The organism is Rhodohalobacter sp. 8-1 (assembly GCF_038150125.1).
Lineage (GTDB): Bacteria > Bacteroidota > Rhodothermia > Balneolales > Balneolaceae > SW132.
Genome location: NZ_JBBVMF010000008.1, coordinates 115344 through 230686, shown reverse-complemented (window position 1 = coordinate 230686; position 115343 = coordinate 115344). Strand labels below are relative to the sequence as shown.

General features: G+C 44.0%; 104 protein-coding genes (2 of these 104 cut by a window edge). 45 read left to right on the top strand and 59 right to left on the bottom strand.

Features of this window, described 5'->3' with window-relative positions:
- Together AABW11_RS10620 and AABW11_RS10615 are read left to right on the top strand one after the other, a co-directional pair.
- A protein-coding gene (locus AABW11_RS10620) for a DinB family protein (RefSeq protein ID WP_340105065.1) crosses the window boundary here: on the top strand, positions 1-430 show its 3' portion. It extends 158 nt beyond the left edge of the window; 430 of the gene's 588 nt are visible here — the last part of the coding sequence; the start codon falls outside the window, past its left edge; the stop codon is at positions 428-430.
- Positions 431-747: 317 nt separating this feature from the next.
- Complete coding sequence (locus tag AABW11_RS10615) at positions 748-1692, top strand: class I SAM-dependent methyltransferase (protein WP_340105064.1); 945 nt, start codon at positions 748-750, stop codon at positions 1690-1692.
- A 7-nt stretch (positions 1693-1699) separates the two neighbouring features.
- On the opposite strand, the gene AABW11_RS10610 is transcribed toward AABW11_RS10615, so the two are convergent.
- A complete protein-coding gene (locus AABW11_RS10610) occupies positions 1700-2092 on the bottom strand; it encodes a DUF302 domain-containing protein (RefSeq protein WP_340105063.1) in 393 nt (130 codons plus the stop codon).
- An 86-nt stretch (positions 2093-2178) separates the two neighbouring features.
- The gene (locus AABW11_RS10605) at positions 2179-2898 is read right to left on the bottom strand and encodes a 3-keto-disaccharide hydrolase (RefSeq protein WP_445263758.1); all 720 of its coding nucleotides are present in this window, start codon (positions 2896-2898) and stop codon (positions 2179-2181) included.
- Between the two features lie 447 nt (positions 2899-3345).
- Between AABW11_RS10605 and AABW11_RS10600 the strand changes: the two genes are divergently transcribed.
- Together AABW11_RS10600 and AABW11_RS10595 are read left to right on the top strand one after the other, a co-directional pair.
- Positions 3346-3675, top strand: a complete 330-nt coding sequence (locus AABW11_RS10600) for a hypothetical protein (protein WP_340105061.1) — start codon at positions 3346-3348, stop codon at positions 3673-3675.
- Between the two features lie 279 nt (positions 3676-3954).
- Entirely contained in the window at positions 3955-4278 is a 324-nt protein-coding gene (locus AABW11_RS10595) for a hypothetical protein (RefSeq protein WP_340105060.1), read from the top strand.
- 760 nt (positions 4279-5038) lie between these two features.
- Here AABW11_RS10595 and AABW11_RS10590 read toward each other — a convergent pair.
- Positions 5039-5179: a hypothetical protein gene (locus AABW11_RS10590; protein ID WP_340105059.1), complete on the bottom strand. Its 141-nt coding sequence runs from the start codon at positions 5177-5179 to the stop codon at positions 5039-5041.
- Between the two features lie 210 nt (positions 5180-5389).
- Here AABW11_RS10590 and AABW11_RS10585 point away from each other — a divergent pair, with 210 nt between their 5' ends.
- Both AABW11_RS10585 and AABW11_RS10580 read left to right on the top strand, forming a co-directional pair.
- Positions 5390-5851, top strand: a complete 462-nt coding sequence (locus tag AABW11_RS10585) for a cupin domain-containing protein (RefSeq protein WP_340105058.1) — start codon at positions 5390-5392, stop codon at positions 5849-5851.
- Between the two features lie 272 nt (positions 5852-6123).
- Positions 6124-6333 (top strand): cold-shock protein, encoded by a 210-nt coding sequence (locus AABW11_RS10580; RefSeq protein WP_340105057.1) that lies wholly within the window; start codon positions 6124-6126, stop codon positions 6331-6333.
- 123 nt (positions 6334-6456) lie between these two features.
- Here the strand turns inward: AABW11_RS10580 and AABW11_RS10575 are convergent, their stop codons facing one another.
- From AABW11_RS10575 to AABW11_RS10565, 3 genes are read right to left on the bottom strand one after another with little or no spacing between them, the layout of a single operon-like run.
- A complete protein-coding gene (locus tag AABW11_RS10575) occupies positions 6457-6735 on the bottom strand; it encodes a GNAT family N-acetyltransferase (RefSeq protein WP_340105056.1) in 279 nt (92 codons plus the stop codon).
- 39 nt (positions 6736-6774) lie between these two features.
- Positions 6775-7842 carry a mechanosensitive ion channel family protein gene (locus tag AABW11_RS10570; RefSeq protein ID WP_340105055.1) on the bottom strand — a complete coding sequence of 356 codons (1068 nt, stop codon included), beginning with the start codon at positions 7840-7842 and terminating at the stop codon, positions 6775-6777.
- Between the two features lie 46 nt (positions 7843-7888).
- The gene (locus tag AABW11_RS10565; RefSeq protein ID WP_340105054.1) at positions 7889-10894 is read right to left on the bottom strand and encodes an AAA family ATPase; all 3006 of its coding nucleotides are present in this window, start codon (positions 10892-10894) and stop codon (positions 7889-7891) included.
- 859 nt (positions 10895-11753) lie between these two features.
- On the opposite strand from AABW11_RS10565, the gene AABW11_RS10560 reads away from it, so the two are divergent.
- Together AABW11_RS10560 and udk are read left to right on the top strand one after the other, a co-directional pair.
- Positions 11754-13016 (top strand): N-acetylmuramoyl-L-alanine amidase family protein, encoded by a 1263-nt coding sequence (locus AABW11_RS10560; protein ID WP_340105053.1) that lies wholly within the window; start codon positions 11754-11756, stop codon positions 13014-13016.
- A complete protein-coding gene (gene udk / locus AABW11_RS10555; RefSeq protein ID WP_340105052.1) occupies positions 13017-13670 on the top strand; it encodes a uridine kinase in 654 nt (217 codons plus the stop codon).
- Positions 13671-13683: 13 nt separating this feature from the next.
- Here the strand turns inward: udk and AABW11_RS10550 are convergent, their stop codons facing one another.
- Positions 13684-14415, bottom strand: a complete 732-nt coding sequence (locus AABW11_RS10550) for a type III pantothenate kinase (RefSeq protein ID WP_340105051.1) — start codon at positions 14413-14415, stop codon at positions 13684-13686.
- 302 nt (positions 14416-14717) lie between these two features.
- Here AABW11_RS10550 and AABW11_RS10545 point away from each other — a divergent pair, with 302 nt between their 5' ends.
- From AABW11_RS10545 to AABW11_RS10535, 3 genes are all read left to right on the top strand, one after another.
- The gene (locus AABW11_RS10545; protein WP_340105050.1) at positions 14718-15440 is read left to right on the top strand and encodes an SDR family oxidoreductase; all 723 of its coding nucleotides are present in this window, start codon (positions 14718-14720) and stop codon (positions 15438-15440) included.
- A complete protein-coding gene (locus tag AABW11_RS10540) occupies positions 15430-15861 on the top strand; it encodes a DUF4296 domain-containing protein (protein ID WP_340105049.1) in 432 nt (143 codons plus the stop codon). Before AABW11_RS10545 ends, AABW11_RS10540 begins: the two co-directional genes overlap by 11 nt.
- Positions 15862-15933: 72 nt before the next feature.
- Positions 15934-16980, top strand: coding sequence for a serine hydrolase domain-containing protein (locus AABW11_RS10535; protein ID WP_340105048.1), 1047 nt, complete (start codon positions 15934-15936; stop codon positions 16978-16980).
- 480 nt (positions 16981-17460) lie between these two features.
- Here AABW11_RS10535 and AABW11_RS10530 read toward each other — a convergent pair whose 3' ends face one another.
- The gene (locus AABW11_RS10530; protein WP_340105047.1) at positions 17461-20073 is read right to left on the bottom strand and encodes a M14 family metallopeptidase; all 2613 of its coding nucleotides are present in this window, start codon (positions 20071-20073) and stop codon (positions 17461-17463) included.
- 259 nt (positions 20074-20332) lie between these two features.
- On the opposite strand from AABW11_RS10530, the gene AABW11_RS10525 reads away from it, so the two are divergent.
- Together AABW11_RS10525 and AABW11_RS10520 are read left to right on the top strand one after the other, a co-directional pair.
- Entirely contained in the window at positions 20333-21964 is a 1632-nt protein-coding gene (locus AABW11_RS10525) for a M14 family metallopeptidase (RefSeq protein ID WP_340105046.1), read from the top strand.
- An 18-nt stretch (positions 21965-21982) separates the two neighbouring features.
- Positions 21983-23707, top strand: coding sequence for a M14 family metallopeptidase (locus AABW11_RS10520; RefSeq protein ID WP_340105045.1), 1725 nt, complete (start codon positions 21983-21985; stop codon positions 23705-23707).
- Between the two features lie 352 nt (positions 23708-24059).
- Here AABW11_RS10520 and AABW11_RS10515 read toward each other — a convergent pair whose 3' ends face one another.
- The 4 genes from AABW11_RS10515 to AABW11_RS10500 all read right to left on the bottom strand — a co-directional run bounded on the left by AABW11_RS10515 (position 24060) and on the right by AABW11_RS10500 (position 29667).
- Entirely contained in the window at positions 24060-26003 is a 1944-nt protein-coding gene (locus AABW11_RS10515; protein WP_340105044.1) for a RecQ family ATP-dependent DNA helicase, read from the bottom strand.
- Between the two features lie 252 nt (positions 26004-26255).
- On the bottom strand, positions 26256-26993 hold the full coding sequence (locus AABW11_RS10510; protein ID WP_445263757.1) for a succinate dehydrogenase/fumarate reductase iron-sulfur subunit: 738 nt from the start codon (positions 26991-26993) through the stop codon (positions 26256-26258).
- Between the two features lie 18 nt (positions 26994-27011).
- Positions 27012-28931, bottom strand: a complete 1920-nt coding sequence (locus AABW11_RS10505; protein WP_340105042.1) for a fumarate reductase/succinate dehydrogenase flavoprotein subunit — start codon at positions 28929-28931, stop codon at positions 27012-27014.
- 31 nt (positions 28932-28962) lie between these two features.
- Positions 28963-29667, bottom strand: a complete 705-nt coding sequence (locus tag AABW11_RS10500; RefSeq protein WP_340105041.1) for a succinate dehydrogenase cytochrome b subunit — start codon at positions 29665-29667, stop codon at positions 28963-28965.
- Positions 29668-29874: 207 nt separating this feature from the next.
- Between AABW11_RS10500 and AABW11_RS10495 the strand changes: the two genes are divergently transcribed.
- From AABW11_RS10495 to AABW11_RS10485, 3 genes are all read left to right on the top strand, one after another.
- The gene (locus tag AABW11_RS10495) at positions 29875-30492 is read left to right on the top strand and encodes an IMPACT family protein (protein WP_340105040.1); all 618 of its coding nucleotides are present in this window, start codon (positions 29875-29877) and stop codon (positions 30490-30492) included.
- A 270-nt stretch (positions 30493-30762) separates the two neighbouring features.
- The gene (locus tag AABW11_RS10490) at positions 30763-31308 is read left to right on the top strand and encodes a cob(I)yrinic acid a,c-diamide adenosyltransferase (protein WP_340105039.1); all 546 of its coding nucleotides are present in this window, start codon (positions 30763-30765) and stop codon (positions 31306-31308) included.
- A 48-nt stretch (positions 31309-31356) separates the two neighbouring features.
- A complete protein-coding gene (locus AABW11_RS10485; RefSeq protein ID WP_340105038.1) occupies positions 31357-31878 on the top strand; it encodes a PH domain-containing protein in 522 nt (173 codons plus the stop codon).
- Positions 31879-32100: 222 nt separating this feature from the next.
- Here the strand turns inward: AABW11_RS10485 and AABW11_RS10480 are convergent, their stop codons facing one another.
- The 13 genes from AABW11_RS10480 to greA form a co-directional block, all read right to left on the bottom strand.
- Positions 32101-33099 (bottom strand): S66 peptidase family protein, encoded by a 999-nt coding sequence (locus tag AABW11_RS10480; protein ID WP_340105037.1) that lies wholly within the window; start codon positions 33097-33099, stop codon positions 32101-32103.
- A gap of 27 nt (positions 33100-33126) precedes the next feature.
- Complete coding sequence (gene nadD / locus AABW11_RS10475; protein ID WP_340105036.1) at positions 33127-33726, bottom strand: nicotinate (nicotinamide) nucleotide adenylyltransferase; 600 nt, start codon at positions 33724-33726, stop codon at positions 33127-33129.
- Positions 33723-34550 carry an outer membrane protein assembly factor BamD gene (locus AABW11_RS10470; RefSeq protein ID WP_340105035.1) on the bottom strand — a complete coding sequence of 276 codons (828 nt, stop codon included), beginning with the start codon at positions 34548-34550 and terminating at the stop codon, positions 33723-33725. The genes nadD and AABW11_RS10470 overlap by 4 nt, the downstream gene beginning before the upstream one ends.
- A 5-nt stretch (positions 34551-34555) precedes the next feature.
- Positions 34556-35527: a polyprenyl synthetase family protein gene (locus tag AABW11_RS10465; RefSeq protein WP_340105034.1), complete on the bottom strand. Its 972-nt coding sequence runs from the start codon at positions 35525-35527 to the stop codon at positions 34556-34558.
- Positions 35528-35616: 89 nt separating this feature from the next.
- Entirely contained in the window at positions 35617-36636 is a 1020-nt protein-coding gene (gene fni / locus AABW11_RS10460) for a type 2 isopentenyl-diphosphate Delta-isomerase (protein ID WP_340105033.1), read from the bottom strand.
- A 31-nt stretch (positions 36637-36667) separates the two neighbouring features.
- Positions 36668-37660 (bottom strand): phosphate acetyltransferase, encoded by a 993-nt coding sequence (pta, locus tag AABW11_RS10455; RefSeq protein ID WP_340105032.1) that lies wholly within the window; start codon positions 37658-37660, stop codon positions 36668-36670.
- Positions 37660-38403 carry a hypothetical protein gene (locus AABW11_RS10450; RefSeq protein WP_445263754.1) on the bottom strand — a complete coding sequence of 248 codons (744 nt, stop codon included), beginning with the start codon at positions 38401-38403 and terminating at the stop codon, positions 37660-37662. The genes pta and AABW11_RS10450 overlap by 1 nt, the downstream gene beginning before the upstream one ends.
- A 116-nt stretch (positions 38404-38519) precedes the next feature.
- Positions 38520-40274 (bottom strand): hypothetical protein, encoded by a 1755-nt coding sequence (locus tag AABW11_RS10445; protein ID WP_340105031.1) that lies wholly within the window; start codon positions 40272-40274, stop codon positions 38520-38522.
- Positions 40275-40285: 11 nt separating this feature from the next.
- Positions 40286-41536 carry a hypothetical protein gene (locus AABW11_RS10440; RefSeq protein WP_340105030.1) on the bottom strand — a complete coding sequence of 417 codons (1251 nt, stop codon included), beginning with the start codon at positions 41534-41536 and terminating at the stop codon, positions 40286-40288.
- The gene (locus tag AABW11_RS10435) at positions 41509-41973 is read right to left on the bottom strand and encodes an NUDIX domain-containing protein (protein WP_340105029.1); all 465 of its coding nucleotides are present in this window, start codon (positions 41971-41973) and stop codon (positions 41509-41511) included. Before AABW11_RS10435 ends, AABW11_RS10440 begins: the two co-directional genes overlap by 28 nt.
- A complete protein-coding gene (locus tag AABW11_RS10430; RefSeq protein ID WP_340105028.1) occupies positions 41966-42925 on the bottom strand; it encodes a UDP-glucuronic acid decarboxylase family protein in 960 nt (319 codons plus the stop codon). The genes AABW11_RS10435 and AABW11_RS10430 overlap by 8 nt, the downstream gene beginning before the upstream one ends.
- Positions 42926-42966: 41 nt before the next feature.
- The gene (locus tag AABW11_RS10425; protein WP_340105027.1) at positions 42967-44301 is read right to left on the bottom strand and encodes a UDP-glucose dehydrogenase family protein; all 1335 of its coding nucleotides are present in this window, start codon (positions 44299-44301) and stop codon (positions 42967-42969) included.
- A complete protein-coding gene (gene greA, locus AABW11_RS10420; RefSeq protein ID WP_340105026.1) occupies positions 44301-44777 on the bottom strand; it encodes a transcription elongation factor GreA in 477 nt (158 codons plus the stop codon). Before greA ends, AABW11_RS10425 begins: the two co-directional genes overlap by 1 nt.
- A gap of 303 nt (positions 44778-45080) precedes the next feature.
- Between greA and AABW11_RS10415 the strand changes: the two genes are divergently transcribed.
- The 10 genes from AABW11_RS10415 (at position 45081) to AABW11_RS10370 (ending at position 57473) form a co-directional block, all read left to right on the top strand.
- On the top strand, positions 45081-45611 hold the full coding sequence (locus tag AABW11_RS10415) for an RNA methyltransferase (protein ID WP_340105025.1): 531 nt from the start codon (positions 45081-45083) through the stop codon (positions 45609-45611).
- A 79-nt stretch (positions 45612-45690) separates the two neighbouring features.
- Positions 45691-47721 carry a methionine--tRNA ligase gene (gene metG / locus AABW11_RS10410; protein WP_340105024.1) on the top strand — a complete coding sequence of 677 codons (2031 nt, stop codon included), beginning with the start codon at positions 45691-45693 and terminating at the stop codon, positions 47719-47721.
- A 21-nt stretch (positions 47722-47742) separates the two neighbouring features.
- The gene (locus tag AABW11_RS10405; RefSeq protein ID WP_340105023.1) at positions 47743-49725 is read left to right on the top strand and encodes an alpha-amylase family glycosyl hydrolase; all 1983 of its coding nucleotides are present in this window, start codon (positions 47743-47745) and stop codon (positions 49723-49725) included.
- Between the two features lie 48 nt (positions 49726-49773).
- Positions 49774-51141, top strand: a complete 1368-nt coding sequence (locus AABW11_RS10400) for a sodium-dependent transporter (RefSeq protein WP_340105021.1) — start codon at positions 49774-49776, stop codon at positions 51139-51141.
- An 80-nt stretch (positions 51142-51221) separates the two neighbouring features.
- A complete protein-coding gene (efp, locus tag AABW11_RS10395) occupies positions 51222-51791 on the top strand; it encodes an elongation factor P (protein WP_340105020.1) in 570 nt (189 codons plus the stop codon).
- Positions 51792-51809: 18 nt separating this feature from the next.
- The gene (gene accB, locus AABW11_RS10390) at positions 51810-52301 is read left to right on the top strand and encodes an acetyl-CoA carboxylase biotin carboxyl carrier protein (RefSeq protein ID WP_340105019.1); all 492 of its coding nucleotides are present in this window, start codon (positions 51810-51812) and stop codon (positions 52299-52301) included.
- Between the two features lie 9 nt (positions 52302-52310).
- On the top strand, positions 52311-53666 hold the full coding sequence (accC, locus tag AABW11_RS10385) for an acetyl-CoA carboxylase biotin carboxylase subunit (protein ID WP_340105017.1): 1356 nt from the start codon (positions 52311-52313) through the stop codon (positions 53664-53666).
- A 9-nt stretch (positions 53667-53675) separates the two neighbouring features.
- On the top strand, positions 53676-54056 hold the full coding sequence (gene gcvH / locus AABW11_RS10380; RefSeq protein ID WP_340105016.1) for a glycine cleavage system protein GcvH: 381 nt from the start codon (positions 53676-53678) through the stop codon (positions 54054-54056).
- 19 nt (positions 54057-54075) lie between these two features.
- Positions 54076-55626, top strand: a complete 1551-nt coding sequence (guaA, locus tag AABW11_RS10375) for a glutamine-hydrolyzing GMP synthase (RefSeq protein ID WP_340105015.1) — start codon at positions 54076-54078, stop codon at positions 55624-55626.
- A 119-nt stretch (positions 55627-55745) separates the two neighbouring features.
- On the top strand, positions 55746-57473 hold the full coding sequence (locus tag AABW11_RS10370; protein WP_340105014.1) for an ABC transporter substrate-binding protein: 1728 nt from the start codon (positions 55746-55748) through the stop codon (positions 57471-57473).
- Positions 57474-57638: 165 nt separating this feature from the next.
- Here AABW11_RS10370 and mltG read toward each other — a convergent pair whose 3' ends face one another.
- The 4 genes from mltG to AABW11_RS20115 all read right to left on the bottom strand — a co-directional run bounded on the left by mltG (position 57639) and on the right by AABW11_RS20115 (position 59980).
- The gene (gene mltG, locus AABW11_RS10365) at positions 57639-58700 is read right to left on the bottom strand and encodes an endolytic transglycosylase MltG (RefSeq protein WP_340105013.1); all 1062 of its coding nucleotides are present in this window, start codon (positions 58698-58700) and stop codon (positions 57639-57641) included.
- A 148-nt stretch (positions 58701-58848) separates the two neighbouring features.
- A complete protein-coding gene (locus AABW11_RS10360) occupies positions 58849-59397 on the bottom strand; it encodes an HD domain-containing protein (protein WP_340105012.1) in 549 nt (182 codons plus the stop codon).
- Positions 59398-59408: 11 nt separating this feature from the next.
- Positions 59409-59756: a TM2 domain-containing protein gene (locus AABW11_RS10355; RefSeq protein ID WP_340105011.1), complete on the bottom strand. Its 348-nt coding sequence runs from the start codon at positions 59754-59756 to the stop codon at positions 59409-59411.
- On the bottom strand, positions 59753-59980 hold the full coding sequence (locus AABW11_RS20115; protein WP_445263753.1) for a DUF2752 domain-containing protein: 228 nt from the start codon (positions 59978-59980) through the stop codon (positions 59753-59755). The genes AABW11_RS10355 and AABW11_RS20115 overlap by 4 nt, the downstream gene beginning before the upstream one ends.
- A gap of 157 nt (positions 59981-60137) precedes the next feature.
- Between AABW11_RS20115 and AABW11_RS10350 the strand changes: the two genes are divergently transcribed.
- From AABW11_RS10350 to AABW11_RS10330, 5 genes are all read left to right on the top strand, one after another.
- Complete coding sequence (locus AABW11_RS10350; RefSeq protein WP_340105010.1) at positions 60138-62180, top strand: TonB-dependent receptor family protein; 2043 nt, start codon at positions 60138-60140, stop codon at positions 62178-62180.
- A 436-nt stretch (positions 62181-62616) separates the two neighbouring features.
- Complete coding sequence (locus AABW11_RS10345) at positions 62617-63225, top strand: hypothetical protein (RefSeq protein WP_340105009.1); 609 nt, start codon at positions 62617-62619, stop codon at positions 63223-63225.
- Between the two features lie 392 nt (positions 63226-63617).
- Positions 63618-63842 carry a cold-shock protein gene (locus AABW11_RS10340; RefSeq protein ID WP_340105008.1) on the top strand — a complete coding sequence of 75 codons (225 nt, stop codon included), beginning with the start codon at positions 63618-63620 and terminating at the stop codon, positions 63840-63842.
- A gap of 70 nt (positions 63843-63912) precedes the next feature.
- Positions 63913-64233 (top strand): hypothetical protein, encoded by a 321-nt coding sequence (locus tag AABW11_RS10335; RefSeq protein ID WP_340105007.1) that lies wholly within the window; start codon positions 63913-63915, stop codon positions 64231-64233.
- Complete coding sequence (locus tag AABW11_RS10330) at positions 64233-64859, top strand: acyloxyacyl hydrolase (RefSeq protein WP_340105006.1); 627 nt, start codon at positions 64233-64235, stop codon at positions 64857-64859. Before AABW11_RS10335 ends, AABW11_RS10330 begins: the two co-directional genes overlap by 1 nt.
- Before the next feature lie 200 nt (positions 64860-65059).
- Here AABW11_RS10330 and AABW11_RS10325 read toward each other — a convergent pair whose 3' ends face one another.
- Together AABW11_RS10325 and AABW11_RS10320 are read right to left on the bottom strand one after the other, a co-directional pair.
- The gene (locus AABW11_RS10325) at positions 65060-65869 is read right to left on the bottom strand and encodes a sulfite exporter TauE/SafE family protein (RefSeq protein ID WP_340105005.1); all 810 of its coding nucleotides are present in this window, start codon (positions 65867-65869) and stop codon (positions 65060-65062) included.
- A gap of 4 nt (positions 65870-65873) precedes the next feature.
- Positions 65874-66656, bottom strand: a complete 783-nt coding sequence (locus AABW11_RS10320) for a PhzF family phenazine biosynthesis protein (RefSeq protein WP_340105004.1) — start codon at positions 66654-66656, stop codon at positions 65874-65876.
- A 193-nt stretch (positions 66657-66849) separates the two neighbouring features.
- Between AABW11_RS10320 and AABW11_RS10315 the strand changes: the two genes are divergently transcribed.
- On the top strand, positions 66850-69237 hold the full coding sequence (locus tag AABW11_RS10315; protein WP_340105003.1) for an endonuclease MutS2: 2388 nt from the start codon (positions 66850-66852) through the stop codon (positions 69235-69237).
- A gap of 159 nt (positions 69238-69396) precedes the next feature.
- On the opposite strand, the gene AABW11_RS10310 is transcribed toward AABW11_RS10315, so the two are convergent.
- The 3 genes from AABW11_RS10310 to AABW11_RS10300 are packed head-to-tail and all read right to left on the bottom strand — an operon-like array spanning position 69397 to position 71702.
- The gene (locus AABW11_RS10310; RefSeq protein WP_340105002.1) at positions 69397-70152 is read right to left on the bottom strand and encodes a uroporphyrinogen-III synthase; all 756 of its coding nucleotides are present in this window, start codon (positions 70150-70152) and stop codon (positions 69397-69399) included.
- Between the two features lie 44 nt (positions 70153-70196).
- Positions 70197-71339 carry a BamA/TamA family outer membrane protein gene (locus AABW11_RS10305; protein WP_340105001.1) on the bottom strand — a complete coding sequence of 381 codons (1143 nt, stop codon included), beginning with the start codon at positions 71337-71339 and terminating at the stop codon, positions 70197-70199.
- Positions 71340-71702, bottom strand: coding sequence for a carboxymuconolactone decarboxylase family protein (locus AABW11_RS10300; protein WP_340105000.1), 363 nt, complete (start codon positions 71700-71702; stop codon positions 71340-71342). It lies immediately after the preceding gene.
- A gap of 66 nt (positions 71703-71768) precedes the next feature.
- Between AABW11_RS10300 and AABW11_RS10295 the strand changes: the two genes are divergently transcribed.
- Entirely contained in the window at positions 71769-73268 is a 1500-nt protein-coding gene (locus tag AABW11_RS10295; protein ID WP_340104999.1) for a hypothetical protein, read from the top strand.
- Here the strand turns inward: AABW11_RS10295 and hemG are convergent.
- Positions 73265-74614, bottom strand: coding sequence for a protoporphyrinogen oxidase (gene hemG / locus AABW11_RS10290; RefSeq protein WP_340104998.1), 1350 nt, complete (start codon positions 74612-74614; stop codon positions 73265-73267). The two genes, AABW11_RS10295 and hemG, sit on opposite strands and share 4 nt — an antisense overlap.
- Positions 74615-74902: 288 nt before the next feature.
- Here hemG and AABW11_RS10285 point away from each other — a divergent pair, with 288 nt between their 5' ends.
- Entirely contained in the window at positions 74903-75736 is an 834-nt protein-coding gene (locus tag AABW11_RS10285) for an SDR family oxidoreductase (RefSeq protein WP_340104997.1), read from the top strand.
- Between the two features lie 41 nt (positions 75737-75777).
- Here the strand turns inward: AABW11_RS10285 and AABW11_RS10280 are convergent, their stop codons facing one another.
- From AABW11_RS10280 to AABW11_RS10270, 3 genes are read right to left on the bottom strand one after another with little or no spacing between them, the layout of a single operon-like run.
- Positions 75778-76443 carry a metal-dependent transcriptional regulator gene (locus AABW11_RS10280; RefSeq protein ID WP_340104996.1) on the bottom strand — a complete coding sequence of 222 codons (666 nt, stop codon included), beginning with the start codon at positions 76441-76443 and terminating at the stop codon, positions 75778-75780.
- A 30-nt stretch (positions 76444-76473) separates the two neighbouring features.
- Entirely contained in the window at positions 76474-76959 is a 486-nt protein-coding gene (locus AABW11_RS10275) for a thioredoxin family protein (protein ID WP_340104995.1), read from the bottom strand.
- 30 nt (positions 76960-76989) lie between these two features.
- Positions 76990-79578 (bottom strand): SpoIIE family protein phosphatase, encoded by a 2589-nt coding sequence (locus AABW11_RS10270; protein ID WP_340104994.1) that lies wholly within the window; start codon positions 79576-79578, stop codon positions 76990-76992.
- A gap of 188 nt (positions 79579-79766) precedes the next feature.
- Between AABW11_RS10270 and AABW11_RS10265 the strand changes: the two genes are divergently transcribed.
- Positions 79767-80549, top strand: a complete 783-nt coding sequence (locus tag AABW11_RS10265; RefSeq protein WP_340104993.1) for an NRDE family protein — start codon at positions 79767-79769, stop codon at positions 80547-80549.
- A gap of 26 nt (positions 80550-80575) precedes the next feature.
- On the opposite strand, the gene AABW11_RS10260 is transcribed toward AABW11_RS10265, so the two are convergent.
- Positions 80576-81823 (bottom strand): tetratricopeptide repeat protein, encoded by a 1248-nt coding sequence (locus AABW11_RS10260; RefSeq protein WP_340104992.1) that lies wholly within the window; start codon positions 81821-81823, stop codon positions 80576-80578.
- A 223-nt stretch (positions 81824-82046) separates the two neighbouring features.
- Between AABW11_RS10260 and AABW11_RS10255 the strand changes: the two genes are divergently transcribed.
- Positions 82047-82265, top strand: coding sequence for a hypothetical protein (locus tag AABW11_RS10255; protein WP_340104991.1), 219 nt, complete (start codon positions 82047-82049; stop codon positions 82263-82265).
- Between the two features lie 200 nt (positions 82266-82465).
- Here AABW11_RS10255 and AABW11_RS10250 read toward each other — a convergent pair whose 3' ends face one another.
- The 6 genes from AABW11_RS10250 to AABW11_RS10225 form a co-directional block, all read right to left on the bottom strand.
- The gene (locus AABW11_RS10250; RefSeq protein ID WP_340104990.1) at positions 82466-82807 is read right to left on the bottom strand and encodes a hypothetical protein; all 342 of its coding nucleotides are present in this window, start codon (positions 82805-82807) and stop codon (positions 82466-82468) included.
- A gap of 345 nt (positions 82808-83152) precedes the next feature.
- Entirely contained in the window at positions 83153-84028 is an 876-nt protein-coding gene (locus AABW11_RS10245; RefSeq protein WP_340104989.1) for an alpha/beta hydrolase family protein, read from the bottom strand.
- Entirely contained in the window at positions 84025-84951 is a 927-nt protein-coding gene (locus AABW11_RS10240; RefSeq protein WP_340104988.1) for a pseudouridine synthase, read from the bottom strand. Before AABW11_RS10240 ends, AABW11_RS10245 begins: the two co-directional genes overlap by 4 nt.
- Positions 84952-85134: 183 nt before the next feature.
- Positions 85135-85437: a DUF3240 family protein gene (locus tag AABW11_RS10235; RefSeq protein ID WP_340104987.1), complete on the bottom strand. Its 303-nt coding sequence runs from the start codon at positions 85435-85437 to the stop codon at positions 85135-85137.
- 6 nt (positions 85438-85443) lie between these two features.
- Positions 85444-86400: a sodium-dependent bicarbonate transport family permease gene (locus AABW11_RS10230; protein WP_340104986.1), complete on the bottom strand. Its 957-nt coding sequence runs from the start codon at positions 86398-86400 to the stop codon at positions 85444-85446.
- Between the two features lie 376 nt (positions 86401-86776).
- A complete protein-coding gene (locus AABW11_RS10225; protein WP_340104985.1) occupies positions 86777-88249 on the bottom strand; it encodes an NADP-dependent isocitrate dehydrogenase in 1473 nt (490 codons plus the stop codon).
- A gap of 97 nt (positions 88250-88346) precedes the next feature.
- Between AABW11_RS10225 and AABW11_RS10220 the strand changes: the two genes are divergently transcribed.
- Complete coding sequence (locus AABW11_RS10220; RefSeq protein WP_340104984.1) at positions 88347-89258, top strand: LysR family transcriptional regulator; 912 nt, start codon at positions 88347-88349, stop codon at positions 89256-89258.
- 47 nt (positions 89259-89305) lie between these two features.
- On the opposite strand, the gene AABW11_RS10215 is transcribed toward AABW11_RS10220, so the two are convergent.
- The 6 genes from AABW11_RS10215 to AABW11_RS10190 all read right to left on the bottom strand — a co-directional run bounded on the left by AABW11_RS10215 (position 89306) and on the right by AABW11_RS10190 (position 95263).
- The gene (locus tag AABW11_RS10215; protein ID WP_340104983.1) at positions 89306-89641 is read right to left on the bottom strand and encodes a YciI family protein; all 336 of its coding nucleotides are present in this window, start codon (positions 89639-89641) and stop codon (positions 89306-89308) included.
- 274 nt (positions 89642-89915) lie between these two features.
- Positions 89916-90341 carry a phosphoribosyl-AMP cyclohydrolase gene (gene hisI, locus AABW11_RS10210; protein ID WP_340104982.1) on the bottom strand — a complete coding sequence of 142 codons (426 nt, stop codon included), beginning with the start codon at positions 90339-90341 and terminating at the stop codon, positions 89916-89918.
- Positions 90342-90349: 8 nt separating this feature from the next.
- Positions 90350-90616 (bottom strand): membrane protein insertion efficiency factor YidD, encoded by a 267-nt coding sequence (gene yidD / locus AABW11_RS10205; protein WP_445263756.1) that lies wholly within the window; start codon positions 90614-90616, stop codon positions 90350-90352.
- A 234-nt stretch (positions 90617-90850) separates the two neighbouring features.
- Positions 90851-92356, bottom strand: coding sequence for a cysteine--tRNA ligase (gene cysS / locus AABW11_RS10200; RefSeq protein ID WP_340104980.1), 1506 nt, complete (start codon positions 92354-92356; stop codon positions 90851-90853).
- Positions 92357-92375: 19 nt separating this feature from the next.
- Entirely contained in the window at positions 92376-93083 is a 708-nt protein-coding gene (gene folE / locus AABW11_RS10195; RefSeq protein ID WP_340104979.1) for a GTP cyclohydrolase I FolE, read from the bottom strand.
- 224 nt (positions 93084-93307) lie between these two features.
- Positions 93308-95263 carry an aconitate hydratase gene (locus AABW11_RS10190; protein WP_340104978.1) on the bottom strand — a complete coding sequence of 652 codons (1956 nt, stop codon included), beginning with the start codon at positions 95261-95263 and terminating at the stop codon, positions 93308-93310.
- A 248-nt stretch (positions 95264-95511) separates the two neighbouring features.
- On the opposite strand from AABW11_RS10190, the gene AABW11_RS10185 reads away from it, so the two are divergent.
- From AABW11_RS10185 to AABW11_RS10175, 3 genes are read left to right on the top strand one after another with little or no spacing between them, the layout of a single operon-like run.
- Positions 95512-95805 (top strand): HU family DNA-binding protein, encoded by a 294-nt coding sequence (locus tag AABW11_RS10185; RefSeq protein ID WP_340104977.1) that lies wholly within the window; start codon positions 95512-95514, stop codon positions 95803-95805.
- The gene (locus tag AABW11_RS10180; RefSeq protein ID WP_340104976.1) at positions 95798-97048 is read left to right on the top strand and encodes an HU family DNA-binding protein; all 1251 of its coding nucleotides are present in this window, start codon (positions 95798-95800) and stop codon (positions 97046-97048) included. Before AABW11_RS10185 ends, AABW11_RS10180 begins: the two co-directional genes overlap by 8 nt.
- Positions 97049-97079: 31 nt before the next feature.
- Positions 97080-97391, top strand: a complete 312-nt coding sequence (locus AABW11_RS10175; protein ID WP_340104975.1) for a Dabb family protein — start codon at positions 97080-97082, stop codon at positions 97389-97391.
- Positions 97392-97473: 82 nt separating this feature from the next.
- On the opposite strand, the gene AABW11_RS10170 is transcribed toward AABW11_RS10175, so the two are convergent.
- Positions 97474-99096: a hypothetical protein gene (locus AABW11_RS10170; RefSeq protein ID WP_340104974.1), complete on the bottom strand. Its 1623-nt coding sequence runs from the start codon at positions 99094-99096 to the stop codon at positions 97474-97476.
- 16 nt (positions 99097-99112) lie between these two features.
- Positions 99113-101989, bottom strand: a complete 2877-nt coding sequence (locus tag AABW11_RS10165; RefSeq protein WP_340104973.1) for a TonB-dependent receptor — start codon at positions 101987-101989, stop codon at positions 99113-99115.
- A gap of 262 nt (positions 101990-102251) precedes the next feature.
- Between AABW11_RS10165 and AABW11_RS10160 the strand changes: the two genes are divergently transcribed.
- The gene (locus AABW11_RS10160; protein WP_340104972.1) at positions 102252-102974 is read left to right on the top strand and encodes an SIMPL domain-containing protein; all 723 of its coding nucleotides are present in this window, start codon (positions 102252-102254) and stop codon (positions 102972-102974) included.
- 32 nt (positions 102975-103006) lie between these two features.
- Positions 103007-103201: a hypothetical protein gene (locus AABW11_RS10155; RefSeq protein ID WP_340104971.1), complete on the top strand. Its 195-nt coding sequence runs from the start codon at positions 103007-103009 to the stop codon at positions 103199-103201.
- 49 nt (positions 103202-103250) lie between these two features.
- Here the strand turns inward: AABW11_RS10155 and AABW11_RS10150 are convergent, their stop codons facing one another.
- Positions 103251-103877 carry an arylesterase gene (locus AABW11_RS10150; protein WP_340104970.1) on the bottom strand — a complete coding sequence of 209 codons (627 nt, stop codon included), beginning with the start codon at positions 103875-103877 and terminating at the stop codon, positions 103251-103253.
- Positions 103878-103961: 84 nt separating this feature from the next.
- Between AABW11_RS10150 and AABW11_RS10145 the strand changes: the two genes are divergently transcribed.
- From AABW11_RS10145 to AABW11_RS10135, 3 genes are all read left to right on the top strand, one after another.
- Positions 103962-104693 carry an ABC transporter ATP-binding protein gene (locus AABW11_RS10145; RefSeq protein WP_340104969.1) on the top strand — a complete coding sequence of 244 codons (732 nt, stop codon included), beginning with the start codon at positions 103962-103964 and terminating at the stop codon, positions 104691-104693.
- Positions 104690-107242: an ABC transporter permease gene (locus AABW11_RS10140; protein ID WP_340104968.1), complete on the top strand. Its 2553-nt coding sequence runs from the start codon at positions 104690-104692 to the stop codon at positions 107240-107242. Before AABW11_RS10145 ends, AABW11_RS10140 begins: the two co-directional genes overlap by 4 nt.
- Before the next feature lie 634 nt (positions 107243-107876).
- Positions 107877-108746, top strand: a complete 870-nt coding sequence (locus AABW11_RS10135) for a universal stress protein (RefSeq protein WP_340104967.1) — start codon at positions 107877-107879, stop codon at positions 108744-108746.
- 286 nt (positions 108747-109032) lie between these two features.
- Here AABW11_RS10135 and AABW11_RS10130 read toward each other — a convergent pair whose 3' ends face one another.
- From AABW11_RS10130 to AABW11_RS10110, 5 genes are all read right to left on the bottom strand, one after another.
- A complete protein-coding gene (locus AABW11_RS10130; RefSeq protein ID WP_340104966.1) occupies positions 109033-110583 on the bottom strand; it encodes an OmpP1/FadL family transporter in 1551 nt (516 codons plus the stop codon).
- 80 nt (positions 110584-110663) lie between these two features.
- Positions 110664-111668 carry a hypothetical protein gene (locus AABW11_RS10125; RefSeq protein WP_340104965.1) on the bottom strand — a complete coding sequence of 335 codons (1005 nt, stop codon included), beginning with the start codon at positions 111666-111668 and terminating at the stop codon, positions 110664-110666.
- A gap of 127 nt (positions 111669-111795) precedes the next feature.
- Positions 111796-113412 carry a hypothetical protein gene (locus AABW11_RS10120; protein WP_340104964.1) on the bottom strand — a complete coding sequence of 539 codons (1617 nt, stop codon included), beginning with the start codon at positions 113410-113412 and terminating at the stop codon, positions 111796-111798.
- Positions 113413-113499: 87 nt separating this feature from the next.
- Entirely contained in the window at positions 113500-114132 is a 633-nt protein-coding gene (locus tag AABW11_RS10115) for a response regulator transcription factor (protein WP_340104963.1), read from the bottom strand.
- A 21-nt stretch (positions 114133-114153) separates the two neighbouring features.
- A protein-coding gene (locus AABW11_RS10110) for a ligand-binding sensor domain-containing protein (protein WP_340104962.1) crosses the window boundary here: on the bottom strand, positions 114154-115343 show its final stretch. The gene runs 1615 nt beyond the window's last position; 1190 of the gene's 2805 nt are visible here — the last part of the coding sequence; its start codon lies off the right edge, out of view; it ends in the stop codon at positions 114154-114156.

Sequence of the window (115343 nt, the reverse complement as noted above, 5' to 3'; positions counted from 1 at the left end):
CGGTTACTGGAATTTACTCCAGGTTCTCGATCATATCGTTACATCCGAGAAAATGTCAGCGATCTATATCAAGCGTCAGTTGAACGGCAAGAAATATCCGCCACCTCCGGGGCTGAAATCGCGATTTCGTTACAGCTTGCTAAAAGTGGCCCTTAAGCTTCCCTTCCGCTATAAAGCGCCATCTATTGTAGATTCCACCGGCAAAACTCCAGATCTCCACATTTTGCAGGAGAGCTGGAAAACTATTCGGGGTGAGATCCAAACCATCATTGAAACCACCGATGAAGAGCTGCTCAACCTGGGCGTATATGAACATCCGCGCGCCGGTCTGCTCAATATGGAACAGGCGCTCGATTTCTTGGATATGCATATACGTCACCATAAAAAACAGATGGAGCGTATTACCGGGCATGAAAATTTTCCGGGATAAAACCTGGTAAAATATTCAGTTTGAATCTCAGATCCCAGGCTATCCAGAAAGGGCGTTCAAGTTGGTCATTCATCAACAGCTATGTCATGCCGGACTCCGATCCGGCATCTCGAGTCCATATCAACGATTGGAGATCCCGTATCCCCCGTAAGGGATCCCTTTGGGAAAGTACGGGATGACGCCCTTTTTGGACAGCCTCGGATCTTGTAAATGACAACTTCATCAAAAGACCTGTCAGGTTTCCAAAACCTGAGAGGTCTGCTCGAAGGGATCCCCGTGTTGCATATTTTACTATTTCTTTATTTTTATAACAATAAATGCCGCATCAACCCAATTATAAAGACTTCTCCCGCCTGATACGCCAGCTTCGGGAAGCACTGGAGCTCACTCGATCCACTAATTTCCGTTTTCTCTCCTTCGCACCACCGGGCCATTTTTACTCGCCGATTCCTGATTACATCGATATAAAGTCCGGCAGCTACACTCGGTTTGATGCAGGCCTCAAAGAGATTCCGGGCCTGGAGTTAAATGAAGACTGTCAGCTTGATCTCATCGAGCGGTTTTCGAAATTTAAATCAGAGATTCCCTGGCCGGCAGAAAGCAGGAATCCTGATTTACGCTACCATTTCGATAATATCTATTTCATCTACGGGGATGCAGTAGCACTTTTTGGAATGATGAGAGAGTTTCAGCCAAAACGAATGATTGAGGTGGGCTCAGGCTACTCGTCTGCAGCAATGATCGATATCGACACTCTTTTTCTAAATCAAAGCACAGAATTCACATTCATTGAACCGCATGCGGAGCGATTGAATAATCTGATGAGCAAAGATGATGCGGATCGTTTTAACATTATCGAGAAGCCGGTCCAGCAGGTTCCCTTATCACTATTCGAGAGCCTGAGGCAAAACGACATACTATTTATCGATTCTTCCCACGTTTCTAAAACCGGATCTGATGTAAATCACCTGATCCATCGAATACTGCCAGCTTTAAAATCAGGCGTGATTATCCATTTCCACGATATATTCTGGCCGTTTGACTATCCAAAAAAGTGGCTGAAGGCCGGCCGGGCATGGAATGAAGCATATCTGCTTCTCGCATTTTTGCAGTACAATTCCGGTTTCGAGATTTTATTCTTCAACTCGTGGCTGGAACAGCACCACAGAGACTTTCTAAAACAGAAGATTCCGTTGATGCTTCATCAGCCTGAGTCACCGATGACATTCGGCAACTCCAGCCTTTGGCTTAGAAAAAAATAGTACACGTTCAGTTCAGATTATTGATTACCTTTTTCAGGTTGTCTCTCACTTGTGTTGCAATCTCTACAAGATTGTCATTTTCCACCGCACTCATTGACGCCACCGGATCGACCGCCGAAACTTCAATGTCGCCATTCTCATGCTCTTCAACAATGACATTGCAGGGCAGCATCACACCTATTTTATCTTCGTTCTGCAGTGCCTGATGAGCAAATGATGGATTACAGGCTCCCAAGATCTTGTATTTCTTAAAATCGACGTCAAGTTTCTTTTTCAGGGTCTCTTTAACATCAATTTCCGTGAGCACTCCAAACCCCTCTTTCTTCAGTTCAGCCGTCACATCCTCAATTGCCTGGTCAAAAGTTTTTCCTGTCACTGTTTTGTTGAAATAGTAGCTCATGATTTTCTCCTTTTGGTTATGCTTAAAACGATATCCATTCTAATATAAACCTTTAATGTGTTAATTCGTTGAAGAACAGTAACGAATCAATCAAGCTCTTTAATTCGAATATTCCGAAACTCAACGCCCTGCCCTTCGGCCTGCAGCCCGATATAGCCTTCAGAAAGTAGCGTCCCATCTTTTTTAATCTTGGGATCAAAGCCATTCACCACACCACCGCCAATTTGGGGTTTGGTATATTGAAGAACTTCTTCACCATTGACTTTGTGAATAACCAGCGAGTCCCCATAAACGATGAGCTCTGCACTTACCCACTCATTCCAATCATATGTGTCAGATGATGAATTGATACAGTGCCTTGGATCAACGTCACCGTTATAGACCACATCCGTTCCCGGGGAGCACATATTTCCGGTTGGTCGCGAAACACCCTCTTCTTCCTCCGCAAGCATCTGGTACTCTACGGAAATCGGCCAGTCCTGCTCTTTCAATATTGATTCAGGAGACTGCGAATGAAACATCACACCGCTGTTTCTATACGTGTACGACGGGGCATCTTCCATCCATTGGTCAGTAAATCGGTAGTCGAACATGAGATGAAATGAGGAAAATGGTTCCTCAAAAAAGAGATGGCCGTATCGATTGTCAAAAGAATCATACTCGTCATAGTTCACCTGGATGGTGCCGTCAACCACCCGGAATGTGTTTACGTAGTTCTCACCGGATTCATGATGATGGAATTTAGCTGTCCACCCCTCCAGATTTTCTCCGTTAAACAGATCCCGCCATTCTTCCACTTCTGTCATATTACTGTCGGTATCACTGCCGCAAGATAGTATTGAGAGTGATATGACGACTAAACCTAAAAATTCTTTCGCGATGAGCTTCATGAACTTGCCGTTAATTATGTGACTATTGATCGGTCTAATGTATGCATCACTGGCGAGAGTTAAAACCGGTTTGATCTGATCAGATTCGCTGTTTGTACATCTTCTCACAAAGCAATTCGAAATTGTATCCAAAAATTCTTCGAAATACTTTCGACGCTCACCTTTCCTCTCTGCGAGTAAAGTAACAGAGCTTATTAATTTAATCACAAACCACTGATATCATGTTAACTCATCAAACACATAGCGAGAGACGCTTCTCTCATCTAACCTACTTAACTGCAATTTCAACTCCATTCCTCTTATTCATTTCATGTTCAGATAACGGTACATCCGTCGAAAAGCCTCAAAACGTGGAACAGGTCAGTGACTTTCTCGAAAGCCTTCCCTCCCGGAACTACACAACCGCCAACACCAGCTTGTGATGCGGTATTACAGGATGATGTCACGATGGTCGTAGAAATTGAAAATGAGAAAAGTGACACCGATCTGTTTGAAAATGCTACCTACTCCTGCCATCGCAACGGGCTGGGCAGTCTTTTAGGACTTACAATTTCTGAGCGGGCATCATCAACGTGTCTATTCCCGGACTGGCAAATGATGATAATTTCAGATCGGTTGAGCGACCGTCTCAATGATCGGACGAGCTACCGCCAGCGGCTTGTCAACACCCACTTCCATCAGCTTCAAGATTGAAACCTATCATAGCGAGAAGCAGTCGGCACTGCATGGTTGGAGCCAGTATGAGCTCAGGATAGGTGATTTCAACTATGCCGCCGTGATGATCTTATCTGGAACTCCCTAAACTCAACAAACCGGACATACGTCTGCTTATCAAACGGAGATGGTACTTATGGTGAAAATAACACATAAGGAACTGCAGGGTTAAAACAAGATCACCCAAGTGCAGGCTGGAATACCACCTTCAACTACAGGGCAAATGTAACTGATTTCAATGGCGATGGCCGGGATGATATGATATGGCATACGTATCGACAGGCGGGCAGTGGTGGTCATCGGGTGATTGTGGCGGAATCAGAAGGTGATACTCCGGGCAGCATGTTTAATTTCAGCTTGTCAACATTTGCACGCGAGCGTTCGGGTTGGGCGCCATATGAAATATTGATTGGCGATGTTGACGGCAATGCGGGTGTTGATCTTGCTTGGGTTAAAACAATTGACGCTCCTTATGTCTACATGGATCTGTCAACAGACAGCAATCCTCCCATCACTGCTGCTCCCGGAGCAAGCTCAGGCAAAGATATGGGTGACGATATAAACTGGATCTTCTTGATGTAAATGGTGATGGTCGGCAGGCATCTTGCTAAACCGAATGAGCACTGTGAATCGCAGTTTTATTGGCCTTGGAGCTACAGATGGCTCGTTTGATTACTCCCGCGTCAGCCAGGATCACCCACAAATCGAACAGTGGAGTCAATATCAGATCCTGACATGAGACATCAATGGCGACTCGCGTGATGATATCATTTATGTGAATGCTGGTGCGTCAAATGCCGTCTACACCGGCCTGGCGAGAGGAAATAGTCAGTAATCAGGCAGAATTAAAATAAGCAAAATCAGATCAAGACAGAGAAAAAAGGTGCTTTTGATGATGGCAACATCATTGATAGCACCTTTTTTTATAAGTGGGAGTTTCTCTTGACAAGTGTTGCGTCAGAATTTGAAAATCTAACAAATCAATAATTTGACACTTTTCATCAGGCAAAAACTTCATCCATTTGATTTAACGATTATTGAGATTTCAAGATGTAGCGATTTAACGATCTGAATAAATTCTCTCCTATCGGGAGGAGACAGCCATCAAAGCGTCTGCCGCAGGCAGGTGAGCGACGTGGCAGAGGTGGGTCCGCGGAGAAAAGGAGCCATGCCAAGCCACCAAACCCAACCCCTGAAAAGCCTCTGAACGAGGCATCTTCTGTCCCCTCCTGCGGATGGGAACTTCTCCTGACAAGTGTTACGTCGGAAATCGAAAATCTAACAAATCATTAATCGAATCCCGCTTCAATTAACAAAAAGAGAATACATTTTCTTGATGCAACTACACGCTCATTTCTGGTTCAGCCACAGGGTTTTTGTCAACCCGATGATTTTCATACATCTCTATTCCCGATTTCAGAACACCAATATATCCGATGCCCAGCACCATCACCCCTACTGCAACTGAATTGTCTTCATTCATTTTATCTCCTCTTTATTTTTTTATGATATGATCGGTATTAACTTCTCCCGATTCAGGTTATAAAATTTCAGCTAATAAGCAGATATAAATATTTTATTGGCTAACGTATTTTTAAAAACTTGATAAATCCGCACTTCTCGCATTCAATGCAACTTGATTAACTCTATCTTTAAAAGGTCTTCATCAAACCAATTTAACCGTACAAAATTTATGAGCAGAACCAGCCTGACTACAACTGAAAAGGAAGAGCTTCACAAACTTATAGAGACAATCATTCAACCCACCGTTTATCACTTTGGGGCTGATCGGACGGATGTAGCTCGGTATGACAAGCGCGAAAATATGTATGGCGGCGAAGGTGTTGTCTATCTGATGCAGATGTTTGAAGATGGCGATCTGGTTAACAATAGAATCGGAGCCTACATGATTCTGCCTGAAAAAGACGCCAGTGTCGGTTACCACACGCACGGAACCCGTAACGAACAGGAAGTTTATTTGGTAATTAGCGGTGAAGGTGAATACATGGAGAAAGATAGATGGGAAAGTGAACCAAAACGGTACCCCCTGCAAGCCGGCAATCTGACAACCATAAGAGGGGAAGCATTTCATTCAGTAGTCAATAAGTCTGAAGAGCCTCTTGTGATTTTTGTGATAACAACTAACGAACCATAAACATCAAATTATCAACTATTTAAAAGTATATATTGGTAAGCTCTTGCCTAAACATATTTCAGATTCTAATCAAAATTTTGCTGAGCAGGAACAACATTCGATAGATCCAATCAATTGGCATTTATAAGATTGACGGTGTATGCAATCTTTATTCTAAAATTTTTTTTTCTTTTGCACTCAGAAATAGGCTTTTTTCGTAATTAGTTGTATCATTTGAATTCAATTTAATTCATTCACTTATTTATAAGTGAATACAACTATAGTATAATGTTATGCAATACGGAAAAGTAAAGTGGTTTGACTCAGAAAAAGGATTTGGATTCATCGAGCCGGATGAAGGTGGAAAAGACATTTTTGTTCACAGAAACAACATAGAGAATCTTGGCTTCCAAGAGGGCCTCAATGATGGTGAAGAGGTAGAGTTTGATGTAGAAGACACTCCCAAAGGATTGAGCGCTATTGAAGTACGGAGAGTTGACTAACAACTTTTAAGAATTTTAGCTAATAGCACCTGAAAGCCATGCAGATAATGCATGGCTTTTTTTGTCTCTCCTTCAGAAATCATATATTGGCAGCCCTCACTAATATAGCCGAAGTGGATAATGCTAACTAAGCACATCCTGCAGATCAGGGTCACGCTCAATAAGATTTTTGGCAAAGGGACAAAGCGGCAATACCTTAAGGTTGTTGTTCCGGGCCCATTCAACACCATATTCCACTAGTTCCCGTCCCGCCCCCGTATTTCTGAATGGCTCTTTAACTTCCGTGTGGTCGATTATTATTTTTGATTGTCCCGTTTTGGAGTAGGTCATTTTCCCTACCTCTACACCGTCTCTTAACAGCACAAATTCTCCTTTTTTCTTATTTTCGTGATGTTTTATCATAGCTCACATGCTTTAGGTTAGTTGGCAAAAAATCTCGTCTCAAGAAATCCCGGTTTCTCTCTGTTGCAACTGGGCGTTTCCTGACTTTTGCGGTATAATACCGTGCATATTGCACTCTTGCAGTATCATCTCCGTCATATCACTCTTAAACATAAATTCATACCTGATATCCAGAACGTACGCCTTAACACGCAGTTTCATCACAAACTTTTTGTCATGCATCTCATTAAGTACAATCACAACTACGGGTTTATTGAGGTAGCTATATGACGAAGAATGAACAGCTTTCCGTGCAATCTCCTTCACTTTTGCAACATCTGCCGTTGCAGGCAGAAATATCTCAGCTACTACCTGGCAGTCCAGTGCACTAGAATTTGCATTGGAAACGGCGGAGTTCATTAGTTCTCCGTTTGGGATCGATACAACAGAGTCATCCGGGGTCACCATCCTGCTTGATCTAAGGCCGATGCTCAGCACTTCACCATAATGATCGCCAACCTGAATTTTGTCACCCACTTGAAAAGGACGGTCAAGAATAATCATAATGCCGCCAAAGATATTTCTGAGAATGTCCTGGGATGCAAATCCGACCGCTATACCCACCGATGCGGCAATCGTAATTATTGTTTCAAACGGAGGCATAATCACTCCGGCGATGATTATATAAATAGCTAAACTCCAAATAAAAATCCGGCTGATCGGTGATAAGCGCTTAATGAACAGCCTGTAATTAGCTGTCTTCTCCGAGAGATTGTCCAGAATAACGGTTGCGTACTTATTGATATAGTAAGTAACAATCAGAATCAGCAAGGTATACAGAACTTTGCCGAAAGAAATCAGTTCACGTATTTCTGCGATATCTGTCGACCCCACACTACTACCTGATGTAGAATCTGCATTACTATTTTCCCCCTCTCCTGAAGCTGTTTGACCGGATTGCACGGTATCACTTGCGGCAGGTTGCTGAGCCGAGGTGTCTGGCGCCTGACTCTCTTGGGCGCTCGCAGTCTGTTGTTGCACCGAATCCGGAAGCACAGTTGTATCCTGGGCATAGGTTGTGCTGTGGACAAAACCCATTAATCCAATCACCAGAATCAGGGTTTTCATACTATAGCCTTTACTATTAACGAATGCCATAAAGTAGTTCATAAGATCAATGGATAATATTTTTTCGCTTCAACATGCGAATGATTTGCCGGTAAACCAGGTGGTTAAGCTTGTAACCAGTGCTACCCTCATAAATAATGCCTTTTGTTTTTAAACGGGCAAGCATCAGACTGCTATCAGCAACACTTTGATGGAGCGCGTGAGCCACCTGTTCCCTGTCGAGCATATCATGTTGCACAAGAGCGGCAAGTGTAAACAATACCTCTGTAGATGGTACTTCAAGCTTATCAATATCCGTAATCTCCAGTGGTTGAAAGACAAACCGCTGTTTGTCGATTTCCTTGATAGACTGCAGCCAGAAAATCATCGCAATTGAGGTGTTCCCCTCGCATACTTTATAAAGCTTTGAAAAATATTGATTCCTGATCAATTCCTGAGACTCCTTCTCATCGCCAAGTAATTTCTTGTAAGCACGGCTATTTTTTATTGACTCATCAGGCTCAAAGTAAAGCTCATAGCCCGACGATTTATGGCGTGTCATGATAGCTTCACGAATCTCTTCTTCATCAAGCCGATCGGTATATGTGATGTGTGAGAAATATTGGTCGGCATTGGCAATTTTTATAAAGAAATCCCATGAATACCGTGAGCAACTTACTATCCAGAAAAGTTCATCCATTGTGGATGACATGATAACCCAAAACGCTTCAATAGCTTTAAAACCATTGATATTTCGAATAAATGCATTTTGTAGATTTTCAACAACTATAACCGATCTGTTTTTTTTGCGCTGCACTTTTTCAATAAACTCTTCCGTAGTTTCCACAGGCTTAAATCCTAATGCATCGCACATCATTTTCAGCAATAATTTTTCTTCTGTAAATGTTTGGTGAAGGTTCAGCACAACGGGTGTTTCATCATTAATGCACTTCTTTTCTACAAACCGGATTAACGTAGTTTTGCCGCTTCCCTTTTCACCCACAATTGCCACGTTTGTGCTTAAGCCACGGCTCCATTGGTCAAATGAACCCGAAACCAATCCTAAGCCATTAGACGGACTCACATAAAATCGTTCATCTATCGAAAAGTCACGATCGAAAAGACGCTTATATACAAATGGCAGATCACTTGGGGCGCCTGGTTTCGCCAGGTCTTCCGCAAGATTTCGTTTCTCCTTTGTAGAGATTGTTTCTTCACTCTTAAATCCCAGATAAGGAGCGACAAATCGGCTGACGAGTTTAATTTTTTTGAACGCAAATCTCCAACCCAGCTCAACTTTATCAGAAAGAATTGCCCATTTTGAGGATAGTTTTTGCTTCCAGTCTAGCGCGTGCTCCTTTACAAATAATGCTTTATCCTGCAGCTCAAACTGGCTGAAGTCTCGGCGCAGCATGATGGCAGCCAGCGAGTTGAGTGCCGTCGGAAGACGCGTTTCTACAATCTCCTTATATACATCATGCTTCTCGCGAACCTCTTTAATGGCTTTTTCCAGGCTTGAGATGGCGCGTTCAAGTCCCTCGAGCGAAATTGAAAGCGGCGCCTGCTCTTTTTCAGATTTCTCTGCAGTATCACCGTTTTTGGGAGCTTCTGTGGCGGCTTGTATATTTACGTCCACCACCTGTACAGCTTCTTCAGCAGCAGATTTTATTTGGGTAAAGAGCTGATTGAATTGCTGATTTGTAGGATCCAGTTTTTTAACAGCTTCATCATTCAAAAACCGGGCGGCAAGCGATTGCCAGCGGATTGTATCAAGGTCAATTGCCGGAACCGGATATTTACTCTCTCGCCTGGTGGCAAGATTTAACTTATCTGAAAAATGTCTTGATTCAGCCTGAAGATCACTCAACAAATTTTGAATGTGACGAACAGGTGACATCACCCGTTCTGCATCCTGAAAGTGTTCTAAGAGACGTGAATCGAGTTCATCCTTTAAAGATAGCCGAACCTCATCAAGCTTTTTTCCCACTTTACCGGATGCTTTCATCTCCCCGATTTCGTTCATGGCAGACTCTATGGCTTTTATTCCGTTATCAATCGGTATGTAAAAAGAGTCTCGAAAAAATTCATGAGTTTGATTCGCTATTTCATCTTTGGTCTCGGAGGCCAAAAAACCATATTGCGCAATTTCCACCTGCACTTTCAAATCACTAAACTGGGACATTAGAAATCGCACCCACTCTCTCTGCTGCTTTTTGCAGGACTCTGCCGAGGCAACATCAAGCTTGATCTCTTCTTTAGCAGATGGTCTTTTTTGACTAAGCTGGAATGTACCGGCGATCTTGCTTTTTGAGATTATCTTTTTTGCAAAAGGTTCAAGTAAGCGGGTGACCTGCTGCTCATTGTTCTGCTCAACCTGTTTCAGATGCTGCACGGCTATATGCAGGTGTTCTTCTAGTTCAACAAAAATCTGAAACTTAAAATCAGTCTTTTTCTTTGATTGCTTCTTCTCTTCTAATTCTTCCTCATTACTCTTTCCTTCTTTCTCCTGTTCCGTTTTTTCCAGTAGTAAATCAAGCAGCATCGTGCATTCATCATACTCAGTGGCAGCAAACTCCTTAATCCACTCATCTGAAGCAGCTACATTTTCAAGAAAGAGCTGTCGAACAAAAACAGTTCGCTTCGGCGGTTTACTATCAATTTTCTGTTTGATCCTTTTTAAAAACTTTCCTGCTTTCACATAAAAAGAGTCTTCCTCAAGGGCATTCAGATGATCAGGCAGCTGCTCCTCTGTCATCTCTTCCGGCAAAGACTTGGATGCTTTCTTTATGGACGCTTCAAGCTGCGAATGCCAACTGTCTGACTCAAGTGATTCAATGATTTTTTTCAGATTTGGCAGTCGGTCAGCCAGATATTTGACTGATCGCTCGTAGTATTTTTCATCGTCTTTCTTTAACCGCAGAAGTTCATCACGAGTGCCGGCAAACCACTCTCGCAGCGGCTGACGAAAAGAAAGCCTCATGGCTTGAATTTCGCGGGTAAGATCAGTTTCAATAAATGCACGAACCGTTGATTCAACGCTCAATTGTGCATCTGCATCCGTTTCATGTTGCATAAAAAAGTGCCGTCTTCAATTAAGTATTTGAGCTGTCCTGCTATCGTTGGTTGCGCTTATATCTGCATTCAAATTTACGCAGTATTTAATTCTGAATGAATATAGTATAAATCAAACAAAAACCGATGATTGACAGGATCCTGAATCTCAACTCGTTGTTTAGCGGGTTAGGCTTTAAAAATTAGTGATACCAGATATCCTATCTGTACATAGAATAATCAACGCTCTACCGGAAAAATTATGGTGGATGACAAAAACTATGAAGGAAAGCATCGAGCATATTCAGGATATTTAAAAAACACAATGTTTTGCAGATCTTTTGACTACATACCTTTGGGGCTCTGCACCATCAATAGAATTGGCTTACTCCAAAAAACCAGGCGACACTATTTCCGAAATGAAAAGATTCGTTTTCCAATCCGGAATTACCATGCGTTTGCGGGTGAATGGAATTGCGCGGTGTTCCGGGTAAATACAACTCTCAAAAACAGATATAGAGCTCAGGGTCCATCTACGGTATACATCATTCGGACTCCCCTTCGACTGAATTCATTTCTTCTACTAAAGACCAATAGAATACTTTTCCCAATCTGCCATTATTAGACTCGCTAGTGGTTTTCCAGGTAAGTGGAAGGCCATGCAAATTCAATGAGATGGAGTGCAAAGCTTTAAAAAGCCACAGATTGATGATCCAAAGATTTCGAACTTCTACCCACAAGATTTTCAGTTGGGCCATAACTTTAAAAAAGAGCAAAATCTACCGTCAGAAACATCAAAAAATAATGTTTAATCAAGCATGATTTTTTCCCTAAATTGGAGATTGATGTAATTGAGGTTCTCAACCCATATTTCTACGGTTTTGTACAGACAAGTATTTAGATTTTTAAGTTTATTATTGCTCTTCTCAGGATTACTTTTCCTGACAGATTTATCTGCACAGACTGAGCTGAAAAGGGTTTCTGCTGTTGAAAGAAGTGATGGCAAAGGGTTTGTTGTTCGCTATCATCTTTCAAACGCGATTGATTCGTCTACCGTAATACAGCCTTCAGCTAACCTCTTGCAGATGGTAATTTACTCGCCAGAGATTGATACCACAAATTTCCGTTATCCTCCAACTGGGCCTGTTTTCAGCAACTTTGAACTTTTCGAAATTCCTCACGGAATTGCCTTAAACATTCATTTGACGGACGGAAACTACTTTAACTACAGTACTTATACCGACAAAAACGGAACGGATCATCTCTTGGCTCTGACCTCTACAACAGATACTCAGATGACCGGCATCACACCTGATGTTGATCCAATTGACTGGTCCTTGTATGCCGGCAACAGCGATCTTGATACTGCATTTAACAATGGAATGGAAGATACGACCGAGAATGCCAGGTCGAACGGTTCAAGGTTTGAAGTTGTCGTAATTGATGCCGGACACGGCGGAAAGGACCCCGGTACAAGCGGCGGGCGAATCAGGGAAAAGGATGTTGTGCTTGATGTGGCTCTGAAGGTTGGCCAGTATATTGAAGAGAATATCCCCGACCTGAAAGTGGTTTACACCCGAACCGATGACACATTTATTGAACTTGAAGAAAGGGGCCGAATTGCAAATGAGCACGAAGGTGATTTGTTTATATCTATCCACGCAAATGCGTTTGACCATCATAACAGAGCAAGAAAGCAGAGCGTCCAGGGTGCTGAAGTCTATTTTCTGGGAATGGCACGAAGCGAAACTGCACTTGAAGTTATGAAGCGTGAAAATAGCGTGATTGAGCTTGAATCAGGTGAAACAGAAGAATTAACGGAAGATGATCTGCTGATTTACGAGCTGATGAATGCCGGAAACATGTCTACCAGTCAGCGGATAGCAGAAATGATCGAAAGCCAGTTCAGGGAGCGTGCGCAGCGGAAATCGCGCGGCGTGAAACAGGCCGGTTTCCAGGTACTCTATGAAGCCAGCATGCCGGGCGTTCTGATTGAGCTCGGATTTCTTTCGAATCCCAATGAAGCCAATTACCTTACCAGCGAGTACGGGCAAACCATTGTTGCATCTGCAATATTCCGTTCCATTCGCGATTTTAAACTCGACTACGACAGAAGTTTCAACCGTGAAACAACCTCAAGATAAGTGTCCGACAAACCTCTCATCATTGGCGTAGGCGGTGGCAGCGGATCAGGAAAAACCACTGTAGTACGTCGTATTCTAGACGGTATCGGCGAAGAAAATATTCAGCTCTTACAGCATGACTCCTACTACAGAGATTTGGGTCATTTGCCGCTCGAGGAGCGAAAAAAGCAAAACTTCGATCATCCCTCCTCTCTCGAAACGGAACTCATGATTCGCCATGTGGAGGCCTTGAAGGGCGGATACAAGGTAGAAGTTCCCGTGTACGATTTTGCCGCTCATACTCGGTCGGAAGACACTGAGAGCATTACACCAAAAGAGATTATCCTGCTGGACGGCATCCTGATTTTTACTGAACCCGAACTTCGGAAGTATATGGACATCAAGCTGTTCGTAGATACCGACGACGATGTTCGTCTTCTTCGGCGCATCAAGCGCGATATCATGGAACGGGGCAGAGATCTTGAGGGGGTAATGAATCAATACGAACTTTACGTACGCCCTATGCATCTGGAGTTTGTAGAGCCCAGTAAACGATATGCGGACATAATTATACCGCGCGGTGGCGAAAACCAGGTGGCTTTGGAGATGGTGATTGCAACCATTCGTGAAAAACTGACATCCATACAGGCGCAAGAGGAAACTCATAACCAATAGTATCAACTAATGATCAGTTATCAATCTGATTGAGCTCTTTCCAGGCCAGCATCCCATCAAATACAAGGTTGTCAAAGTAACTGCTGCCAAAATTTCCTTCCAGCTTTTCCTGAACAAACGGTCCGTCTCCACCGGTAATTAGTACTTCACTATTGTTAAACCGGCCTTTATACTGTTCAACAAACCTGGAAATTGCGTGGATAAAGCCGCCATTCAGGCCGATTTTAATGGCATCATGGGTTGAACGCCCCGGAAAATGATCTGGCAATCCCGGGCTAACCTCAGGCAGTTCCGGTGTGAGCGTTTTCATAGCGTGCCGTAGCATAGGAAGGCCGGGCAGTATCACACCGCCTTTAAAGCTATAGTCATTTGTCATAAAATCTACCGTGCAAGCTGTGCCTGCATCAACAACAATAACATCCGTTTTTGTTTTATGAACGGCCCCGGCACAGGCCAGAACACGGTCGATACCAAGCGTCTCAGGTGTTTCGTAATCAAGACGAATATTTCCAAGCAGATCATACCGAATGACATGTAATGTCAGCCGCCCGGTGTATTCTCGAATAACAGCAGTCAGATCTTTGCGTACCGAAGAGAGCAGTATTGTTTCGTTGTCCAAAAGCAACGAGAGCTGCCGTCGCAACTCGTCAATGTTTTTCGTACTCACTTTAAATAACGGCTTACGTTTACCTGCTTCGTCACGAACAGCTTTCACGGATGTATTCCCGATTTCAACAAGTATCATAAATGAATGTACATATAGTTTAAGAGCAAGAAACTGTTTATCTGACGCTTAAAAGTAAGGGTTCTGATGGGTTTTAGCATAGAGGAATCTTATCATTGTGTAGCATCTGTCAGCTGATTTAGAACTATTGCTCTATCCCTGATAACTGTCAGAACGCCCGGGCGATTCAGTTTGAACGCTAAGCTTTTGTCATATCAAATATTTACCCGGCAAAATTGTATCTTCTTAAATGATAGTTCTGAATCTTCTGTTTAGGGCATTTACAGAAGCAATCTTTCAACAAACATCGAAACACTCTATACATGGATATTAAAGGTAAAGTTGCTATTGTAACAGGTGCAAGTAGCGGAATAGGAACTGAATTCTGTCGTAAATTAGTTGTCCAGGGCGCTACCGTTTACGGACTTGCGAGGAGCAAAGGTCGCTTGAAAGAGCTTGAAAAAGAACTTGGCGACAGGTTTATTCCCGTAAAGATGGACGTAACAGAATACGGGTCAATCGAGAACTGGGTCAAAAAAACATTCAATCACGATCACACACCAGATATTCTGATTAATAACGCCGGACTCGGTCTCTTCGGGCCCGTAGATGAGCTGCCAATGAAAGACTGGCAAACAATGATCGACGTAAATCTAAATGGCGTGTTTTACCTTACCCGGACTATCGTGCCGCTGATGAAAGAATCCGACACTTATTCGCATATTATTAACATTGCATCCATCGCCGGGCTACTTGGCAATCCTAATTTATCGGGCTATAACGCAACGAAATTTGCCGTTCGGGGTTTTAGTGAATCGCTGTTCAAAGAGTTGAGATACGAAAAGATAAAAGTGTCCTGTATGTTTCCCGGCTCAATTGCCACATCATTTTTCGAAAATGCCGGCGGCATGGATACCCATAAAAATATGATGCAGCCCGGGGACGTTGCAGATACTCTGATGCATCTTCTTAAGACACCCGATAACATGCTCATTAATGAGATTACAATGCGCCCCTTAAATCCTAAAAATCCAGATGAAGCGTAGTTTCCCATTTGTATTTTTGATGGTTTCACTTCTGATTTTCGTCTCTTGCAGCAACACTACTGCACCGGAAGATCTTGTTGAAGAAGACCGCTATATCACCGTTTTCACCGAACTTGTGGTGATCAATCAGCTTAATGAAACACAGCTTGACAGTGTGTCCAGGGATTATTTGAAAGAGCAGATATTTGAGAAGTATAATGTGACGCCCGAGCAATTTGAACGAACACACTTATATTATCAAAAGCAGCCAGAGCAACAGCTCCAGCGCATCGATAAAATTGAAGAATCGTTAACAGAAGAGCGGGACCAGCTGCAAGACCGGCTGAATGAGAACCGTAAGCAGCTGGCCGATTCGTTGGCTGCTGCTTCTGATACACTTCCACGTCCAGGGCCGGCTGAAGAGTTAATCGACATCGATTAAAGCCGGGCTTTTCGCAAATTTGATTCTGCTGATGCACCGATTCCAACCTGCATCTCAATCCCAATAACCCGCATGTATATTAAAACAGTTGTCGCCTTACTTTGTTTGATGATATTATCGCTCGAAGCAAGAGTTCTTCCCGCCCAGGATATGTCACTTCAGGATCTTGACCTCACGAAAGACAATGCCGATGAGATTTTTGACCAACTTGAACAACACGGTTTTTCAGGAGTTGTTTACATAAAACTGAATCAAATCGAAGAGCTGAAACGCCCTTTCGGCATGGCAAATGAGAATTTGAACATCACAAATACGCTAACCACCATTTTTGATATTGGGTCGCGACCCATTGATTTTACTAAAGCTTCAATCTTACTGCTCGATCAGCGTCAGCAGATTTCAATGGAAGATCCTGTTAGCCTGTATTTCGATAACGTACCGGTTGATAAGCGATCGATGACCATTCAGCACCTGATGAGCGGCCAGTCCGGATTGCCGGATTTCTTTCATAACGTGTCAGACTGGGATCCCGATCTGGCTTGGGTAGGCCGAGAAACTGCTCTCCATAGGATTTTAAACCAGGATCTGTTGTTTGAACCCGGAACTGATCGCCGGCACTCTCATGGAGCATTTGGACTGCTTGCTATTCTCATCGAAAAAGTGTCGGGGCTGGATTATTTCGAATTTTTAAATGAAAACTTTTTCGAGCCTGCAGGAATGAGCCGAACAAATGAGTACGGTCACACAGGAGACCTGTCGCTGTCAGATTTTGCGGTAGGTGGAGGGCCACATCAAGTAGGTTTGCCAAATATTCCTCCGAACTGGGGGCCAACATCCTGGCTGATCCGCGGCAGCGGCGGCATGTACTCTACTCTCGACGATCTGCTTAAATTTTATAGCTACGTGAGATCAACTAAAGTTCTCAATACAAATCACAACTACATACTCAAAAACCCATCCGTCAATTTAGATGGCACAATGCGCGGATTCGAACTTTTCAGTGCCTTCCAACCCGAAGGAAGCGAAGCATATCTATTTCTCAATAACATTCCTGACATGGATGTAGCTCAAAACCTGTTCAAAGATCTCGAAGAACTTGTGTTTGCCCCCGGGTTTTAAAGGGATCATTTTTATGGCTATGTTGATTGGTGTGGGTAAAAAAAATATCCTTTCATTCTTGTAAAATGCAATTCCAATCTACACTGGTGTTTTGAAATCAACAATACGACCCTGCCCCGAAGTAATGGCTTAGCCAAAAGGGGCATCGCCACAGGTAAACGGACACGTGATGAAAAACCATCGGCCCTTCATCTAATTACAGTATATATCCCATTCCGATGGTTGTTATTCAGGCTGAATCAACGCCCCACTGCGCATGCCCCTAATTGATTCACTACCACCACCCTCGAGAAGATATGGAGCGTTGATGACATCTGTTGCCACGGGGTATGATTGACCCGAATCTCCAACCCGGGGCGATGCCCCAGGCTGAAATATTTGACCCTTTCAGGGTCTGTTTCAAAAGCCGGTATCAGGAGTAATATAATTCCACCCCATCCCCACACCGATCAACATAGAGCCAGTTTTAGTTGCCTATAACTACATCGACGGTATCAGCATTACCGCATTGATCATCAGACGTTCCGGTCCGCGCCAGAACATCCGGTACTGGGTATTATCGGCAAGAAGTACCACTTTTCCGTCACCAAGAGCTGCAACACCGGCCCACACATTTCCAGCCGCTTTCTGAAGGTTCTCCTGCGACGCATAACCTGAAGCCAGCAGGTCAGATGCATCTTGTTCGTATCGCCCGACAATCTGGAAGCTGGTTGACGGAGCAAATTGATTTGTGTTATAGGTCAGGCTGTAAAGCTCTTCCTTCACGCCAAAAGCAAGCGGATGCGTTGTATCGATATTAGATACGAATGAAGCACCCGGGATATTCCGAAGTCCAAATGTATCTTGTCTTGCTTCATAGGGTGTAAACACTGCCGGATCATTGTCGTCCTCAATTTCTTCTTTCTCTTCCACAAGCTCAACCGCCAGAAACTCCATTCGATCGGCCGTCATGTTAAGGGCCGCATCTTCAGTCGCTACAAGGGTTCCGCCCTGTTCTACCCATAGTTTGAGAGCCGATTGCTCATCCTCACCAAACTGAGGCGAAGATCCGCGCATGCCCGGCAAGATAATCACATCATACTCACTAAGGTCTATCGACGCCAGCCGCCACGATCGGATTCTGCTGATTCCATATCCAACGTTCTGATCAAACTGAAACCAGATCTGCCCTGCGGTATAAGAATTGAATGGTCTGTCAACAATCATGGCTGTTTTTGGCTGGTGTAAAACCTTACTGCTTCTTGAAGCCAGGTCCATACCCGTATCCATACGCCCGGTGTCCATGCCGTAAATAAGGACTCCAGCGTGTTCAGCAACCTCATGCATATCACGACTGATCTCGCTTCGTTTTTCATAATTTCTCCCCGTAAGAACAATAAGTGTTCCGCGATTGAAAGTTCGCCCGTCTTTTGTAAACTCTTTCTCAGCCGAACGCACACGATATCCCCGCCGCCAAAGTTCCGCCAAAGCTTTTGGTGCCGATTGCTGCTCCCAGTCGATCGCAAAAGCGTACTCAGACGAAGCATTAATTACACCGCTCTCCCGCTGCGGTAACTCCATGATTCTGGTTGTTTCAACAGATGGGTTATCCCTGACGAGGTAAGCATCAAGATTGTAGGCCATCGGAACTGACCAAACCGACATATCATACATCACAGAGTCGCCAAATGCCATTTTGGGCTCAAACAAGGTAGTGACCAGTAAATGTTTAGCCTGATCTTTACGAATGATAAAATCACCTTCATTAAATGAGCGGCGCTCCGTAGCGTTTTCTCGATAATCTGTTGCATTTCTCAGCGTAAACTCTTCCGATGCCTGTTCAACCTCAATTCCCTGCTTTAGCATGATGTCGATCACATCATAAGTCAGATCATTTGGATTATTGGGTAATATGTAGGCTTCCGTGTCCACTTTTGAATTTTCGGGGTTAAGTGCATCCCGGTAATAGTCAAGCAGTTCTGTTCGGTTTTCAACGGCCGTACGTACTGTAGCAACACTATTCGTATAGTGATCAAAAATGCGCTGTTCAAGCGTAAGCACATAGCCGTCTTCCGTTTCAACAGCACGCCCGCCCCTGCTGTGGCCGCCTTGTTCAGCGAGCATCCCGATACCGCCCATCAGGCTGGGATAAGAGGATCCGTAACCGGGATAAAAGAAATCAAACGCCTCACGTGTTGCGTAATTGATGTTGTGCTTGTCAAACTCCTCAATCGTTCCTCGTCCGAACACATCGGCCCACTCTTCATACTCATCCGGCAGCTGCTGATTCCGCGGCGTGGTTCCGGGCATCGTGAAATAATTGTTATTAAACCCCTGCTCGTGAAGATCAAGGTGAACCTGTGGCATCCATTTTTGATATTCTGCTATACGTCCTCGCGATTCTGGGTGAACCAGCCAAACCCAGTCCCGGTTTAGATCAAACCAGTAGTGATTTGTTCGTCCGCCAGGCCAGATTTCATCATGCTCAAGATCCACCGGATCCGTATTGAGCATATGAGCCAGCGATGATTTATACCAGGTCACATACCGGTCACGCCCATCCGGGTTCAGGATTGGATCTATAATAATCACAGCTTCATCCCGGAACCGTGATGTTTCATCATCCTCAGCTGCAGCCATTCGATAAGCCGTCTGAAGCGCCGCCTCAGCACTTGATGCCTCGTTACCATGTACACCATAACTCAGCCATACAATAGCGGGACTGCTCTGAATCAGATCCGACGCTTCAGCATCACTTAAGGATTGATCTCCAATCTGAAGATTAGCCTCACGAATTTCCTCTAAATTAGAATGATTTTCTTCGCTCGTGATTATTGCCAGCCACAAATCCCGGCCTTCATGCGTCTGTCCGTAGGTAACCAGCGAAACACGATCACTCGATTCAGCAAGTTGCTCAAGGTACGCACCAAGCTGATAGTGATGTGAGTATGCCTCACCCGGCTGGTAGCCGAGAAAGTCCGCCGGCGATTGTACATCCGGTGCGTATTGCAGATCGTCATCGAACGTAAAACGATCATTTAGCAGCTGCGATGCGGCCGGTGTATTAAAAATTAGAACAAGAAATAGGGATAGCAGTAATTTTAATTTGGACATGATTGAGCTGAGATCGTTGAGATTTATTAAGATTGAGAATACTAAATTAACGAGCAACTTTCACGGAAAGAGTCTCTTATTTACACCTGGTGCATTATTTGTTGCAACGAAGCTGGCGAACTAAATGTGCATGCTTCCACGAACTATTTATTCACCCAAAATCTTTTTCAGTTTTCAACTTTTAACGGTTTCTTTGATTTATTCCACAGACATTGTGTCACCGCTTTCAATTCCATCATCAATCAGTTCTCATATACTTATGAAATACAGTTTTTTATCTTCCCTCCTTTTAATGCCGCTACTCTTTTTCAGTTCTGCAGTAGCACAGGAAAGTTATCGCAGCTATCAGGACATGACGGAGGCACTTCAGGATCTTGAATCAGAGCATTCCGAAATTGTTAGCCTTCAGTCGATCGCCACTTCGCCGGGCGGGCACGACATCTGGCACGTGACGATCGGGTCAGGTGATGTTGCCAATAAACCTGCTCTGGCTATAGTCGGCGGGGTTGATGGTGTCCACATCCTGGGAATTGAGATGGCACTTAAACTGACTGAATCCCTGGCCGGTCATGCTAATATCAATCAGATTCTTGAGAACCAGGTCTTTCACATATTTCCGAATCTAAATCCTGACGCGTCTGAACAGTATTTCTCCGATCTCCGCTACGAACGGTCCGTTAACAGTAAAAATACTGATCTCGACAGGGACGGCTCACTGAGCGAAGATCCTTACAATGATTTGAACGGAGACGGCCTCATTACGATGATGAGAATTGAAGATGCTACAGGCGGCTGGATGTTGCATCCAGACGATAACCGGGTGATGGTTGAAGCCGATCCCCTGAAATCGCAGCGAGGAACATTTCGTCTTTTGACTGAGGGACGCGATAATGATGAAGACGGACACTATAACGAAGATCCGAACGGCGGCGTGAATATCAACAAAAATTTCACCTATCAGCATCCGAGCTTTGAATATGGCGCCGGAGAGTTTCCCGTCTCAGAAGCGGAAAACAGAGCGCTCGCTGATCTGATGTTTGACACCTTTAACATCTATGCTGTCCTCACCTTCAGCCCGAATAACAACCTCAGTGATCCATGGCAATACAGCCGATCTGACGCATCAAAGCGTGTAATCACCGGAATTCTTGAAGGCGATGAAGGTGTTTTTCAGTCTGTCTCCGATCTTTATAAAGATGTTGTTCCGCAGGAAAATGCATCCGGCTATTCTCTTCAGCAAGGCGGGTTTCCCGAATGGGCTTATTTCCACTACGCGCGATACAGTTTCACCACTGATGGCTGGTGGATTCCTGAAGTCGCTGAAGATTCTGTCGGACAATCGAATAGAGGTCTGGAAAGCGATGAGCTGGATTATCTGCGCTGGTCTGACAGTGAAGGAGTTGACTCATTCACCGACTGGCAGCAGGTTGATCATCCTGATTTTCCGGATCACGTGGTTGAAGTTGGCGGCATCAAACCGTTTGCCATGACAACCCCGCCCTATTCCATGGTTGATTCGCTTGCGAATATTCACCTGGAGTTTGTGGAGCGGCTCACAGAAATGAAAGCAGATCTTGTCTTCGAAAATATTCAGCTTGAAGATGCAGGCCGAAACCTGACGCGTATCACGCTGGATTTGCATAACCGCGGCAGCCTGCCAACATCTACCGAACTTGGTACCCGAACAAAATGGGTCCGCCCGGTAAATGTGGAGCTAACCGCTGATGATGAAATGCAGATTCTCAGCGGCAGGCCGAAATTCCAGATTGACAGGCTGATGGGAGGCGAATCACAACAAATTACATGGCTGATAAGCGGCAGCGGATCCGTATCTCTGTCTGCCGGAAATCCATCTGCCGGTTTCGCCACATTTCAACAAACGATTCGATAACCTCAAGATTTTATAGCTATGAAACGCATTTTACTTACTCTATTTGTCTCTCTGTTTATGACGCTGTCGGTTATTGCACAGAATAACCCGGATGTATTCCGTGCTCTTGGGTCACCCGAAGATCCAAAGGTCCAGGTGAGCTGGAACCGGTACCTTACGCACAGTGGTATCACTGATCTGAGCCAAAAACTGGCCGAAGCACACCCTGACTTTATTAAACTTAGTTCCATCGGTGAATCCTACGAGGGACGGGAACTCTGGATGCTCACCGTCACCAATCACAACAACAAGCCACACACCGAAAAGCCCGGTTATTATATTGATGGGAATATCCACGCCAATGAAATCCAGGGAGCGGAAATCTCGCTCTACACGGCGTGGTACCTGGCTGAGAATTACGAGGATATAGAGTTCATCCGCAACCTGATGGACAGCCGTGTTTTTTATATCGTACCGAGCATCAATCCAGACGGCCGTGATCACTACATGAACCAGCCCAACAACGCCAATACACCGCGTTCAGGCGTGAAACCCGTGGACAACGATGGTGATGGAGAACTCAGCGAAGATAGCTTCAATGATCTGAACAACGATAATCACATCACACAAATGCGGCGTGAGAATCCGCGGGGAAACTGGACGACAGACCCGGACTTTCCCCGGCGTATGATCCGAACGGATACGGATGAATTTGGAAGCTATGAAATGCTTGGCTGGGAAGGGGTTGACAATGACGGCGATGGTGAAGTAAACGAAGACCGCACCGGCTACTACGATCCCAACCGCGACTGGGGCTGGAACTGGCAGCCCGATTATGTCCAGCGTGGAGCTTATAAATATCCATTTTCGCTGCCAGAAAACCGAGCAGTGGCTGATTTTGTGATTGCGCATCCAAACATTGCAGGAGCACAATCTTATCACAATACCGGTGGAATGTTGTTACGGGGTCCGGGAGCCGCGGAAGATGCGGACACCTACAACCGAACTGACGAAGCGGTCTACGATTTTCTTGGAGAAATTGGTGATGAGATGATGCCGGGATATCGTTACATGGTCGTTCACCGGGATCTTTATACCGTGTTCGGCGGCGAGCTTGATTGGTTTTACGGCGGACGCGGCATCTTTACCTTTACAAACGAGCTCTACACATCTCACATGATGTTTGGCCGGGATGCAGAACCCGGCGACAGGTACAAGTTCGACGAGCTGCTTCTGTTTAACGACGGTTGGGTTGAGTGGGAAACCTACGACCATCCGCAGTTTGGCGAGGTTGAAATCGGGGGGTTCAAAAAGAATTTCGGACGTGCCAATCCCGGCTTCCTTCTTGAGAGTGACGCTCACAGGAATATGGCATTTACACTGTTTCATGCCTATCATCTCCCTGAACTGGGCATCTCTGATGTCAGCAGTAAAGACCTCGGCAGCGGACTACGCGAAATTACAGCAACCATCACAAATAATCGTGTCATCCCCACACATGCCAGCCACGACCTGATGAATAATATTACACCCCCTAACGTAATTACGATTGATGGTGTGGACGTGCAGGCAGGCATGATCGTGGAAGATGAAGACTTTGGTATCACCACGGAACAAACTCACAACCCCGAATCACTCCGTGTGGAGAATATTCCCGGGATGGATGAGATAACCGTTCGCTGGATTGTCCGGGGGAATGGCGATTTCACAATTCGTGTGGATAGCAATAAAGGCGGCAAACTATCGGAGGAGTTTTCGCTTTAGGTATGATTGGGGTATCTATCTAAATGATCTACACCACCTCTAATCCTGTCAGGTTTGAAGTATAAAAGATTTGCTATGGGTTCAGACCTCAAAGAAACCTAACAGGTTTCCCAAGATTTTAACGCTGATTAAACACTACTTTAATACCTGAGTTCGATTAATATTGACCTTTTTTGAGGTCAAAAAGTCCCCTCCTTTTCAAGGAGAGATTTAGGGGTGGTTGAAAAGGAGTTTTTGAGGCTAAGTTGAACTTAAAAAACTATATGGCGATCGCCTCTGGCCCCTCCTTACACAAGAGGGTAGTGTTTTTTTACCCTGATTTATAATCGAACTCAGGTTTAATCGTTTAAACCTATTCCTCTCCTTTATTCTTAAGCCCAAAACGTACACCATCTTCCTCAACTTTAATCAGCTGGTCTTCCCTGGAGAGCAGCTTAAGTATCCGGCTGACCTGTTTACCTGAAAGCCCTGAGCCCTTTTTCAGTTCGCCTACTGTTTTATCTCCATCTGCCAATAGGGCTTCTATTTTATCGATTTCTTGCTGCCCCAACATCACATTATCACTGCCTGCCGACCTGAGACAGTTATCACAGTGGCCGCACCGGCCTGTTCCCGTCTCACCGAAATAAGTTCTCAAAAACTGTTCCCGGCATCCGTCGGTTTCAATGTACTGCGTCATGTAGCCCAGCTTCGAAAGCAGAACATCCCTGTAGTGGTAGGCAGATTCGTGGTCGATCTCCAATTTTCCCATCCGGGATTCCATCAGCCGAATCAACGGCTGTTCACCTCGCTTTGCGTATTCAAGAATTTGATCCTGGCTTGCAAAGACCTGCAGAGCCTTTTCGAGCTGTCGAGAGGTGACCTTCAGTTTTTCACAAATATATGATTCATCAATGAAATGCATTTTATTGAACGATTCAGCTCCGAACTGCCGAAATAGAAGATCAAGAAACTGCATTTTTTTGGAGCTTGATTCTTGTATTAAACTTCGGATGTAATGTTTTCCGGCGGTAAAGTGAACGCCAATTTTTGATTCATACAGTTCTGTTTTTTCCAAAACCTCAAGCCGCTCAAGTACACGTACCGATACTGAAATCTGTGATTCCTTAAGGCCGGTTCTCTTACCAATTTTTTTGTAATCGATAGGTTCAGCCGTTTCCATCTCACTTCCAACCGCCAGATCCAGCTCATCACAGATTCCGTTGTACACTTTTTTAAGAGTCTCGTAATCAGGATATCCCCGCCTGATTCGCTTCTCCGCGCGCTCCGCGTCGCCTTTTTTGTAAATTAATACAGGAAAACTTTCCTGGCCATCGCGTCCCGCCCGGCCCGCTTCCTGGTAGTAAGATTCAAGCGATATCGGCATTGTTTCATGGACCACAAACCGACAATCGGGTTTATCAATCCCCATCCCGAATGCATTCGTAGACACCACGACGTCTGTCTTTCCTTCGATCCAGTCTGTCTGAATTTTCTCCCTGGTTTTACTTTGCAATCCGGCGTGATACGCTTCCGAATTGATGCCTTCCCTCCTGAAACGGCCGGCCCACTGTTCACAATCCCGCCGGGTACTGCAATAGACAATGCCACTCCCCTTTTTTGATGCTTTTGTTACCGCATTCATCAGCATTTTCTGCTTTTGAGGCGTTTCGTTTACCCACCATTTCAGATTGTCACGCCCAAAACCGCCGGCAACAATCGTTGGATCGCTAAACTCAAGATTGGTCTGAATATCCTCCTTCACTTCCGGAGTTGCCGTAGCCGTGAGTGCAATCCAGCGGGTGGAATCAGGCAGATCACGCAGTTCCTCTCGAATAGTTCTGTAGCTGGGCCTGAAGCTGTGCCCCCACTCGGATATACAGTGCGCTTCATCTACGGCCACCAGGGAGATGTTAAACTGCGGCATCTGGTGTTTCCACATGTCCGTTGCCAGCCGCTCCGGAGCTACATACAGAAGGCGATACATGCCATTTCGGGCATTTACCATACGCTGTTCCGTTTCATAACCAGGCAGCGTACTGTTGATGAATGTGGCTCGAATGCCAAGCTTTTTTAGTTGATCTACCTGGTCTTGCATCAGTGCCACAAGCGGGGAAATCACAAGTGTCATTCCCTCAAAAAGGAGAGATGGCACTTGATAACACAACGATTTCCCGCCACCTGTAGGAAAAAGTACAAGTGTATCCTGTCCTTGTAGAACATTAGAAATCACCTCTTCCTGGCCCGGTCGAAATGATGGGTATCCCCAAACCTCTTGTAGCTTTTTTCTTGCATTTTCAAGCGTAAGCTTATTCATGCTCTTCATCTGTTCTGATTAATAAGACCTCCTGGGTTTTGAAAACCTTGGAGGTCTGCGAAAATGGATCTGAGAAAATCTAAGTATAACCCTCTAAGAGTTCTCGAAAAGCGAACCCATCGGGAAAAACTCTTGGAGGGTTCCTTGATTAGAATATCTCACCAAGGAATTGAATATTAACAATAAAAAAAGGCATGAGATAAGATCCCACACCTTTTTTGATTTTTTTGTATGAAAGAGAGCTTTAATAAATCAAAACATAGCTTTCATATAGTCGCGACGCATCTCTGCAATCGCTGAAATACTGATACCAACCGGGCAAACAGCCTCACACTCGGCATGATTTGAGCAGTCGCCAAACCCTTCTGCTTCCATCTGCTCAACCATTGCGATCGACCGTTTGTCGCGCTCCGGTTTTCCTTGGGGAAGACTGTTAAGATGCGCAAGCTTGGCACCGGTAAACAGCGAGGCTGATGAATTCGGACACGCAGCAACACAGGCGCCACATCCAATACAGGTAGCGTAATCAAACGCCTCGTCTGCTGTATCTTTTTCGACAGGGATCAGGTTAGCTTCGGGTGCAGCACCGGTTTTAACGGAAACGTACCCGCCCGCTTCTATGATGCGGTCAAATGCAGACCGGTCAACAACCAAATCTCTTACAATGGGAAACGCTTTGGCTCTGGGAGGTTCAACAACAATTGTATCACCATCGCTATAATTCCGCATATGGAGCTGGCAGGCCGCCGTCATGTGTTTCGGGCCATGGGCACGGCCATTAATCACAAGGTTACAAGACCCGCATATACCTTCGCGACAGTCATAGTCGAACTCGACCGGATCTTTGCCCTCTTTGATCAGGTTTTCGTTAAGAACGTCGAGCATTTCGAGAAACGACATGTGCTCACTTACGCCATTTAGCTTGTAATCCTGAAACTTACCCTCAGCTTTAGCGTTCTTCTGGCGCCAAATTTTCAAATTGATGGTCATCTCACTCATAGGATATCCTTATTTGTAACTTCTTTGTTTCAATTCCACAAACTCAAATTCGAGGGGCTCTTTATGGAGCGTCGTATTTAGTTTCCCATTTACTCCGCCATATTCCCAGGCAGATACATAGGAGAATTCATCATCGTTTCTCAGAGCTTCGCCCTCCTCGGTCTGGTACTCTTCACGCAAGTGACATCCACACGATTCGTCTCTGTCGAGAGCATCAACCGCCATCAACTCAGCGAGTTCGAAGAAATCTGCCACGCGATGGGCAAATTCGAGATATTTATTGTAATACGTTGCATCACCCGGAACTCGTACGTTCTCATAGAACTCATCACGAAGCGCACGTATTTCTTCAATCGCTTCTTCAAGGCCTTCTTTACTTCGGCTGATGCCAACCTTGTCCCACATGATTTTTCCAAGTTCCCGGTGGAACTCCACAACGGTTTTATCACCGTTGACGGACAGCAGCTTATCGAGAGTTTCCGATGATGAACTGGCTGCCTCAGAGAATGCATCATGCTCAGTTGTGACTTTCGTTAGGTCCACATCAGCGAGATAATTTCCAATGGTGTATGGCACAATGAAATATCCGTCAGATAAACCCTGCATGAGGGCACTGGCTCCAAGACGGTTAGCGCCGTGATCGGAAAAATTGGCTTCACCAGCGACAAACAGCCCCGGAATGTTGCTCATTAAGTTGTAATCAACCCAAAGGCCACCCATTGTATAGTGAACAGCCGGGAAAATTCTCATCGGGGTTTCATAAGGATTGTCATCCGTGATATTTTGATACATATCAAACAGATTACCGTATTTAGCGGCTATAGCCTCTTTTCCTTCCCGTTTGATCGCATCCCTGAAATCAAGGTAGACAGCCAGGCCGGTTTCACCGACTCCCATGCCGTCATCAGTCACCATTTTTGCATTTCTCGATGCCACATCACGAGGCACAAGATTACCAAAACTGGGATACTTCTCCTCGAGATAATAGTACCGGTCCTCTTCTGGAATATCATTTGGCTTGCGGCTATCCTCAGGATCACGCGGAACCCATACACGTCCGTCATTCCGTAAACTTTCACTCATCAGCGTCAGCTTCGACTGGTAGTCGCCACTGACCGGAATACAAGTCGGGTGAATTTGAACCATACATGGATTTGCAAAAGCAGCTCCACGCTTATGGCATCTCCAGGCGGCAGTTACGTTTGAATTTTTTGCGTTTGTAGAAAGGTAAAAGACATTGCCATAGCCACCGGTACAGAGCACGACTGCATCCGCCTGCCATCGGTTAATGGATCCATCAACAAGATTTCGTGTAATGATACCACGCGCTTTCCCGTCAATCACAACCAGGTCAAGCATTTCGTGGCGTGGGTAATTTTTGATGTTTCCGGCATGCACCTGGCGCATCATTGATTGGTAAGCACCAAGCAAAAGCTGCTGACCTGTCTGCCCACGTGCATAAAAGGTTCTCGAGACCTGGGCACCTCCAAACGAGCGGTTATCGAGCAGTCCGCCATACTCACGTGCAAACGGAACGCCCTGTGCTACGGCCTGATCAATAATGCTATTTGAATTTTGAGCAAGGCGATATACATTGGCCTCACGGCTCCTGTAATCACCACCTTTGATTGTATCATAAAATAGCCGCCATACGCTATCACCATCGTTAGGGTAATTTTTGGCTGCGTTAATCCCACCCTGGGCGGCAATACTGTGTGCCCGACGGGCAGAATCCTGGATGCAAAACGTAGACACTTCATAACCAAGTTCGGCAAGGCTTGAAGCTGCCGAAGCGCCGGCAAGGCCGGTTCCCACAACTATAACTTTATACTTTCTTTTGTTATTGGGTGCGACGAGTTTCAAATCTTTCAAATGCCGGCTCCATTTCTCTTCAAGAGGACCGGAGGGAACGTTTGATTCTAATTTCATAATGGGTCAGACTTTTTCGATTAAAAATAGATTACCGGCATTGAATAAGAGACGCTTCACAACCGCCGCCGAAGTAGATATACATTGGAATGAATAGAAATCCAACGGCCATCAGAATTGCAAATATTATTCCAATTGAGTAGATGATAGCTGATGCTTTTTTACTTTTAACTGTAAGCGATGTGAAGGAACTCCAGATACCGTGCCCCAGGTGAACACCCAATAAAAGCATCACAAAAGTGTACCCAAAGGCGTAATAAGGGCCTTGAAATGTTTCAATGACGAGAGATTTGATGTCGTGAGTCTGTTGACCGTCGATCATCACTGTACCAGTATCTCCCAAAGCGAATGTATCAATATGTATGACCACAAATATGAGAAGCACAACCCCGGTAAAAGCCATACTTCGCGAACTTAAACTTTGCCTTGATGGTCCACCTTTGCTACTGTAGACTTCATATTTCTGTGGGCGTGCTCTTCGTTTTAGTATCCAGATTGAAATTCCGATATATGTGTGGATTAAAAACACGGCCAGTAAACCAATACGAGCAATCCAAAGCAGAGGCCCCAAATCATGAAGAAACATGGAATAGCGATTCATAGCATCCACATCACCAAAAATTGCGAGGTTTCCGCTAAGATGAAAAACGACAAAAATGAATAGGAAAATACCGGTCAGACCGGTTAAAAATTTTCGACCAACTTGGGATGATGCTGCTTTTAAAAGTGATGGCATATATATATTAAAATTTTGCTACACGCAGTACTTATATTCGATTGGAGACTTAACGATCTACTACGTAGTTTGGTTCCATGTTTAAGTCAGTAAAAGTCAACTTATTTAAGCTAAAAGGCAAGGATGAAGCGCTTTCTTTCAGAGGCAACACCTTATTAAGAATCTATCTACATTAAGTTATTAATTAACATGTAAAACTGATTTATATTGCTAACTGTAACACAACATTATCAGGCCGAATACAGGGTCAAAGGATCAAAATTTTTATCCTTTATAAATCCATGTGATACAACAGAAGAGGCAGAAATACGGCTTTCAAAAATAAGAGACCTACACCCCACGGCTACCCATCACTGCTACGCTTTTCGGGTTGACCCATCGTCTATTTCTGAGCATAGCCAGGATGATGGTGAACCTTCAGGAACGGCAGGAATGCCCATATTGAATGCCATGCGTTCTGCTAATATTGTAGATGCAATTGTTGTAGTTGTGCGATACTACGGTGGGACGAAGCTCGGAAAGAGCGGTTTAATTGATGCCTACGGAAAAGCGGCTGAATTTGTCATCAATCAATCAATTTTGAAACCAATCGTTGCCACCCGCAGGTTCGTCATTACATATCCTTACGATCAACAATCACTCATCGACAAACTCTATCATTCATTCACGCTATTTGAAATTGAATCAGAATACACTGAAAATGTAAAACTGGTTATTGAATGTCCCGAAAAAGAGTTGCCGGTGTTCGAAGAACATTTAAAGGGCCTTCAACATCTACTGATGAATATTGAAAAAGGAAATGCATCCAGCCATATTTTAACATAGAAAACTGAATGATGTGATATGCTTTAAATGTTGGAAACCCTGCCGATAGAAGAAAACATTAGAAGACTGATATTCTGAAATATTACCTTTTTCATCGCTCTTGCAATATAACCAGTGCGCGGCGTAGGGTAAGTTGATCCTACAAGTCTTGTAAGGACAAATGTGATCCAATTTTTCGAAAAAAAGATCTGGTGATATTAAATTTAATTACACCCAATCTGAGTGTTTCCTGAACTGAATCATTTCTAAAATTTCTGAAATAACAAATCCATGAAAATTTATACTAAAAAAGGCGATGCCGGTGAAACCTCACTTTTTGGAGGCACCAAAACCAAAAAAAGCAACATTCGAATAAGGGCCTATGGAACCGTTGATGAGCTGAATTCTACGATAGGAATGGTGCTATCGTACTCGTTGTCCGACCATGGCAAAGATATACTTACACAGGTTCAAAACGATTTATTTGTAGTAGGCGCGACACTTGCCACCCCGGATCCTGAAAAAGCAAGGATTGACCAGGTGGGCGATACCGAAATTGAGGGTCTCGAAAAGTGGATTGATACACTTGAAGAAGATCTTCCCCCTCTAAAGTCCTTTATTCTACCCGGAGGAGGCGGTGCAGGATCGACTCTTCATTTTGCCCGGACTGTTTGCCGGAGAGCCGAACGTGAAACTGTTCAGCTGTCGGAGTCTGAAGAGATTCCCGCAGATGCTATTATTTACCTGAACCGGTTATCGGACCTTTTATTTGTTCTTGCGCGTTATGAAAACCTGCAGGGGGGAGAAAAGGAAACCCCGTGGATTCCCGAGCGCTAAAGCAAGAGAAGTGACAAGTACTTGTAAATTTCTAAATTGAACTTTGATATGCCAAAATCTATCGAGCTTAAACCGCATTGGAAACGCTGGTTCTGGGGATATTTTTTCGGAATCTTACTTATACCTGTCCTCGGCATCGGTATTGCGATTTTGTGGGTTGTTCATACCCGCCGGACGAATATATCCTACACCGTAACTGATCGACAGATTGAATATCAAGATCAGAATATTTCCCAAAAAATTGACCTGGCAAATGTTAAAACTCTTGATGTAGAGCAAAACTGGCTGGATAAAAAGTTCGGCATCGGTGATATAAAATTGTCAACCGAAACAAGAAAAATGACGCTGAAGGGACAGCCTGATCCCGAAAATCTGTCCGATATGATATCGGCAGCGGTTAGAACCGAACGCAAACGGGTGAAGGAGCTCCACAATGTTGAAAAGACACCAGATAGGGAACCGCCATCACCTGGCACACTTGATAAACTTGACTACCTGACGGGATTATGGCAACAGGGATTACTCAGCGATGAGGACTTCAAAAAAGAGAAAAAACACTTCGAAAGCTGATCTTTTGACCTGAATTCGATTATAAAGCAGCGCATAATTCACTCCCATCCTGTGTAAGGAGGGGCTGGTGATGGTAGACCGGGTTTTTTGCCTCAAATTTAACTCAAAAACTTTTTTCCCTTCGGTATGCCACGGCATAATCATCCCTAAATCTCCTCCTTGAGAAGAAGGGGACTTTTTAACATCCAAGAAGAATATTATTTCTCGATCTCCGGTTTATAGCTATTGAACAGCCGGTTCGAGCAAAGTAATCACGCCGTTGTCAGCATCAAGCTCGGCAAGCCCACCCATCGGAATTGTGAAATTATCCTGTTCGTGGCCGATATCTGTATTATAAATTGAGGGAATCTGATACCGGTCCAGGTAGTGTTTTAGAACTTCCAGCAGAGAAAATGTAGGCGGCGACCCAGCCGAACAATCCGTACATTTTCCAAATACAAATCCGGAGATCACGTCTAAAATCCCGGCCTGCTCGAGGTGAGACATCATTCGGTCAATCTTGTAGGTGTCCTCCCCGATGTCTTCAACAAACAGAATGGCATCGTCAAAATTAGCTTGATAGGGCGTACCGAGTGTTGTTGTGAGAATGCTCAGGTTTCCGCCAATAAGCCGCCCCGTGGCTTTACCCGGCATCAGGATGCTAACCATGCTATCTGACTGATACGTTGATAATTCGCCCTTCATCACAACCGATTCAAAACTCTGCTTTGTTAGGTCGGTCCAATCGGAATTTCCATTGGGTCCATGAAATGTTTGCAGATTGCTGTATGCCATCAAGGCGTGATGCAAGGTCGTGTTATCACTAAATCCACAGTAGACTTTGGGGTTATCGGCTATTGTCTCGAAATTAAGGTGAGGAAGAATTCGAGCGCACCCCCAGCCGCCTCGAACGGCCATAATTCCATCAATATCAGGGTCCTCAAACATCGCATTCAGGTCAGCGGCTCTTTGCTGATCCGTACCAGCAAGGTATCCGTGCCTGTTCCTAACGTGATCGCCAAAAACTGATCGTAATCCAAGCTCTGCCAGCTCTCTCTGCATTCTCTCAAACTCAGCTTCATCATAAATTATTCCGGCCGGAGCAACCAGCCCCATGACATCCCCCGGCATCATTTTTTTCGGACGGTTCAGATTCTGTTTCCCGGCATGTTTTATTGCCAAAGGCAGTGCCAGCGGAAGTGATGCCGACCCAAGTGTTTTTAGAAAATCTGATCGTTTCATGATGTCATCAGGCAGTTGGATGGGAAGTCAGGCGGAGTACAGGTTTTTTTTATGAATGTAATCAGCTACAGGTTCTGGAACAGAATCAGTCAATTGATTGTCGCCAGACCACGCTCTGTTTCGTATTTCTGTAGAGGAGATCTCAACCTCAGAGTGATCAACAAAAATAGCCCGGTCGAGGATTGATTGAGACTGCTGCGAACTATCTGCGCCAGGGCGGGCGGCCACAATCAGAGGAACCCTGTCGAGAATCTCTTCATACTCCCACCATTTATGAAATGATGCAAGGCTGTCTTCGCCTATGCAAAGAAAGTATTTGTTACCTGGATTTTCGTCCTGCAGATACCTGATGGTTTTCAGCGTATAAGATGGTTTGGAAAGATGGGTTTCGATGTCGGATACAGCAACCTGATCAATATCCCGGAAAGCAAGCTGTAGCATCCTGAAGCGATGTGCAAAAGGAGTTTGCCCCGACGTATCTTTATGAGGCGATTCTGGCGTTGGAACCACGAGCAACCGATCAATGAGGTTACTATCTAAAAAGGATTTGGCAATTTTAACGTGTCCGTGATGAACAGGATCAAATGCCCCTCCAAATAAGCCCGTTCTTGGTCCTGCCGGACTCACTCGTTTTCAGCTACAGGTTCCTGGTCACGGCCGTTCGTAATGTCTTCTATCTCATTGCGGGCACGGTCATAAAGATCTTCTGCCCTGCTTCGGTTATCTCCACTGGGAAATAGCTGAAGGTATGTTTCGTAGCTTGAGACTGCTGACTCGTATCGCCCCAGCTGACTTGCAGGAATACTGTTATCGGCATACAAGATATACGCCTCAATTTTATCAACAAGTGCCTCTTCTGCCCATCTCGATTCAGGATAGTTATCAAGTACGAGATCATAATAAACTATAGCAGCATTAAAACGGCTTGTACGTTTATAAAACTCAGCGGCTTCATACTGTTTGCGTGCAAGTTTGTTTCTGAGTTCGGTTATGTATTCGGATGCCTCAGCAACGCGTTCTGAATTGGGATACCTTGAGTTAAAAAGTCGAAAACGTTCAAGTGCCTGCCGGGTGTAGCTTTGATCCAGCCGGTAGCGCGGACTTAGCTTGTAATAGCACACTGCCGCTTTAAAGTCGACCAATTCCCGGCGTTCTGACCTGGGATAAAACGTAGCGTATCTGTCGTATTCGGATGCAGCAAGTAAATATCGCTTGTTATTATAGTAGCTTTCGGCCAACAAAAACTGGGCTTCCTGTCCAAGATCAGTACCACGGCCTATTGATACAACCGTTTCAAAAGCACTTGCGGCAGATGACCACTCTTCCGCATCATATTGAGCTTTTGCTTTGTTAAACGCAACTTCAAGAGTATCGCCGGGCCGGATGAGATCCTGGCTTCGGCATGAAATAAGAGCAAAAGCAGCTAATGTAAAAAGTAAAACTTTACGCATTGATTTTAGTGGTCCCGTTTCTTTAAAGTTTTGATAAGTTGAGTAAGATCACGCTTATCTTCTGATTCACCAAATATTTCTAAGGATTGTTCAGCTGTGTCATACAACTCCGCCATTTTTGTTCGTGCATCCTCAATCACATCGAGTTCCCTGTAAAGGGAAATGACAGACTGAACATCTTCATCCTGAAGCGGTTTACTTCTCAGGCACTCTTTTAACCATTTTTTCTGATCTTTATTGCAGCGTTCAAGTGCCAGAATCATCAGATATGTTTTCTTACACTCATAGATGTCACCTGCTACCCGTTTCCCAAACTTGTCGGGATCGGCAACAACATCAAGCCAGTCATCCTGTATTTGAAATGCATGCCCGATATTTTTGCCAATTTGTTGGAGAGCATGTAGCTGAGTGCTATTACACCCTGCAATGACACCTCCCATTTGGAGTGATGCTTCAAGAAGTGCACCGGTTTTACCGCCGATCATTGTCATGTACTCCTGCAGGGAAACATCCTCCCGTGTTTCAAACTCCATGTCGAGAGCCTGGCCTTCACATACTTTATTGATCCCTTTTAAAAAGATCGTATTTATCTGCCTGTAATCAACTGATGTATCGAGTTTATTCAGCAATAAAAGTGCCCGGGTGTGCATGCTATCTCCGGAAAGAATGGCAACAGATTCATCCCATTTTATGTGGACCGCCGGTTTTCCCCGTCGGCTCTCTGCCTGATCCATAATATCATCATGCATGAGAGTAAAATTATGTAGCAGTTCTACAGCCAGTGCCGCCGGCATCGCTTTTCGCCGCTTTTCTCCACACATTCCACAAGCCATCAGGGTAAGGACGGGACGGATTCTTTTTCCTCCATTTCCAAGCATATACCGCTGGGGATCGTATAGAGTCCGGGGGGATTCGGGCAAGTCTAGTGAGCCAAGTGCGTTTTCAATGCTTGTGACGTAGGGGGTGATGAATTTCAACGAATTATAAAATGTGATTCAGAAAAAGTGCCGGTCATGGGTCTGAGCTAAAAACGAACCTAATATACAAAATTTGATGCCTGATCGATCTACTTATTTCCAACATCTTTGGTTGAACACTCCAAAAGAGATCGCCGACCTAAAAGGGTGAGAATAATAGCTGTTTGCTCCTTCCAGCGGTCGACGAGCCGCTGTAATTCCTCTTCCCCGCCTTTTATCAGTGCCTGAATAACCGGCCGGGCCGATGCAGTAAAATCTGCGCCAAAACAGTGCGCTTTTACGATGTCTGATGCGCCCCTGATGCCACCGGAGGCAATCAGTTCAAACCGAAACTCGCCGTGGAGGTCAGCCGCTTCTTTTACGCAGGTGAGTGTTGGAATACCCCACTCATTAAAAAGGTCTGTTGATCCGGAATCCTCTTTGCGCTTATTCTCTACTTTTGACCAGCTGGTACCCCCGGCCCCGGCTACATCAATTACAGAAACACCGATAGCAAGAAGCCGTCGGGCAACATCCCCGGAAATGCCAGCACCTGTCTCTTTCACAATAACCGGTACTGGTGACTGGGTCACAAGCCTGGCTATTCCATTTTCAATACCGGCAAACTTCCGGTCTCCTTCGGGTTGAACAAGTTCCTGCAGAGGATTCAGGTGGACGATTATTGCATCTGCTTTGATAGAGTCAATCAACACCAACAACTTCTCTTCCGGTAGTCCACCGGCAATTTGGGCACCACCGATGTTTGCCGCTATAAATGCCGTCGGGGCTTCATCACGCACTACCGAAAAGCTTTCCAACTCTTCCGGATGATCGAGCAGTGCACGTTGGCTTCCCACACCAAACGGCAAATTTTCAGATTCACAAAACCGTGCTATTTGTGCATTAATCCGGCCGGCATCGGAATATCCGCCCGTCATGGATGAAATCATCAGCGGGAACGAAAATGAACGGCCCAGCAGCGTCCCTTCCACGGACACATCATCTATGTTTATCTCAGGCATTGCATTATGCCGAAAATAATATCTATCAAACCCGGTTGGCATTTCATAGCCAACATCATCATACACGCATAGGTCTACATGATCCTTTTTCCGTTCCTGAATGGACATAGCTGACGACTTTAGTGATTAATAACTATTTTTAGGCATTTGATAACACGCTGCAAATTGCGGCGGCATAAAAGATATCGTCCTGAGAACATCCCCTGGAGAGATCCATATATGGTTTGGCGAGGCCCTGAAGGATGGGGCCGATTGCTGTGGCTCCGCCAACCCGCTCGGTAATTTTGTATGCAATATTTCCTGCATCAAGATTTGGAAATATGTAGACATTCGCATTGCCGGCTACCTTTGAATCAGGTGCTTTTCTCTTACCTACTTCCGGTACAAACGCTGAGTCGAACTGAAGCTCACCATCCATTTGCCAATCTTTTTTCCTGTCTTGAGCAATCTGAAGGGCATTTTTAACCAGTTCCACTCGTTCGTGCGATGCACTTCCCTTTGTTGAAAATGAAAGGAATGCAATTTTTGGATCTTCACCGGTTAGAATTTTGTGTGTCTGACCGGATGTTACTGCTATATCTGCCAGTTGTTCGGCATCCGGATATGGAACCACGCCACAATCTGCATAGGTAACCACATCATCATTCCTGAACTCCATCAAAAATGTGCTTGATACCAATTTAGCTCCTTCAGCCGTTCCAATAGTACGCAAAGATGCACGAATTACATCCGCCGTGGATGCGATTGATCCGGCAACAGCCCCCTCTGCTTTACCCGTAGCAACAAGCCAGCCTGCCGTCATTAAAGGATCTTTCGCGAGCCGTAAAATCTCTTGCTGCGAGGGATTCTTATGACTGAGTTTCTCTTCGAAAAATGAGATCCGCCTTTTCTGTTCGTCCTCATCCTCCGTATGAATAACAGGAATAGACTCAGGGAGATCGATGTCTTCGGTATCTGCCAGTTTTTCAATGTTTTGATCAAGACTGACCAGAACCGGCTGCACGACATTTGCCTTGTACAGATCCATCACCGCGTGCAAAACGCGTGGATCCCTTCCTGCCTCCGGAAAAACGATTTTTCGGCGGAGATCAATGCTTCGTTTTAAAATTGTCTGAAGTATAGATTTTTTCATTACATCAAAAGTAAGATTGAAAGTAAAGTAGCAGCGATTCCTGTCCACTGCACGGGTGTGACAATGTCTCCCCAGCGGATCATTCCTAAGACTGTAGCGCCCAGAACGGTTAATGTATTTACAATACTATAAACAATAGCTCCATTCATGACTTCCAGCGCTTCTATAAGGAAAATCGCGGAGTATAAGTTTGGTATACCAACAAGAATTCCCATCCCCAGTTCCTGTTTTGAAAACGAGAGATTACCTTTTATCAATACTACAAGAAATCCAACGAGCGTGGCACTCAAAAATACTGTTCCCATAAATTGTTCTTTTGTAAGGTAAGAGCTAAAATCCGCTTCGAAAATCTTCAGGGATCCATCCCCTAAACCGGTTCCCAAAAACAATAAAACAAGCAGCCACGCCGCGCTTTTCGGTTCGCGAAGCATGCGCCGTTTATTCGGCAGAAGTAAAAATAATGCCACAATCACGGTTATAAAACCGATCCATTGCCTGGTGCTCATCAGCTCCAAATACCAAATTGTTGACAGAAGAACGGGAATTAGTAGTGACATACGCATGGCTGCCACGCTGATGCCGACACCGTTCTTACTCACGGATTTACTATAGATAAAAAAATTGGCAATGAATATAAATCCGACAAATATCGCAAGAACAAGCGCCGGCCAGGCAGTTTGCAGCTGAAAATCTAACTCAGTGCCACCTAAGGGTGTAAGAAAAGCTACAAGCGAGGCAACCACATAGTTTACGGTAAGAACCTTGGTTGTACTCAGTTTTTTAAATTCGGTAAACTTTAATAAGTGGGCTATTAATACAGAGCAGAAGGAACTTAATAAGATAAAGATCCACCCAGTCATCATTCCGCCATATCCAACATTATATTTCCATATCCACGAACTTCCTGGGGCTGATCGTGCAGGCGCCTGGATGTGTAATCAACATTGTTTTCGAGATGCCGAACCAGCTCAAACATCTTCGTTTTTCGCTTCTGAATGGCTTCAGCCCAAAAATAGGGAAAGATATGATGCCGCTTATCATCCTCCGGAGAACCACTATAAACGGAGGAACTCTGACCGATACGATTTCCGAAAAGAACAAACGCATTCGGAAAATTTCTGAGCAGACGGTTTGCTAGTCGCTGTTGTTTTCCGCCATTTGCATTCATAAACGATATAATTTGTCCATCCTCTACCTCATCAACATATTCGAGATCTACATATACAAACATCCTTTCAGCCGTACAGGCAGACAATTGGTCAAATAGATCCATGAGCGCCAGGCTGCTAACGTCGCCGGCCTTGTTAACATGGAATAGTTCCAAATTCTGGGGCCCGGACTCCGCCTCGGCAGACCTTGCAAATCCCGTCAAATAAATGTGCAGTGATCCGCCACCCATCTCTTCACATGACTGAAGATCACTTACCCACGTGGTTAAATCTGCATCTTCAATAGTCGTCATCTGTCCCTCTTCCAGCCGGAGTGCCCTGCTCATGTAGTAGCGGAAAAGCTGTTCATCACGTTCACTAAACTGGTTGGAGCCGGCCTGATTTTCGTTATTGCCACTTAAGACATAAGCTCTGTCTGCGCTGTTTCGGGATTTGATTACCGGCACTGAAGTCTCTACATCAATCTCGCCAAACGGAATGTCCGCAAGCTCAACAAGCAGCGCAGGCCCATCCGCCGCCGTCGACCGCCATTCAAGCCTGCCGGCATTTCGCCGCATAAAGGCATTTATATTCCCATAACGGATTTCAACCCACTGATCCGTTGTACTGTCAACGACCGGAAGTGCACTATCCTCGCCAACTTCGGCAATCACATTATCTCTTGTAATCGAACTACCGCTTCTGACCTGCCCGGTGGGTTCCTGAACTACAAAATAAGGCTCCAAAAAATCTGTCACCGGTAAGGTGTATATATTCTCTGCCCCATTGTAATTCGCATTAATAACAAACTCTGAATCTCCAGTAATCTGCCCGGAGACTTCAGATGATAGTGCGCCCAGATTAATTTCTATAAATCCATTCTCAACCGAAATAGATGGCTCATTCAGGAGAATAGTGCCGTCGTTATTTATTTTGATGGAGGCTGTTTCATCGCCAGATGATTTCACTGCCAATGTATCTATCCGCACAGCAAATCCTGTCTGCCTAAGATATCGGATCTCATCCGTCATGATGGGAGGCCCCTTCTCCTGCAGATTTGTTGTAGCAAGCAGAGCCAGCATTGCCCCCGTAGCGTTGAGAGTTATTCGCTGCGTGGTGGTTGCCGAAGGTATGAGATAATTAGAATTTGCCGCCATAAACGAAAGGGCAGAGCCTGTTAACGCAAGCAGTGCAAATCCCCATTTAGGCTTATACTCCTGAACCATTCGCTGAACCTGTACCCGCTCAGCATATTCACGCTGTACAATATTATATGGAGCCAGCCGTAAGACGGGATTTTCAACTGTAGGTTTTTGATCGAGAATGAGCTGAGTTGATGATTGTACAACGTCCGGCTGTTCACTGCTATTTACTGCATCCTCATCTATAACCGTCCATTTACTTGTGGTACAGCCTGCCGCTACAAATAATAAAATGCCCAATAAAACAATTCGGACAGTAACCATCGATCTGATATTTAAAATGATAAGACAGCACCAAAACCAACCAGACTTCTAAACTCAAACGGGTCACCCGAGTCAGGATTAGACACCCAGAATGGAATATCGTAGCGAATCACAAACCCGCGGGGCTTTCCAAGATAATCGGGAATATTCAAAGACAGTGCGAAACCGGCTCCCCCATCGGCAATTATCGAATCAGAAGAATCACTCGATCCGAGTGTTGACCCGGCGTCAAAAAATAGGTAGGACCGCAAAGTGATAAAATCTGCAGCGTACGGAATACGATTAAAGAGGGACTTTATGGGATTGGGATAATCCAGTTCAGCATTAACCGCTGCAATTGATCTGAATAAATCTATACGCAGATCATCCGGATTTTCAAATACACAGCCCTCGCATCGATCTAACAGAAATGAATGCACGTCAGATTGAGTATATCCTCTCAGATTCGCTCCACCGGCAATATGAAAATTTCCGCTCTCTATCCACGGCTGAGGTATCGTGCCCTTCGCGCGTGTTACACCACTTGATAAAGTGTTGACAGCCGGTCCGGTACTCCTGGCATATAGATATTCAGGTGCAGTTGAGGCCGATGACGTCCCGGCAAACCCCCGAAGTTTCACGCCCCAGTTTTCGTTAAAAGGAACACGCTGCACAGCGGTTACGGATCCAAAGCCAAAATTTTGGTTTGCATATTGCAATGCCCCCGAGAGAGAGATGGTATAATAACCAAGCGCGTTATTATCCTGAAGGTTGATTTCAAGGGTGGTTAAAAGCTTGTCGTCATCCGACCAAAGAGCTGGAAAAGCAGCATACTCTTTATCAAATCTTTTTTCATATGTATTAAACAGGCTGATTTCTTTATACCGGCGCTCATCAAAACCCTGCTGCCATCGTTTATTAAACCCAATGCCGTGGCGTGAGTACCCTGTTCTTATGGAGGAAATGGCCTGCACACTGGCTTCGCTGCCAAAATCTGACCAGTCGGGAATTGGCTCAGTGAAACTCAAATAATAAGAAACCGGCAGGTCGGGGAACCATGTACCCAGCCACAGTCCGGCATCAAGCCTGTGCGGGCCATCTTCGAACGTACCCGGTACCTGCCCTTTCAGGCGAATACCCAGGCGAATTCCGTCCACATCGTTATACCAGATATCCGGTGCAGGTATAAATTCGTAGGATTTGGAGTTTTGAGAATTTGCAGGCAAAATTGAGCACAGTGATAGTAAAAAGCCGGCTATGATGAAGAGATAGGTACGCGCCAATCGTCCAGAATTTTGTTTGAGGTGATTAGTTTGTTTGTAAGCTCGATCAGGCGAATTTGTTCCGGCCATTTAATATAGGTTGATGCATCCTTTGGTTTTATCCATCTGAATTCAGTATGCTCATCATCAAGCTTAATGATTTCATCGGGATTGATCTCCGCGGCAAACGCAGGTATACTCAAAATCTTGTCCGATGTGTGCTCATAAAATTGATTGATACTTGGTATGGTCCAAAAGTGTTTTGGTACAAGATTCGTTTCTTCCCTGAGTTCCCGCAGAGCAGCCTTCCAGTATGTTTCCTGAGGCTTTACTTTTCCGCCAATCATCCGCCACTGGCCCTCGTAAATTTTCCCCTTGGCTCTCCTGAACAGCAAAAACGAGACATCATTGTCCACCACCCGGTACGGATAGAGATCAATGAGTTTCTTGTCATCCATTGGAACGTTCTACCTCTTCTTTAAAGTAAGCAAGTGTTTTCTTCAACCCTTCTTTACGATCTACCTGTGGCTCCCAGCCGAGAACACGCTTGGCTTTAGAAATATCAGGCTGCCTCACTTTAGGATCATCTTCCGGCAGATCTTCATGAATAATTTCACTGTTGCTGCCTGTTAATTCGATTACTTCTTTGGCAAAATCAAGGATTGTCACTTCTTCAGGGTTTCCAATATTCACCGGTTCTGTTTCATCAGATTGAGAGAGCCGGTAAATTCCGTCTACCAGGTCATCAACGTAGGTAAACGATCGCGTCTGTGAGCCATCACCAAACACCGTAATTGGATTTCCTTTAAGAGCCTGACGCATGAACGTTGGAAGCGCACGCCCGTCACGCAGACGCATCCGGGTTCCGTAGGTGTTGAATATCCTTACAATCCTGGTTTCAAGATCGTGGTACCGATGGTAGCCCATCGTCATGGCTTCTGCAAAACGTTTAGCTTCATCGTACACGCCGCGCAGGCCAATGGGATTTACATTTCCCCAGTAATCTTCTTTCTGCGGATGCGTCAGCGGATCGCCATATACTTCACTGGTTGATGCAAGCAGAAACCTCGCATTTTTCTCCTTTGCAAGCCCAAGCGCTTTGTGTGTTCCCAGCGAACCCACCTTCAGCGTCTGTATCGGCATCTCCAGGTAATCAATCGGGGATGCGGGTGAAGCGAAATGAAGGACCAGGTCCAGTTCTCCCGGCACAAAAATGTAGTTTGTCACATCGTGTTTAACGAACTCGAAATCCTCATTGCCCATCAGATGTGCAATATTTTCAGGATTTCCTGTAATCAGATTATCCATACAGACAACTCTGTATCCTTCCTTTAGATAGCGATCACATAAGTGTGAGCCCAGAAATCCGCAACCGCCTGTTATCAATACCTTTTTTTTAGCCTTAGCCATATATATATTTAAAATAGAGAGTTATAAAACTCAGTTAAAAATTAAGCGCCTACTGCTTTGCGGCCAACACTGAAGTAAGTTAATCCGGCATCTTCTGCCCGCTCAAGACTGTAGAGATTTCGACCGTCAAAGATAACCGGTGCATTCATCTGCTTCTTAAAGTTTTCAAAATCCGGCCGACGGAACTCGTTCCATTCCGTGCAAATAACAAGAGCGTCGATTCCTTTGAGAACGCTGTCGCGATCTTCTTCAAAATTTATCATCTCAAGCGTATCGTCTGAAGACGCGGCTTTAAACGTACCCACAGCTTCGGGATCGTACGCTTTCATTTTCACACCCTCTTTCGCAAGAGCTTCAGTGATGTATAGCGATGGTGCTTCACGAATGTCGTCGGTTTCAGGTTTGAAACTGAGTCCCCAGATGCCGATGGTTTTCCCTTTGAGAGAATCTCCGAAGTATGATTTAATTTTTTCAACAATAGAAACTTTCTGCTTCTCATTCACTTTCATTACTGAATCGAGAATCTGGAAATTGTAATCGTTTTGAGCTGCTGTGTAATGAATGGCCTGCACGTCTTTTGGAAAGCAGCTGCCGCCATACCCGATCCCGGCAAACAGGAATCGTTTTCCAATTCGTGAGTCTGTCCCAATTCCGCGGCGGACATTATCCACATCGGCGCCCACTTTTTCGCAGATATTGGCGATCTCATTCATAAATGTGATCTTGGTTGCCAGCATTGCGTTTGCCGCATATTTCGTGAGTTCTGAACTCCGCTCATCCATGATAATTATCGGATTCCCGCTTCGAACAAAAGGCTCATATAGGCGTGTCATTAAATCTGCCGCACGTTCACTGCCGGCTCCTACAACCACACGCTCAGGTTTCATGAAATCTTCAACAGCGGCACCCTCTCTGAGAAACTCCGGATTGGAGACCACGTCGAATTCAGCATCTGTTTTGGATGAGATCTTTTCACTCACTTTATCAGCAGTGCCAACCGGAACCGTACTTTTATTAACAACCACACGATAATCGGGATATTTATTAAACAAGTCTCCCAGCTGATCGGCTACATTGAGCACAAAACTGAGATCGGCCTGGCCATCAGCGCCGGGAGGTGTTGGCAGACAAAGGAATACAATCTCTGCTGTTTTAAAGGCTTCTTCCAGGTCGGTGGTAAATGATAGGCGCTTTTCTCTGATGGCGCGATCGAACACGCGGTTTAGTCCTGGCTCATAAATGGGAACAACACCATTTCGCATTTGCTGTACTTTTTTTGCATCGATGTCTACGCATGTGACATCGTTACCGCTATCAGCAAAGCATGTTCCGCTTACGAGACCAACATATCCTGTTCCAATTACTGCAATTTTCATTATCTAAGACGCTCAATTTTTAAGATTTCAAGTTTTAGCTGGCCGGCAGGAACATCCACTTCAATGACGTCTCCTACTTCGTTACCCAGGATTCCCTGGCCAATGGGTGAATCCACAGAAATTTTTCCTTCTTTAAAATCTGCCTCATCTTTGGAAACAAGAGTATACTGCATCTCTTTATTCGTATTATGATTTAGAATCGTTACCGTAGACAAGAGATATGCTTTAGTATCGTCAATATTCTTCTCATCTATAATGCTTGAAGTAGCGAGCGTGTTTTCAAGTTCTGCAATTCGGGATTCAAGATGCCCTTGAGCCTCTTTTGCCGCATCATACTCGGCATTCTCACTGAGGTCACCTTTGGCACGGGCTTCGGCAATGTCATTTGCAATTTCTTTTCGCCCTCGGGTTTTCAGGTCTCTCAGCTCTTTATCCAGTTTTTCGTATCCTTCCTGGGATAGATAATTTTTCTTCATAACGTCTATTGATTCTGTTTTTCAGGTCTTAATTATTTAAAATAAAAAAGCAGTCTACATAAACTGCTAAGTACTATATTTTCGGTTTTTTTACAGACTTAGAAAATAGGATGTTCCGCGCTGTTTCCCAACCATAATTTTCGTTAGATCTCCTTTAACCCATCATCTCCGTGTTAATTCCTAAGGCGCATAAAAACTCAGTTTTTAATACTCACCTGTTTATTCTTATACGAATTATTGTGAAGGGCTCTTGTCAGCTTTGTATATTCAACCCATAAATGCTTTAATCATATATCTCCCCTTTTGAAGAAACGTTCAACCCGGAAAATTTTAGAAGCGAACTTAGCCAGATCATCTGCTCTGAAGGACGACTTTATCTTGTGGCTTCATAACGTAAGAAGCCTACACAATGTGGGGGCTGCTTTCCGAAATGCGGATGCATTTGGCGTAAAAGAGATGTACCTGTCGGGATACACACCCCGGCCACCGCGACCGGAGATCACAAAAACTGCGATTGGAGCTGAGGAACATGTCGTCTGGAAAGCAATCGACAATCCGCTTCAGACAATTACAGATCTAAAAAAAACCGGCTATCAAATTATCGGCCTGGAGCAAACCAATCGCAGTGAACTGCTTTCGGAATTCAAACCGGAAACGCAGAAAATCTGCCTGATCCTCGGCAATGAAGTCACCGGCATCGATTCCGATATTATTCCCCTGCTCGACACCGCCGTTGAAATACCACAATTTGGAATGAAGCACTCCCTGAATGTCTCAGTGGCCTGCGGTGTGGCACTGTATGCATTTTTGCTGAAAGTGCAATCTCTAAGTTAATGTGAATCTTTTGCTTCCAAATTGGTAAATTTGTCCAATAGACGTTATTTTCGGCGCCCTACAGAAAGATTATAAACTTATGCCAAAACGAACACTTATTACATCCGCACTTCCCTATGCAAACGGGCCGATCCATTTGGGCCACCTGGCTGGTGCTTATTTACCTGCGGACTTTTACACCCGCTACCTTCGCCTTAAAGGAGAGGACGTTCTGCACATTAGCGGATCAGATGAACATGGGGTTCCTATTACAATTGCTGCGGAAAAAGAAGATATATCCCCACAACAGGTTGTTGATAAATTTCACATCCAGAACCAAAGTACGTTTGATCGATTTGGGATTGATTTTGACTACTACGGACGTACCTCCTCAAAAACTCACCGGGAAACCTCGCAGGACTTTTTTAATAAGCTGAATGAACAAGGGGTTTTCAAAAAGAAAACAGAAGAGCAGCTGTATGATGAAGATGCTGATATGTTTCTGCCAGACCGGTATGTAAAAGGCACCTGCCCTGTTTGCGGACATGGTGAAGCCTATGGCGACCAGTGCGAAAAATGCGGATCATCGCTCTCCCCCACTGATCTTATAGATCCGGTCAGCGCCATTACGGGCAATAAACCCATCACAAAAAAAACCGAGCACTGGTACCTGCCGCTTGGCAATTATCAAGACTGGCTTGAGGGCTGGATCGAATCACGCAATAACTGGAAGGCAAATGTAACCGGCCAGTGCAAAAGCTGGCTGAACTCGGGCCTGAGTGACAGGGCTGTTACACGTGATCTCACCTGGGGTGTTCCCGTTCCTCTTCCCGAAGCTGATGGAAAGGTTCTTTACGTTTGGTTTGATGCACCTATCGGCTACATTTCGGCCACCAAGGAATGGGCAGAAAAGCAGGGCGATCCCGATTTATGGAAAACGTATTGGCAAGATGACGACACGAGACTGATCCATTTTATTGGAAAGGACAACATCGTTTTTCACTGCATCATGTTTCCGGCCATTCTCAAACAGTACGGAAAATATGTACTGCCTGACAATGTACCGGCCAACGAATTCCTAAACCTTGAGGGCCGAAAGCTCTCTACATCAAAAGGGTGGGCCGTTTGGCTTGATGACTATATGGATGATTTTGAGCCCGATTTGCTTCGATATGTCCTGGGATCCACTCTACCTGAAACAAAAGATTCTGATTTTTCATGGAAAGATTTCCAGGTGAGGGTTAATAGTGAACTGGCAGACATTCTTGGAAATTTTGTGTACCGAACAACCAGTTTCACCCAGCGGTTTTTTGATGGAGAGGTTCCCGCACCCGACGATCTTAGCGATACAGATATAGCGGCTCTTGCAGCCATCAACCAGCAGAAAGAGCTGATTCAAAGAGCTTATGATAGTTTTAAGTTCCGGGAAGCTATTGCAGAAACAATGAACCTTGCCAGAACCGGCAACCGGTATTTTACGGAAACGGAGCCCTGGAAAACACGAAAAGAGGAACCCCAGCGCTGCAAAAATACACTCTATGTCTGTACACAAATCTGTGGTGCATTAAGCCTGCTTTTTCAACCGGTGATGCCCAAAAAAATGGCATTGCTTCGTGAACAACTTGGCATACCCCATCAAACCCCATGGGAACAAATAAATGATCATCTTGTGCCGGCGGGGCACCTTGTTGCCGAGCAGGAAATACTTTTCCACAAAATTGAAGACGATGTGGTAGAAAATGAAATTCAGAAGTTAAACGATAAATCGGCAGCCCCGACCGGCAAGGAAACAAATTTTCCACCTCTGAAAAAGACAACTACGTTTGATGACTTTATGTCGTTAGACCTCAGGGCGGGAAAAATTCTTAAGGCTGAAAAAGTAAAGAAATCAAAAAAACTAATTCAGATATCCGTCGATATGGGCTTCGATAAACGAACTATCCTTTCCGGAATAGCAGAGTTCTTCTCGCCTGAAGAGATCATCGGCAAATCTGTTTGTGTAGTTGCTAATCTTGCCCCTAAAAAAATGATGGGGATCGAAAGTAATGGAATGATTCTTATGGGAGAAGATTCCGAAAACCAATTGCATTTCGTAGAAACAGACGCCGAGCCGGGCAGTCCTATTACATGATGCTATCAGTTCAATAAATCTATGGATGTAAAAGAAAGTAGTTATATACCCGGTGTGACCATTGGAGAGTCAGAAACTAAATTTTGTTTCTACTGTAACGATGCCCAACATGTAGAGTGTGAAGTATTTGACGATTATGAGGATTCCTCAGGTTCACGCTACGACATGGAACAAGACGATGATGGCTATTGGCACCTGACGATTGACAAAAATCTGACGGGCAAGTGGTACGGTTATTATGTGGAGCATCCCGAAGAGATTGAAGAGAAGAACCCTTACCGTGGTAAACTCTTCGCAGATCCATACAGCTTACACGTTACAGTAAATGACAAATACGACCAGCGGGGAAAATCTTACATATTTGAGGATGCCTTTGACTGGGAAAAGGATCAGCACTGTTACCCGGACGATCCGCGCGACCTTGTTATTTACGAGACCCACCTAAAAGACACCACAGCACATGATAGCAGTGGTGCGTCAGGTGAGGGATTCTACCAAAAGTTTATTGACCTCAATCAAAAAGGCGGTATCGCTCATCTTAAAAAGCTGGGCGTAAACTGTGTGGAGTTTTTACCTCTTCAAAAGTTTGCACCGGTTGAGCCGCCCTACGGCGAAGAAACAGACGAAGGCTTTTTCAATTCCTGGAATCCCTATGCAGAAAATTATTGGGGTTACATGACCTCCTTCTTTTTTGTCCCGGAAAATTCACTGTCATCTGACGGAACAGGTAAAATTCGGGGATATACCACGGCAGCCGTTTCTGAGTTCAAAGAAATGGTTAAAGAGCTTCACAAGCATGGCATCACTGTTTTGATGGATGTCGTCTATAATCACACCTCCCTTTTCGACAGAAATCCGCATACGCATCTCTGTCCGCATACCTACCTGCGATACAATGATAAAGGCAAGCTGATGAACCGCAGTGGCACAGGTAACGAATATAAGTCTGAGGAGCCCATTGCGCGGCAGCTTATTCTTGACTCGCTCAAATACTGGGTCGAAGAATTTCACATTGATGGATTCCGGTTCGACCTGGCTGCCCTGCTCGATATGGAAACATGGGGGGCTATTCGTCGCACCCTTCATGAATTAGATACACGTATCGTATTGATCGCAGAACCGTGGGGAGGCCATTATGCTCCCGCTGAGTTTTCTGATTACGATTGGGCATCCTGGAACGACAGGATAAGAAATAGCATGAAAGGCTCGGACCCACAGCACGACAGAGGCTATATTTTCTCAGAATGGCAGCATGAAACCAGTCGCGGACGTCTCGAAAATATTATTCGAGGTACATTAAAAGAAGGCGATGGAGGCCTTTTTGACACTTCAGCGCATAGCGTCAACTACCTTGAAAGCCATGATGGTTACACACTTGCAGACTTCATCCGTATTGGCTTAAATCCTCAGCTGCAGGATAAGGTGATCAAAAATCCGCTCGCATTCAATAAATTGAACGAGCAGCAAATGGATCATGCAAAATTGGCCGCGATTACTCTATTTTCCGCACAGGGTATGACCATGATACATGCAGGACAGGAATTCGGGCGTTCAAAAATCATAGTTGAAGCGGACGTCGAAGATCCTGATGTTGGCAAAATTGACCACAACAGCTATCAAAAAGATAATGCCACAAACTGGCTCAATTTCGAAGTTCTCAATTTGAATCGTGACCTGTTTAACTACTATCGCGGATTAATCGATATCCGGCTCTCATCCCCTGCTCTTCGAAAAGCAAATCCTGAAGAAATTACTTTCGACCACTTCGACAACCCATTACTGATTAGTTTTTACATTAAAGGGACGGCCTCGGGTGATATGTATGATTACTTTATCATTTTAAATGCCAACTGGGCAGACTCAATTAACCATAACCTGCCGGAAGGCTCATGGGAACTAATAGCAAATAAACAAATTGCATCCTCGCAGTCATTTGATATCTTAAGCGGTGATGTTAATGTCCCTGCGAAAAGCGGAGTTATTTTCCGAAAATTTCGCCATTAATATTTACCGGGCATTCTTTAAAACTTAACTATATATTCGGAGTAAAATTTGGCTGACATACCCACAACTCCCCGTGGAAACTGGGATTCAAAACTAGGTTTTATACTTGCGGCTGCAGGATCTGCTGTTGGATTAGGCAATATTTGGAGATTCCCAACAGAAGCCGCCTCAAATGGTGGCGCAGCTTTCTTGCTCATTTATCTTGCCTGCTGTTTTTTAATTGGTTTCCCGGTTATGATTGCTGAAATGTCGATTGGCCGTAGCTCAAAGAAAAATCCGGTGGGGGCCTTTCGCTCTTTAAGTACCAATAAGTTCTTTCCTCTTGTGGGTATATGGGGCGTGCTTTGTGGCGTAATGATACTTTCATTCTACACCGTTATAGCCGGCTGGACTTTCAGCCATGTATTTGTCGAAATATTTGTATATGCAGAAATGTTTGAAGTGGCGAGTTTCCTGGCCGATTTTGAAAACGGCTATGTAAACGCTGTATTTGCTATTCTTTTTATGGCCTGTACCATTGGAATAATTCGGGGTGGCGTAAGTAATGGTATAGAACGTGCCACAAAATTAATGATGCCGATGCTGCTTATTATTCTAGTGATAATGACCGTATATGTCCTCTTTCAGCCGGGGGCAGGCGAAGGGATCGAAATATATCTCTACCCCGATTTCTCTATGATTGATATGGAACTCATTTTAGCAGCAATGGGTCAGGCCTTCTTCTCTCTCTCGCTGGGAATGGGCGCCATTATCACCTACGGCTCCTACCTGGGTAAAAAAGAAAATATAGCTGAAGCCGCGGGTTTCGTAACACTCGCCGATGTAGGTATTGCATTCCTTGCAGGCCTGCTGATTCTTCCGACTATTTATATGGCCCAGGCCGAAGGCGTTCAGATTTTTGATGCGGAAGGAAATTTCCTCGCTGGTCCCGCCTTAATCTTCCAGCTTCTGCCTGAACTGTTTGCCCAGATGGGCGGAATTACGGGCCTTTTATTTGGCGTACTTTTCTTCTCATTGCTTAGTATTGCCGCCCTCACCTCTACTATCTCACTGCTTGAAGTACCGGTTTCTTATGTAATTGATGAACACAAAATCAAAAGAAAAAGCGCAGCCCTTTACGTTGGGCTCGGAATTTTGGTTATATCACTAATTATATCATTCAACACAGCCCTCATTGATACGATCGACTTTACTTTTAGCGTAATTGGATTACCCCTTGGCGGGTTGCTCATTTGCATATTCCTTGGATATGTTTGGAAAACCGAGAACGCAATTGAAGAGATAAAACATGGATATGAAAATGTGAAAGACACGTTCTTTGCTAAAGCATGGACTGTATTCGTTAAATTTGTTTGTCCTTTAATTATCCTCATCATCCTCATTCAAACCATTTATAATAATTATTTCAGCAGTTGATTTACCCGGGTCAAAAGACAGGTTTGTTATCAATCAACAACTGCAGTATTTTTGTTCAAAATCTATAATTACGTATTTCTATGGCAAAAATTAGTACCTCTGATTTTCGAAACGGACTCAACATCGTCCTGGATGGTGAGATCTACACAATTGTTGAATTTCAACATGTAAAACCGGGTAAAGGCCCTGCATTTGTCCGCACAAAGCTGAAAGGTGTTGTTAATGAAAAGAATATTGAAAAAACTTTTCGGTCAGGCGAAAATGTTGAATCTGTCAGGATAGAAAGTCATCCTTACCAATTTCTTTACCAAGATGGCAATATGTACTTTTTCATGCATCAGGAAACGTATGAGCAGGTGCCCCTTGAAGAAGATCGGGTAGAGAAAGAGAAATACATCTCTGATGGCATGGTTTGCACGCTTGTAATAGATGTTGAGAACGATAAAATTTTGTATGCAGAACCCCCTGATCAAATAGAAGCTGAAGTCATTGATACTGATCCGGGATTAAAAGGTGATACGGCCCAGGGTGGCAGCAAACCCGCTACAATCTCCGGGGGAGCCGTAATTCAAGTACCCTTGTTTATTGATCAGGGTGAAAAAATCAAGGTTGACACCCGGACGGGTGAATATCTCGAACGAGCTAAATAAAAATAACCGATTACTATTATGGACTTAAAGTTAGTTAAAAACCTTCTTGATTTAATTTCAGACAGCGACGTTAATGAAGTTTCCATAGAAGAAGGGGATTTCAAAATAAAGGTAAAAAAACAATCGGATTCCCCGGCGGCTAATCTGCAGTACCAGATACCGTCACAGCCACAGGTTGCTCCTCAATCGCAGCCACAAACAGGCCAACAGGCAGCTGCAGCTCCTTCACAGCAAGAAAGCGGCACCAGCGAAAGCAAATCTCAGCCTGAGGGTGAAGTTGTGAAGTCTCCGATTGTTGGAACATTTTATGAAGCAGCGTCCCCCGATTCTGATCCGTTTGTTAAGGTCGGCGACAAAGTGAATGCCGGAGACACCCTCTGCATCATTGAAGCGATGAAAATAATGAACGAAATTGATGCGGAATTTTCAGGCACTGTAGAAAAAATCATCGTTGACGATGGGCAGCCTGTTGAATTCGACCAGCCGTTATTTATTATCAAAAAATCGTAACCCCTGCCCATGTTTAATAAAATATTGGTTGCAAACAGAGGAGAAATTGCTCTTCGGATCATTCGAACCTGTAAAGAGATGGGAATAAAAACAGTTGCGGTCTACTCCACAGCTGATCAGGACTCCCTCCATGTAAAATTTGCTGACGAAGCCGTGTGTATTGGCCCGCCGTCCAGTAAAGAAAGCTATCTTAAAATACCGTCTATTCTTGCGGCCGCTGAAATTACGAATGCTGAAGCCATTCACCCCGGCTATGGATTCCTATCCGAAAATGCTGAATTCAGCCGGATTTGTGCTGAGCACGAACTGAAATTTATTGGCCCATCTCCCGAGATGATTGCCAAAATGGGTGACAAAGCCACGGCAAAAGCTACCATGATTGAAAGCGGCGTTCCGGTTGTACCCGGGTCTGATGGGATCGTATCTACCTACGAAGAAGCCCAAAAAGTAGCCGAACAAACCGGCTTTCCACTAATAATAAAAGCCAGTGCGGGTGGCGGCGGACGCGGAATGCGAGTTGTAGAGAGCGAGGTGAAATTTAAACAATCGTACGATACCTGCCGGAATGAAGCCTCTACAGTGTTCGGCAATCCTGATGTTTATATCGAAAAATTTGTGGAGAATCCGCGCCACATCGAAATTCAAATCTTGGGTGACCAGCATGGAAATGTTATTCACCTGGGCGAACGGGAGTGTTCACTTCAGCGGCGCCACCAAAAAATGCTCGAAGAAGCCCCATCGCCTATTGCTACTCCGGAACTGCGCGAACGAATGGGAGCCGCAGCCGTTAAAGCAGGTAAAGCGATCAATTACGAAGGTGCCGGAACGATCGAATTCCTTGTGGATAAAGACCTCAACTTTTACTTCATGGAGATGAATACCCGAATCCAGGTTGAGCATCCGGTTACTGAGGAAATCACTTATATTGATCTCGTGAAAGAACAGATCAGGGTTGCTTACGGTGATAAAATTGACACATCTCCCCTGAAGATTCGCGGCCACGCAATTGAATGCAGAATCAATGCTGAAGATCCGGCCCATAATTTCAGGCCAACCGCCGGAACTGCCACTGCATTCAATATACCGGGCGGACACAGTACCCGTGTGGATACTCATGCGTATGCAGGCTACAAGATTCCGCCGCACTACGATTCCATGATTGCCAAGCTAATTGTAAGCGCCCCCACCCGCGATGAAGCCATCAAAAGGATGCGACGCGCCCTTCAGGAGTTTATTGTGGAGGGAATCAAAACTACGATTCCGTACCATCTGCAGTTGATGGATGATAAAGGATTTCAGACTGGTGAATTCAACACAAAATATCTTGAAAATTCTTTCAAATTTAATCCAGACAAGGAACACTAACGGAGCACCATGAACATACCATCAGATCTTAAATATACTCAGGAACACGAGTGGATTCGCGACAATGGCGATGGAACCGTGACGGTTGGAATTACCGATTTTGCACAAGGTGAACTTGGAGATATCGTATTTGTTGAGCTCGAACCGGAAGGGTTTGAGTTTGATAAAGATGAGGTTTTTGGCACCGTTGAAGCTGTTAAAACAGTGTCTGAACTGTTTGCCCCCGTAGACGGAGAAATCGTTGAAGTAAACGAGGATCTCGAAGACGACCCGGAACTGGTCAATAACGATCCGTACGATAAAGGCTGGATGGTGAAAATAAAAGTTTCCGATGCATCTCAGGTTGAGGAGCTCTTATCGGCCGATGATTACCAGGATGTAATTGATTAATGACGGACAATATTACTGAATGAATTCACTTACTGATGACTGGATTTTAATCCTCGACTTTGGATCTCAATACACGCAACTCATTGCCCGGCGTATTCGTGAACTGAATGTATACTGCGAAATACATCCGTTCAACACAGATCCCGACACGTTTAAAAACCATCCCCCCAGCGGTATAATTTTATCCGGCGGACCAAGCAGCGTATACGATGATGACGCCCCGGAGTTGAATCTGGACTACCTGGAACTGGACCTGCCTGTTCTTGGAATTTGTTATGGCCTTCAGTCACTTGCCCACGCCATACATCCCGGTGCTGTTGAAAAAGCAGAAAAACGAGAGTTTGGACGGGCCACTCTGCTTGTTGATGACAATTCTGATCTGCTTAAAGATCTGGAATCACAGTCAACAGTCTGGATGAGTCACGGCGATCATATTAAAGATCTCCCGGACTCCTACAGGCCAATAGCTCATACATCTAATGCGCCGGTTGCAGCCGTTCGGCATAATGAAAAGGAGATATACGGCGTTCAGTTTCATCCCGAAGTTGTACATACAGATGAAGGGAAAACCATTTTCAAAAATTTTGTTGATGATATTTGCGGATGTTCAAGAACCTGGACCGCCGCATCATTCATCGAAACTCAAATTCGGGACATTAGGGACCAGGTTGGCGATGAAAACGTACTTTGCGCCCTGTCCGGTGGCGTTGACTCAACTGTAGTTGCCACGCTTCTTCACAAAGCGATCGGCAATCAGCTACAGTGTATTTTCGTAGACAATGGTCTTCTGCGAAAAAATGAATATCAGAATGTACTTAACACCTACAGAGAGCACTTAAATCTGCCTGTAAAAGGCGTTGATGCATCGCAGGAGTTTCTTGATAATCTTAATGGAGTTGTTGATCCTGAAGAGAAACGCAAGATTATCGGTTCTACGTTTATTGATGTGTTTGACAGGGAAGTTCTCGATGAAGGTAAATACACATTTTTAGCGCAAGGCACTCTCTACCCCGATGTTATTGAAAGCATCTCCTTCAAGGGGCCGTCTGCAACTATTAAATCGCATCACAATGTAGGCGGGCTCCCTGAGAAAATGAACCTGACGCTTGTTGAACCCGTTCGCGAGCTTTTCAAAGATGAAGTTCGTAATGTTGGCCGTGAACTTGGCATTCCGGAATCGTTTATTGGGCGGCATCCTTTTCCCGGCCCCGGCCTGGGAATTCGAATTATTGCTGACATTACAAAAGAACGACTTGTACTGCTGCGTGAGGCCGACGCTATCTTTATTGACGCCCTGCGTGAGCACGATCTTTATGATGAGGTCTGGCAGGCACTTGCAGTATTGCTTCCGATTCAATCGGTTGGCGTGATGGGTGATGAACGGACATATGAATTCACAATAGCCCTCAGAGCCGTTACAAGTCTCGACGGCATGACGGCAGATTGGGCCCATCTGCCTTATGATTTCCTGTCAATCGTCAGCAACCGAATTATTAATGAAGTAAAAGGTATTAACCGGGTTGTGTACGATGTCAGCTCTAAGCCACCGTCAACAATTGAGTGGGAATAGTTCATTCTGTAAATTTATTCTATCTTCTTGCGCTTCCCGCTTTCAACCTAGCGCATGTCAATAAACTGGGAACATTTTCATCTCTCTGGTATTCATTTTACTGAACACAAATGACCTCCATGAAACAATTTACTCTTCTGACATTTTTTATATCCCTCATTTCCGTTTCTGCTTTCAGCCAAACGTTTGAAGAAGGATTAGAACTTTATCAACAGCAGCAATACGAGGATGCTCTTGAAATTTTTACAGCCCTCGATGACGGACGTTCTCTTTTATTTGCCGGAAAAAGCCATTTTGACCTTCAGAACTACCTGAAAGCAAATAGCTATCTTGAACAAGCTAGTGAGGCATCCCGTGAGGTAGCGTACCGACAGGAAGCTGATTTCACACTCGGACTATCCCACTTTCGGATGAAAAACTATTCAAAAAGTATCGACCTGCTGCACGAGCTCATTATATCTGAGGAGCGCGGCCGTGCAAAAGTGGATGCTCAGCAATTTTACAGGCAGCTACTTCAGTTTTTTACGCTCGATCAGCGTTTCGAAATTATTCAGTCAACGGATTATCAGGCAGTCGCAAAAGATATAGTTACGTCTTCCTACGGTACATTCAATCATCTGGACTATACCGCGCTGGTGAATGTTTTTCTGGAGAGAATCACCGATGATGAACAGCGGGCAACAATAGCTTCTGAACTCAACAGGCGAGCAAGGCCTGGTAGCGATAGTTTAGGTGCTCCTGCTTTGTCAACTCCTGATGGAATGGTCTACAACGTAGGTGTAATTTTACCCGCAAATGATGACCCGGGGCCGGGTATGCTTGTACCCAGAAACTTGTATTACGGAATTACTTTTGCAGCCGAAGAATTTAACAGCAGGTACACAGACAAAAAAATAGCACTGAACTACAGAAACTCCCATCGCGACCCCGATTCCACGGCAAAAGCATTTCACAATATTGTATGGAAAGGATTTTCTGACGCGGTAATCGGTCCGCTATTTTCTGAGACTGCCTCACGGATGGCTGGGCTTTCCGAGCAGTACATGGTTCCAATGATTGCTCCCCTTGCTAATTCCGATGAGATCAACCTGGACTATAACTACACGTTTCAAATGAACCCCACATTTGAGGTTCATGGAAAACGTATGGCCCGATACGCCGTCAGGCAACTCGGTCTTGATACGCTTGCTGTCATTACACCAAATGAGGCATTAGGCACCGCATCAGCCCGAAGTTTCAGGCATGAAGCAGAACGACTGGGTGCGTTCGTCTCTTACTACATTGAGGAAGATTTTTCGTCACTGGGCTACGATCTCACTGATTTCACCAAAGTCTTCACTACTGATAAGACGGAGATTGATTCACTTAATTATATTCCAACTGAAGGAATTTATGCACCATTTACCGGGCAAGCAGCCAATACGCTAATCAACTTGCTGATGACAGATCTTGAAGTACTTGGCAGTGATATGGTAATCCTTGGTTCTGAAGAATGGCAAAGCGCAAACCTTTCAGCATGGCAAGAAAGAAATTTTGCAATTTATTACTCCCAGGGGTTTGGAGAAGCTGCCGACACAAGTGCTGTTAGAATCTTTGAAGAGGATTTTCAAACCCGGTTTGGCCTTGAAGCTGATCAATTTTCAAAGCTCGGGTATGATATTGGTACCTACCTGTTTGAAAGTTTGTCTGAGTCCGGAAATCCTGCATTACTCACTCAAATTATCCGGAACAGGGATTCTTACAATGGTTTGGCGATTCGCATTAACATGGATGGTCAGCGTATTAATCAGCATGTATATATTCGTGCGCTTACCCCGCAAGCCATCAATGGAATGTCTTCTGAATGATTCGCAGGTAGTTTTAAAATACTCAGTCTGAGATGAAATAACCTCTTGGGAGCCACTTTATACGATTGATTGATCCTCTATGACTTAATTCTTCTAAAGATTCGTCCTGTGCCTCCGAGATGTTACATCATTGACACAACCAACTACCACCTATCAGCTTAACAACTACTGGTTAATTGCCTCTTCTCTCTCTACCTGACGTTTAATCCTGTACTGTTCGCGAATCCAGCGCCGCCAGTTTTCGCTTGACTCCCTATGTTCGTCAAACGTTTCATTAAAATCGTGATTACCCTCGGGCGTAGCCACCATAAATAAGTAGTCGTGTTCCTCGGGATTCAGAACGGCTCGAATTGAACGCAGATCAGGATTTGTAATCGGGCCCGGGGGCAAGCCTGCGTTCATATAGGTATTGTAGGGATGTTCATATGTGTAGTCTTCATATAAAAGCCGGCGGCGCTCACCCAGAGCATATAGAACGGTAGGATCTGCCTGAAGACGCATATTCCGTTTAATCCGATTTTGGTATAGACCGCTGATTCTCGCTTTCTCGTTCGCATCTTTTGCTTCCCATTCAACAATTGATGCCAGTGTGATGACTTCACCAAGCGAAAATGAACTGCGTGCAATTTCCTGCGCCAGTTCATTTGCCACATTTTGCTCAAACTCCCTATAAATTCGTCTGACCACTGCATCTGGTGAGCTTGTCCAATACATTTGATACGTATTCGGTAGCATTCTCGAGAACAGCTCTTCTCCTGTCAATCCAAGTTCTCTTGCCACTACAGAGCTATCAGTAAATAATTTTAAAAATGAGAGTGAGTCCGCCTGAAGCTGATTTGCAAGCCGTTCTGACAGGAGTTCAGGCGTTATGCCACTATGAACCACAACGTTACCCGGATCCTGAATACCTCGTGCAAGGTTTGATAATAATTCTGGATAGGAAATAGCTGAATTTATTTCATAGCGGCCGGGCCTGAATGAACGCCATCCGAGTAAATTGGCTGCCCACTTGAATTCTTCGTAGTCCACATCAACGTTAAGAGAATCAAGAGACGTGTGAAGTTCTTCAAAGCCAATGCGTTCATACACAAGCAGTTCAACTGTACCATCTGTAGTGATAGAATCTTCGCTGTAAAGCCGGGTATAACGCGTGCCAAACACCGCTGTAAAACCTATTAAAAGAATAAGAAGAGCTGCCAAAAACTCTCTGAATTTAAAATAAATCATACTGTATAAATGGTTAAAAAAGAGACTTTCATAAATTAGCAGCCTCTATTGTCCTCTGCGTTTCTCAGTTATATAAACAAACCGATTGCGGAAATATATAAACAAACCGATTGCGGAAACAATTCTTATATAAGGCCCCGACAAATTCTCAATACTTATCTTTAAAAAACGTAATAAGATTCTGTATATGATCTCTCAATTCTAAACCAATCAGTTCCGCTCCGGTTTTAACGTCTTCCCTTGGTACATTCTCAGCAAATTTTTTGTCCTTCAGCTTTTTTGTGACTGATTTAACTTTCATATCGGAAAATCCATTTGGGCGCATAAGTGCTACTGCCTTCATAAAACCGCTGATTTCGTCACAAGCAAATAGATAACGTTCAATCTCTGTTTTTGGTTTACGGCCCGTACGGTCAGGAGCATGAGCTTCCACAGCCCGGATAATATCTTCCGAATAATTATGCTCAGGTAATATTTCCTTCACTGCCTTTTTTGGATGCTCATCTGGGAACTTCTCCCAGTCCAGATCGTGAAGAAGGCCGGCTGTCCACCAGGTATCGACCGTATCGTCAGGTTTCTCTAGTTTTCGCGCGTAGCCTTCCATTACAGTTGCCACCATTTTGCTGTGGAGCTTCAGGCTATCTGACGTGACGTAGGAATGCAATAAATTACGGGAAGTAAGTCTGTCAGGTGTCATGGTTTCATGTACTATTTAATTTGATTCAGCGCGTCTCTGGCTATTTTCCGGTTATATTCAAAGCTGATACTTTTATAGTTGATCAGATCCACAACAGTACCAATCAAACATAAACCGCCCGTTAAGAGAAAGAGGATACCGATGCCGATGTGCCCGATAAAAAACCTGTGAACCCCGGCAACGCCTAACAGACCAAGCAGTATCATGATCATAAAAACAATGGGATCTTTTCTCCGGGCCCTGTAAATAGATTTAAACAGCTCCAGCTCCTCTTTAGATAAATCCTCAATACAATTTGAAATATATTGGAGTTCCTCACCTTCAAGTTCCGGAAAATGCTTTAAAGCTTCTTTCATCATAATGATTTGATTGATTGATTACGTATGATAATGCTGTAAATTCGATGCATAATAATAGCTGATCCGGGAATACCGAGTGGATGCATCCGAAAAGATTCTATCCATTCCCCTCTTGCCATCAAAGCAACCGACCGGCCAAACCCTTCACCTGGACAAAAAGTGATTCCAGCTATTTCAAACAAACAGAGTGTCTGTCCATTCTCATATGGGTTCAAAAATACCATGGTTATAAGTGCACCCGAAAGTAAAATCCACTCACAATGTAAAAAAAAGTATGATTGGAATGATTCAGAGATTCTCATAGTATATGTAAATCTTGGAATTATACATTAATTTGTCTCCAACATCTATTACCCGAAATCTAACGGATAAAACGTCTTAATGTACAACACTCTACGAAGGTTTTTAAAATTTGTTTTTATCTCATCTGCTACTATCCCATTCATTTTTGCATCAGCGACTTACGCACAAACCATTCCGGATTCTTTAAGAGGAGAACTTGAACCGGTCGTCATTGAAGCTACATATTCTCCTATTTCAATTGATGCTGCTCCTATGTCGCTAAGCTATCGACTTAGAAATGCAGAAGAGATGGCGGCAAGACCGGCGGTAACGATGGATGATTTAACATTCACTATTCCTGGCGTCACTATTAGTAATCGGGAAAATTATGCGCTTGGTGAGAGAATGTCTATTCGTGGTCTAGGGTGGAGGTCGCCATTCGGCGTGCGCGGTGTACAGGTATTACTCGATGATCTGCCGCTGACGGTGGCTGACGGTCAGACGATCATGAGTATGATTGATCCTGCGATGGTAAGAAAGATTGAGCTATTACGCGGCCCTTCCGCAACATTTTGGGGAAATTCGAGTGGCGGTGTTCTGCATCTCTCAACTGTTCCGCAACGCAATGCTCCGCTCCTACAGTATCGCGGGTATGGTGGCAGTTTTGGAACATTGAAACAGGAGCTGCAATGGAACTACGCAAATGAGCGCTCAAGAATTTACGGCTATACAACCTACTTTGAGACCGAAGGATACAGAAACTACAGCGCTGCACAACTTTTCAGAAGCAGTATTGGACTCGAACACAGCGTATCCGATAACGGACGATTAACGCTGAATGCTAATTATACCTCTATGCCCAAAGCTCAGCATCCCGGAGCTTTGACTGAATCTCAGCTTGAGAACGACCCAAAAAATGCACGAGATAATTTTAGAAACTCAAATGCCGGTAAAAATTTTGATCAGGCAATGCTGGGACTGTCTTACCTGCACACATTTTCAACGGGTGTCTTGGAAGTAACTACACACGGGACATACCGGGACGTTGAAAACCCACTGCCATTTGGGTTTATCGGTGTTGAACGCTACGCAGGAGGCGGAAGGGGAATTTTCTCGTTTAAATCCTTACCCTTCAGACTTGACGCCGGTGCTGAATTTAAAATACAGTCAGACGACCGCTTAGAAACAAACAATATTAATGGAGAACGGGGCGATCAAATTAGCGTGGAGCAGACGGAGTCAGTAGTAAATAGCGCCATTTTTATGCGCACAGGGATTCCGGTATCAGACGCTCTCACTCTAAGTGGCGGTCTGCGGGCAGACTGGATCACATTTGAAGCAGAAGACGGGCTTGGAAACAACCTTGAAGGTGAACGCGATTTCTTTTCAATAAATCCGAGCCTCGGCTTAAACTACACATTCAATAATTCCCAGATCTTTGCCAATTTCAGCACTTCATTTGAATCTCCGACGACCACCGAACTTGTCAATCGGCCGGGCGGTGGCAACGGGTTCAATCAAAACGTTGACCCTGAAAGCACTATTAGCTTCGAGAGCGGCGTTCGGGGGACCCTCCCGGCGCTGAATGCCCGCTATGATGTAACAGCGTACCGAATGCTGGTAAAAGATTTACTTGTCAGTTTTCAAACCGAAGAAAGCGGACCTACTTTTTTTAGAAATGAGGGAACTAGCGATCACTACGGGATTGAAACCTCTTTTCAGTTTACAACACATCCGATCTATTCTCTTGAACTCATGGCTAACGTGATGAGAGCCGTGTTCAACGGGGGTGATCTTGATGGAAATGATCTCCCCGGTGTTCCGTCATTCCAGAGCGGTGCTATTTTATCCCTAAATCCAGGCACACAACGTTTCACGCTTGAAGCGAGGCATACCGGACGATACCCGGCTGACAGCCAGAACAGCGCCCTAACTGATAGCTATGTGGTCACAAACTTGCGGTGGACCACGAAATCAATTCCGTTGGGCGGAAATACAGCACTGCGGCCATTTGTTAACGTTGGAAACATTTTTGATGTAACATATGCGACCAGCGTCAACATAAATGCATTTGGAGGATTTTATTACGAACCGGGAGCTTCCAGATCACTACAGGCCGGCTTACAGTTTAACTTTAATTAAGCTGTCATGGTCAATCACAAGCGTCCGAGGGAGTCATACACCACGAACTCTAATCTGCTTGTTCATTTAAACTGATACTCCTCCAATACAAAAATACTTACATGATGTTTAAACCGGATTATTCAAAATAAATCTGCACATACTTCTTTGTAAATAATCCGGTTTCACATCAACCGACAAGGCACATCATCTGTCCGGGCAGGTATCGTTAAGATCTTTTCGAATCGGCCGATAACCTAACTTAGAACCTTTAAAAGATGAATCCTGTGTGTGAGTACTAATCGACTATTGATTTTGTAACAATCCAGTTTCGGTATGCTCTTGTTTATGCCGATGCTAGTGATATATACCCCTAAATGATCAAGTTCGTGTTGAATGGTATGTATGTAAGAGTTTGTAATAATAAGAAACCGATCTGTGAGTAAGCTGTAAGACCATGCTAAAGCATATCTTCTTAATAATTGTGCTCATATTTTGCTATCTCTTATGGGAGCAGCGCCCCGTTCGATATGGCCCGGGAATCGTTGCGGAGTCAAAACCTGATGTTGCAATGATTGACTTCCCTAACCCGATAGAGACCGATAATTTCATCATTACCCCAAAATTTGAAGTTAGCGGTACTGTTCGGGTGATCGCCAGGAACAGGTATTGGTTTGAAGATATGAGCCATATATCCCCCCTTGATCTGCTGTTCTCATGGAATCGTATGTCGGATGAGGAGCTGTTAAAACGGATGCTGGTAAAAATCGACGATCGCTCCTACCATGTTCAGATGACAAAACCACCCTATCAAAGAGGCAACATCCATGAACACCTGATGATGGCTCACACCATTCCTGCTTCAGAAAATATTCAGGAAAAGCTGTTATCCATTCGACGGGGGCAGCTTGTAACATTCTCAGGCTATATTGTTGATATTGAAGACAGAGTTGGGACCGAATGGATCTCACCGGTACGAGATCAGCACCCCGCAAACCGATCATCACAGTGGATTTGGATTGAAGGCCTCTCGCTGGCTGAAGATGTTAAAATAGGGTCAGAATAAAACATTATTGACGGTTTACTGTTTCTCAGTGGCCCCGAACTTATCTCCTTCATTCATTATTTTATTCAAATTAATTTCAACTTCTGCATCAATGAATAAATAATTCATCAGAGTCAGGGTGGCTTTTTTTATGATGAAACACCCAAATATTCGTTCAGAACTACTTTATTTGGCTAAAAAAGCGCTTCCAAATCATACAAGTTTAAACCTTGTTTTACCCGAAATGGCTAAATAAATTCTGTTAGGCATATTACCTAGGGAAAAACCATAATCAATTTAATAATGATTATTGCTAAAAAGGTTTTTACAAACTATTTTAATAGCGATGGTTTTGATTCAAATAAGAATCAGGCTGTTGTAAACTATCACCGGGAACTAAGATGGGATTTATAATGGAAGAAGTAAGAGAAGTTGGAACAGTTAAATGGTTTCATAACGGTAAAGGGTATGGATTCATAACCCGCGAAGACGGAGAAGATGTATTTGTACATTATTCTGAGATCCAGTCAGATGGATTTCGAAAGCTTGGCGAAGGCCAGAAAGTTGAATTTACAATCGCGGAAGGTGAGAAAGGACTTCAAGCCCGCGAAGTAATTGAACTTCAGGAAAACGCATAATTATTTATTTGACCCTATGTTACAATTCAAGAGAGGACATCTCGACAGTTAGTCCTCTCATATCTTAATTATGGACTGGGCTAAACAAATCATTGTTGATCTGTTTGCACTCATTGTTATAGCTTCTGCTGTAATGTTTGAGCGAACAGTTCTTACCTACATTGTTTACATTTATACGGCTCTGATGATAATTGCCCGGCTATTTTCGCTGCTCAGCGGTAATTTCAGGTCCATAACGCAAAAGAAGGTTACAAAAGCTCCATTGTGGGTTTACCACCTGATTTATGCGCTAACTGTTGCTGTATTGCTATTCGGACAGTGGTATATAACCGCTGCAGGTTGGGCATTTATATGGATTTCAGCCATTATTGTTTATAAAAAGAATTTTTGATGCACTCCTTTCTCAAATCTGTAGAAACTTTAACAATAGTTTTACTGGTTTGTTTAATTCTGGCAATTCCAAAGATTTCGAAGGCAACAGATCCCATCGGGCTTACTGCTGACACCGATTTAAAAATCGGAATAACGACTATTTACTCACCCGATAGTTTTGCGGCATGGGGCAAAATCGAAAACAGCAGTTCATTTTCTTTGAGAGGCCAGGTTTGGCACACAAGGTTATCCTACAAAAGATTTCACGCCCGGCTGGGCTCTGAATTAATTTTAACACATCGCCTGAATTATCCTCTAAATGGAGTGAGCGGACCAAAAGACCACAGGACCGGTATAGGTATCATTCCATTGAGTATTATGATGCCACTCACGTCCTCAAAAAAGATAACTCCCTTTACTTTTTTCTCAGCCGGCGGGCTTTTTTTAAACGAGAAACTTCCCGATGTAAGCGGTGCATCACTGAATTACTTGCTAAACATAGGGGCTGGTCTCGAGCTTCCATTTATTCAGGAAACCCGAGTTCAGATTGGATACAGCATACAACACATGTCGAATGCAAATACCGGCGAACAAAATCCCGGCATTGACTCGCATATGTTTTTCATAACGGTTCTTTTACCGTAACCGATTTCCGACGTTGCTCAGCTTTCTATCTTTCCTGCAGATGTAGCCCCCATTTCTTTCGATTATTTCCTCATCAGGGGGGCTTTGTAAAACCAAGGATTTTTTTTAAAAGTCCAAGGCTAAAATGTAATTGAAAATGCCGGAATTTGACAAAAGAACAGTTTTATGCCAAAGGCATTGCTTCAGAGCAAAGCAACCCATCAAATAATGCTATATATCATCAGGGCAGACACAATAACGGTAAGAATGGAGAACATAATCTGGCGCTTTTCCTGTGGCAGCTTTTCAGCAGATTTTACACCGAGAAAGCCTCCTGCAAATGCACCAACAATCAGTGGCAGGCCGGTTCCAAAATCAACAAATCCTACTGTATACTTAGTGGCACCTGCCACAATATTTGAATCGATTGCAAATTGCACCCAGCCTGACAAAGAAATGATCAAGATTGCCAAAGATGATACACTCACTGCTTTTGAGATATCTATTTTGTAGCCAAGATTCAAAGCGGGCACAATCACCACTCCCCCGCCAACGCCGGCAATAGCTGCAACAAATCCCCCTCCAAGCCCTGTTACAATCGATTTCTTAACTCCAACTGGTTTTTCATTAGTTGCTTTTCGCTTTTTTGACTGACCTCTTTTATAGAACATATAAGAAACCACGAGAAGAAGGCATGCAAAGATCGCGACAAAAAGCTCTTCAGTATAGTATTTGGATGTTGAAATAAGTTTTCCGAAATAGACACCTATCGCTCCAAAAAGACCTACCCAGACTCCCTCTCTGAGATAACTATTTTTTTGTTTTCCCTGCTGAATGGAGCTGCTAAGAGCGGCTGTAAATGTACAAAACAAAGATGTACCAATTGTCCATGCCACAGGTTGTTCAATTCCGGTCGAGTTGAACACAAAGAATAGAATAGGGGTAAACAGTACGCCACCGCCAATACCGAATATTCCTGCAACAATTCCTGTAAATACACCAATTATGATAAGCCCGGCAACTAAAATCATGGTATCAGGCGTGAATCGTACCTGTTAAAAATGTTACTGCTGAACCGCCAATTTTTACACGATTGCCTTCGTTGATACAAGCGAGGGATCCACCTCTTTTAGAGATCTGCCGAGCTTCAAGCCTTTTTTTCCCGAGCTTCTTACTCCAGAACGGAGTTAAGACCGTATGTGCTGAACCTGTAACGGGATCTTCCGGCACACCCACAGCCGGAGCAAAATATCGGGACACAAAATCAACAGACTCACTTGCTGATGCAGCCGTTACAATTACACCGCGAACATCGAGATTCCTTATCATGTCGAAGTTGGGTGTCATGTTTTGTATAATCTGTTCGTTCTCCACCAGCACCATCAAATCTACATTAAAACCTGCATAGATAGGAATTGTGCCTATAGCTTCCGGTAGCAGTTTAGGCATAGAGACAGGTTTAGGTGGCTGGGAGGGAAAATCAAGCCAGTAAGTAGAGCCTGATTTTTCGACCCGAAGCTCACCACTTTTCGAGTTAAATATAACAGTGTTTTCGTTTTTATTGATGTGCGTCATGATAACATGTGCTGCCGCAAGCGAGGCGTGCCCACAAAGATCAACCTCGGTTTCGGGTGTAAACCAGCGAATATCAAATAAGCCGTCACCATTATTTAAAATAAAAGCCGTTTCTGATAAATTATTCTCCATTGCGATCAGCTGCATAGTTTCTGCGCTCAGCCACTCATCAACCGGTAAAACGGCAGCCGGGTTACCTGTAAAAAGAGAGTCAGTGAATGCGTCGACTTTAAAAATCTGCATGATATAATAATCGTAATTAATCTTCAATTAAAGGAACTTGAACGACACAAAGACAAATTTTGTGGGTGCAACTTAACTCACCGGATCCTCATACATATTACAATGTAAGATACCATCCTGACAGACGAACAAACCTTGTAAATCGCTTCAAATTAAGCTCTAAGATACCGATCTTTAGACAATGAATTCTACTATGCAAATACATCCAACAAATTTACCCGAAAAGATCGGGTTCACGCTAATACTGGAAGAAGCACTTAAACATACTTTCACGCCGTATGGCAAGGAACGGCTGGCAGATGAGCGGCCTGCCGGAACGGCTGATGGAACCAAACAAATCAACGACCTTACCAGCAGCTGGCTGTCCATAATACAGAAAGAAGGTGTTCACCCATTGAGACAGCTTAAAGATGTTAGGGACATTTTGAGCGATGCCCGGGTGGAGGGCGCTATGCTTTCGCTTGATGCATTTCCAGTAGTATACGAGAACGCCAGGCTTGCACGATTGATCAAACAGTTTTTTAAAAACGATGACGTCGAAGCAGATGCCCTTTCTGCTCACGTTAAGCGCTTTATTCCGCTCAAATCTCTTGAAGACGCAATAACGGGGGTCATTTCTGATACAGGCGCTCTGCGCGATGACGCCAGTCCTGAGCTCCAGTCAATCCGCAGAAAACTTAACCGGCGTAAAACGGATCTGCGAAAAACGATTAACCGGCTAATGAAAAAAGCCAGGGACAAAGGTATGAGCTCTGATGAGGGGCCTACTATAAGGAACGGGCGAATGGTGCTGCCGATACAAGCTGAATACAAGCGAAAGGTTGAAGGATTCGTGCACGATGTATCCTCATCCGGCCAAACCGTTTATGTGGAGCCGGTTGACGCACTGCAGATCAATAACGATATCCGTGAGTTTGAAGCAGAAGAGAAACGAGAGATTGAGCGAATACTCAGGGAACTGACCACTACTGTTCGGCAGCATTCAAATGAACTTCGGGATAATATTCAAACAATTGGATTTTTTGATGCGCTCAACAGCCGGGTGCAGCTGGGGCTTAATCTTGATGGATCCGTTCCCCAACAATCACCCAACAGGCGGCTGTCAATTCTCAATGCACGGAACCCAAACCTGATTCTGAAAAACCGGCTTGAAAAAAACAGTGATGATGTTGTACCTCTTCACCTTTCTCTTGAGGAGGATGAACGCGGATTGATAATTACCGGACCGAATGCAGGCGGAAAATCAGTTGCTATGAAAACCGTGGGACTCATCTGCTATATGCATCAAATGGGCTATCCTGTTCCTGTTCAAACCGATTCGTCACTTCCTGTTTTAAGCGGGCTATTTATTGATGTGGGAGATGATCAGTCTATTGAAAATGATTTAAGTACATTTTCATCTCGGCTTCAGTGGATGAGGCATACTCTGAACCTGGTTTCTGAAGGCGGACTCGTTTTGATTGACGAAGCCGGGACTGGCACTGACCCCGATGAAGGCGGTGCGCTGTTTCAGTCGTTTATTGAGCAGCTCATTGATGCAGGTGCAAGAGTTATTGGAACAACGCACCACGGCTCGCTAAAGGTTTTTGCACATGAGCATCCGAATATCATAAATGGTGCAATGGAGTTTGATCAGGCCACCCTCTCCCCAACGTACCGCTTCAGAAAAGGTGTTCCCGGCAGCAGTTACGCATTCGAGATAGCTGATCGAATGGACCTTCATAAGGATGTAATGAAACGCGCCCGGGATCTGCTGGGCAACCAGAAGAATAAGATGGGGGACCTCCTTCTGTCACTGGAAAAGCAGATTCAGGATATCAAATCTGAACGTCGGTCACTGGATAAACTAAAGAAAGAAGCGGATGAACACCGGGAACGGCTCTACAGGAAAGAGAAAGAGTTTGACCGGGAGAAAAAGAAAAAGCTCGATGAGGCGTACAAGGAAGCAGAACGCATCATGCAAACTGCAAACCAGAGGATAGAAGCTGCCGTTGAAAAAATTATTGCTGCCGGCCAGGAAGATAAAGAAACTATTAAAGAGGCCAGGAAAGATATCCTTGATACCAAGCAGGCCGTAAAGCGAGGAAAAGCCGATCTTGACATTCGAATGGAGGATTCATCATCGGAAAAAACACCAGAAGTTGGTGATTTTGTAACGGTTGGTGAAAGCGGAACATCAGGTGAAGTGGTTGATATTTCAGGAAATCAGGCCACAATTTTGGTGAATGGCATGAAGATAAAATCGAAGATTAACAAAATTAGTGTGGCCGCGCCTCCAAAGAAAAAGAAGAAGCAGAAAACCAGGAGTTATGGCGGATCAGAGCAGATTGACCTCTCAGTAAAACCTAAGCTTGATATCCGCGGCTACAGGGGTGACGATGCCGTAAAAGAACTCATGCACTATTTGGATAAAGCCATCAGTCGTGGTCTCCGGCAAGTTGAAATTATTCATGGCAAGGGAGAAGGAATTTTAAAGAAACTTGTTCACGAGCATCTGGAGCAGCGCAAAGAGATTAAAAGCTATAATCTTGCACCATGGGAGCATGGCGGGCCGGGATGCACGCTCGTAGAATTGAAGTGAGTTAACTGTCGGTCATTACAATCAAATTCTGTTGCCTCATCTATCTGTCGCATAAATTGAGGAATGTTCGTTTGGTGAAGGGAATTAACAAAACTGTATTTGAGCCTCATCCACTCGTCAGCCTGCGGAAGCAGCGTGCAGATGAGGTTCGGGTCACGTCTACACATTTTCCAGAAACTCGCTTTTGATGAGCTCTTCAATCGAGGGCCATGATCCTTCTGCTTCAAAGTGAGGTTCTATCCCCTTGCCTATCAGATGCTCGGTAACACCTGCGCTGCCGGAATAGACCGTCAGTTTTTTTACATCCAGATCCTGGAACGCAGCAAAAGTCCGAGTAACGCCAGAACGATTGTGAAAGAGAACAGCGGATACCTTTTCAACCGATAGTTTATTCCGAAGTGATTCAACATCCTCTGGATCAAGACCGATTTCTTCACAGACCGGAAATTCAGCCACGTCCATTTCAAGTTCCTGTAGCAGGCCGGGCATCTCTTCTGCTTTATTCGAACACGAGGGATAAAGAGTTTTCCCTTCCCTGGAAATCTTGAGCATAAATTCGAGGATATCAATTGGCTTGGCGTGTTGCCGGGGCTGAATGGCCGGAATGCCATGCGATTCCAGAAATTCAGATGTGGGCTGATCAAGCGAAAAATGAACAAGATTTTGAAAATCGCTCAAAAGCTTATGTTTTGACATCCATTTCTCGAAATAGATAGCATTTCGAAGATTGCCGTATATGACGAACGCAAAATTGTCAACGTTCTTTTTAAGCATTCCGGAAGCCATTTTTTCGGTCGTGGACTCATATGCTTCAAGCGGTATATGCAAAAAATAATCTGGATTGTCTTCAAGTACATACTTCATGTCTCCACACGTATAATTTGATGCAGTCACCAATAATTTACCTTTACTCATAAATCAAGAATACTTTATCTTTTTCAATCAATAATAGCAGTTCTCTAAAACGCAAAACCTATACCCGCATATATCCTGTAACTCTCCTCTGAAAATCCTAACTCTCCTCTGAAAATCAGATCGGGATTAAAGGCCGACATTGCTCCGCCAAAACCATAGGTTCGCTTCCAGTTATCGAAAAGACGAGGGGAGTCAGTATCAGAGAAAACACGTCCAGTATCAAAAAACAGATGTCCGCCAAACTTAACCTGATCATCAAAAAAGTGAAATAGCCAGCTTCTTAATTCTGCCATGTAAAGAACAGAACTTTCGCCCAAAAACCTGTTCATGGCAAATCCACGGAGTCCATCTTTATTTCCTAAAACAGGAAGTTCATAGAATGGTGCTGTTCCATAGCTATGTTCTGCAGCAATCTTCTGAGCGAAAACAGTGCTTTCAACAATTGATAAGTAAGATGTCAGCTCCGCAAAATAGAATGAATAGCCGTAATCATTTCCCGCTACTTTAGGAGAAAAGTCAGCTCCCAATTCTGCCCTGATCCCGGATCTCGGATCAAATTCATTATTTCTGATGTCGTAAATGAGGCCTGCTCCTACTGTGTTGACCCAGCCGCCATCGGCGCCTGGCGGCGGCAATTCCACAAACCTGGTGTCTGCTCCCCTGTCCTCATTTTCCGTGTAAGAGGTTTTCAGCCTAAAAACTCCTTCAACCACACCTCTTCCATCCATGAGGTACAGCGGTTTCCGAATTTCAAACCGGGCATTTATGCGACGCTGAAGTAAATAATAAAGCCCATCGTCAAATTCAGATGTTGAAAATTCTGAACGGTTGCCTATTCCGAAATAATTATATATCGGGTTGCGTACAACGTCCAGTATGGAGCGAGTTCTTAGTGGTCTGCCAAACATCCGGGTCCGTTCATATTCGAACGCTCCGGCCCACTTTCCTCTTGTTGAGCCTGTTACATCAACAACTGTGTTCGATAAAAACGGCCGTATTCCATCTGCATAATCAATCCGTTGAAAAAGTCCGCCGCCAAAAAATCCCAAATCGGATGAGTACCCGACAATCGGATAAAATGAATGGTTAACCCCCCTCATTTCTGAATCCGACATGAGCTGGGAATAACCGCAAATTGGCAGAAGTAATCCAACGATAATCGTTGAAAGAGCAAAAATCGTCTTCATTCAGAGTGTTCCTTCGTCTTCAAGCAGTTCCAGTGTCTGAATGGCGTGCCGCAGATGGGGAATCACAATGCTCCCCCCAACCACAAGTGCTACGTTTAATGATTCGATAATCTCATCTTTCGTTGACCCGCTTTTGGCACATTGTTCCAGGTGGTAGGCGATGCAGTCGTTACATCGCAAAACCGTAGATGCAACCAGCCCAAGCAGCTCTTTTGTTTGAGTTGGCAGGGCTCCATCTTTATAGGTGTTGGAATCGAGGTTAAAAAATCGTTTTATTCCGAGGTGATTCAGATCAAGAATCTTTTCATTCATCTCCTCACGCTGCTGGCGAAATTTTTGGAGATTGTTTTCCGGTTCTGACATCTGATTTCTTATTAAATTGACTGTACATTTACGTGGCGTTGACTTGAAAGATAATGAATTCATCTCGTGTTTAGCAGGCGGACTTTTTATAAACATCGGCTGGTTTCCATCGGCGACAGCATGGCCCAGGGATTTAAGAATGGCGGAGTATACCGAACGGATTTGAGTTTTCCGGCTATTCTTGCCCGATCTCTTGAGAGTGATACATCCTTTGATACGCCACTGTTTACAGCTCAAACAGGAATTCCAATAAATATTGAGATGCTCGTGCGAGGCATGTCTGATGAATTTGGAGATAAAATTACCTGGAATGAATATTTGAAAGCAGGTGCCCATCTTTATAAAACACTTCGCCGAATTAAGGAATATTGGGAAGGCAGCAAAAAGTCGCTCGCCGTAGAGCGAGATTTGCCTTACCAAAACCAAGGGGTCTGGGGAGTTTCAATAAGCGATTCATGGCTGATGAATGCAGAGTACTGCAAAAAACAAATTGAAACTAAAAAGCCTCGCTATACGGTATTCAGTGTTCTGCCAGACAATGCTCTTTACACAACGGCCCGGATGGTTTTGAACCCGGCCCAATCTGAAGAGGGCAGAAAACATACGATGATTGACAATGTAAAGCTTCTACAGAAAGACGGCGGTATTGAAAATTTAATCTCGTGCATTGGCCACAATAACATTGTGGGAGCCGTCACCAATCTTGAGCTCATTTATTCCGAAGAGCACGACTTGAATGCTCCTCACCACCAGAGAACCTGTACGGTTTTCAGGCCCGAACATTTTGAGGATGAGACCAGGATTCTTTACCAAAAATTATCAAAAATTGGAGCAAAACGGGTGTTCGTACCAACAATTCCTTACGTGACTATTCCACCTGCCATCCGGGGCGTGAACAGCGACAAATCAAAACCCCGGACCGGCTATTTTGATTATTACTCGCGATTTTGGATCTGGGATGAGGATTTCAATCCCGATAAACACGCGCATCTGACCAAAGAAGATGCTATCACGCTGGATCAGCATGTGGATCAGTACAATAAAATTATATACGAGCTCTCAGATGAATTTGGATTTCACGTGGTTCCTGTTGGCCGGTATGTGTCTGCAGCAGCACGGAGACGGCTCAGGGCTGAACAGCTCACGCCTTTTCCTGAGGCTTTTATTAAAGCACTGAAAAATAATCCGGCCACATCTTACATGGTTAATAACCACGGCCAGCCTCGTTTATCAACGGATTATCTCCGGCTGAAAGAAAACAGTCAGGAGCTTGATCGAGGCGGTATTTTCAGCCTTGACGGGCTACATCCATCAACGATCGGCTATGGACTGATTGCTAACATCTACAAAGAGCGGATGGAAAAAGACGGTGTTGAGTTCAGCACGGATATTGACTGGGATTTTGTCATAGAAAACGAAACACTTGTCACAAATCCTCCTCTTTTGCTGAACGATTTGCGGCTTCTGCTTCGGTTTCTCGCTCTGGGTCGCGGAGAACGGCTTACCAAAATCGGGCAAAATGTGCTCCAGAATGTACTTGAGCTCTTTTCATCCCGCTCTTACTAATTTGGTGCATTGGCCAGATTCTTACCTAGTGTTAATCCATTTTTGATGCAGTCCGGCACAGAAATTCCTCTGCGAAAATTTCCGGCAAAATGTAGCCCTACATTATTCGATTCAAGTTCTTCAAAGATTGAATAGATTTCGTTGTACCCGGTATTGTATTGCGGTATTGAATTTGGCCAGAATATGTGATCTTTAAACACAGGTTCTCCATTCACACCAATTAAGTCTTTTAAATCCTCCTGAACGAGTTTCAAAAGATCACTGCTTTCCATTTCCGCAATGCCTGGTTGTCGTCCGCCCCCGGCAAAAACTGTAAGTAGATGGTAATCCTCAGGTGCTCTGTTTTTGAATAGCGTGGATGTAAACAGTGCCCCTAATATGGAGCGATTTTCAACTTCCGGAACCAAAAATCCAAATCCGTCCAGCGGATGTTCAATGTCCTTTTTCCGATAGCCCAGAACCATCGTTGAGAGAGGTGGATAAGAAACGCCCTTAATTTTTTTCAGTTGTTCTGACGAGATTGGCAGCTTTTTCGAATCCCACTTGTGGAGTGGAATCGTAATTACAACGTCATCATACGGGCCATATTCACCTCTGTTTGTTTGCAAATACCAGCCGTCAGCTTGTTTTTCTGCACGCTCCAGATCGTGATCATAAAATGTATTTGAGATGCCTGAAGTCAGCTTTTCTGGTAGTTCATGGAGGCCAGTTTCAAATGAGATAAGTCTGCGCTTCGTTTTTTCCCCGCCGTTACGATTGAACAACTTTCGAACTCCCCCTTTCATGACTGATCCATGTTCCTGCTCTAAATTATAGATAGATGGGAATGCATGCTTGATGGAAAGTTGATCGGGTCTGCCAGCATGAATTCCGGCAATAAACGGGTTTACAGCGTAATCAAGAATCTCTTTCCCAAAACGGGCTTCAAAAAAATGTGCCACCGTAGATTGTGAATCTGTTGTTGATACGAAGGGTTCTTTGAGCAGCCTTAGCTTTGCTTTACCCGAAAATAAGGGAGTTTTCAGAAAACCAGTTAGCGACTGCGGAAGCTGGTTCAGTTCTCCGTCCTTGACAATGAACCTCTTCGACGCTTCGCTATTAGCAGTTTCAACCCTTTCACTGAGATTCAAGTCTTCTAATAGCGCTTCGATCTCCGGATCTTTCAAAAGAAGTGTGTTTGGCCCCAGCTCATAACGCCATTCTCCGTCAGTCTCTGTACTGATCACACCACCGGCGAGCTTCTTCCGATCAAAGAGGTCTATATTAGCGCCATGCTTTTCGGCATTCCAGGCAGTGCAGAGCCCGGTAATTCCAGCACCAACGATTGCGATTTTTTTCTTATTCATATAACGATAAATGTTCTGAAACGACCCAATTTTATAACAAAATGATTGTTCACAATTCAATATTCATCAACACAAAATAACCATCTGTAACTTACCGGACATTTTCTATTCCTGTTGGCATACTAAACGCTGATTATAAAACTACTAAAGCTCAAAGAAGATTTAATGAATTCTATTTCTGATGAGTATTCTGAAACATATCAAACACAAAAATTTTAATGCCAGACTCCGGCCATTTTCAATTGCATCAGATAGTTTATACCTTCAAATTCATCTAAAGACATTTACATGATTGTATCAATTTTAGGATGCGGATGGCTTGGTTTTCCACTCGCACAAACTCTTCTTCGCCAGGATTATATCGTTAAAGGTTCCACTACTACAAAAGAAAAGTATGAGATACTAAAAAAGAATGGAATTGAGCCTTACATATTATCAATTCCTGAAACTGTAGGCTCATCCGAGAATGAATCATTTTGGGATAGCGACATTCTTTTCTTGAACATCCCGCCTGGGCGTGGCACCCCGAATGTTGAATCAGCATATCCAGATAAAATTCGATCTGTATGTGAGCAAATCTCAAGTTCAAATGGAAAGAATAACATAAAGAAACTGATTTTTGCAAGCTCAACATCAGTTTACCCTGCAAAGGAAGGTGTGTTTAGCGAAGATGACGCAGATCTCTCAGATACGGCGAGGCCATCAGGAACAGCAGTTTTGAAAGCGGAGCAACTCTTAATGGAAGCATCTGAGTTTGAAACTGTCGTGCTTAGATTCGGAGGGCTGTACGGATACAATCGACATCCGGTTCGCTATCTTGCCGGGAAAATAAATCTCTCATCACCCTTAAAACCGGTAAACCTGATTCACCAGGACGACTGCATACAGATCATCAAAAAGATTATTGATGACAATATTTCATCTGGCATTTACAATGCTGTTTCTGATGGCCATCCGCCACGGAAAACATTTTACCAGTCGGCTGCAAAACATTTTGACTTGGAACCACCCACCTTTGATGAAACCAGCAACTCCGAGAATAGAATTATAAGTAACAAAAAGCTTAAGAAAGAGCTTAGTTACTCGTTCATTTACCCAAATCCATTAGATCATACCGCCTGATCGGGGGCATATAAAATTCTTGTCAAGCCTTACTGCATGGACTAATCCACAGCTGTAACGAGAATATCGGTAGCTATTTTGTATCCGAGCGTGATTTTTTTGCCATCAATATCAAGCTCTAACGGCCCGTCGAACGGTTCTCGTTTTTTGATGATAACTTTAGCCCCGGGAGTAAGCCCATAATCATCGAGATAACGCAACAATTCCGGGCTTTGATTTTTCACTCTTTTGACCTCATAGGATTTATTCTCATCAACGTCTGAAAGTGCTTGAAGACCAATTTTCGGCATCAGCCCTTCTTTGGTAGGAATCGGATCCCCATGAGGGTCAAACTTCGGATCATTCAACAGTTCAGAAATTTTATCCTCAAACTGTTCCGAAATATGGTGCTCCAGTTTTTCTGCTTCATCGTGAACCTGATCCCACGAATAGCCTAGCATTTCAGCCAGGTAAAGCTCAAGCAGGCGGTGATGGCGAATCATTTCAAGAGCGATTTTTCGGCCGGCATCGGTCAGTCTGGATCCGTAGTAAGATTCGTAAGTCACCATTCCTAAATCAGACAGGCGTTTGACCATATTTGTAACGGATGCATTTGCAACATCCATCTCTTTTGCAAGCTTTGATGTTGGAACACCCTTCCCCTCAAGTGAAGATTCAAGTTTATATATTGCTTTTAAATAGTCCTCAACCGACTGACTTCTGCTCATAACTTTAAACCCGGATTGGAGTGGGATGAATTAATCTCGATTTCTGTATTCCTCAAATGAAAGTGACTCAAATGCGTCACTGCCAACGAAATTCAGCAGATCTTCAAACACATCCGCCGGCAGCAATCCGGGCTGCATTCCAAGTAGATCGCCATCGCCATTCATAAAAAAGGTGGTAGGAAGGCTAGAGCTGTTCAGCATTTTTGCAAACTCGCTTTCCGCCATCCTGTTACCGAGGTAGTTAACTTCGTTTTGCGATTCAATATTGATTTTAACCAGGTAGAAATGATCGTTTACGGCTTCGATAATATCGGATTGGGTGTAGACTTCGGTATGCATTTTTTCACAATACGGACACCACTCGGCATAAACGTCAATCAGCACTTTTTTATCGTTCTTTTTTGCTGATTCGAGTGCGCTGTCAAGCTCTGTTGGATTCAGGCTCTGGGCGAAACTTAACGAAGTAACGCCAAACAAAATCGCAATAGAAAGAGAAATTATTCTAAATATTTTCATAATTACAAGATACAATTCTTATTAATTTATTTATGTCTTCTTTATGACAATCGTGGTCATGTCATCGTGAGGCTCCGACCCTTCTCCAAATTTCAACAAATCCTCCGACAAGGCATGTATAATTTTATCGGCAGATAACTTTGATGATCGCCTGAGAATACTTTTCAATCGATTATCACCATAAAATCGCCCTCGTGCGTCTGTGGCTTCCACAACGCCATCGGTAAACAACACTAAAATATCGCCCTTTTTCAACTGAATGGAGGACTCTTTGATATGATGCCTAAAAAGCTCTTCATTTGCCATACCCAGACCAATACCAGACGGTCTGTATTCTTTAATTTTTCCGCTATCGGCATTAAAGAGAAGCAATGGGTTATGTCCGCCCCTTGAAAAACGAAACGTACTGTTTTTAAAGTCTATTATGCCGAATATCAGAGAGATAAATGTCCCTTTCTTGGCATTCTTGAGAAATAGATTGTTAATACGGATCAGCATTTCCGACGTGGATGATATATCATCGCTCAGCGCATGCAGTACTCCTTTGGTGAATGTCATATAGAATGCGGCCTCTATTCCTTTTCCGCTCACATCACCAATCGTAACGGCAAGCTGATTCTCGTTCATCTCAATAAAATCATAATAATCGCCTCCCGTTTCATGAGCGGGGGTACAGATGGCCGCTATTTCGAATCCGTTACTGTTTGGCATTTTACCTGGCAGAAATGACTGCTGAACCGCGCGGGCAATTTGAAGTTCCTGCTTAATACGCTCATCTTTCTTTAATTCATTGATGTAATCAGGCACATACTCAGGAAGTTCATCCACCGGATCACCGTTGTAAAAACCAAATGCTCCAAGTAAAACCAACACTATTGTTAACAGCAGACTAACATAAAAAACAGATACATCGGGAGAGGCATCCATCACCCATCCTGTGGCGCTTAGCAGGTGAATGCCCATTAGCGTGAGTGACAAAAATACCGTTAAGAAATCTTCTTTAATGTAAATGAGACCGGCAGCGACCCCTACTACTCCTACGGCAATCATATCTGTTGACCATGGCCCGAAATTGACCGGCATATAATTTAGCAGCAGAAATAGCACCGCACTGAGTGAGATAATCCATATCGGTCGTTTTGTACGGCCGCTCAGTTTTCCGATGCAGATTAACAGGACAATTTGTACCAGTACCAGGTAAAAAAGCGTACTTGAGATGATGACCTCAAGAGATGGCAGTATCGTTGCGTCAGATCTGAATGTTTCTGTGACTGATATATAGCTGTTTGGGATTAAGAAAACGACGAGTGATACGAGCGATGCTAACATAAAAGCATACGCCACCGACCTGATAATCAGAAGCCCAACCGGCCGGTTGTAAAACATGGCCAGGCGGACCAGGTCGAACGTTTTCAATTTTTCGATCCACTTTTCGCGTGTTAGTGAATCCCCGATAGCGGTTGTTATAAAAAACACGATAGAGCTGCTCGCCGCCATAAATCCAAGCGCGAGTAAAATGCCAAATATTTGCTCCATGGAAAACATGGAGTACGTGTAGGCAAAATTATTGACCTGCCTCATTAAGAAAATAAGCGGGAAAGAGAACCCGGCAAGTACAGCGATGAGTACCGATAGTTTGATATCGACCAGCCGAAGCCTGATTCTAACAAAAAATAGAATGAGTAACCAGATAGCCAGTAAAAATATGGTAACAACCGTAACTCCAACCCGGACATTCAGGCCGGATTCGTTCAGTACATCTACCTCTCCCTGCATTTGGTAATCCATTGCCACCAGAGTTCCGGTTGGCAACAGGTCTAACGTCACTTCTATTGTTGACGGTAATATCTCTGGCAGTTCACCACTATACACAATCCGTGCAGTCTCCACTCCCCTGATCACCTGGGGTTCAGGATCGCTGGCCGTGAAGTACTCCGAGGGCCAGCCCGACTGTTCAAGATGATAAAAGCCCATCTCAGTTGCCGCATCCGGGCCGAGATAGGTAGGATCACCTTCAATCACCGTATCAGAATTCCGGTTCTGGCCAACGGTTAAACGGAACTGAAGCTCTTCAAACAACAATGAGTCGGGGCGTATAGGTTGAAGTTGAGGTATGAGCTCTGGCATGTACTCTTCAAAAAATGGTGCTTCAAATCCTTTTTTCGGAAAAAGATTCAAGGGATTTCTGATTGCCAGTAACTGACCACTCTCTGAAAGATGAACCGTCAAAAGCCAATCAGACTCTTCTGTATCCGGAATCTCATCGAGCGACTCGGTTCTCTGTATTTTTCGCTGCGAGTGCCAATAGAAAGATGGAATAAGACTCCTGACAGCACTACCGCCATCGTAGCCTTCCACCTCCTGTTCAGAGAGTTCGGTTTGAACAAAATCCAGAATGTCTGTGTTAACACGATACGTGGTTTGCGCACCATCTTCATAGGTAAACCCCAGCCTGTTCATTTCTGAATCAACAAAATTTGACGCAGTCTGATTACCTAGCGAATTGTCGCCCAAATTCAGGGGATGGATAATGGGGTAAAACCAATAAAAGAAACCGGCTGCAAGCAAACCCAATGCTATCAATAACATGTCTCGCTTAGCCGTATCCGTTCCAAACATGTATGGCGGGTGTTAAGTTAGTTTCGATACTTTAAAAAATGCTATTTAGAGGCGCAACACAAAGAGTAAATAAATGCATGTCATGTTTCGTATATAACATGTAATATGTTGCACTCTTACTTCCCGTTTAGTATAAATTTCACGCAATTTACCGTTAAACAGATACTATTCACAGTCTAAATTTAACTATGTGCCTGATCGTCTTTTCATACAACCATCACAAAAAATACCCTGTAATCCTTGCGGGCAACAGGGATGAATTTTATGGAAGAGACGCCCGACAGGCACATTTTTGGGATACAAGCCCCCCATTGTTAGCGGGAAAAGATCTACGCGCAGGCGGTACATGGCTGGGTGTTAATCAAAATGGTGAATTTGGAGCTATCACAAACTTCCGTGACCTGGATAACCCGATCAATGGTGAGCGATCGCGAGGCGAAATCATTCCGGAATTTCTGACACAACCAGGTCCTCCTAAAAAAAAACTTAGCCGGATTCAAAAAAACAGTTCAGCTTACTCCGGATTTAACCTTTTAGCCGGTAATGCCAACCAGATCTTTTACCTAAACAATGTCAACCGGCAGTTCCAGTCTGTGAAGCCCGGCATTCACGGAATCAGCAATGCTTTTCTTGATACTCCATGGCCGAAAGTTGAAAAAGCAAAGTCGTTATTTAAAAAAGTGGTTCAATCAGAAAAGATTAATCCCGAAGAAATTTTCCAGCTATTACAGGACTCAGAATCTTTCCCGCTGGAAAAACTGCCCAACACCGGTCTCTCCCCGGAGATGGAAAAAGCAGTGTCACCAATATTCATCGAAACAGACGATTATGGCACGAGATGTTCGTCACTTCTCACAATTGATAATGATGGACAGGTTCAGTTTACCGAACGTACATTCCATGTTACGGGTGATGGCTCAGAAACAGTGAAGGAATACAGTTTTAACACCGCTCATTTACCGCCGGGATGATCGAGTATAGTACGGATGATTTTTATTTATAGATTGCCCAGACGTTCACGTGCTTTTGCCATGAAATCACCTTCTACATCTTGGTCGACAGTTACGGAATAGTATTTTTTTGCTGATTCAGGGTTTTGTAAAGCCTCTGAAGAGAGTCCTGCGTAATAATTTGCTACTGAGTAGTACAACCGTTCTGGTCTGTTTGGGAGCTCTTCTCCATGGCTGATGGCTTCCTGAAACGATTTAAGGGCAGCCTGGAATTGATTCATTCGATAATAAGCCCTCCCCTTCCAGAACAGGAGTTCTTCTTGAAGGATCAGTTGGCTTGCTTCGTCTTTATCTTCCCAGTGATTCAGCGCCTCATCAACTGCCGCCAGCACATCCTCATTTCTGTTTTGGCTTGATAGAGTCCGGATCATCAATCGCCTGTAGTAACCATTATCGGGATATCGATTAACAAGCCGGCGAAAGTAACCCATTGCCTCCTCAACTTCGTTCTCATAGTTGAGCAAGATGTTACCCATAAAATAGGTTGCTTCTGGCCTTGAAAAAATACCCTCATCCGACGCGATCCTTATTTTACGAAGTCCCTCTTCTTTATCCCCATCAGGGAAAAACCAGGATACAGCACGCACTACGGGATATTCTTCAGGGATATAGGCCGCGTAGTATGATATCATCCCCTGAACAAATTCGTTGTCGGGAAAATCAGGCTCTACCTCCATCAGCGTTTGATAGGTGCTGTACGCTTTGCGGGATACATTCACGCTGGAGAGCCAGCTGTCCCGATTGGAGTAGTGCCTTGCAATGTAACCGTTGGCAAGGGCGCGGATGATAAGTGCATCGGGGTGATTCGGCTGCCTGTTCAAGAGCTGTCCGGCGGCATAGTCACTTCGATGCAAAGCTTCCATCAGACGATCATCATGTGAATGGTCATACAGATCTTCCAAAACGACCCACCAAACTTCCATTGCATTCCACATCTCCCACAACGGATGGTCCGGATATCGATCTTCCCAGTCCGCCATAATCTCCTGTGATGCTTCCGTATTCCGGTTATAAAGCGAGTCGATAGCCGTGACTGCATCCTGGCGGAACTCATTGTCATGAATGAGTATTGGGGTCTGGGCGTGAGCAACTCCGGCTGACAAAATGATGACAAAAAACAGGAGGCCGGCAATTTTATTGATCTGAATCATAGACGATGAAGCGATAGTATGTGCATTTGACTTTTCAGAAGATACAAGTTCTTCATTTCCAAACGAACCTATTGCGGGAATCATATGGAAGGTTATACTTCATAATAAAAATTAAAGAATTGGGCATATTGTTGATATCAATGTCAATTTATTTAACCATCATTAAATTAAGAAGATCTGATCATATCAGCCTACAAAGCAAGAAGAATCATGAAGTTATCGCGAAAAACCGAAATCAACCAATAGGCAACACAGCATAAATGTATGTGTGCATTAATTTATTTATCTTTCATAAAAATTTTTGGTTATGGATAACAAAACATTAAAGATAGAGCTTACTCGACTAATTCTTGAAACCGAAAGCACAGATTTGTTAAAGAAACTCTTGGAAGATCTGAAAAGCGAAAAAAGAGACTTTTGGCTTGATTTTTCTGAAGACCAAAAAACAGAAATCGAAATAAGCAGAAAACAGGTCAAAAATGGAGAGACCGAAGATTGGGATTCAATTATCAAGAGAGTTTCATGAACATTCGATTTTCGCGCTTATCCGTGCTAAAATTGGAAAAACTTCTTGACTATCTGGAACTTGAGTGGTCTGAAGATTCAAAAAATAAGCAATCCAAAAAGATTAGCTCAGACTGGTAATTATTAAAGGTATCTCAGCAACATTATTGAATGTAAATATAGATCAGTGAAGCTCTAAATTGAGTCGAGACGGTCAAATAATCAACCCCTGGAAGACGAGAGTTCTTGCTTTAGTTTTGTAGGTGAACATCCCCTGTGATAGCTTACAAAATTATATAGATCCTGTTCATCCCTTAAACCCACTCGCCTCGCCAATTCATAATTAAGAATAGCTGTATTGTTTTTCATGAGCGTTTCAATCTGTTTCATTCTTGTGTTGGTGAGGCGTTTTACAGCAACAAGATTGTGGTGATTTCTATAGCGTCTTGAAAAAAAAGAACTATCATGATACCCCATAAATGCTGCCCACTCCGTTACGGTACGAATGGAATGTATATTTTGAGCAAGAATTTCATCTGCCTCTCTTATACTTTTAACTTTCATCAGTAGGGAAATTATTTTATATATGAATGAGTCATTACAAATGAGCATATGTATATGATCAGATACAAAATAATTTCTAAAAATGCATCTACTAATTTTTATGAGGGCATTGCAATGTTGCCAGTCATTACGCTGTTTTTGCAGACTGACGGGTATTTTTATAGAGGGCTTAGAGCTAGTCCGCCAGAGCTGGCGGAGTAACCAAAGCGACCGCCAAATGGCGGACGAGAAGATTTCGATGTCACGATAACGTTGAAATGTGGCAATAGCATGATGTTGCAAAGCCATCTGTGATTATCCTCAATCACACACAGTGAGCATTAATTTTCGCTGATGAACCCCTTCTTATTTCAAATGCTCCAGAAACCAAGTTTCAGTAGATTCAAGTAGTTCATCAAAAGGTTCCGGGAAATTTTCATCCTCAAACGGATGAGATGTTCCGAATGTATGGCCGGTATTTTGGATCAGTTTAATCTCCTTATCATCGGATGGACAGGCTCGAAATAGCTTTTTTGAATCTGAGTGAGGGACTGATTCATCTTCTTTAGCAGCAATGAACAGCGCCGGAATGTGCAGCTCTTTTACGCGCTGGCTGGCCATCAGCCTGTCAGCGTTTTCGATGGCATCATCATATACAACCTTTCCAAGCTTGAGAGTTTGTCCGGTTCGGGAATTTACAATCTTGGTATATCCCTTACTCTCCCAGTCTTTCACCATCTCATCGCTCCATCGCTTATTGTAATTTGCAACAGCAGACCAGGTAACGACCGTCTGTATACCTGGATATTCCGCCGCTGCAGCGATTGCTGTATGACCGCCTCTGGAATGACCAATAATTCCAATAATGTCTGTATTGATCATCACCTGCTCACTTCTCAATTCTCCGTTTTTCAGGTGAGATATCATATCTCCTACATCATTGAGGTCAGAACTAAGTGTCTCCTGCTCGAAGAGTTCAGGCTGATCGAATTCAAGCATATTCTTGCCGACACCATTTTTGGAAAAATTGAAAGACAGCACGCAAAACCCGTGACGGGCAAGATATTCGCAGGCGTCAGGAAAAGCCCCCCAGTCTTTAAACCCTTTAAAACCGTGCAGGAAGAGAATTATTGGAAATGACCGTGTTACTGTAGTTACCGGTGAATAAAGATCATAGTAAATAGGTAAGTCTTCGCGAGACTGAACCGACCCTGTTTCTTTTTTTACACTGCTATAGATCATGAGTTCGATTGGTTGAATTCGAGAGTGTCTAATTTCACGAGCTTTCGCAGGTTGTTGATTTCATCAGTTCTAAGATATCTCCAGCGTCCTACTTTTAGATCTTTTTCATGCAGGCCGGCGTAATAGATTCTTTTAAGCTTTACAACATCGGCTCCAATATGATCCACCATTCGCCGAATGAGGTGATTTCTTCCTTCGAACACAGAAATGATAATTGAATCGGCTTTGAACGGATCTCGCGATACTGATTCCGGTTTGATGAATCCATCTTCAAGATCCACACCCTCTCTCAGCCCCAGCATCTCTTCCTCAGTGAGCACCCTGTTGGGCTGCACAAGGTATGTTTTCTTCACCTGGTAGCTGGGATGCATCAGCCGATGGGCAAGATCACCGTCGTTCGTTAATAGCAGTAAACCCATCGTTTTTCGGTCAAGTCGCCCAACCGGGTACACACGGTTCCCCGTAGCGTCTTCAATTGTGTCCATAACGGTTTTACGGTCCCGCTCGTCATCGGTAGTTGTGATGGAACCGGAACTTTTATTGAGCAAAATATAGACAAACGGCTCAAGCGATAATGTCTGTCCTTCAACCGTAACTGTATCCGTTGTCTTTATTTTTGTTCCGAGCTCGGTCACCACCTGCCCGTTTACCTTCACTTTACCGGCGGATACGTACTCATCAGCATCACGGCGGGAGCAAAGACCGGCATGGGCAATAAATTTATTAATCCGCATCTCCTTTTCCGCCTGTGGTCGCTGAGGCGCTGTTCGCGGATTCTTCATTGTTCCCTCTGCACGCTTAGACCGTACTTTTTTACCCGATGAACTACTTGATCGTCCACTGCTTCCCCGGCGCGACTTCTTCCCGCCACTATTACCGTCAAAATTGTCGTTTCTGCCGGGTCTTTTTTTCTTTTCAGTCATAATATGTTTTAAAAAACTTATTGGTTTGATCTGGATATCAAAAAAATCAAAATCAAAATCAAACCGGTATCGTACGATTCATTTGACGACTTTGTCTAAATGAATTAGCTCTGTAACAAAAATTCTTAATTGTTATTATTTCCCGTCAAAGATTAAGGAGCAAACTGTATTTACAACGACAGTCTATGTATACTTGTCGCCTCTTATAACCTTAACAGGGGTTACGTAACTGATGACGGCATAATTCTCAAAATATTTTTCTGAAACGGAATCAATGATAGCATTTCCGACATCCCTGCCAACCACAGCCTCAATCTTCACATTCTTTCCTTCAAAGTCGCTCACTCTTGTTCCACGGGATCCTACCCCTTCCACATCTGTAATGGTAAACCCTTTAGCGCCCTTCTCTTTTATTAAATCAATAATGTCATCTCTGAGTATTCTTTCCGTTACAATTGTGACTAAAAAGAGTTCTGTAAGTGCCATGTCAATTTATCCTCCAATCCAGGTTGCTATTAAATAATAAAGCGGAATGCCCAGTGCAATATTAAAGGGAAAAGTAATCCCAAGAGATGCTGTCAAATACAGTGTAGGGCTTGCCTTGGGCAGAGCAATCCGCACGGCTGCAGGAGCTGCTATGTAACTTCCGCTTGAAACCATAGCCGCAAATACAGACGCTCCTGAAACACTCAGCCCGGCCCATAATCCAATTACTATTGCAATAAATCCGTGTAGGATTGGAATTGCGATTCCGAATCCAAGTAAGAAAAATCCTACTTCTTTTAAATCTCCCAGTCTGCGTGCGGTAATCATGCCAAGCTCAAGAAGAAAGATCACTAATGCACCCTGAAAACCATTTACAAAAAATGGTTTTACAGGTTCAAAAGCAACGGGACCTGCAAGATAACCAATCACCAAGCCACCGAGTAATAAAACAATACTGCTTCCTGTCACAACTTCATTTAAGGCGCCTTTCAGTGATGAGCTGCTTGACTGAAACAGCTGGGGGATCATAAGTGCCACAATAATACCCGGCACTTCCAGCAGAGCCACAAGTGCAGGCATAAAGCCTTCAGGAGGATCCCCGATAGTCTCAGCGTAACTTATGGCTGCAATAAATGTAACGGCCGATACAGAGCCATAGTGAGCGGCAATACCCGCTGAATTAGTTATATCCAGCTTCCCCAAATACCGAAGTACAACATATGCTATGATAGGAGTGAGTATTCCTAAAAATATAGTTGCTACTACAGGCCAGATAAAATCCGCAAATGCAGTAGTACTGAGTTCAACTCCTCCCTTGAGGCCAATTGCAAGCAGCAAATATATAGATATTGCCTTGTAAATTGATTCCGGAATCTCTAAATCACTTTTCACCAATTTTGAAATAATCCCCAGTATAAAAGCCAGGACAATCGGTGACGTAAAGTTCGTTAAAAGGGATTCCATTTAAGACTCTAATTTATTTGATTATCTATATTTCCGCTCAATATCAAGCTAAGTAATATAGGCCTTAACAACCTATTGGTTCAACCTTTAATTACTCATTTGTTTTGATGGATTTACAAACAAGTTCTGCATTTTGAAATCGAAAGACTGCTGGTCCCATAGATCAGAGCCCATCGTCCATCAGATTTTTTTAAACGGAAATAATACAAATAATTTCAATCAGCCATCAGAGCTGATAATCCTGATCATTGGGTTTATCAGTCCCTATTTGAAACAGAGCTTATCTTATATAAATGCCTTTTTATCGAATTTTGAGAAATTAAGTATATGTGTCAACTAAAAACCCGCAAGCCCTTACTGCCTGCGGGTTGCAGTTCTACTCCCCCTGGCCAAGAGAGTATGCCCTCTCGCCATCAAATTCATACAGGTTTTCAGTTTTAATAATATCTATCCCGTTTTCAGAAAGATTACTAAGCAACTCAATTATATCAGACGACTGAAGTGCGCTGCTTTTTGAGTGAAATCTGCACCTCCAGTGGTCTGTACAAAAAGTTTCTTCCATACCTTCAGGCCAAACTTTTGTACCCCGGTTTGTGATCATTATCAAATCCATAGATTTTGACAGATCCTGCATCCCTTCAATCAATAGTTCTGCAAGACTATCAGCAGAGCCCGGCTCCCAGTATACAAATACGTCTGTGCCTGTCAATTTTCTATCAATCTGTTTTGATGGTTTTTTTGGACCTCTGCTATATGTGAGTTTTATCTCGATAGGTTCAGGATCTTCGGGATACTGAACGGGTGAGAGCTGTTTTGGTAATTCTCCCAGGCGGTTTATAACAGCATCCTGAAACTCAGTTGTACTTACCAGCTTCTCTGATGATTGTGCATCATAAATATCCGCCGTGTGCATTCCGTCTTCAAGAGTTTTTAGCCACGCATTTTGAATGTGCTGAGCTGTCGTTGTCTCCCCAAGGTGTATGAGCATCATAACAGACGCATTGATTAAGCCCGAAGGATTTGCAACATTTTGCCCCGCTATATCGGGTGCAGAACCATGAATTGCCTCGAACATAGCACAACTCTCTCCAATATTGGCTGAGCCGGCAAGGCCAACTGACCCAGCAATCTGAGCCGCAATATCACTGATGATATCGCCATAGAGGTTAGGCATAACCACAACATCAAATGCTTCCGGGGTATCGGCAAGCCGGGCTGCTCCGATATCCACGATCATATTTTCTGATTTTATCGCTGGATACTCTTCTGCAACCTGCTTGAATACATCATGAAAAAGACCATCTGTCAGCTTCATAATATTATCTTTTGTAAAACAGGTGACTTTCTCGCGCTTATTGAGCTTGGCATACTCAAAAGCATAGCGGTTAATTTTTTCAGTCCCCGGCATAGTTATAAGCTTCAGGCATTGAAAGACATCATATGTCTGGCGGTGCTCTATGCCACCATAGGTATCCTCTTCATTTTCTCTGACAATAACAACATCCATATACGGATGCTTTGTTTTTACAAACGGAGCATATGATCTGCAGGGGCGAATATTCGCAAATAATCCCAGCGTTTTTCTCATCGTTACATTTAAGCTTTTCACTCCCCCGCCCTGTGGCGTTGTGATCGGTGCTTTAAGCAGAATCTTATTGCGCCTGATGGGTTCCCACGATGATGGGTCAATTCCTGACTTTATTCCCCGTTCATAAACCTTTTTACCAATCTCGATTTCTTCGAAGTCGAGATTAGCCTCAGATGCTTTTAAAATGTTAAGAGTCGCAGACATGATTTCGGGACCTATACCGTCGCCATGCGCAATTGTAATAGTTTTACGTGTATTCATTCGAATTATGTTTTTTTGATTATAGCCGGGAAATGATATCGGATATATTACATATATTATAATTAATAATACTAATAGATAACATAAACAAAAGTTTATGGACCATTTCACTATCCATCAGCTCAAATTATTCGGGACGGTTGTTGAGGCCGGAAATATAACGAAGGCTGCAGAACGCCTGCATATGACCCAACCGGCAGCGTCAATTCAATTGAAAAAACTTCAGCAAAATATTGGCACCGATTTATATTATATGAATGGAAAAAACCTGACGCTGACGGATGCCGGCAAAGAGTTCTATCGTGTTTTTTTATCGGTAAGAGACAGGCTTGAAGCATTTGAGGCAACGCTTACGGACCTCAAATCAGGTTTGCGTGGAAAATTGTCTATCACTGCTGCAAGTACGGCAAAATATGTTATGCCCTATTTACTCGGTGAATTCAAGGATAAGTATCCCGAAGTGGATATTGCCCTGAAGATTACAAATCGTTTTGAAGTTATCCATCAGATCACTCAGATGGATTATAACCTGGCCATTTTGTCTCAGGTTCCGCACAATACTGATCTGGAATCAACCCCGTTCCTGAGAAACCCTCTTGTCTTCGCGTGTCATCCTTCTCACCCGTTATCAGGCAAACAAAACATAAACCTTCGAACACTCAGGGATGAGGTATTTATCATTCGGGAGGAGGGTTCGGGAACGCGAATAGTAATGGAGGAACTTTTATCAAAATCAGATATTCATCCACGAATCGGAATGGAGCTTGGCACCAATGAGGCGGTGAAACACGCAATCATGGCAGGCATCGGAATTAGTTTAGTATCTGAATTGAGCTTGAAATCTGATCTTGAGCTCGGTAAAATATCCTTATTAGATGTGGAATCATTGCCGGTTATAACGTATTGGAATGCAATTTATAAGAAAAGCCGAAGGGTTCACCCACTTACTGAACATTTTCTGAGTTTTTTAGAACAAAGAAAAGAATTTTCTACAGAGCCAATACCTTGAAATCTATATTCAATATCATTCAGGATGGCTCAAAACAGCGCTCATTTTCAGGGATTATGCCTGCTAATCGTTGAATGAATTCTGTTTACTTCCATTAGTGCCGCTGATCCATACCACGGCCTCAGCTCCATCGCAAGCCTTCCGGCCTGTACAGCAGGATCAGACTCTGTGAGCTTACGCGCTTCGTCCATAGTTCTCACATCAAATACATACAGTCCGCGAATCTCACTTGTGTCCATAAAAGGACCCGCAAGCACAAGCTTTTCTTCTTCTGCAAGCCGCCTGATATTGTCCAGGTGGGCACGCTGAAGTTCGGCGGTGCGGGTTGAATCCTGGTCACGATTTGGCCCGTCTTTTAAAAAAGCAATAACATACTGTCGCATGCCGTAATAATCCGCGCCCAGCTCATCTGCTAAATCGGCGTTAAAAGTTGTATCGGTTTACGACGCCTGACTTTCCTCAGCCGTGGCTTCCGGTTCAACACAACTTACAATCAAAAAGAAAATAGAAATAAAGAATATGATTGCGGATGCCACATGTGATAAAAATTCATTAGCATCTATATTATTTCTATTTGAATAGTTTTAATTTATTGCAATACAATATTTTATATCAATACATCAATAACATTTCTAACGTTATAACACTTAAACGATCTTAATAAACATTGTCAGGATCAAACGAACGGTCATTGATCTCATATACTAACGATGTGTCATCGTCTGAGTCTACCGACCTGTAAAAACAACTTCTGTACCCGTTATGACAAGCACCTTCACGCGTCATTTTAACTCGTAGTTGAATAACATCCTGGTCGCAGTCTACGAGTATTTTCTCAACTATTTGTTCACGGCCCGACGACTCCCCTTTCACCCAAATCTTGCCCCGGCTTCGGCTGAAGTAAGTAGCCTTATTCGTTTCGATAGTCATCTTCAGGGCAACCTTATCCATCCAGGCAAACATTAGAACTTCACCTGAATCTGCGTCTACTGTGATGCATGGAATGAGACCCTGGTTGTTAAATTTTGGTGCAAAATCATGGCCAAGTTCAATCTGGTTTTTATCAATCCGTTTTGAAAACATATCTGAATTTACTTTTTTTTATTTCCTTTTTCTTCTTCTTTTTTGGGGACGGGGTCGTAACCAGATGTTCCCCATGGATGGCATCGTGCCAAACGCTTCAAGCCCATCCAGACCCCTTTCGCAGTCCCCCATTCCCGAATGGCTTCGATCATGTAGGAAGAACATGTAGGTGCATGCCTGCAGGTCTGTCCCAGGTAGGGAGAAATAGCCAGCTGGTAGAATCGGATTATTTTTATGAAAAGCCACTGTATACCCTTCTGTAATTTCCTGAGAATTGATCGGGTAATATCAGGAGTCGATCTGTTCAATTGTTGCTTGATAAGGAGTCGTGAAGAATTGTTTATTTTTGATTCCTGTTGTGTTGTCAATAAAAGCATGGGGGCATCGGATGAATTTTTTGAAATGCTTCGTCAGGTATGAATCAGCATACCAATTTTCTGAAGCTCGCCATCGATATCTCACCTTTGTTTTGACATTCAAATTGCTGATTTATGCTTGCAATACGAATGTCAGGTAATCTCAAATGTTGTTTTACCGCTCTTGTCATCTTTTAATTCGATACCCAATTCCTGCAGTTCATCACGAATTTTGTCACTTGTTTCAAAATCCTTGTTTTCACGCGCTTTTGCCCTGATGTCGATTAGCAACTCAATCAGGTCTTCCGTTTTTCCATTAACCGCATCGTGTTCGCGTCTTAAGCCCATTAAATCTGTAACGAACACCTTGAATGTTTGCTTCAAATTTTCGAGAACACTGGCTGATATGGCTTTCTCATCAACCTGCTTATTGTATACTGCATTAATTTTACTCACCAGCTCAAAAAGAGCGGCAAGAACTTGAGCTGTGTTAAAATCGTCACTCATGCGTTCATAACAGAGATTACACTGCCCGAGAACTTCAGCATCAAGTGTGCCTTCCTTAACGTCCGTATCGACAGTTAATTCCTCAAGAACGTCAAAAGCATTCATCAGTTTACGATAGCCTTTCTCCGCTGCTTCAAGCGCTTCATTCGAGAAGTCGATCTTGCTTCGGTAGTGCGATTGCAGCATCAAAAACCGGACTACCATCGGGCTGAATCCACGGTCAAGAGTTGAATGATCCCCCGAAAACAGCTGGTCTAGCGTGATAAAATTACCGGCTGATTTACTCATTTTTGCACCGTCAATCGTCACCATATTGTTATGGATCCAGTAATTGGCGGGATCGGTTCCATGAGCTCCCCTGCACTGGGCAATTTCTGCCTCGTGGTGCGGAAACTGCAAATCCAATCCGCCGCCATGGATATCAAAATGCTCACCCAGGTATTTTGTACTCATAGTTGTACACTCAATATGCCAGCCGGGGAAACCTTCGCCCCAAGGCGAATCCCAGCGCATAATATGTTCGGGCGAGGCTTTTTTCCAGAGAGCAAAATCATGAGGATTTCGTTTCTCATCCTGCCCTTCAGTGTCCCGGCTACCGGCCTGCAGATCTTCGAGCACCTTCCCTGAAAGGTCACCGTAACTATTGGATTGACGATAGGTTTCGAGATCGAAATAAACCGTCCCGTTTACTTCGTATGCAAACCCGTTATCGAGAATTTTTTCAACCAGCTTGATCTGTTCAATAATGTGTCCTGACGCAGAAGGCTCTATATTAGGCCGTTTGCAGTTCAAAGCGTCAAGTCCCTTGTGATACTGAATGGTATAATGCTGAACAATCTCCATGGGCTCCACCTCTTCAAGGCGCGCCTTCTTTGCAATCTTATCCTCACCCGACTCTTCAAGTTCATTTTCAAGATGACCTACATCGGTTATATTTCGTACATAGCGTACGCTATAGCCTTGGTGCTGAAGGTATCTGTAGATAAGATCAAACGTGATGCCTGCTCGTGCATGGCCGATGTGCGGATCACCATATACTGTGGGGCCGCATACATAAAGCCCCACGTGAGGCGGTTTAATAGGCTGAAATGTCTCTTTTTTCTTGGAAAGGGAGTTGTAGATCCGGATAGGAAATTGGTCCTTGTCCTGCATGTTTTTCATCAATTAAATATTACATCTCCACATTAGAATGGATGTAGTCAATAAACCGCTGTTGTGAGATTGCCTCCCTGAAGTCGCCGCGGTATTCAGTTGTGACCGTGCTGCTTTCTCTGTCTTTAATTCCACGAGTTGACACACAAAGGTGTTTGCTTTCTATAAAAACCGCTACATCTTCTGTTTCGAGTGCTCCCTGCAATTCATCTGCAATCTGCAGCGTCAGCCGTTCCTGAACCTGCGGACGGCGGGAATAATAGTCGACCATTCTGTTGATTTTTGAGAGACCAATCACACGCCCGCTGCTTTTATAAGCGACGTGTGCTTTACCGAGAAACGGCAGAAAATGATGTTCACAAAAAGACGTCACGTTGATGTTTTTCACCACAACGAGATCGCGGTATTCGTACTTATTGCCAAATTTTTTAGCGTCGGGGCGGTTTTTGGGATTTAAACCCTGGAATACCTCTTTCACATACATTTTTGCAACTCTATACGGCGTGCCGCTCAGACTCTCATCATCTAAATCGAGTCCAAGCGTATGCATGATCTCACTGAAATGAGATTCAATTTTCTTAATTTTTTCTTCATCAGTAAGATCAAATGCATCTTCCCTGAGTGGTGTTTGAACAGCTGTTCCGATATGTTCATCACCTAAATCTTCAGTATTTTCACCTGAGTTGTTACTGGTAACATCGTCCAGTACCTGTTTATTTTTTTTCATCGTTTTTACTACTTAAAAATCTTTTTTTCACAGCCTTAAAGTTACGGCTTACGTTTTCCATATCATAATATCATCACTTCCGGTAATGAGTTGCCCATTTTTTGGATAGTGAACATCACCCTACACAAAAAGTGATGTTATCATATAGATTGCAGGCCTTACCAAGCCTGCCTTCGGTCAGGATATACGTTAAGCGTTATGCCCTTAAAGCTTTGAATTTTAAATTACTGTTTTTTCCTGAACGTGTTGATGATTCCGCCATCCAGAAGTGCTTCAAGCTGGCGGCCACTCAGCGTATGAAATGCTTTTATTTCTTTATCTTGAGTGATATTTTTAATCGTAATGCCTTCTTTCTTTTCGAGTTGTTCACGAATATTTTCTGTTTTCAGGATATCGCCCTGTTCAATTGAATCGTAATCCTCCGGGTTTTCGAACTGCAGCGGGGCAATTCCGAAATTAATCAGGTTTTGCCAGCCAATGCGTGCATAGCTTTTCGCCAGTGCGGCCCGCTGTCCAAGATACCGGGGTGCAATAGCGGCGTGTTCACGGCTGGAGCCCTGAGCATAGTTTTCACCGGCAACTACAACGTGCCCGTCGTTGCTTTCTTTCGTCTCCAACGCCCGGTCGTAAAATGATTCATCAATCACGTCGAAGGAAAACTTACTGATTTCCGGGATATTGCTCCTGAAGGGCAGTACGTCTGCACCGGCTCTCAGAATTTCATCCGTTGAGATATTATCTCCCATTTTCAAAAGTACGGGTACTTCAAAATCACTAAACTCATTGAAATCGGGAAGAGTCGAGACATTCGGGCCTTTCACCAGCTCTTTCTTCTCACCATTTTTTGGCGGAGCGGAAAGCATCTCACGGTTAATTATCACATCTTCTGGCTGTTCAAATTTGGGATAGCTCATGCCATAGAGATCTTCCAAGTCTCTTGGGTCAGTAATCTTACCGGTCAATGCTGAGGCAGTGGCTACTTCAGGGCTGCAGAGGTAGACTGAATCCTCTTTAGTTCCTGATCTATCAGGGAAATTTCTTGGAACGGTCCGCAGACTGTTTTTACCCGATGCAGGTGCCTGACCCATTCCTATACAACCGTTACATCCGGCCTGATGAATTCTGGCACCCGACTGTACGAGATGGAGCATTACGCCATTTTTCACCATATTTTCAATAATCTGGCGAGATGTCGGGTTAATATCAAAACTAACATCTTCATGCACCCGACGGCCGCGAACGATTTCGCTGGTTATCCAAAAATCTCTGAAACTTGGATTGGCCGATGATCCGATATACGACTGGTAAATCTCTCTGCCTTCAACTTCTCTTACCGGCACCACATTTCCGGGACTGCTTGGCAATGCAATTAACGGCACAAGATCATCCAATACTATTTCCATATGCTCTTCATATTCAGCACCCTCATCGGCTACAAGCTCATGCCAGTCCTGCTCGCGATGCTGTTCCCTCAGGAATCGTTTCACCTCTTGGTCGGATGGAAAAACTGTTGTTGTCGCTCCCATTTCCGTTCCCATGTTCGCAATCACATGGCGGTCCATCGCAGACAATTGATCGAGGCCGGGACCGTAATATTCTAGCACATATCCCAGTGCCCCTTTTACATCAAGGCGCCGGAGCATCTCAAGAACAACATCCTTGGCGCTGACCCAATCGGGAAGATTCCCTGTCAGCTTAACCCCCATCACTTTGGGCATCTTCAGGTACATCGGCTCACCGGCTATAGCAAATGCTACATCAAGCCCGCCCGCACCAAGTGCAAACATTCCCATACAGCCTGATGCCGGTGTGTGGCTATCTGAGCCTGCCATGGTTGCCCAGGGTTTCGCAAAATTTTCTGTATGAACAGGATGACTCACACCATTACCCGGCCGACTATACCAAATCCCAAATCGTTCTGCTGCTGATTTTAGAAAAAGATGATCATCCGGATTTTTAAAGTCAGTTTGAAGTAGGTTGTGGTCAACATACTGGCAGGACACGTCTGTTTTAGCCTTATCAAGGTTCATCGCTTCAAGTTCAAGCATCACTAAGGTGCCTGTTGCATCTTGCGTGAGGGTTTGATCAATCTTTATACCGATCTCCTCGCCCGGTTTCATTTCACCATCAATAAGATGTGACTGAATCAACTTTTCTGTAACGTTAAGTGCCCTGTCCATAAATTATTTGTTTAGTTAACTGTTTGTCTTTTAAAGGATAGTGGACGCTATATCGTTCAAAATAATAAAGAAATAAGAGGTCCAACATTCTAATCGGATGAATAAAAAAGAAGCCTAAATCACTCATTATAAATAAGTTTTACTTAAATATATGCACAACAGCATGATAGTAGCCTACAGTTAGGATTATTCGCCTTTTTTTATTTTTATACTATCAATAAGCATATTATTAACATATCAAATGTTCCATGACCTACAATGAACTTATAGACCGGGTGTCTGAAAGCCGGGATATTCCCAAATCTCAGGCGAAGGAGATAATAGACAGCCTATTTGAGACTCTTGGCCAAGAGCTGGAACGTGGGTCTGGTGTATCAATTCCGGGACTTGGCACATTTCGTACAAAAACTAAAGAAGAACGAAAAGTATACAGCCCTCATCATGAAACATATATCATGGTTCCTCCAAAACGTGTCGTAGACTTCACACCATCGGCAAACTTGAAAGAAAACCTGAAATTTGTAGAGGCGGGTAATGAGTGAAAAAATCACATTCAAAGAGCTCATAGAAAAGCTATCTGCAAAGACTGAGCAGAGCGAGCAATCTACGAATGATTTCATCCATGAGCTGGCCGATATCATTGAAATGTCGCTGGGAGCGGGAGAAAAAATATCTATATCCGGTTTTGGAAAATTTGAACTAAGATGGATGGATGAACGAACGGGCCGGAATCCTCAAACAGGTGAGGAAATTACCATACCCGGTCAGAATAAAGTCGTTTTTAAACCCTTCAAAGCTCTTAGAGAGCGGGTTAACAAACCATTTGAAAATCTTGAAAGCCAGGTTATCGGCGATGAACCTGATGATAAACAATCAGCGTCCAACTCTCCGGTTTTGTCATATTCAGCAGCCCACGTACCGGCCCAATCAACAACAAGTAAAAAAGAAGAAAAGCCAAATGACACTGAAACCGATCTAATCGTTGAACGGGAAAGCCCTGTCGATAGCCCATTCCAAATGCAGAGATCAGCGGATCACGAGACTGCGGCAAACCAACTTGTTCGTGAGACTGGCGACGGCTTGACATCGGTTTTTGAGAAAAAAATGGCTCATCAGGATGAACTTGCAAGAGACGTTCAAGAGAATGGTGAATTTCGCTGGTCGTACACTGCAGCTGCGGTTATAGTATTACTGGCGATATTTTTGATTGTCTTTATGCTGAACAGACCAGAACCTTCCCGGGAAACTGTAATTTCAACCACTACAGAACAAACGAGTGAACTGCAGTCAGTCGATGATCTGAATAGTGAATCTGCTGGCACACAATCTGGTGAGGCCGAACGAACAGCCGCTGTCATTGGTGATGATGAAGGAGGCCAGTCTGTGGACAAATCAGAATCAATCCCATCTGCAAATGAAGAGTCCATAACCCATTCCGTGTCGGCTGGTGAATCACTGTGGACGATTGCTCAAAGTCAATATGATGATCCATATCTATGGCCGCTCATTTATTCGGCCAATGAGAATGGCCTGAACAATCCGAATGTTTTATTAACAGGGAGCAATCTCCAAATTCCCGCACTGGATAATCCCGGTAATCTGTCACAATCAGAAAAGGAAAAGGTTGCACTTGGATATATTTCAGTGTACGATTGGATATTGAAAAACCAACCTGACAATGCCCGTTATTATCTTTGGGCAGCAGGATCATTCTCACAAGAGATACTCCGGGATGCTTCAGACAATGTAAATGAAGCTGACCTGGCATTTGCCACTCAGGGATAACCCAACTCAAAATTAACTCGAGGACAGAAATATGATACGTCATATCGTAATGTGGAAACTAAAAGATGAGGCTGAAGGTGCTTCAAAAGAAAAAAACGCTCAAAAACTAAAACTCATCCTTGAAGGTCTGCGCACTAACATTGAAGAGATAAACGCTGTAGAAGTTGGAATTCAGACTAATCCCGACAGTGATGAAGCCCTTGATGTGGTTTTAATTTGCGATTTTGAAACTGAACTCGATTTCCAGATGTATACCCGGAACGCCCACCATCAAAAGGCAATCAGTTTTATTGAATCAGTTGCTGATAAGCGATTTTACGTAGACTATAAAGTTGATATGTAGATGCTGCAATTGGCTACAAAAAAGGCGATGAGTTCACAACTCATCGCCTTTTTTTATATCAATAAATTGAGACGGATAAACCTTAGCTGCCCCCCTGCTGACTCACGCAATTACCTGCGCAAAGTGATACAGACGGAAGTGACGTCACGTCAATTTTTGGAATTGTAGCGTTAAACTCGGCTTCAATCACGCGGATAAACTCATTTGCAAGTATGGCACTTCCGCGAGCGTTTGGGTGTACCCCATCTGTTGAAAACACACCATTTGGACTAAAATCAGGATTGAGAAAAACGTCATTCACCATTATGCCGGGCTCTGTGCCATCAAGGCCAAAAATATCGGCAAATGCACCGCCCAGGGCATTCGTGTCGTACAGCGCAAGTCTGTCTCCCGCACCTGTTACTGTCCCTTCAATAATAGCATTAAACGTCGCCCTTGAGGTTTCGACCTCAACAATATTTGCTGCTGTAAGCGTGTATTGTGCTCCCAAAGGTACGGCAACTCCTATCGGTGTATTTGGATCCCCCGGAACTGCTGGAGTACCCAACACTGCACCTGCTGAAAGAAGAACAAGCTCTGGCCCAGTCTGAGGATTGACAACCATTGGTCGGGACTGTACATATGGCTGAAGAGCTGCTCTTTGTTCCGGTGTAATTTGATTGAACTGCTCTAATAGGTCAAACTCGTCAGATAAGTCATCCAGCGCAGGATCTACTATCAGAATTGGATTGTTGCCTGCCTGGTAAGAAACTCTTCTCTGATCTGCATCTTCTTGTGTAAAATCAGGAAAGAACGTAGAATTACCAGCCATACCATCAAAAACTGCATTGAGTGTCGAAAATGATGCGTTTAACTGATCGGCAGATGCCTGGTCGAGTGTAATTGCGTTGTATGGAACCGCTCGAAATATCGGGGTTGCAAGAATTTGCGGTATATTTGCTACTACACCACTCGCTGTCGTTTCTGTGATCAACCGGTTAATTGTGGCTGCAAACCGGGTATGAAAATCAGCTTGTGACGTGAGAATGGCCGGATTGGTAGCGCCGGATAACGCATAACCCAACACATCGTTATTTCCAATCCAAAGCGTAAAGAAGGTTGGATCAGTGCTTATCACATCATCCATTATTGAAGATGTGCCGGGAGAAGACGCAAAACGTGCATAAAACGGATTAAACAGAGGGCTTGATGGATTTCCGGTACCAGGCGTCAGCAGCTGCCCAACCTGTATTCCCGGAACGCCAAAATTATTCAGAGCTGATGCAGATCCGGTGTATGGTCCGATAGGATCACCATTAATGACCGGTGATGGCCCCGGAATACTTGTATCAAGCTTGAAACGACCTAATACGGGCCCGTTGCCTGAGTTTACTGATGTATTGAATCCATTTTCCGAGTTGATATCAGGCTGATTGAATGTCGCCGGTGCACCGGTGAACTCAAACTGTCCGGAAATCAGTGCAGCCAGAGAAAAACGCTGACCGTTGTTATAAAGAGCTCCATCCATGAACCCTGCCGTCAGGGAATTTCCAATCGCCACGTAATTGCTGAAATCAGCATCGCCCTGCGAAGCCTCAACCTCCATGTCCGGAATCGGGTGCCGATCAAGGTTTGTATCTACAATTGAATCGTAATCCCCGTCACAGCTAACAAGTACGGCTCCAAGAATACAGAGTACTACAACTAATTTTGATAAAGATGTCATGAGATTTCCCTGTTATTTAATTCAGAATTTGATCGAAGGTGAGCGACACATAGTAGATCGCACCCATGGTAGGATTCCCGATAGAGGTTTCATACCTGTTGTTTAGCACGTTGCTACCACCAATTTTCAAAATGGTATTGTATGAGGGAAGCCGGTAACTCACTTGGGCATCCATCGTCCCAAACGAAGGCATTGCGCCCTCGCCAAAGGTTGATTCCCAGAGGAATGCATCCTGCCAGCGATAAGTGACATTGAAACCGAAATTTGGTGTCACTCTTCTGTTGCCAAGACTGACATTATATCGCCACTTCGGTGTGTTGAAACTCGCTCGGAATCCCTGATCAAGAAGATCGTCCTGTGTAATGAGTTCGTTATAAGAAGCATTACCGCCCAGGTTGTAACCGCCAAGCAGGCTATATTCTGCTCCAACTGCGAAACCATGCGATCGAACATTACCATCGGCGTTGATATTGATGCCTAAAGGCTGTGTCTGAACCGTTTGGTTGATAATCGCATCTTTGCCTTCGTCAGTTGTGGAGTCGAAGTCACCGGGATCCTGACGTAAACCATTCGGAATACCCTGAACCATCTCGATCGAAGCGATAAAATCGTTGTAAATATTGTAGTAGTAATATGCGTCAATAAAAAGCCTGTTGTTGATAAGGCCTTTATAGCCAACCTCGAACGTACTCACTTTTTCAGTTTGGAAAGGTTCCAACTCAACAGGCTGGAGGAGTTCGCGTGCCTGAGCGGCAGAAGCACCTTCAATAAGTGCATCTCGTGCAGCATCCACGCTTTCTGAGCGATAGGTGATATTCTCATCAAGGAGGTAACGATCAATAAGAACGTCATTATTCCCAAGAAGTCGCCTTGATACCACGTCGAGATCAATAAGCTGGTTTTGGGTTGATGGGATTCGGAAACCGCGCTGAAATGAAGCCCTGATATTCTGGTTGTCTGTGATCGAAAAGACTGCGGATAGCCGGGGTGAAAACTGACCGTCAAAATCCTGGTGCTTATCGTAACGGAGTGATCCCTGCAGGTCAATCCTGTCATCTAACACCGATTTGGACGCCTGAACATATGTACCGAATTCATCCAACGTGAATTCGTCGCCGTTATCATCAAGGGCGAATAGCGTGCCTTCAGACTCGAGTGAATAGCGACGCACGTTAGCACCTGCAATCAGCTCAACCGAGTTTGGGTCGATGATATCCTGGAAATTATATTGTCCCTCGGCGTGATACATGGCCGTTCGGTCAAGAAATTTAGCCCCGCCTTCTGAAATTGGGATATCACGTATTTCATTGAACAGATCCTGAAATTCGTCAGATCCTGGTTGTGGCTGTGCTGCCCGTCCCGCGGCTCTTGCCGCACTATGAGCTTCTTCAATCGTTGCTCCTTGTGTTCTTGCTCCTGCAAATGTTTGAAAATATGCAGGAATGAATGTTTGTTGGTTAATTCGTGAAGCAACCGTGTTTGCCGCATAAGAGTCACCGGAATTTTCCTGTGTGGTATAAGCTCTCAGGAAAAAATTGGGGTTTTGAAGTTCAAGCTTACCGGTCCAGATAATAAAATCATCCAGGATAAAACGGTCATTGGCAGTGTAAACGGTGCTTCCGCTACCCCAGTTGAATTGACCAATCAGCTCATAATTATCAGAAAGGCGATAGTGAAGAGCTGATCCGAACTTTAAACTTTCTGTCGTATTATCGATAAATGAGTTTTCTACAAAACCATCGGGAGTAAACGCTCCTGCTTCACCATCAGGCAGCAGTGTGCGAATTGCTGCAATTTGGGCGCCTTGTGCTCCACCACCCGCGATCACGCCATCAGCTATTCCACCGATTGTAAGAAGCGGCTGACCATACACATTCAGTCCGTTATAAACCCGGTTGCCATTTCGCTGTGTATCGCCTCGTTCAATGGCTCCAAACGTGGCCGGCCCCGTGTCGCGTCTGTCTGTCGCCACAAAATCCTGCGCTTTCAGGTAAGATGCCGTCACTTTAAAAGCTAATCGATTGTTGAATGATTTCGCGTATCGAACAGAATAGTCCTGGTAAAGAGACATGTCTTCATCAACCTCCTCGATGTGATTGACGCCCGTTTTTACCATCGCTGAAAAACCGGGATACTCAAACGGGCTTTTACTATTCATCAACAGTATTCCGTTGATGGCATTTGGCCCGTAAAGTGCTGATGCTACACCGGGGATAAGTTCTGCACTCTCCAGATCAAGATCAGAGATACCCACAACATTACCGACCGGAAAGTTGAGCCCGGGAGCCTGGTTATCAATTCCGTCAATCTGCTGAACAAATCGGAGGTTTCCGTTTGAGCCAAAACCACGCATATTAACAGATTTAAACGTGAGACTCTGAGAGCTGAAATCGACCCCTTTCAGGTTTGCTATGGCATCATAAAACGTAGGAGCCGCAGCTTGCTGAATTCCGATTGCATCAATTTTCTCTATACTAATGGGTGCGTCAATAACCCGCTCTTCTACCCGTGATGCTGAAACTACGACATCAGAGCCCATAATTGTTTGCTCAGAAATTTCAATTCGGAGCCCCGTTACATTCTCCTCTGTAATTTCTATCTGCCTGCTTACATATCCAATAATTGAGACATTCAGCGTAATGGGCGGGTCTTCATTAACTGTTAGTGAAAATTCACCGTTATTGTTAGTTGATGTCCCGATAACACGTCCTTCAACAGTTATATTCACCCCGGTAAGCGGCTCACCGGTATCAGCATCATAAACAGCTCCCGAAACTGTAATTTGTGCTGAGGCAATATTAGCTGGAATATCAAAAGCATTACTGTCTGCTGCTGAGAGTAAAGTTCCCCCGCACAACAATAGAAGAATCCACAGTTTTATTTTTACTTCCATGATCACTGATTTATGTTAATGATTGAATTACCGTTTATTTTTTACTGAACCTGTTTAGCATGTAATTTTCATGTAAAGAAACCTTTGTTTAAGATTTAAAGCAAGCGCTTCCACGTGAGAATGCCTAATTTCACAAACTAAATCAAATAATTTCAAAAGATTACGCGAAACAAAAAATTTTATCAACGGTTATCACTACATGTCATTGACACCACTATATTTATCTCGGTATTTTAAACCGCACTTAAACTTTACTACTCATATGAGAAACTCTATCACATCCGTATTTGCCATGTTACTGTTCCTGTCATCTTTTTTAAATGTTCAGGCTCAAATGAATACTCACTCACACTCTGTGGAATACAATTATATCACCATTTCTTCCGTAGGTGAAGCAATTGTACCCGCAGACTTTGCCGTGCTGTCGATCAATATCGGCGTTTCAAACCCCGACGCTGAACGCGCCTTTGAACTTCATAAAGAGAGAGAGTCCTACCTTGCAAATCTGCTGTCTGAGATGGATTTGCCTGATGAAAAAATCAGCTATCAGCCAATTTCTATTCGGCCAGACCGTCAGAGAGATGGCGCCGTTCACACCTCTACAAATCAAAGTATTCGTCTCGAACTCGATGACTTTGAACAGCTTAGTGAACTCCAGGTACAGCTGATTTCGAATGAATTTGATAATTTCTCAGGCTCACTTGCTTCATCTCAAATCGAGGCAGGGAATAGAGAAGCTCTCAAACAAGCTGTAAAAAATGCCCGGGCTGATGCCAGGCTTCTGGCCGAGGCGGCCGGTAAAGAGTTGGGAGACGTGCTTTGGATTGATCACTCTTCAAACCGCGGATACCATCCGGCCGCGTCCTTTGAAACTGCTCAATTGAGAACCGCCGACTATGGTCCGTCTTTGGGTAATTTTTCTCAAACGATCACCGTTCAAAAGAATATACAGATACGGTTTTTGTTTGCAGATGATGATTTTTAAAGAATAAATCTTTCAGTTACTGTGTAACAAGGTTGTCGACAGCTGACAATCACCATACAAGAGGGATTTGTGCCGGGGCATCACTTTGTGGAAATACCCATCTATCGGCTGCCTGCCCCTTTGGCGGTTTTGTGCAATCGGCAGACCGGCTGATGGGTGTCCCTAACCCGTCAGCCCGCCCTGAAGAGATGCCGATGGTGCACGAGCAGCGTGCAGACGGGCGATAATGCCCCAAAGGAATGCCTAAGGCGCAAAGCTCACTACAACGGCATTATTTTACAATAATGGCTTAAGATAAGGCCAAATATTATTCGCAATTATTTGCTGGCCCTCAGCCGTCGGGTGAATACCATCGGGCTGATTGAGTTCTTCATTGCCCGCTACATCTTCCAGAAGAAATGGCATAAACGTAACATCTTTCTCGTTTGCAACTTCACGAAATACCGAGCGGAATTCTGATGTATATTGCTGGCCAAGATTCGGTGGTGCCTCCATACCGGCAAGAATAATGTCGATTTCGCTATCTTTTTCGCGCACCTTTTCGATAATCGTAATGAGGTTCTTTTTGGTATTTGAAGGATCGATCCCGCGAAGGCCGTCATTTCCACCGAGGCCAATCAGGAAGATATCTACCTCTTGCTGCAGAATCCAGTCTACACGCCTTGCGCCGCCTGCGGTGGTTTCCCCGCTCAAGCCGGCATTAACCACGGTGTAGTTTAAATCGAGCGAATCAATTTTATCCTGGATAAAGGCCGGGTACGCCTGCTCTTCACCCAAGCCGTACCCTGCTGTGATACTGTCACCGAACATGAGAATTTTATTTTGGCCAAACGCCCATAATGTGTTAAATGCTATTAAAAACAAGCATAGAGCCGCAACCTTTGCTATTTTTTCGCGTTTCATAGTGATCTTAAAACTTGTTGTGTATCGGAATGATGTAGATTAAACGATATGTTACAAGTTTGTTCTTTATAACAAATCGTTCAAATGGATAATTTTATTTTAGAAGTTAATCAATTAAGAAAGACTTTCATCAGCGGATCGAAAGAGCTTACTGTACTCAAACACATTTCATTCAATATTAAGAGTGGAACATCATGTGCTATCGTCGGCCCCTCAGGGAGCGGAAAAACAACACTGCTTGGTCTTTGCGCCGGTCTCGATCAGCCATCGTCGGGGTCTGTTATTCTGAAAGGGCAAAATATATCAACCATGGAAGAATCTGACCTCTCCGAGGTTCGGAATCGTCAGATTGGTTTCGTGTTTCAGTCATTCCAGCTTATTTCAACTCTTACTGCTCTCGAGAACGTGATGGTTCCTATTGAATTGCGCGGCACTCCTTATCGCGAAGTGGAAGAAAAGGCGATTAATTTGTTAAACGAAGTGGGCCTGGGCGACCGTCTTGATCACTATCCAAACCAACTTTCGGGAGGCGAACAACAGCGCGTTGGCCTTGCCCGCGCATTTATTCATCAGCCCGATATTCTTTTCGCTGATGAGCCTACAGGTAACCTGGATGGCGAAACCGGTGCTCAGATCGAACAGCTTCTGTTTGATCTAAATGAAAAGCAGGGAACAACGCTTGTTATTGTTACGCACGACAAAACACTGGCAGAAAAGTGTGAACGCACAATCGAATTGAAAAATGGGCAAATATTAGCTGACTCGCTGCCAAGTAACGGTACGCCTAACCCGGTTGAAGCCACGGTAGCTGAATGAACTTTTTAAAAACTTTCTTCTCAGCCTTTACATGGCGTCTTGCCTATCGGGATGCCAAACCCCAGTGGAAAAGCCTTCTCCTGTACACCTCTGCTGTAATTGCAGGTGTGGCTGCTCTTGTCGCGATTCTTTCGTTCCGGAATGACGTACTTCTTACTGTTGATGATCAGTCGCGTGAGTTGCTCGGAGCGGATCTCGAATTTCAGTCATCACAATTGTACCCTGAGCCGGTTTGGTCATTCATCGATTCAATTGGGGGAAGTGATGCGAGCCTGGTTGAGTTCAACTCTATGGTTCAGTTTCTATCTACAGGCGACACTCGTCTTTCCCAGATCCGGGCTGTAGATGGACCATTTCCATTTTACGGAACGATAGAAACTGTACCTGCATCCGCAGCTGAAGAATATCAGCGCACAAACTCGGTACTGCTTGAGCAGTCCACCATGCAGCAATTTAATATCAATGTGGGTGACAGTGTTCAAATCGGACAGCTGACTCTGCCCATTTCCGGTGAGCTGCGAAACGTGCCCGGAGAATCCGCGGCATTTTCATTAGTAGGCCCTCGCGTTTATATGCCGAAATCTCTTCTTGATGAGTCAGGGTTGTTGCAGCGAGGCAGTCGTGTGGAGTTTAAAGAATACCTGATGCTCGACGATCCGACATCAGCAGATCGTGTGGCATCTGAATTCCGGCCTCTTGGCAGAGAACACAGCGTTCGAACAGAAACCGTTGCCGAGGAAAAAGAGGATTATGATGAGATTGTAAACAACCTGAGTAAATTCCTCGGGCTTATCGCTTTTATAGCTCTTTTACTTGGTGGTCTCGGAGTCGCGAGTGCTGTCTATGTCTACATCAGGCGAAAAACGAACGCGGTGGCCACCTTACGGTGTATGGGAATGTCTTCTCAACAAATTATCAGTGCTTTTACGCTTCAAATCGGTATGATGGGGCTAACCGGCGCGGCGATCGGAACTATCATCGGTTTGGTACTGCAATCCTATCTGCCTTTATTGTTTACAGAATTTCTGCCATTTAATATTGTACAGTCAATATCTGTACCTGCTATCCTATTAGGACTTTTTCTTGGAGTGACCATCAGCGTGGGCTTTTCCATTCTTCCGCTTATTGGTATCAGCAGTATCTCTCCCATGCTTACGCTGAAGTCAACGGAGTTTTCGCCGCTAAAGAATTTATCGCCTCTGGCCAAATACAGCACAGTCGCAATTTTATTTACTGTAGTTTTGGCCTTGATCTCTTACACTACAGAAAGCTTAGTTGCTGCTCTGTTCTTCAGCGGCGGACTCATTGCGTCGGTTGCACTTTTGTGGGGCACTGCACTGCTGCTGATGAAATCCGTAAAAGGACTTCGTCTTAAATCATTTCCTTATGTTTGGCGGCAGGGAACAGCCAATCTGTTCAGGCCAAATAATCAAACCCCAATGCTGCTGACCACGCTTGGAATGGGAATGCTGCTTATCGGCACGCTCTATCTCAGCCAGGAGATGCTGCTTGAGCGAATAAGCCTTCAGTCTAATGAAGATCTTCCAAATATTGTGCTCTACGATATTCAGTCCGACCAAAACGCCGGCGTCAATGAGATTATCAGGGAAGAAGGCGGCACCATCATGCAGAATGTACCCATCATTTCTATGCGGCTAAATGGCTGGAAAGGGAGGTCAGTTGGTGATGTTCGATCCGATACAACTGTTGACCTGAGCGGCTGGGCTTTAAGACGTGAGTACAGGGTAACCTATCGCGATTCGCTGGTAGATTCCGAAACACTCCTGGAAGGTGAATGGATTGGTGAGGGTGATGGCCTCAACTCTGTTGTACCCATTTCAGTTGCGGAAAATATTAAAGAGGATCTTAACCTGGCTATTGGTGATTCCCTGAGTTTCAACGTTCAGGGTGTAAACATGAACACGGTTGTTGCGAGTTTTCGGGAGGTTGATTTTCAACGCCCGCAACCCAATTTCTTCATCCTCTTCCCCACCAATGTGCTTGAAAATGCACCCCAGTTTTTTGCAACGATCGTGAGAACTGAAAGCGACGAACAAGCATACACTATACAGCAGGAAATTGTGAGTGACTTCCCAAATATCTCGGCTATTGATCTGAGTATAGCCCTGCAAAGTGTTCAGGAATTTCTTGACAAAATTTCAATGGCCATACAGTTTATGGCATTATTCAGCATTGTTACCGGACTTATTGTACTTGCCAGCTCCATCTCCATCAGCCGAAAACAGCGAACGCGGGAATCTGTTCTATTGAGGACTCTTGGAGCCGTCAAGTCCCAGGTGACCCGTATACAGACTATCGAATATGTCTTACTTGGACTTCTGGCAACAATGACAGGACTGCTGCTCGCATTTGCCGCAAGCTGGAGCCTCGCATATTTCTATTTCGATCTGGCGTTTGTACCAGATTTCACAGCCATGCTGGTGCTATCTCTGGTGATTATCTTAGCGGCAACACTTATTGGATGGACCGGCAGCCGCCATATTTTTAAGAAATCTCCTATCGATGTATTGCGGGCAGAAGTTGGATAAATTTTTAGTTTTATTTTAAATCAAAATCATTCAATCATAAGTGGTTTAATTACCCGATCATCTGGGTCGGAAATATTAAAAAATCCCCTTTTTCCTGCAAGAGATCCCGGCAGCTGTCGGTCAACTAGGGGGATGACCATCATAGCCAACGACAGTTTAAGACTTGATCCATGAGCACAAACCATCATCCTCCATTGCGAGGTTGTCGTATGGGAGATGCCGGATCAAAGTCCGGCGTGACGGTATTAATAAATATATTTTCTAATGTCCGCACTTTTTGGACAGCCTCGACACTTTATAATTAAATCCATACTCTTTGAAAGTTATGGATTTTAATTTATTCATTGCGGAGAGATCATCATGACTTCAAATCAAAAGGTGTGGTACATAACGGCACTTATCGTTCTTGTTTGCCTATTACTTGCTGCTGTGATTTATGTATATACGGGGCACCTCATCATCATTATTTTTATTGCGCCACCCATCGTCCATTATTTTCTTAAAAAACAATCACCAAAAAAATAGATAAAAGTTTGTCATGTAAATGGTTTTTCATGTTATTCAAGAAGAGAATTTATAGGAGCTTCACAGATTTTTTTTACATTACAGTAAATAACTTAAAATAGTGATTACCATGAAGATACTCGTCCCTACCGACTTTTCTGATTTAAGCCTGAAAGCAATAAAAGTTGCCGAAAAATACGCCTCAATTTTTGATGGTAAAATATCACTGATTCACTCCCACATCCCAATCACAGAACTTGATGAACCATATGCTATTGGCATGAGCAGTAAAATTTACCAAGACTATGAGGAGATTGAAGAATCCATCAGAAAAAAATTAAACACCATCGCTGATGAGCATGTGGATGATAATTACATTGGCGACATACTTGTGCACATCGGAAATCCGGCTCAGAGTATCGTTGAAGTCTCTGAAGAGCACGATATTATTATCATGAGTACGCACGGCAGAACGGGCTTTTCGCGATTTTTACTAGGATCTGTAGCGGAGAAAGTGCTCCGAATGTCAAAAGTCCCGGTTATGGTAGTTGAGGATGAATCAGATGTTGGAAATTTCGAAAAGATTTTAGTCACTACAGATTTTTCAGAAAATGCCGTAGCCGCTTATCCGAAGGCGCTTGAGTTAGCGAAGAAAACCGGTGGAAGCGTTGATATTCTGCATATTCTAAGCTTCGATCAATTTGAGGATGATGAAACAGATCCGTCCATTAAGAAGATTCGCGAACAGCGGATGAATCTCATCGAGAAAGAGTATTTTCATGAATTGGGCGACCGCGTAAACAGCTACACGCTTGTTTCTGATGATTCCCCTCACGAAGCCATTCTGAAGTACACTAAAAGTACGCCTTACAATCTTATTGTAATGTCAACCGTTGGGAAAACCGGTATAAAATACCTTATGGTGGGAAGTACAACTGCAAATGTGGTCAGGCATGTAGAAACGGCTGTTCTGAGTGTACGACCCGAATCGGCAGAATAACTTAGATATTTGTTGAGGCCCCGCCTTGTCTAAAGCCATAAGCGAGGCTTAAAACCTGAGTTCTATTCTTAAATTTATTGGATATCAACAAAAACAGTCCAAAATGGGCGTTAGTTAAGTTAATTCGTCATCACTTATGTCATTCCACGCCTCGGCGTGGCATCTCCTGCCTTTGTTAAGGACAGTAGATCACGCATCCCTCGAAGGGATCCGTGCGGGAAAGTGCGAGATGACGCTCATTTTGGACTGTTTTTGCCATTTTTTAAATCGAACTCAGTTTTACAGGTTAATTAATTGAGAATCGAACAGTTCCCATAAGCTGAAACAGATCAGCCGTTCTAAAGGCATCCTCCGACAGTGTAGCATCAACAAGCGGGGCTTCATCGGGCAGAGGTGAGTAATCATATTGGGTATATGTGTACACAGACGATTCTTCCTCCCATCGCATGTATATTGCGCCTAATTCGATAGAGGTTCCCTGGCCTAAATTGAATCCAAGGCCTGCAGAGTAAATGCTTTTATCATCCAATCCGTCTTTAAATCGAGATGGAAGATATCCGTAACCGGCCCTTACGCTGGCGTACTGATTGACATCATACGATATTCCGCCTCTTAAATTCCAGACTTTAGCGAACTCATTGGATATCAATTCATTTTCGGCGAGTTCGTCTTCAAACAGTTCATCACTTTCAAAATCAATCTCAACGCTGGAGTAGTTTGTGTAATCAGTGGATAATGAGACCGAAAACCCTTCAACATCTTCCAAGGCAACACCGATATTGACACGCGACGGGTAGCTAATACTATATGAAAACTGACCATCCAGGTCATCGTTGAATCCTTCTCCATTGTCGAAAGTAGTGCGGATTTCAGCGCTATAGTTCTCATCAACCGATATTTTTGATGGAAGTGTATAGCTCAACCCAACATTAAAATTTGGAGTCATTTTATAAAGTGCCCCCACGCGCCCCCTGAAACCGCTGTACCGGCTGTCAACCTCATCACTCAGAAGTATTGTATCTATATCAGTGTCGAGTTCACCGTCTTCATCTGAGTCGATTGCAGCGAAATTGTAATCATTGAAGTTGTCCACTTCCTGGAACACCCTGTCATATTCAAAATTTCCGGCCAAAATTCCAACACTCGCGCCTATCATTAGATTCGGCTGAAATTCAGTCGCTATAAAAGCAGAGTATTCACCGCCATTTCCTCTTTCGGTAATTTCACCCTGCTGGCGGATCCCGAGGAAATCTCCGAACTGATCAAAACCTATCCGAAGTATCGATTCATCCCAATCCTGAAATTCATCTCCATAATCGATAGCAAATGTATTAAATGCTATGTCAGAATATGTATTACCCGGTGCCTTAAACTGATCGGTTATTGTACTGTTTTCATTTCGGGCATTAATACTTAAAGCTCGATTTCCGGCACTATGCTGATTGTACCCGGCCCCGATGACGAGGCTACCCTGAGTAGTTGGAAAGGAGTAGATGAACCCAACGTTGGATATGTTTGTCTGGGAATCATCAAACGAACGCGATACTCCCTGGTACGTAGCGTCCTCGGTGACTGATTTATACGTTAGACCAAATTCACCAAAACTGTTGTCAAATAGTGCAATACTTGCCGGGTTATCGAGAAACGCCCCAAAACCCGAATTGTAGGCGGTTCCCGGCATTACACCCGTCACAGGATTGATAATCTCACGCTGATCCCCGAACTGTACAGCCTGATTGCTGAAAAGTAATGCGTCATTAATATTTTGTGCTGCCGTCTGAATAGCTATCCCCAAAATGAATACAGATAGTATGAGCAAACGTTTGAAAGTAGACATAGTTTTTCCGTGAAGTTAGTTATGGGACAAAAAACATTTAAAAAGGTGATCTAAGACAGATACAAAAATTTAACTATATTTTATTTATTTCTGCCATTTTCGGAACCTGATGACCTGTTGTTACTTGATGAGGATCTGGATTTACTGTTGTCGGTCGAACCTGATCGCGTTCGACTTACAGTAGAGGAGCTGGATCTTGACCCTCTACTTGACGAACTCTTAACTTTTGAGCTGTTTGATTGACTCGAGCGACTATATGACCCGTTATTATTAGTTACCCCTCTATACTGATTCATATTATAAGTCCGGGATATCGACGCACTATTACCATGATTTTGGTTTTGCCCATAATTTGCGCGCATCCAGAGATCAAAATCTCCCGAAGGCACTTTATACATATCCGTTTTCCTTTCGTGAGTTGAAGAAACAGTTCTCAAACGATTTTGTATCACTGCCCGGGATGCTTCCGACGTTCGTTGTTGGTTAGAGATAAAAATGATGGAGCGCCGTGGAACAGATACTTTGTTGACATTTAAAGAACGTTCGTTTTGTTCTACTCCTTCATCAGTAGCATCATTGTCATTTCTTTCTGACGCCGTAGAAGTTCTTGACCGAACATTTTCTGCTGAATTGTCACTTTCATTCTGGTCTGCAGAGCTATTTGATTTGCGGCTATTATTATTTGATCGACTATTTGCTCTGGAATTTTCGGCATCACCCCTGCTATCTCCTCTTGATCGTCTGTCAACTCGATCACCTGACGAATATAAACCGGATGACCTTATTTTATATCTACGTTCATCATCTGAAGGGGTATATACAATTGAATCAAAATTGTTCAGCCCAAAATTTTCATAATAAAGACCGAATCCAAATCCATAGCTGTACATTGGATACTGAGACCTGATGTAATATGGGTCAGAAATGTAGCCATAAAATGGATTGTAGTAACTGATAGCTGGAGTATCTGTTAAATTATAGGTTGTTTGCTCTTTATCTGTAAATTTAAGCTGAGTGTAACAACCAGTTAAGAAGAAGCCGGCAACCAAAACAAATAGTATGGGTTGTATAGTTTCTTTATTCATGATTTTACCGGTTCATTTTAGTTTTTAGTAATTACAACTAATATAAATTATTTAAAGATTTTTGATTAAACCTTAATTTAGGGCCGCGGTGTGAAATCTGCCTGTGGATTTACCCGGCTAAACATATTTAATTTCTATCGCTGCTTGAGCCTGAAGATCGACTTCTGCTTGATGACGATCTGCTCTTACTGTTGTTTGAGCTTGAGCGTGTACGTTTTACAGATGATCCTGAGCTGGATCGGTTGCTTGAAGATCTAACTGTACTTCCCGACCGGCTTGAGCTGCTGCTTCTTGTTCTATTGATCGAAACATTGCTTCTGCTATTGACAGCCGATTCGAGAACAGCAGATCCTACCCGTTTAAAGAAATTGCCAACACCGCTGCGATTGGAACTACTCCTGAAATTCACTCGTGAAGAGCGATCCTGAGAATCAACGGTTCGTATTCTGTTCTGAATAATGGCGGTTGAGATTGATGACGACCGGGAGTTTCTTGTAATTGTTGATGATGTGCGGCGTGGTAAAACCGTAACCTGCGAAGGGTCACTGTTTCGGCTGCTGATAGCCGCGGCTGATTTATTATTGCCCCGGTTACCGCTTCGGCTTCTTGCGCTGCCTGATGAACTTCCTTTATTTCCACTTCTCTGACGCGCACTGCTGCCGGTAGACCTATTATTGTTTGATGAACTTCCCCGGCTTCTTACTGTGCCGCTTCCGGATGAACTCCGGTTATTGCTTCGCTGCTGGACATTTCCGCTGCTCCGGCTGCTTCTGTTGCTGCCCTGACGCACTGTTCCGCTGCTTCGGCTTCTGTTGCCGCTAGAACGGTTGACACTTCTGCCGGTACTTGATGATGAGGATCGGCTTCTAACGGTTCTATTTGTAGTGCCGCGGGACCGAACCGTACCGGATGATCGCCTAATGTTTGACCGGGTGGATGTGCGATCAACCTGTCGGCTTCTGATGTTAGACCTGGCGTCTGATCGGGTCGTGCGAATATTGGAGCGTGCTTCAGATCTCGTTCGCCCGGATCCTCTTACACCATCGGAATACAATCCTGAGGATCTGATTTTATTGTTTCGTACGGCTCTTGAAGATGTCGTAGCTATGTAAATGTAGTTGTTATATCCGTAACCGTAGCCGTAAAAAGGATGATGTCCGCCATAATAAAATCCACCCGGATAAACTGTGTAGAATGGATCGTAATATCTGTATGGAGAATATCCCCAGCCCCAGCCAATTGAAAAATAGAATCCGTCTCTGAATCTGGGATAGCCATAGTGCCCATAGTAGGGATAATGAGAATAATAGTAGGGTGATCGATAAAATGGATCATGATACCCGTAATAATTATTGATTACAGTCGATCCTGTACCATGAGACAAAGACGCCCCTCGCTCATCGTACCACTGCTCGGTTTCGTAGTCTTTGAAGAAATAAGATTCGGCATCTTCCCATCCGTCTTCATACCCGAGCTCATAATCTTCTTCATTTACAATCTGCTCGGCCCGTTCCGGTCGTTCAGTACGAACAGGTGCCTGGCCAGACTGTGGCCGCTGTGGCTGCTGAGTTATTGTCGTTGAGCCGGTCGGCGCTGTGTAGGTTGCGTGGCCTTTTTCAACAGTTTCGAGTTGTGTATAGCAGCCGGTTGCAAATAAACCTGCAAATGCTGCTAAAAGTATGGATTTGATAGTTGCGGTATTCATGGCTTCCACCGGATCTGTGGTTAATATTATCCTCTGCATATAAAATACAATATTCCAAACTCTTATTGTATCACATAAACATGTGAAGCCATCACATCACAGACAGTGCATCAGAGTCAGTGAACCTCAAATCTCGCCTCTGAGTGATTTTGTAATAACTTCAGCTTTTGAGTTAACGTGAAGTTTCTTGTAAATGTTTCGTATGTGTGCACGTACCGTATCAATAGAAATATCGAAGCGATCGGCAATTAGCTTATAGCTCAAACCATCAACCAGGCCGTTCACAATATCCTGCTCTCTGGGTGTTAAATCGCTTTCCGTCTTTTTTTTCTTATCGGGCTTATTGAAATGCTGAATCACCTTTCGGGCAATTTGAGGTGACATCGGGGCGCCTCCGGCAGCCAGGTTCTCTATCGATTCCTTAATTTCAGGAAGTGATGTGTGTTTCAGTAAATATCCAGAGGCACCGGCCATCAGCGAATCAAATATTTTGTGGGAATCGTGATATACCGTAAGCATGATAATCTCAATGTCGGGATACTTCTCTTTAATGATGCCTATACCTTCTATGCCAGACATGCCGGGCAGCTGAATATCCATAAGGAGAACATCAGGTTTCGACTCTTTTTCAAGATAATCAAGCATATCTTCCACAGACTCCATTGCCGCTTTACAGGTTAACCCGTCCTGCATATCGAGATATCGCTGTATGAGGTCCCTGATTTTTTCATTGTCTTCAACTATCCCTACGTTGATCATATTTATGTCCTCATTTGCGGTTTAAACATTACCTTCTACCTCAACCGTAAATCCATCACCATTACGGATTTCGACATCAGCCCCAATTCGCTCCGATCGTAATTTAATATTCCTCAGACCCTGGCCGCTTTTTCGGCTGCCGTTTGATGTGGATCCATTGTCAACTACTTTAAGCTTAAAATCTTTTCCATCGTATGCAAACGTAATATCCACCCGATCAGCATCAGAATGCTTTGCAATGTTATTCACTGCTTCCTTAAAAATCAGATAGATGTTCTCCTTAATATTTACAGGCAGACGATCGTCCATTTCCAGGTTGTCGAAATGATAGTGAACTTCCGGTGTTCCGCTTCTGAATACCTGGTTCACATAATCCTGCATTCTGTCGGTCATGTCGCCGGCCGTGTCATTTCGTGCGTCAATAGACCATACAATATCGTCCAGACTGGTCACAATTTTCCTGCTTTGATCGCCAAGCTGTTTTAGTGTGTCCCGGAGTTCATCAGACACCTCTCCTGCCTGCAGAAAGTCTGTCTGGAGTGCAAGCTCTGTGAGACTCGATCCCACATCGTCGTGAAGATCGCTCGCAATCTGAACACGCATCCGCTCAATATCTATCTGCTTTTTTGCCCTGAAGTGCCTATAGTAAAATATAATCAGGCCAATCACAGCGAGACCGATGAGTGCTAAAAACCACCATTGCTGCCATACCGGATGGTTGATCACAAAAGCAAATCTCGCTTCTTCGGTGCTTCGTATACCATCAGCATTATAGGCACGGATTCTAAACCGATAATCGCCCGGTGGCAAAGACGTGTAGCGGACGGTCCGGTTCCTTGTGGTTTGCCACTCTTCCTCGAGTCCCGCCAGCCTGTATTCATATAATATCTGGTTAGGGCTTTGAAAACTCAGCCCTGTATAACTGATCTGGAGAAAATTCTCATCGTGAGTAAATACATTATCGGAATAGTTTGTTTGGGACTGACCGCTCATCAAAATTTCTTCAAATTCAATGCCCGGTGGCGTTCTGTTTGTATCAATCTTCTCGGGAAAAAAATGGCTCAGCCCTTCAACCGACCCAAGCCAAATCGTTGAATCTGATGCCACAAGGGAACCACCCGCATTCAGTTCATTTGCAACAAGCCCCTGGTTGCGATCAAACAGTTTAAACGATTTGATTTGCTCAACAGTCGACTCAGCGTTAAAAAACT

What these genes read in the sequence shown, in the direction of transcription:
- AABW11_RS10215 (WP_340104983.1), bottom strand. Translation starts at nt 89,641, where the DNA reads ATGCGACAGTATGTTATTGCTTTTTTAAAAGACGGGCCAAATCGTGAC.
- AABW11_RS10510 (WP_445263757.1), bottom strand. Translation starts at nt 26,993, where the DNA reads ATGACCATCAATTTGAAAATTTGGCGCCAGAAGAACGCTAAAGCTGAG.
- AABW11_RS10520 (WP_340105045.1), top strand. Translation starts at nt 21,983, where the DNA reads ATGAAACGCATTTTACTTACTCTATTTGTCTCTCTGTTTATGACGCTG.
- pta (WP_340105032.1), bottom strand. Translation starts at nt 37,660, where the DNA reads ATGAAAAAATCTATACTTCAGACAATTTTAAAACGAAGCATTGATCTC.
- AABW11_RS10130 (WP_340104966.1), bottom strand. Translation starts at nt 110,583, where the DNA reads ATGTCTACTTTCAAACGTTTGCTCATACTATCTGTATTCATTTTGGGG.
- AABW11_RS10150 (WP_340104970.1), bottom strand. Translation starts at nt 103,877, where the DNA reads ATGAAACGCGAAAAAATAGCAAAGGTTGCGGCTCTATGCTTGTTTTTA.
- AABW11_RS10615 (WP_340105064.1), top strand. Translation starts at nt 748, where the DNA reads ATGCCGCATCAACCCAATTATAAAGACTTCTCCCGCCTGATACGCCAG.
- AABW11_RS10350 (WP_340105010.1), top strand. Translation starts at nt 60,138, where the DNA reads ATGTACAACACTCTACGAAGGTTTTTAAAATTTGTTTTTATCTCATCT.
- AABW11_RS10405 (WP_340105023.1), top strand. Translation starts at nt 47,743, where the DNA reads ATGGATGTAAAAGAAAGTAGTTATATACCCGGTGTGACCATTGGAGAG.
- AABW11_RS10360 (WP_340105012.1), bottom strand. Translation starts at nt 59,397, where the DNA reads ATGACACCTGACAGACTTACTTCCCGTAATTTATTGCATTCCTACGTC.
- AABW11_RS10330 (WP_340105006.1), top strand. Translation starts at nt 64,233, where the DNA reads ATGCACTCCTTTCTCAAATCTGTAGAAACTTTAACAATAGTTTTACTG.
- AABW11_RS10435 (WP_340105029.1), bottom strand. Translation starts at nt 41,973, where the DNA reads ATGGATGACAAGAAACTCATTGATCTCTATCCGTACCGGGTGGTGGAC.
- AABW11_RS10370 (WP_340105014.1), top strand. Translation starts at nt 55,746, where the DNA reads ATGAAACAATTTACTCTTCTGACATTTTTTATATCCCTCATTTCCGTT.
- AABW11_RS10610 (WP_340105063.1), bottom strand. Translation starts at nt 2,092, where the DNA reads ATGAGCTACTATTTCAACAAAACAGTGACAGGAAAAACTTTTGACCAG.
- AABW11_RS10300 (WP_340105000.1), bottom strand. Translation starts at nt 71,702, where the DNA reads ATGTCAGAACCGGAAAACAATCTCCAAAAATTTCGCCAGCAGCGTGAG.
- AABW11_RS10585 (WP_340105058.1), top strand. Translation starts at nt 5,390, where the DNA reads ATGAGCAGAACCAGCCTGACTACAACTGAAAAGGAAGAGCTTCACAAA.
- AABW11_RS10285 (WP_340104997.1), top strand. Translation starts at nt 74,903, where the DNA reads ATGATTGTATCAATTTTAGGATGCGGATGGCTTGGTTTTCCACTCGCA.
- AABW11_RS10480 (WP_340105037.1), bottom strand. Translation starts at nt 33,099, where the DNA reads ATGAAACGATCAGATTTTCTAAAAACACTTGGGTCGGCATCACTTCCG.
- AABW11_RS10140 (WP_340104968.1), top strand. Translation starts at nt 104,690, where the DNA reads ATGAACTTTTTAAAAACTTTCTTCTCAGCCTTTACATGGCGTCTTGCC.
- AABW11_RS10250 (WP_340104990.1), bottom strand. Translation starts at nt 82,807, where the DNA reads ATGAAAGTTAAAAGTATAAGAGAGGCAGATGAAATTCTTGCTCAAAAT.
- AABW11_RS10340 (WP_340105008.1), top strand. Translation starts at nt 63,618, where the DNA reads ATGGAAGAAGTAAGAGAAGTTGGAACAGTTAAATGGTTTCATAACGGT.
- AABW11_RS10255 (WP_340104991.1), top strand. Translation starts at nt 82,047, where the DNA reads ATGGATAACAAAACATTAAAGATAGAGCTTACTCGACTAATTCTTGAA.
- AABW11_RS10430 (WP_340105028.1), bottom strand. Translation starts at nt 42,925, where the DNA reads ATGGCTAAGGCTAAAAAAAAGGTATTGATAACAGGCGGTTGCGGATTT.
- AABW11_RS20115 (WP_445263753.1), bottom strand. Translation starts at nt 59,980, where the DNA reads ATGGTATTTTTGAACCCATATGAGAATGGACAGACACTCTGTTTGTTT.
- AABW11_RS10180 (WP_340104976.1), top strand. Translation starts at nt 95,798, where the DNA reads ATGAGTGAAAAAATCACATTCAAAGAGCTCATAGAAAAGCTATCTGCA.
- AABW11_RS10115 (WP_340104963.1), bottom strand. Translation starts at nt 114,132, where the DNA reads ATGATCAACGTAGGGATAGTTGAAGACAATGAAAAAATCAGGGACCTC.
- AABW11_RS10190 (WP_340104978.1), bottom strand. Translation starts at nt 95,263, where the DNA reads ATGGACAGGGCACTTAACGTTACAGAAAAGTTGATTCAGTCACATCTT.
- AABW11_RS10160 (WP_340104972.1), top strand. Translation starts at nt 102,252, where the DNA reads ATGAGAAACTCTATCACATCCGTATTTGCCATGTTACTGTTCCTGTCA.
- AABW11_RS10355 (WP_340105011.1), bottom strand. Translation starts at nt 59,756, where the DNA reads ATGATGAAAGAAGCTTTAAAGCATTTTCCGGAACTTGAAGGTGAGGAA.
- AABW11_RS10575 (WP_340105056.1), bottom strand. Translation starts at nt 6,735, where the DNA reads ATGATAAAACATCACGAAAATAAGAAAAAAGGAGAATTTGTGCTGTTA.
- AABW11_RS10265 (WP_340104993.1), top strand. Translation starts at nt 79,767, where the DNA reads ATGTGCCTGATCGTCTTTTCATACAACCATCACAAAAAATACCCTGTA.
- AABW11_RS10605 (WP_445263758.1), bottom strand. Translation starts at nt 2,898, where the DNA reads ATGACAGAAGTGGAAGAATGGCGGGATCTGTTTAACGGAGAAAATCTG.
- fni (WP_340105033.1), bottom strand. Translation starts at nt 36,636, where the DNA reads ATGTCCATTCAGGAACGGAAAAAGGATCATGTAGACCTATGCGTGTAT.
- AABW11_RS10525 (WP_340105046.1), top strand. Translation starts at nt 20,333, where the DNA reads ATGAAATACAGTTTTTTATCTTCCCTCCTTTTAATGCCGCTACTCTTT.
- AABW11_RS10270 (WP_340104994.1), bottom strand. Translation starts at nt 79,578, where the DNA reads ATGTTTGGAACGGATACGGCTAAGCGAGACATGTTATTGATAGCATTG.
- AABW11_RS10540 (WP_340105049.1), top strand. Translation starts at nt 15,430, where the DNA reads ATGAAGCGTAGTTTCCCATTTGTATTTTTGATGGTTTCACTTCTGATT.
- greA (WP_340105026.1), bottom strand. Translation starts at nt 44,777, where the DNA reads ATGAAGAAAAATTATCTATCCCAGGAAGGATACGAAAAACTGGATAAA.
- AABW11_RS10170 (WP_340104974.1), bottom strand. Translation starts at nt 99,096, where the DNA reads ATGACATCTTTATCAAAATTAGTTGTAGTACTCTGTATTCTTGGAGCC.
- AABW11_RS10320 (WP_340105004.1), bottom strand. Translation starts at nt 66,656, where the DNA reads ATGCAGATTTTTAAAGTCGACGCATTCACTGACTCTCTTTTTACAGGT.
- accC (WP_340105017.1), top strand. Translation starts at nt 52,311, where the DNA reads ATGTTTAATAAAATATTGGTTGCAAACAGAGGAGAAATTGCTCTTCGG.
- AABW11_RS10315 (WP_340105003.1), top strand. Translation starts at nt 66,850, where the DNA reads ATGCAAATACATCCAACAAATTTACCCGAAAAGATCGGGTTCACGCTA.
- mltG (WP_340105013.1), bottom strand. Translation starts at nt 58,700, where the DNA reads ATGATTTATTTTAAATTCAGAGAGTTTTTGGCAGCTCTTCTTATTCTT.
- AABW11_RS10275 (WP_340104995.1), bottom strand. Translation starts at nt 76,959, where the DNA reads ATGAAAATATTTAGAATAATTTCTCTTTCTATTGCGATTTTGTTTGGC.
- gcvH (WP_340105016.1), top strand. Translation starts at nt 53,676, where the DNA reads ATGAACATACCATCAGATCTTAAATATACTCAGGAACACGAGTGGATT.
- AABW11_RS10185 (WP_340104977.1), top strand. Translation starts at nt 95,512, where the DNA reads ATGACCTACAATGAACTTATAGACCGGGTGTCTGAAAGCCGGGATATT.
- metG (WP_340105024.1), top strand. Translation starts at nt 45,691, where the DNA reads ATGCCAAAACGAACACTTATTACATCCGCACTTCCCTATGCAAACGGG.
- AABW11_RS10580 (WP_340105057.1), top strand. Translation starts at nt 6,124, where the DNA reads ATGCAATACGGAAAAGTAAAGTGGTTTGACTCAGAAAAAGGATTTGGA.
- AABW11_RS10485 (WP_340105038.1), top strand. Translation starts at nt 31,357, where the DNA reads ATGCCAAAATCTATCGAGCTTAAACCGCATTGGAAACGCTGGTTCTGG.
- cysS (WP_340104980.1), bottom strand. Translation starts at nt 92,356, where the DNA reads ATGCAGGACAAGGACCAATTTCCTATCCGGATCTACAACTCCCTTTCC.
- AABW11_RS10145 (WP_340104969.1), top strand. Translation starts at nt 103,962, where the DNA reads ATGGATAATTTTATTTTAGAAGTTAATCAATTAAGAAAGACTTTCATC.
- AABW11_RS10260 (WP_340104992.1), bottom strand. Translation starts at nt 81,823, where the DNA reads ATGATTCCCGCAATAGGTTCGTTTGGAAATGAAGAACTTGTATCTTCT.
- AABW11_RS10490 (WP_340105039.1), top strand. Translation starts at nt 30,763, where the DNA reads ATGAAAATTTATACTAAAAAAGGCGATGCCGGTGAAACCTCACTTTTT.
- AABW11_RS10535 (WP_340105048.1), top strand. Translation starts at nt 15,934, where the DNA reads ATGTATATTAAAACAGTTGTCGCCTTACTTTGTTTGATGATATTATCG.
- AABW11_RS10230 (WP_340104986.1), bottom strand. Translation starts at nt 86,400, where the DNA reads ATGGAATCCCTTTTAACGAACTTTACGTCACCGATTGTCCTGGCTTTT.
- AABW11_RS10125 (WP_340104965.1), bottom strand. Translation starts at nt 111,668, where the DNA reads ATGAATAAAGAAACTATACAACCCATACTATTTGTTTTGGTTGCCGGC.
- AABW11_RS10590 (WP_340105059.1), bottom strand. Translation starts at nt 5,179, where the DNA reads ATGAATGAAGACAATTCAGTTGCAGTAGGGGTGATGGTGCTGGGCATC.
- AABW11_RS10120 (WP_340104964.1), bottom strand. Translation starts at nt 113,412, where the DNA reads ATGCAGAGGATAATATTAACCACAGATCCGGTGGAAGCCATGAATACC.
- AABW11_RS10470 (WP_340105035.1), bottom strand. Translation starts at nt 34,550, where the DNA reads ATGCGTAAAGTTTTACTTTTTACATTAGCTGCTTTTGCTCTTATTTCA.
- AABW11_RS10550 (WP_340105051.1), bottom strand. Translation starts at nt 14,415, where the DNA reads ATGATACTTGTTGAAATCGGGAATACATCCGTGAAAGCTGTTCGTGAC.
- AABW11_RS10165 (WP_340104973.1), bottom strand. Translation starts at nt 101,989, where the DNA reads ATGGAAGTAAAAATAAAACTGTGGATTCTTCTATTGTTGTGCGGGGGA.
- AABW11_RS10175 (WP_340104975.1), top strand. Translation starts at nt 97,080, where the DNA reads ATGATACGTCATATCGTAATGTGGAAACTAAAAGATGAGGCTGAAGGT.
- efp (WP_340105020.1), top strand. Translation starts at nt 51,222, where the DNA reads ATGGCAAAAATTAGTACCTCTGATTTTCGAAACGGACTCAACATCGTC.
- guaA (WP_340105015.1), top strand. Translation starts at nt 54,076, where the DNA reads ATGAATTCACTTACTGATGACTGGATTTTAATCCTCGACTTTGGATCT.
- AABW11_RS10570 (WP_340105055.1), bottom strand. Translation starts at nt 7,842, where the DNA reads ATGAAAACCCTGATTCTGGTGATTGGATTAATGGGTTTTGTCCACAGC.
- AABW11_RS10595 (WP_340105060.1), top strand. Translation starts at nt 3,955, where the DNA reads ATGATATGGCATACGTATCGACAGGCGGGCAGTGGTGGTCATCGGGTG.
- AABW11_RS10225 (WP_340104985.1), bottom strand. Translation starts at nt 88,249, where the DNA reads ATGAATACACGTAAAACTATTACAATTGCGCATGGCGACGGTATAGGT.
- AABW11_RS10220 (WP_340104984.1), top strand. Translation starts at nt 88,347, where the DNA reads ATGGACCATTTCACTATCCATCAGCTCAAATTATTCGGGACGGTTGTT.
- hemG (WP_340104998.1), bottom strand. Translation starts at nt 74,614, where the DNA reads ATGAATAAGAAAAAAATCGCAATCGTTGGTGCTGGAATTACCGGGCTC.
- AABW11_RS10345 (WP_340105009.1), top strand. Translation starts at nt 62,617, where the DNA reads ATGCTAAAGCATATCTTCTTAATAATTGTGCTCATATTTTGCTATCTC.
- AABW11_RS10530 (WP_340105047.1), bottom strand. Translation starts at nt 20,073, where the DNA reads ATGTCCAAATTAAAATTACTGCTATCCCTATTTCTTGTTCTAATTTTT.
- AABW11_RS10545 (WP_340105050.1), top strand. Translation starts at nt 14,718, where the DNA reads ATGGATATTAAAGGTAAAGTTGCTATTGTAACAGGTGCAAGTAGCGGA.
- AABW11_RS10505 (WP_340105042.1), bottom strand. Translation starts at nt 28,931, where the DNA reads ATGAAATTAGAATCAAACGTTCCCTCCGGTCCTCTTGAAGAGAAATGG.
- accB (WP_340105019.1), top strand. Translation starts at nt 51,810, where the DNA reads ATGGACTTAAAGTTAGTTAAAAACCTTCTTGATTTAATTTCAGACAGC.
- AABW11_RS10310 (WP_340105002.1), bottom strand. Translation starts at nt 70,152, where the DNA reads ATGAGTAAAGGTAAATTATTGGTGACTGCATCAAATTATACGTGTGGA.
- AABW11_RS10240 (WP_340104988.1), bottom strand. Translation starts at nt 84,951, where the DNA reads ATGACTGAAAAGAAAAAAAGACCCGGCAGAAACGACAATTTTGACGGT.
- AABW11_RS10565 (WP_340105054.1), bottom strand. Translation starts at nt 10,894, where the DNA reads ATGCAACATGAAACGGATGCAGATGCACAATTGAGCGTTGAATCAACG.
- AABW11_RS10500 (WP_340105041.1), bottom strand. Translation starts at nt 29,667, where the DNA reads ATGCCATCACTTTTAAAAGCAGCATCATCCCAAGTTGGTCGAAAATTT.
- AABW11_RS10425 (WP_340105027.1), bottom strand. Translation starts at nt 44,301, where the DNA reads ATGAAAATTGCAGTAATTGGAACAGGATATGTTGGTCTCGTAAGCGGA.
- AABW11_RS10135 (WP_340104967.1), top strand. Translation starts at nt 107,877, where the DNA reads ATGAAGATACTCGTCCCTACCGACTTTTCTGATTTAAGCCTGAAAGCA.
- AABW11_RS10305 (WP_340105001.1), bottom strand. Translation starts at nt 71,339, where the DNA reads ATGAAGACGATTTTTGCTCTTTCAACGATTATCGTTGGATTACTTCTG.
- AABW11_RS10245 (WP_340104989.1), bottom strand. Translation starts at nt 84,028, where the DNA reads ATGATCTATAGCAGTGTAAAAAAAGAAACAGGGTCGGTTCAGTCTCGC.
- AABW11_RS10335 (WP_340105007.1), top strand. Translation starts at nt 63,913, where the DNA reads ATGGACTGGGCTAAACAAATCATTGTTGATCTGTTTGCACTCATTGTT.
- AABW11_RS10235 (WP_340104987.1), bottom strand. Translation starts at nt 85,437, where the DNA reads ATGGCACTTACAGAACTCTTTTTAGTCACAATTGTAACGGAAAGAATA.
- AABW11_RS10280 (WP_340104996.1), bottom strand. Translation starts at nt 76,443, where the DNA reads ATGAGCAGAAGTCAGTCGGTTGAGGACTATTTAAAAGCAATATATAAA.
- hisI (WP_340104982.1), bottom strand. Translation starts at nt 90,341, where the DNA reads ATGTTTTCAAAACGGATTGATAAAAACCAGATTGAACTTGGCCATGAT.
- folE (WP_340104979.1), bottom strand. Translation starts at nt 93,083, where the DNA reads ATGAAAAAAAATAAACAGGTACTGGACGATGTTACCAGTAACAACTCA.
- AABW11_RS10445 (WP_340105031.1), bottom strand. Translation starts at nt 40,274, where the DNA reads ATGGTTACTGTCCGAATTGTTTTATTGGGCATTTTATTATTTGTAGCG.
- AABW11_RS10515 (WP_340105044.1), bottom strand. Translation starts at nt 26,003, where the DNA reads ATGAATAAGCTTACGCTTGAAAATGCAAGAAAAAAGCTACAAGAGGTT.
- AABW11_RS10325 (WP_340105005.1), bottom strand. Translation starts at nt 65,869, where the DNA reads ATGATTTTAGTTGCCGGGCTTATCATAATTGGTGTATTTACAGGAATT.